Here is a 112,285-nt window from a genome sequence, read left to right as displayed (position 1 = left end):
TGCACCACCTTGAGCGCACCATCCAAGCTGAGGGTGCAGAGTCAATCGCCGCGATCCTGCTCGAGAGCATCCCCGGTACTGCCGGCGTGCTGACCCCGCCGCCCGGCTACATGGCTGGCGTTCGCGCCATCGCCGACAAGTACGGCATCCTGCTGATCCTCGACGAGGTCATGGTTGGTTTCGGCCGCACCGGAAACTGGTTCGCGTTCGAAGCATTCGACGTCAAGCCCGACCTCATCACCTTCGCCAAGGGTGTCAACTCCGGCTACGTGCCCGTCGGTGGCGTCATCATCTCCGACGAGATCGCCGCAACCTTCGACGAGCGCGTCTTCCCCGGCGGCCTCACCTACTCGGGCCACCCGCTCGCTGCCGCCTCCATCGTCGCCTCCATCACCGCGATGGAAGAGGAAGACATCATCGAGAATGCAGCCATGATCGGTCGCGAACACATTGGCCCCGGCCTTGCCGCTCTCGCCGAGAAGCACGACTGCATCGGCGATGTTCGTGGAAGCGGAGTCTTCTGGGCCCTCGAGCTCGTCGCGAATCGTGAGACCCGCGAACCGCTGAGCGCCGCAGACATGGGCAAGATCAAGGGCGCGCTCGTCAAGCGCGGGCTGCTGCCGTTTATCGCCGACAACCGCATCCACGTCGTACCGCCGGCCGTCGTGACTCCCGAGGAAGTTGCTCGGGCCATGGCGATCTACGACGAAGCGCTCAGCGAGCTCTAACAGAGTTCTGCGCCGAAGGGGTTCAGCGCAGAAAAGGGTGGTTTGGCCGGGCCCGGCGTTCGGGCTCGGGCTCGGCTAAACCGGCGCGTTACGCGTCGAACGCGGCAAGAATGAGCGCGGCACCGTCGTTGACATCACTCTCGGTGACCTCGTTGGCGACCGCACGCACGTCATCCGGAGCCTGCCCCATCGCGACGCCGCGGCCGTGACGTGATGCCCATTCGAGCATGTCGATGTCGTTGCGACCATCGCCCATAGCGAGCACTCGCGTGCGCGGGATGCCAAGACGCGAACGCACATTTTCGAGCGCCGTCGACTTGTTGACCCCATCGGGCGCGATGTCGAGCCAGGCCGTCCAGCCGACGTTATAGCTGACCTTGTGAAGGCCCATCTTCTCGACAACCGAGAGGAAATCGTCAACCTGGTGCTGCGGAGAAATGACAACAACACGCGTGGCCTGCACCTTCACGAGCTCCTCGAAGGCCACATCTTCGCTGATGGCACCGAGGGCGCCATCGGGGAACTTGCCGTTGACGAAGAACTTGCCCGTCGCATCCTCGACCGCATAGTTCGCCGACCCCAAATGCTTCTTGATGCTCGTGAGCACCTCTTGGGGGTTGAACATCTCCACAAATTCGCGAGCGTAGCCGCCCTCGCCCAGCGGGTCGCGCTTGAGCGTGATCGCCCCGTTGGAGCAGACCACGTACTGCGGCTTCAGGCCCAACTTGTGCAGAATCGGCAACGTCATGGCGACCGAACGACCGGTGGCCAACATGACTTCGTGGCCGGCATCCCGAACCTTCGCGACCGCCGCAATCACGGAGTCGTTCATCTCGCCCGACTCGAGCAGCACAGTGCCGTCGATGTCGAGTGCGATCATCCAGCGGTCATCCTGTGCTGCGGTTGTCACGCGATTGGCTCCAAAATCTCAAGGCCGCCCAGGTACGGGCGAAGTGCTTGCGGCACCACGACCGACCCGTCGGACTGTTGGTGGGTTTCAAGAATGGCAACCAGCCAGCGGGTGGTTGCAAGAGTTCCGTTGATGGTCGCTACCGGGGCAGTCTTGCCCGACTCGGTGCGATAGCGGGTGTCGAGACGGCGCGCCTGGTACGTCGTGCAGTTCGAGGTGGAAGTGAGTTCGCGATAGGTGCCCTGCGTGGGAACCCAGGCCTCGATGTCGTACTTGCGAGCAGCACTCGAACCGAGGTCGCCACCGGCAACATCAATCACGCGGTAGCTGAGCTCGCACGCCTGCAGCATCGACTCTTGGAACGACAGCAGCCGTTCGTGCTCGGCCTGAGCATTCTCGGGCAGCACGTAGCTGAACATCTCGAGCTTGTTGAACTGGTGCACGCGCAGAATGCCGCGGTTGTCTTTGCCCGCAGAACCGGCCTCGCGGCGGTAACAGGTTGACCAACCGGCGTAGCGCAGCGGACCCTTCGACAGATCGAGGATCTCATCAGAGTGGTACCCGGCGAGCGCCACTTCACTCGTACCCGTGAGGTACAAGTCGTCGGCGGGCAAGTAGTAAATCTCGTCGGAGTGCTCACCCAAGAACCCGGTGCCGGCCATCATTTCTGGGCGCACCAGCGTTGGCGTGATGAGCGGGATGAAGTCGCCAGCGATAGCGCGATCGAGGGCCATGTTCATGAGGCCGATTTCGAGGCGCGCTCCAACACCCTTGAGGAAGTAGAACCGGCTGCCCGAAACCTTCACGCCACGGGGAATGTCGATGGCTCCCAAGATTTCGCCGAGATCGGCGTGGTCGCGGGGCTCAAAGTCGAAGGTTGCGGGAGTGCCCACTTCGCGCACGAGCTCCCAGTCATCCTCGCCACCGACAGGCACGCCTTCGACAGCGATGTTGCCGAGAGAACCGACGATGCGAGTGAACTCAGCCTCCGCCTCAGTCGAAACCACCTGAGCGGCCTTTACCCGAGCGGCCAGCTTCTGCGCCTCAGCGACGAGTGCCTTCTTCTCCTCGGATGGCGCCTGAGCGACCTTCTTGCCGAAGCTATTTTGCTCGGCCCGCAATGCCTCGAATTCGCCAATGCTGGCGCGACGCTTCTGGTCGGCGGCAATAGCGTCGTCGACCAACTGGACCGAAGCTCCGCGCGCGATTTGCGACTGCCGCACGGCTTCAGGGTTTTCTCTAAGAATTTGGGGGTCAATCACCCCTACAGCCTACCGATTCATGGCGTAGCGTTTATCTGTGCCCACCCCTCGAAACTCAAAACCTAAAGTTGCGGTTGTTTACAACCCCATCAAGGTCGATCTTGCGAAGCTCAAGAAGATGGTCACTGCTGCCGCAAAGGCAGCCGACTGGGCAGCGCCGATCTGGTTCTCTACGACCGTGAAGGATGCCGGCCAAAACGTCACTGGCAGCGCCATCCGACGGGGAGCCACTGTCGTCATCGCGGCAGGCGGCGATGGCACCGTGCGCGCTGTGGCCGAGGCCCTGGGCGGCAGCGGAGTCGCGATGGCTGTCGTCTCGGCAGGCACTGGCAACCTCCTCGCCCGCAACCTTGAGCTTCCGACGAACAGCATCCGCGACAGCATCGAACTGGCCTTCCACGGCGCCGACCACGCCATCGACCTCGGCATGGTCGAGATCGTGCGCGACAACAACGACCACGAAAAGCACGCTTTCTTGGTAATGGCCGGCCTCGGGCTCGACGCCAGGATGATTAAGAACACGAGCACGAAGCTGAAGAAAGCTGTCGGCTGGTTGGCGTATGTCGACGGCATCGCACGATCCATCCCCGAACTGAGGCCCGTAAAACTGCGGTACAGCGTGGATGGCGGCCCCAACCGCTCGCTCAGCGCCCACACCGTGATTATCGGCAACTGCGGATCACTGCCCGGCGGGCTGCTTCTGCTGCCGGAAGCCCAACCCGACGACGGCATCCTCGACATGGCAGCCCTCGTGCCCCGCGGCCGCTTTGGTTGGCTCAACATTTGGAACAAGATCGCGTGGGAGAACGGTGTGCTGCGCAAGAGCGTCATCGGCCGCCGCATCATCGACCTCTCGAAAGACGTGCGCGACGTTCGCTACGCCAAGGGCAGTGACCTCAACATGATTGTCGACACCCCCGAAGAGTTCCAGCTCGACGGAGACGACTTCGGGCTCGCCAAGTCAGTGCACGCGTGGGTTGAACCCGGCGCCCTCATCATGCGGGTACCGAAGGTGCACACCCGTGCCGAAGTGAGGGCGCACTCCAAAGCTCAATCGCAGGCGCGAACACACGCCCGCGCGACTGCCCGGACAACCGCACGCACGACCGCTCAAGCCAAAGCGCTCAGCAAGAAGGCTACGGCTCGCGAGTAGCCGAAGGCTCACGGGCGGTGATGGCCCGCAACCAATCACGCGCCTCCACAAAGACGTCGTTGCCATAGCGCGGCGTCACCGTGGTGGCGAGCTTGTCGGCCCGCGGGTAGCTGCCCAAGAAAATCACGTTCGGGCTGAAGCGCTTGAGACCGAGTAGGGCATCTGCCACTCGTTCATCGAGGATGTGCCCTTCAAGGTCGATGACAAAACGGTAGCGACCGAGCTCGTCACCAATCGGTCGCGACTCAATCAAACTCATGTTGACGCCGCGCGTCGCAAACTGCTCAAGCATTTCGAGCAAGCGACCAGGAGCGTTGTCGGGGAGTTCGACGATCACACTCGTCTTGTCAGCGCCGGTCGGCTCAGGCAGTTCGGTGTTCGACGAGACCAGCACAAAGCGCGTCACAGAATTCTGATTGTTGGCAATGTTCTCGGCGAGAACCTCGAGCGGGTAGTGCTCGGTGATGCCGGGCGGGGCGACTGCGGCATCCGCAATGCTGTTTTCCAGCAACGATGCCGCGGCAGCAACATTAGAGCTCGCGGGAATGTAGCCGTGTTGCGGCAACTCTGCGTCGAGCCAGCGCCGAGTTTGCCCATAGGCGACCGGATGCGCGTTGACGGTGGTCACGTCGGCGAGCGCTGTTCCCGGCCGGGCCACGAGCACGAAATTCACGGGAACCAAGTATTCGCCCAAGATCCGCAGATTGGGGGTGGTGGTCAACGCATCCTGAGTCACACTGACGCCACCATCGATGGAGTTTTCGATCGCGATCATCGCGGCAGTGCTGCGGCCATTAGTGACATCGTCGAGAGCTTCGCCAACATTGTTGACGCTCTTCCAGTGGGCACCCACCGCTTCGGGAACCTGCTTAAGGGCGGCCTCCGTAAAGGTTCCGGCAGGCCCGAGGTAGCTGTAGCTCACAGTGTCGGGGTGCGGCGTCGAAGTCATGACACGAGTTTAGGGTGCCAGCGGCTAGCCATAGTTCGGTGCGGCAGGCAGCCCAAAGAACTCTTCGAGCGTTTGGATGCCCGTGCTGTGAAGTTCAGCGGCAAGTTCCTTGCCCACGTAGCGCATGTGCCATGGCTCGTACTCGTAACCGGTGATGTCGGTTTTTCCCTCGGGATAGCGGACAGTGAAGCCGTACTTCCACCCATTTGCCGCCAGCCATTGCCCCTGCGGAGTGTCACCAAAGCACTGATCGAGGGTGCAATTCGCAGGCAACGCGCTCACGTCAATCGAGAGACCGGTTTGGTGTTCGCTGTGTCCTGGTCGCGCGCTCGTGAGGTCAGCTGCCTCCTGACCGAGGCTCGATACCCATCCCGCGTACACGCTCTCTTGCGACCAGTAGCTGCGGTACGAGCTCTGCGACTGCATCTGGAGCCCGGTTTCGGCGTTGAACGCGGTGAACATCTCGACCACTGCGGCTGCGGCATCCGGCGTCAGATACGGCTCGTATGCATACGCGACATCGACGAACACGAGGTTTGGTTCGTAGGTTTGCGGGTTGAGCGGACGCAACTTGTTCGCGACGACCCAGAGGCTGGTCGCGTCGTCGTTGGAGAACTGAGCTTTGTCGAACGTGGGCGTGGGGGTAGGTGTCGGCGTCGGGGTGGGCGTGGGAGTCGGTGTCGGCGTGCGGGTTGCGGTCGCAACTGGCTCGGGACTGGGCTCAAGCGCGACAAACGAAGCCACTGCGGCGATAACGATCAGCACAAAGCCTGAGACGGCAATGATGATCAATCGCCGGCGTGACCCGCCGGATTTGGGGGGAGGAGAATCAGACACCCATCGATACTATTCCCATGCTTTGACGCGCCGCAGAACACATCCCCAGCAGAGACACCGCGACTAGGCTTTGAGAATGGCCAGCGAAGTTATCCACGACCCTGCAATGCACCGGTACGAGTTGCTTGTCGATGGCGTGCAGGCCGGGCTCGCCGACTACCAACTGCGCGACGATCAGATCGTTTTTGTGCACACCGAGATTGATCCCAAATTTCGGGGCCGAGGTCGCGGCAGCGAACTAGCCCGCGGTGCCCTCAATCTGGTGCGTGCCGAAAGCGAAACCCGCGTCGTCGCGAAGTGCGAATTCATCGATAAGTTCATCACCGATCACCCCGAGTACCGCGACCTTCTCAGCCGCTAGTCACTCTTCGCGGCCGGTCTTCCTGCCGCTGCCGTCAGCGACGGGGGACGACTACCGGATGCCCACCGACGTCGTGCAGGTCGACGGCGAGACCGTACACGCGCTCTACCCGCTCGGCGGTGAGCACTTCGCTGGGAGTGCCAATCGCGTCGAGAGTGCCGTGAGCAATAAGGGCGAGTCGATCGGAGTAGGCGCCGGCGAGGCTCAGGTCGTGCAGCACGACCACGACGGCACGGCCATCGGCAGCTATCGAGCGAGCGACTCGCATGACGTCTTCTTGGTGGCGCAGGTCGAGGGCCGCGGTCGGCTCATCCAAGAACACAACAGGGGTGTGCTGAGCGAGAACCCGCGCGAGCGAGACGCGCGCCTTTTCGCCGCCGGAGAGCGTGGTGAACCGACGCTCCCCCAGATGGGCAACATCCGTCACGGCTAGCGCGTTATTGACGACGGCAACGTCGTCGCGGCTCTCGAGCGATCGCGACCAGGGACTGCGCCCCATGGCGACGACTTCAGACACTCGAAACGGAAAACTCACCGTGTTCTCTTGAGTGAGCACGGCACGCAGTCGGGCGAGCTCCGCATGTCGGATGCCGCCAAGGTCCCGCCCATCAATGGTCACGGTTCCGCTGTCTGGCTTGCGGTCGCCGCTCAAGACTGAGAGCAGCGTCGACTTTCCGGCACCGTTAGGCCCGACGAGTGCGAGGACTTCGCCGGGGGCCACGTCAAGACTGACGTCGTCGAGGATGGCGCGAGAGTCGAGCCGAACGCTGACGTTGCGTGCACTAATCATGCCCACCCTCCGCTCTGGCGGCGTTGGCGGAACAAGAGGTAGAAGAAAAAGGGGCCGCCGACGAGCGAGGTGAGGAGACCGATCGGCAGGTCACCGCCGGGCACGACGGAGCGGGCGAGCAGGTCGGAGAGCACGAGTAGCACTGCGCCGCCGACAGCGCTCGCGACGATGAGTGGGCGGTGCGCTGGCCCTATTGCCATGCGCATCGCGTGCGGCACAACAAGACCGACGAAGGCAATGATTCCCACGAACGCCACGGCCACACCGGTGAGTAGAGCGACGATCACGATCGACACGATGCGGAGGCGCTCAACGTTCACACCAAGGTGGCGAGCGTTGCGCTCCCCCAGCGCGAGCAGGTCGAACGGGCGCGCGAGCACCACCGCGGCAACAAGGCCGATCGCAGTGACGAGCGCGACAATGAGCACTTCGCTCCAGCGCGAACCATTGAGCGAGCCCAGTTGCCAAAACACGATCTGTTCCCGGCTGCCCGAGTCGGCGACGAACAGCAAGAACGCGAGGCCTGCGCCAGCGAAGGCGTTCACGGCGATACCGGTCAAGAGCAACGTCACGACTTCGGTGCGACCGTTGGCCCGCGACACGAAGTAGACGAGCAGGGTCGCGAGCAGCCCGCCGACAAAAGCGAAGAGCGCAATCGCACTGTCACCGAGCGCGGCAACGCCCACTACGATCGCAATCGCGGCGCCCAGAGCGGCACCGGATGAGACTCCCACGACCCCAGGCTCCGCCAGCGGGTTGCCAAAGATAGCTTGCATCACGGCACCGGCAACGGCGAGTGCTGCGCCCACGACCATGGCCATCGCAATCCGAGGAAAACGCACCACCCAGAGCGTGGATTCCACGATCGAATCGGTGGGTGCCCAGGCGTTCTGGATGCCGAGCGAGCGCAGCAGAGATCCGCCAACTTCGGCGGCGCTCACGGGCAGTTGCCCGAGCACGGCCGACGCCACGATGCCGCCCAGCAGCAGCGCGGCAAGGGTGAGCGTGAGGGTCAGGCCGCGGAGAGTGGTGTTCACGGAACGCGCTGCAACCATTCTTCGGTGCCGAACTTTTCAGTCACGAGTTCTTCAGCACGAGCGATCTCGTCACTGGTCAATTCACTCTCAGTGAGACCGTGCAGCCCTCGGAAGGTGGCAACCATGGCGTCGATGATGTCGGCACGTTCCATGCCGGTCTGGCTGCGCAGCGGGTCGACGCGCTTGGCTGCCGATTTGGTGCCCTTGTCGCTCATTTTCTCGCGACCGATGCGCAGCACCTGCACCATCTTTTCGCCATCAATGTCGTAGCTCATGGTCACGTGGTGCAGCACAGCACCCGCCCCGAGACGCTTCTGGGCTGCCCCGCCGATCTTTCCGGTCGGGCTCGCGATGTCGTTAAGGGGTTGGTAGCTGGCGTCAATGCCGAGTGACTTGAGGGCGATGATGACCCACTCGTCGAGAAATGCATACGAGTCGGCAAAGGTCATGCCCTGCACGAGTTCGACCGGCGCGTAGATCGAGTAGGTGATGACGGTGCCGGCTTCCATAAACATGGCGCCACCACCCGAGATGCGACGAACAACCTCGAAGCCAAATTTCTTCGCGTTCTCAAGGTCAACTTCGTTGCGCAGCGACTGAAAGCTGCCGATGACAACGGCGGGCTTGTTCCACTCCCAGATGCGCAGAGTGGGTTGGCGGCGACCGGAGGCTACCTCTTCGGAGAGCACCTGATCCATCGCCATTTGCATGCGCGGTTCGAGAGGCGGCCCGGTGACGATCTGCCAGTCGTAATCTTTCCAGGTCGTGGCACGTTGCAGTGCACGGCGGATGGCCGTGGCGACCGACTCGGCAGAGAAGCCGAGCATGACGGTGCCCTCGGGCAGCGACTGCTGAATCGCGGCCGTGATGGTCTTCGCGTCAGAGTTAGCGGGGAGCCCGTTGATGGCGGCGTTGATGTCTTCGAGAGCGTCATCCGGCTCGAGGAAGAAGTCGCCGGCGAGCCGGAAGTTGGTGATGGCGTCGTCGACAACGTCGAGATCGACCACTACGAGTTTTCCGCCGGGCACCTTGAATTCGCCGTGCATCACTCACCCCTGTCTAGTTGTACTGAATCCAGCCTACTGGGCAGTGTCAGCGTGCGGAATTGACCAGTCGAGCGGCGGCACGAACTCACCATGACCGTGCTCGATCATGCGGGCTCGCAATCGCTGAAAAGCCTCGTCGAGAGCGGCGGCACCCGGGTCACGGTTGATGCCCGTGTGGCTGTATTCATACACATTCCACGACGGCCAGACGTGCAAGTGCGCGTGCGGCACCCGGTAACCCTCGAACATGAGACCGACCCGGTCGGCATCCCACTCGTCACGCTGGGCGAGACCAATAAGCCGCCCGACACGGAAAATATGCATCGCGAGATCTTCGTCGAGCTCGCTCCACCGATCGACCTCGAGGCGCGGGATCACGAGCACATGACCTGGCTTGCGGGGCTCGATCGTGAGAATGGCAAAGACACGGTCATCCGCCCAGATAAAGCGCCCGGGCGAGCGGCCGTTCAGAATCTCAGTGAAAATTGATGCCATTTATTTGGGTTCGGTCGCCTCGGGGTGGGCTGGCGCCGGAGGCGTCGCATCAGGATGCACGGGCTTGAGCCGAGCATCGAGCCACACCACGAGGTCGGTGATGACGTCGTCTTTGTTGGTCTCGTTGAAGATTTCGTGGCGGGCACCCGGATACACGATGGCCTCAACGTCGGTGAGCTTGGAGCGCACCACGTAGTCTGCGGCGAGCGCCTCAATGCTTGCTTCGCCACCGAGCGAATCTTCGTCGCCGATCATGATGAGAATCGGGATGTCGCGAGCGAAGTGCTTTGCTGGGCGCCCCATCAGTCGCAAACCATCAACGGGCCCGAAGAGTTTGAGGGCATCCGCATAGAAGGTCAGCGGGTCGTGAACGAAGTCTTCGGCGATCTGCGGATCCCGGCTGAGCCATTCGTAGCCGGTGGTGCCGAGGTCTTTGTGCTTGGCGTTGAGGTTGCCGCTGTTCATGTGGGCGAAGGTGCGGTGGGCGGTGCCGGTAAGGACCGCTACTTCATATTCCGTGGAATGGTGGTTGAGCACGTCTTGCACCATGAGCGAGCCCCACGAGTGGCCGAGGAGCGCCAACGGAAGGTCGGGGTTGTCGGCCCGAATAATCTTCGTGAGGTCGCGGATGTTTTCGGTCGCCGCCCGCAGGCCGCCCTTGCCGAGTTTGCCCAGTTTGCTGGCGTCGCCCGCGTTTTGGTCGAGACCGGTTGCACCGTGCCCACGGTGGTCGTCGGCATACACCGTGTAGCCGGCAGCGACGAGCGCTTGGGCGAGGTATTCGTAGCGGCGGGCGTGGTCGCCGAGGCCGTGCGTGAGCTGAAGCACCGCATGGGCTTTGGGCGACTGCCACACGTAATAGTGAATCGTCACTCCATGGGCATCCGTGTAGGAGTGATCAGTTCGTGGCACTGTGAACTTGGGCATTGGGCCTCCTTGCTGCACCCATTCTACGGCGGTGAAGTTCGAAGCAATATGGGTAAAGTCGGCCAGATTCCCATTTAGTTAGCAAGACTAATTTGCTAAACTAACGAAAGTGCCAGACAAACTAGACGATGAGCTTCGAATCACCCTCATGCGTATCGCTCGTCGCATCCGCCAGCAGCGTCACGACGACACCCTCAGCGACAGCCAACTCTCCGTTCTCTACGTGCTGACTCACCACGGCGGCAGCACCCTCGCCGCCCTCGCCGAACATGAACACGTCACCCCGCCCTCGATGAACCGCACCGTCAACTGCCTCAGCGACGAAGGCCTGATCACCCGCTCCAGCTCGCCAGACGACGGCCGCAAAGTGCTCATTGAAGCCACGGATGCCGGAGTCGAGTTGGTAGACAAGACCCGTCAACGCCGCGCAGCCTGGTTCGCCGCAGAGCTCGAGGGGCTCAGCCCCGAGGAGCATGCCGCCCTGCACGCCGCCATTCCCGTTCTACTGAAGTTGGCCAATTCGTGAGCGCAATGTTCCGCTCGCTTCGCCTCTTCAACTATCGCCTCTGGATCATCGGTGCTGTCGTCTCCAACACCGGTGCCTGGATGCAACGCACCGCCCAAGACTGGATCGTGCTCACCGACCTGACCGATTATGACGCCGCCGCTCTCGGCTTCACCATGGCGCTGCAGTTCGGCCCCATGCTGCTGCTGATGCCACTCACGGGAATCATCGCCGACCGCTTCGACCGCCGCACGGTGCTGCTGTGGACCCAGTTCAGCCAGTTTGCTCTCGCTCTCGGGCTCGGCATCCTCGTGATCTCGGGTCACGTGCAGTTGTGGCAGGTCTACGTCTTCGCACTCCTGCTCGGAGTCGCGACCGCGATCGACGCTCCGGCCCGCCAAGCATTTGTCTCAGAACTCGTAAGCGACAAAGACCTACCCAACGCGGTGGCGCTCAACTCAATGTCGTTCCAGACCGCTCGCCTCATCGGGCCCGCCGTCGCGGGCGTGCTCGTCGCCGCGATCGGTGCCGGGCCGGTCTTCATCGTGAACGCGGCATCCTTCGCCGGCGTGCTGGCGTCGCTCTGGTTCATGCGGCGCGGGCAGCTGTTCCCCGTGGCCAAGCTTGGCCGAGCGAAAGGTCAGATTCGGGATGGGCTGCGCTACGTTCGCGGTCGGCCCGACATCCTGATCGTGCTCGTCATGGTCTTTCTCGTCGGAACCTTCGGCTTCAACTTCCCGGTCTTCATCGCGACCATGGCCACGGGAGTCTTCGGCAAGGGAGCGGCCGAATTCGGCCTGCTCTCATCGATGATGGCGGTCGGTGCCGTGGTTGGCTCCCTGCTCGCCGCTCGTCGTGAACATGCCCGCTTCGGGGTCGTCATCGTGGGTTCTGCCTTCTTCGGCCTCGCCTGTCTCCTCGCCGCCTTCGCCCCCAGCTACTGGACGTTCGGCGCCGCCCTCACCATCATTGGCGTTTTCTCGCTCACCATGATGACGACCGCCAACGCCTACGTGCAGACCTCGACAACGCCCATCATGCGCGGTCGCGTCATGGCGCTCTACCTCGCAATCTTCGCGGGCGGCACACCGATCGGCGCCCCCATCGTCGGCTGGGCAGCCAACGAACTCGGACCCCGCTGGGCACTCGGTATCGGCGCTCTCTCCGGTTTGCTTGCCGCTGCTGCCGCCATCATCTGGCTCGTCTACAGTCGCGGGATGCGCGTGGGCCGCGTGCCCGAAAGCCGCTTCCGTCTGCGCTTGCGCTTCCCACCCGAGCCCACGCCCGATGAAGAGCGTGAGCTCGCGACGCAAGAGATCGCGATCGTGGAAACCACGACCCGACGCACCAGTTAGGCCTCGCGGGTAATCTCCACACTCACGAACAGCTTTGAGCCGAACGGTCCCGCATAGACACCACGGAGCGGCGGCACGTCGTTGTAGTCGCGGCCGCGACCCACGAGCACGTGCCGGTCACCGATGTCGATGAGGTTGGTGGGGTCGTAGCCACGCCACTGCCCGTTACAGAACCACTCGATCCACGCGTGGGATTCCCCAACGACCGTTTCACCAATCGCGGCATCCGGTTTCGGGTGCAGGTAACCAGACACATAGCGGGCAGGAACGCCGACGGAACGTAGCGCGCCCAAAGCGAGATGCGCGATGTCTTGGCAGACACCCTTGCCTCCGGTCCAGGCCTCTGTCGCCGTCGTCGCTACCCCAGTGACACCGCTCATGTACTGAATCGCGTTACCGATGGCCATCGAAATTTCGAGGGCACCAGCACAGGCATCATCTGACTTAGCCGCGATGTCTTTCGCGAGCGCAATAACTTCTGCCGGAGGTTCGGTGCGCAAAGTCTGGCTCAAGTTCTCGACAGCTTCCATCGAGAGCTCAGCCGTGGCTGCCATCTCCCCCCAGCCAATGGACTCGGATTCGTGGGTGCGCTCGTGAACCTCGACCAGACTCGTCGCAGTGAGCGACAACTCCTTGTGACCCGTCAGCACCTCGAACGAGGCAACGCGGGTTCCCCAATAGTCGACGTAGTTGCTCTGGCTCGAGAGCGGCAAGATATCCAAGTTGGAGAACAACACGAGTTGACCCTCAACACTGGCAGGAAGCATCCGCGCCTCGTTATAAGAGGCCGTGACTTCTCCGCCGTAGCTAAACCCTGTGGAGTGCACGATCCTGAGACGCTTCATGAGATCTCTCCAACCCACTCGGGAGCAGCATTCGTGGGGAAGTAGCGCTGACGCACTGCCTCCGAAGCCGCACTCGTTGCTGCCTGCACACGATCCATGTGGTGCGGCAGGTCATCCAAAATTTCGGCAATCGGTCGATATTCGAGCTCACTGCGGATCTTGCCCAACAGTCGCTGAGCATCGTCGCCGACACCCACCCGGTTCATGCGGCGCGGCTCAAGCTCACGCATGCAATCCTCTGCCCGCGACACCGAGAACAGGATGCTGCGTGGGAATAACCGGTCAAGCAGCAAGAATTCGGCCGCATTGCTCGCACTCGGCACACCGCGGTAGGTGCGCAAGTAGGGCTCATAGGCACCACAGGAACGAAGGATGGTCGTCCACGACGGACCGCTGGCCTCCGTGAGACTGCGGGTGGCCAGCAGTCGCGCCGTCATGTCTGCGCGCTCGAGGCTGCGACCGAGCGTGAAGAACTGCCACGCTTCGTCCCGACTCGTCGCGGACTCGATGATTCCCACGGCAAGAGCGGAGCGTTCGCGAACCCAGGCGAAAAAGTCACTGACTTTGTCTCCGGAAATGCGACGCGGCATCCGAGCCTGGGTCGTGTTGAGGCACTCCCACAGTTCGGTCGACACGATCTCGCGAGCACGACGAGCGTTCTCGCGGGCGGCGCCGAGCGAATACGCAATCGAGGCGGGCTCGGTGCGGTCAACGGCGAGGATCGACAGCACATCACCGCGGGTGAGTACAGCATCGGCCGGAGCCTCGCTGCCCATCACGCTCAAGAGCGCACGGCAGGCATCGTCTTCTTCAATCCACGGGTCTTCGAGCAACAGCTGAAGGTGAACGTCGAGGATGCGGGCGGTTCCGTCGGCACGCTCAATGTAGCGTCCGATCCAGAACAGTGATTCTGCAATGCGGCTCAGCATGATTGACCTTCCTCGGTGTCGTCACTCTGCTGTTGCTGCTCTTCTTGGCGTTGACGCTGAGTGAGCGATCGCGTGCTGTCCTGATCTTCAACATGGTCAGCGTGCCCAGATGCTTCGAGAAGCATCTCGGGAGTGATGATCGTGATTGCCTCGGTGTCTGCCTGGCGCTCCACGAGACCCTGGAGCGTGCTCTCGGACTCCTGGACTTTCTCACGACCCACAACCCAGGTGTCTTTCGAGCCACCACCCTGCGAGCTGTTGACCACCAGTTGGCCTTCCGGCAAGGCGACACGAGTGAGGCCACCCGGCAACACCCAGACATCGTTTCCGTCGTTGACCGCGAAGGGGCGAAGGTCGGCGTGACGCGGGCGCATACCGTCGTCCACGACCGTCGGAATCGTCGACAGTTGCACCACAGGCTGCGCAATCCAGCCCCGGGGATCCTTGAGGAGCTGTTTCTTGAGCGTCTCCAATTCAGCCTTGGATGCCGCTGGGCCAATCACGAGACCCTTTCCGCCGGAGCCGTCAACGGGCTTGATCACGAGCTCATCAAGACGGTCGAGCACTTCTTCGAGTGCTCCCGGATCTTCGAGCCGCCACGTATCAACGTTCGGGATGATCGACTTCTCGCCGAGGTAGTACTCGGTGAGATCGGGCAAGTAGGTATACACGAGCTTGTCGTCGGCCACACCGTTTCCGACCGCGTTGGCGATCGTGACGTTTCCGAGGCGAGCAGCGAGCATCATGCCCGGGCTGCCCAACATCGAGTCCGCGCGGAACTGCAGCGGGTCGAGGAACTCGTCGTCAACCCGGCGATAGATCACGTCGACGCGGGTGGGACCGGCGGTCGTGCGCATCCAGACCCGACCACCAGAACAGAAGAGGTCACGACCCTCCACGAGCTCGACGCCCATGAGGCGGGCGAGCAGCGTGTGCTCGAAGTACGCGGAGTTGTAGACACCCGGAGTGAGCACAACGACGTTGGGTTCATCCACGCCGCCGGGCGCACTGGCGCGCAGAGCCTGCAGCAGCTTGTGCGGGTAATCGCCGACGGGGCGAACCCGCATCGAGACGAACAGTTCGGGCAGCGTCTGCGCCATCACTCGACGGTTGGAGATGACGTAGCTCACACCGCTGGGCACGCGCACGTTGTCTTCGAGAACGCGCCACGCACCGACCTCGTCGCGGATGAGGTCGATACCGCTGACCTGAATGCGCACGCCATTAGCCGGCTCAATACCGGCCGCCTGCCGATGGAAATGGCTGGATGAGGTGATCATCCGGGCAGGAATCACACCATCTTTGATGGCATTCTGTGGCCCGTAGATGTCGGCCAGGAATGCTTCGAGCGCTCGAACGCGCTGCTTAACCCCCGACTCGACCTGTTTCCACTCGGAGAGATCAATAACTCTGGGAACAGCATCCAGAGGAAAGGGTCTCTCTTCGCCAGCAAAGTCGAAGGTAACGCCCTGGGCGAGGTAGCTGTCGGCGAGTGCTTCAGTACGTCCGCGCAGCTCTTCCTGCGTCATTTGCGCCAGCGCGTCATGAATCTCGCGGTAGGGGCGACGTATCTCGCTATCGGCAGAGAACATCTCATCCCACGCGGCTGGTCCGGTGCGTTTGGAGGCGCTTGATGTGTATCCGTCAAACAAATCTGCCATGTACAGACCCTAGGCCGATTGTGTAATTTCCGCTCGCTAGTGCGTTGATTCAGCCGAAATGTCTTGCACAATTTACAGTTAAGTAATGGCTGCCAACCTCCCCACAATTCTTGTTCTCCCCGGCGGAGGGTATTCGCGACTCGCACCCCACGAAGGCGAGCCCGTTGCTGCCTGGTTGCGATCGATTGGCTGGAATGCCCGCGTCGTTGAGTACCCCGTCAGCACGAAGCATCCAGCCCCTTTGCTGGTAATTCAGTCTGAAATTGCGAAAGAACGTGCGCTAGGGGCCCCGTTGGTGGGTGTTTTGGGGTTCTCGGCTGGCGGCCATTTAGCCGGCCACGCCGCCGTCGCGCCCGTCGCTAAGCCAGAAGAGCGCCCCGATTTTGCAGTGCTCGGCTACCCCGTTGTCAGCATGGTGACCCCGACGCACGCCGGGTCACGCAAAGAGCTCATTGGGCTGGATGCCAACGATTATCTTCGGGAAGACACCTCCCTTGAGTTGCTGGTGACGCCCGCCACTCCCCCGATGTTTATCTGGCACACCGCCGCTGACGAGCCCGTTCCGGTCGCAGAGCACTCCTACCCACTCGCTGCCGCGCTGGCAGCGGCCGGAGTGCGCCACGAACTGCACGTCTTCGCCGACGGCAAGCACGGCTTGGGCCTAGCCGAAGGCACACCAGCCGAAGCGTGGCAGGCGCTCTGCGAGATCTGGTTGAGCTCGCTGCGCTAACAGCCGCTCGCGCGCACCGACTTCTTGGTCATCCCGTTAGCGGCGGAGGCTGAAGGCTTCCGCTTTGTTTGTGGGGCCGGAAACAAGAATGGTGTCGTCGGCGGCGATCAGAGTGTCCTGGTCGGTGTAAGTCCACGCTCCGCCCTGCGGGCGCACCGCGGTAATCGTCACGCCCGCAGTGGCACGCACGCGGGATTCGCCCAGAGTCTTGCCCACAATGCTGGCTGGCGGAGCCATCTTCACGAGCGAAAACCCGTCGCCGATCTCGAGGTAGTCCTGCATCGAACCCCGCACAAGATGAGCGACCCGGCGACCCATCTCCTTTTCGGGATAGATCACGTGGCTCACGCCGAGCTGCTCCAAAATCGTGCCGTGCGCGTCGCTCACCGCTTTCGCCCACACGTGGGCAACGTTGAACCGCAAGAGCAGTGAGGTCGTGAGGATGCTCGCCTGAATGTCACTACCGATCGCGACAACCACGCGGTCGAATTCGGGCACGGCCAGCTGCTGCAGCACCTCTTCGCGCGTGGAGTCAGCCGCAACAACATGGGTGAGCTGGCCGTTGAGTTCTTGCACGATCGACTCATCAAGATCGACTCCGAGCACTTCGGTGCCGTTGGCCATGAGCTCCAGTGCGAGAGCGCGACCGAAACGGCCAAGCCCGATCACCGCCACCGAATCTGCCGCAGCCACGGTAGAGGCATCCGAACCAGAAAACATGCGCAACTTAGCCAATGATCGGCCTTTCTTTGGGAAGTTCATACAGGACAGCGCGCTCACGCAGAGCGAGCGCGGTAGCAAAACCAATCGGGCCAAGACGGCCCACAAACATGAGCACCGCAAGAATCAGTTGCGCCGCCACTGGCAGCTCCGGCGTAATGCCCTCCGACAGGCCCACCGTTCCGAAGGCCGACACCGTCTCGAACAGCACGGGGCCCAGCGGCAGCCCCGAGAGCAGCATGATGGCGATGGTGGATGTCGCGACGACGCCCACCGAGAGCAAGACCACCGCGATCGCTTGGCGGTGCACCGCGCGCGACAGTCGCTTGCCGAAAACGTTCACGACGCCGTCTCCGCGCACCTCCGCGAGGAGGATGAAGAACAGCACCGCAAACGTCGTGACCTTGATGCCACCGGCAGTGCCGGCGGGGCCGCCTCCGATGAACATGAGCGCGGTCATCCCGAACTGGGTCGCTTCGCTCATGGCGCCGATATCGATGCTGTTGAAGCCGGCGGTGCGGGTTTGCACGGATTGGAAGAAGCCGGCCAGAAGCTTGGTGTGCCAGTCGAGCGGGCCGAGGGTGGCGGGATTGTTCCACTCGATGAGCGTGATGTAGGCGGCACCCGCGACAAGCAGCAGCGGTGTCGCGGCAACGACGATGCGCGTGTTCATGCTCCACTTGAGTCGGTTGCCGCCAAAGCGCAGCAGTTGAATGATCACCGGGAAGCCGAGGCCGCCCAGGATGATTTCGGCACACAGCGTGAGCGAGACCACCGGGTCGTCAACGAACGACATCATGTTGTCACTGAAGAGCGCGAAGCCGGCGTTGTTGAACGACGAGACTGCGTGGAAGACCGCAAGCCACGCCGCCTCTCCCACGCTGTAGCCGTAGCGAAGCAAGAACCAGAAGAACAGGATGAGCGCACCGGCGCCCTCAATGATCAACGAAATCTTGAGCACACCGAGAACCAGCGACCGCACGTCACCGAAACCAACATTCTTGGTTTCGGCGGCGGCCGTAATCCGAGAGCGCAGCGAGAGGCGGCGAACCACCGCAATGCCGATGATGGAGGCGAAGGTCATGACACCGAAGCCGCCCACCTGGATGAGCACCATGATGACGACTTGGCCGAAGCCCGTCCAGTAAGTAGAGGTATCGACGATCACGTGGCCGGTCACACACATCGCTGACACGGCAGTGAAGAACGCCTCAACGAGAGTGGCGCCGCCGGGACCGGTACGCGAAATAGGTAGCGCCAACAGGGCGGTGCCCGCTGCGATACCGATCAAAAACCCGAGAAGGGTGAGCTGCGCTGGGTGTACCAGTTTTCGCTTATTACCCGTCCCGCGAAGGATGTTGTGCACCGGCATACAGTACGCCTGTTTGGGGCCAAACGTAACGACTTCTCATTCGCTATTCTTAACATCAACCACCGCAACGACCGGAGACCTCGCCGTGCCCGACACCCCGGACGACCGGACTCGGGGCGAGCGCACCCCCACCGATCGAACGCAGGCCGAAGCCGACGAGCTTCACGCACCCCTCCGACGGCCGTGGTATTTCCCGCGCTGGCGCCGACGCCTTCGGGCGCGGCTGCCCATGAACAGCGACATTGAAATAACCCGCACCGTTGTGGGGATGCCGGAGATGATCCGCATCCGGCCCCGCCATCTTGCGCTCGCTGCCCTCGGAGGCGGTCTCGGTGCTGCAGTGCGGTTCATCATCGCGCAGACCACCCCGATTTGGGAGACCCTGTCGCTCGGCACCGTCGTCGTCAACATCGCCGGCCCGTTCCTGCTCGGGCTGCTGCTGCAGACCCTGGCCGAACGTCAGGAATCGAGACGGATGCGCGTCATCCGCCTGCTCACCGCCGTCGGCTTCTTGGGAGCCCTCACGAGCTATGCGCAGCTCGCGGTTGACATCGTGATCGTCTCGGAACACCACCACGTGCTGCTCGCGGTTGCCTATGGCAGCGCAACCCTCATCGCCGGAGCGGGAGCGGTCTGGCTTGGCGTCTTCACGTCGAAGAGCTGGTACCGCATAGTGCGCCAACACGAACGGTTGGTTCGATGATCATCGGAGCGCTCTTCATCACCGTCGCGGGCGGACTCGGTGCCGCTCTTCGACTGGCAGTGAACGCGTTCGTGCACCGCCGCATCCGCACCAACTATCCGGTGGCGATGTCGATCATCAACATCAGCGGATCGTTCCTGTTCGGCCTGATCACCGGGATGACAGCCGGGCATTTTGTGCCCGAAGAACTCGGTCTCTATGCCGGGGTCGGGATGGTCGGAGGCTTCACCGCGTTCAGCACGACGAGCTTTCAGACCCTGCGATTGCTGCAAGAAAACCGGGTGTGGCTCGCGATCGCGAACTCCTTCGGCATGCTTGCCGTCGCCGTACTGATGGCGGCACTCGGGCTCATGCTGGGTCGGGCACTCTGACCCGACCGTTCGCTGAGCCCCCACGGCGCACTTAGGCGCTGATCGGCTCCAACACGAAGACCGGAATCTCGCGCTCGGTCTTGGCCTGGTAATCCGCATAGTCGGGGTACGCCGCGACCGAACGCTCCCACCAGAGAGCCTTCTCGTCACCGGTCACTTCGCGGGCCATAAAGTCGCCCTTGACACCCACATCGTGCAGCTCAACGTGCGGCTGAGCGACGATGTTGTGGTACCAGACCGGATGCTTCGGCGCCCCACCCAGCGAGGCAACAACGGCATAGTGGCCATCGTGTTCCACTCGCATGAGCGCGGTCTTGCGCAGCTTGCCGGATTTGGCGCCCACCGTGGTCAACACAATGATTGGCATCCCGCGCATGAGGTTGCCCTCATGGCCGTTACTGTTCTCAAAAACGTCGGCCTGATTGCGGGCCCACTCTGACGTGCTGGGTTCGTACTCTCCTGTAAGCGGCATGGCTCCACGTTACCCGCCGAGCCTGAGCCTGTTACTCAGAGATAGGTAGTTTCTACTCACGCGCCCGAGCATGGCCGAGGAGTTTACTTGGCGCATGATCACTTCACAGCGCGCGCTGAAAAGCGCCATCGCCATCTCCCTTGCGGCAGGGCTCTCCGTCTCCCTCTCCGGTTGCTTCGGCAACCCGCTCGAGGACTTCACCGACAACCTCATCGAGAACACCGTTGAGAACGCGATTGAGGGCGCCACCGGTGTCGACGTGGATGTCGATGGCGACGGCACGGGAGGCTCGCTGCCGAAGTCGTGGCCTGAAGAAGTGCCAGCGCCAGACGGCGACATCCTCTTCTCGCTCGGCATCGATGATGGCTACAGCGCCACCATCAACGTGGGCGATGAAGCGGGCGCTCAAGCTGGCTACGACACGCTCATCTCCAGCGGCTTTGAAATGGTGTCCGAGATCTCTCTCGGCGACGAGGGATTCCTCTACGGTCTGCAAAACGACAACTGGATCATTCAATATTCCTGGGGAACCACCGAAGAAGACGGCACGATCGTGAACATGATCGTGTCTGCAAACGAAGGGTAACGACCCGCCGCGTTCTCGCCGCAGCTACAGCTCGGCAAGAACCTCTTCAAGCTCAACCCGACCCTTGACACCCAGCTTGCGATAAATGCGAGCCAAATGGTTGTCAACGGTTCTCACAGACAACCCGAGCTGCTGGCCAATCTCGCGACTGCGTTTGCGGCCAGCAGCAGCCCGGGCAATCGTCCACTCCCGTTCAGTGAGCTCGGCAGCGTGCGACTCCCCCGGCACCTGATCCATATCGGCAGCGAGGCGGCGGGCGAGCAACATTGCTTTGCGCTCCAACTCGCGCCGGTCAGCCTTAGCCGCGCAGCGCGCACCGTTGAGAAGACCATCGACCGCGAGCGCAGCCACTCCCGACGAGGCAAGGGCAGGGGCGAGTTCACAGAGGCGAGCGACATCCGCTTCGGCTGCCACCTCTGCCCAGTCGCGGATGCTGGCCACCAGCGGCGACGGCGAGAGGTGCGTCAGCAGTTCCAGTTGTTCGCGCGCGGCAGCGGGATGCCCCACCCGAATCGCCACAGTAAGAGTCAGGGCGCTCAACAAGAAGTGACCGAGGATGATGCCCTCGGCGGCGGCCGCGACGATCACGCCGGCCGCTTCGTTGGTGCGCCCCTCGGCCGCGAGCAGCCAAGCCTCGCACTCGGCCCGCTGCAAAATGACTTTGGCGTCGCCGGCATTCTCTGGAGTGATTTCGGAGAGCAGCTCTCTGGCTGATTCGGGCTCACCCAACTGCGCGTCAACGGTCGCGTGCAAGGCAATAGCGGTGCCCAGCAATCCCGTGAAGTCGCGCCATCTCAATTGCTCAACGGCGAGAGTCGCGAGTGATTGGGCGTCGCTCAGCCGCCCCTCGTGAAGGCGCACAGTTGCGAGTGCATAGGACCACACGCCTGCGGAGTCTGCGAAACGGTCGAGGCGGCGCTGGGCGGCAAAATCGCGGGCACGAACCATCTCCGCGGCGGCAACGAGTGCCAAAAACTCGGAGAGGTCGAGAAGCGAGCTCGCAAAGGGTGCTTCGAAACGGAAGGCGTCAGCAAGGGGGCGGGTGTGCGCGATTGCCGCAAAAGCATCCTCAGGGTGGCCCGCCATCGTTGCCATCATCGCCGCTGTGAGGCCCGCGTTGACGGCGCCGAGTCCGCCATCTGACGACACCGGGTCAGCGGCGTGGGCGAGGGCGTGAGCGTCTCCGGTCATGAGCTGCCACTTGGCGAGTTCTGGCCGCAGCACGGCCTGGCCGCGAGCATCCATTCTCGATAGTTCGCACGTGACCCGATCAACCGCATCGGAGGGGCGGGACAGCCGATAAACCATGTGCTGCCCCCAGCGGGCGAGCGCCATGGCACGCTGTTCGTCGTCATTCGCAAGACGGATCGCAGACTCAAACACCGCAGAAGAACGATCAGACTCCGCTAGCGCAGAAAGCGCACTGGCCAACACGAGCTCGGGCGCAAAGCGCCGCTCAGTGAGCTGGGCGCGTTCCGCGAGTGAGGCCGCAACAGCATGGTCGCCCGCCGCATGCGCGTAACTCGCTGCCCAATCAAGGTCGTCGTCGCTGATCGCGGCGTGGGTCGAGGTAAGCAGAACAGTCGCGGTGAATCGCAGTTGCTGATCGCCCATCGGCAGCAGTCGGCCCGCGATCTCTTTCACTAGTTCCGCACGTTCGGCCTGCACGAGATCGATCGTGAGTGCCTCCGCGAAGAGAGGGTGGGCAAGCCTCACCAGCGGGGTGAGCTCATCGCCGGTGTCTTCCACGATGCCCTCGCTCGTGAGGAAGGCGAGCGCATCGCCTTCGGCCTCACGGATCACGGCTCGCGGAATCGGCTGCGCAATAGCGATGAGCTGAGCGAGACGGCGCTCGGCCGCAGTGAGCTGCTGAACGCGATCGGCAATCGTTGCGCGCACGTGCTTCGGTAGGGTCGCGACCGACACCTCGACACCAAAATCACCGCTGCGGATGCCGCCAGCTCGCGCAGCCGCGAAGATCAGTTCGCGCAGCATCAGCGGGTTGCCGCGGCTCGCCTCGAACAGGGCACGAAGGCTCTCGGGGCGCAGTGTTCCGCCCAAATACTGTTGGAGGATCGACTGGCTGTGTTCGAGACTCAACCCGTCGAGCTCGACAATGTCGATGAGGTTTTCGTGCAGCAGCCGAGCAAGGGGGCCGACGACTTCGTGGGAGTCGCGGGCGGTCAGCAGCGTTGTGACGCCGAAGACGCGCACCAGCTGGTAGAGCACGCTCGCCGAAACAGCATCCAAGAGCGGAGCGTCATCGATGACGAGCACGAACTTCTGCGGGTTCTCCCCCACCACCCCAACGAGAGCTTGAACACGGTCACTCACGCTCTCGATGTCGTGCCTGCCCGAGCTCGCCAACACCGGGGCGAGGGCGCCGAGGGGAACATCCACGAGTTCAGCCAAGCCAATGACGGGGATCACGGTGCGTCCATCGGCGCGCAGAGCCTGCGAGATGTGGGCGCCCAATGTTGTCTTGCCGACGCCACTCGGGCCGCGCAACATCACCGAACGTGGTCGAGGGCCGCGAAGGGCCGCAAGCACAGCATCCCGCTCACTTTCACGGGGCAGAACCGGCCACCGTGCCATGACCTGCCTCCCCGCCTCGACCAATGATGTGGCCGCCAGCATAGTGGCCGGGCGTTACAACCTGAATAACCATCCATAAGGCATGCTGGAATGATCGCCGCCCGATGCCCCACTCAGGAGACCTGCGCCATGATCACCATCGCCCTACCGGACCAGCACATTCACGACCGACTGGCTCCGCAATTGCCCGACGTGAACGTCATTCTCTGGGGTCCAGCCGACGGCGCTCCCCCGGTGCACGTCGACCTCGCGCTCCTCGGCTACCTCGGCGCGAGTGGCGGTCTCGCATCCTTTGCCGGAATGGATGTCGCAGCACTCCAGTCGCAATCCCTCGGTTATGACGGCGTCGAGAGCCGTCTGCCCGCGGGCATCACCTACTGCAACGCCATTGGCGTGCACGAAGCCTCCACCGCGGAGCTCGCGGTCGGCATGATCATCTCTGAGCAGCGCGGCTTTCCTCAGCACTTCGCTCACCAACAGACCGGCATCTGGGACCAGCACGAACAGCCCGGAGTTGCGGGCACAACCGTCGTCATCGTCGGCGCCGGTGGGGTCGGCAACCAGATCGCCGACAAGCTTGCCCCCTTTGACGCCAACGTTGTGCGCGTCGCCCGCACCAACCGCAGCGATGCCCGCGGCGCCGTGCAATCAATGGATGCCCTGCCCGCGTTACTCGCCAAAGCCGACATCGTGGCGATCGCCGTGCCCCTCAGCGACGAGACCACCGGGCTCGTCGACGCCTCCTTCCTAGAGGCGATGAAACCTGGCGCGCTGCTCGTGAACGTGTCTCGGGGCAAGATCGTCGACACCGACGCGCTCGTGGCTGCGGCATCCGCTGGCCATGTTCGAGCAGCACTCGACGTCACCGAGCCGGAACCGCTGCCCAGCGATCACCCGCTCTGGACTACGCCCGGCGTCACCATCACCCCGCACATCGGCGGCGCAACCTCAGCCATGCACGCCCGAGTGGATGCCGTCATGCGCGAGCAGGCACGTCGGCTCGTCGCTGGCGAGCCGCTTGCGCATGTGGTGATTGACGGGCACTAGGGCTTTAGCTACGCAAATGGCCCACCGGTTTCTCAACCGATGGGCCATTCGTGCGTTGCGGGAGACTTAGAAGTCGAAGTCCGCGATGTTGTCCTTGTTGAAGGTGTACGGGTCGCCCAACAGCACAACGCCGTCGGCGCCGACCGTGTAGCTTCCGAGCTTTCCAGCGTCGAACTCGTCGCCTTCTGCACCAGTGATGTCGCCCTCGATCAGTGCCTTGGCACCGTAAGCAGCAAGGTAACCGAGGTCACCCGGGTTCCACAGAGCGAACGCCGTAACGGTTCCGTCATTGACGAAGTCGCGCATCTGGTTCGGGGTTCCGAGACCAGTCAGTTGAACCTTGCCCTTGAAGGACGAGTCCTGAAGGTAACGAGCCGCAGCCGAGATACCAACAGTGGTGGGCGAAACGATGCCCTTGAGCTCCGGGTAGGTCTGCAGCAGTGCTGCAGTCTTGTCGAAGGACGTCTGGTCGTCGTCGTCACCATAAACGACCTCGACGAGCTCGATGTCGGGGTGGTTGGCGGCGAGCTCAGTCTTCATGAGTTCGATCCACGCGTTCTGGTTCGTTGCGTTGGCGGTAGCCGAAAGGATAGCGATCTGTCCTGCGTCACCGATCTGCTCAGCGATCAGGTCAACCTGAACCTTAGCGATTCCTTCGGAGTCAGCCTGGTTGATGAAGAGGTCGCGGCAGTCGGCGCTGGTGTCAGCATCGAACGTGACGACCTTCACGCCAGCATCCCGTGCCTCGCCGATGGCGTCGCAGAGAGCCGAGGGGTCGTTAGCCGAGAGAGCAATCGCTCCAACACCCTGCTGGGTAAGCGTGTTGATGTAGCTGACCTGTCCGTCGGGGCTTCCCGTTGCGGGGCCAACTTCAGCGAAGGTTCCACCGAACTCGGCGATGGCTTCTTCTCCACCGGCATCCGAAGTATCGAAGTAAGCGTTTCCGAGGTTCTTGGGCAGGAAGGTGATGGCCAAGTTGCCATCGCCGTCGCCGCTGCTGTCGCCACCGGTTGCAGCACAACCTGTGGCCACAAGCGCGAAGCTCACTGCGAGTGCAGCGAATGCTCCGGCGCGCTTTGAAGAGTTAAACATCGTCGTTCTCCTTTGGGGATGTGAGTCGATGACTGTGACACCGACACTGGTGCAAGAAACTCAACCGGTCGCGGTCGGTGAGCTCCCTTTGGTTCCTCCAGGACGAGCGCGCTTATTGCGCACCCAAGCCAAGAAGCTTGTTCCCACCACGGACGCGATCAGCAGCGTTCCTGTGATGACGTTGATGACGTCAGACGTGACGTTGGCGAGCCGAAGTGCGCTCGCGAGGGTTCCGATGAGCAGCGCTCCGGCGAGTACACCGGGAAGAGCGCCACGACCACCGAAGATCGAGACCCCGCCGAGAAGCACGGCGGCGATTACCGACAGCTCAAGGCCCGTCGCGTTGTCGCCACGAGCGCTGCCGAAGCGAAGGGTGTAATAGATCCCCGCGAGTGCCGAGACGATACCGCTCAGCATGAAGAGGATGAACTTGGTGCGTTCGACGTTCACGCCCGAGAAGCGAGCTGCCTCAGGGCTGAGCCCGATCGCGAAGATGCCCCGGCCGAAGGTTGTGAAGTGGAGCAGGATGCCGAACACCAGTGCCAGCACCACGATCAGAATCACCACACTGGGGATCGCAGTGTCGCCGATCTTGGACTTAGCGAGGTCAGTCCAGAACTTGTTGAACTCGGTGACTGCTGTCGTGCCGAGGAGGCCCACAGCGAGCCCGCGGTACAGCGCGAGCGTGCCGATGGTCACGGCAAGAGACGGAAGCCCCACCATAGTGATGAGCGCTCCGTTGATTGCACCGGCGATGAGACCCACCAAGAGCGCGACCAGCGCAGCAGCAGGAATCGGCACCCCATTTTGGTGAAGCACACCGACGGTGACGCTCGACAGGCCGACAATGCTGGCCACCGAAAGGTCAATCTCGCCGGTGATGATCACCAGAGTCATGGGCAGTGCGATCAAGAGAATGGGCGCAATGTCGAGGAACAGGTAAGTGATCGTGATCGGCTGAGCGAAGGCCCGCACGGAGATCATCGAGACGATGATGACGAGGGCGAGGGCGCCGATGACGGCGGCTTCGCGGGAGATGAGGAGACGGCGCCAGAGGGGCTGAGAGTAGTCGCGGTACGTACGTGCCGCTGTGGTGCCGGTCATGACTCGTCCCTCATTTCCAGTAGTTTGCGAGATTGTCGAAGCGCGAGGACGCGGTCAAGCACGATCGCGCCGATGATGAGAACGCCGACCACCGCTCGTTGCCAGAAGTCCTGAACTCCCAAAATCGGCAGCGCACGGTTGATGGTGAGCAAGAGGAACGCACCGATTGCGGCACCCCAGACCGTTCCGCTGCCACCGAAGATGGCGACACCACCGATCACAGCAGCACCGACGGCCTGCAGCTCAAGGTTGACTCCGGCTTGGGAACTCACGGTTCCATAGCGGGCGGCGTAGAGAACACCGGCGAGCCCGGCAAGAGCTCCCGAGAAAACAAACGCAACGAGAACGCGCTGAGTGACCTTGAGCCCGTAGAGGTTCGCGGCTTCAGGATCGGACCCGATCGCGTACAACTCGCGACCGGCGCGCTGCGTGCGCAGGAACCATCCGGCAGCCACCAGCACAACGAGGGCGATGATGGTGAGCCACGGGATTCCGAAGAGCGAACTCGTGCCGAGGCTCAAGAACGCGGTCGGAAGGTCCGAACCGTTGATGCGGTCGCTACCGGTCCACAACACATTGATGCCGCGGTAGGCATACAACGTGCCCAGAGTAATGACGAGTGCCGGTACTTTCGCGAACGCCACCAAGGCACCGTTGATAAGCCCTAAGAGGCCACCGAAGACGATTCCAATGAGAAACACCGCGATGATCGGGATGCCAGGCAGATCAATGAAGAGACGGCCGGTTAAGTAGGCCGTGAGCCCCAGCACTGAGCCGACCGAAAGGTCGACGCTGCGCGTGATGATGACGATCGCCTGGCCGACCGCGAGAAGCAGCAGGATCGACGGTGTCAGCAGCAGGTCCCGAAAACCGTCAGGGCTGAAGAGGAACGTAGGGTTGCGCGCTGTCGCGACAACCACCACGAGGATGAGCGCGATCATGATTCCGGTCTCGCGCGCCTTGATCAGTTTGCTGAGGACTCTCATGAGGCCACCTCCGCGTGGGTTGCGGCGAACATGACGGACTCAGCCGTGGCATCCGCTCGATCAATTTCTGCCGTGATGCGACCTTCGTGCACCACGAGAACTCGGTCGGCCATGCCCAATACTTCAGGCAGTTCGCTCGAGATCATGATGATGGCGAGGCCCTCAACGGCGAGTTCGGAGAGCAGACGGTGCACTTCGGCTTTCGTACCCACGTCGATTCCACGGGTTGGTTCGTCGACGATGAGCAAGCTCGGGTTAGTGGCAAGCCACTTAGCCAGCACCACCTTCTGCTGGTTTCCCCCGCTGAGGGTGCCGACTTCGGTATCGAGCGCCGATGTCTTCACTTCAAGTTTTTGAGCCCAGGTGCGGGCGCTCGCGTTCTCCACGGCACTCGTAATAAAACCGAACTTGGCCAGTGCTGAGCGAATAGCGAGCGTCGCATTCTTACCGACGGATGATTCGAGAACGAGCCCTTGGCGGCGACGATCCTCTGGCACGAGCGCAAGCCCGAGGTTCATGGCTGCGGCCGGATTGCGTTTCGGAACGCGCACTCCGTTGATGGTGACGGTGCCCGCCTTGTAGGGATCGACTCCGAAGATGGCTCGTGCGATCTCGCTGCGGCCGGCCCCGACGAGCCCCGCCAGCGCGACGATCTCACCGGAACGAACCGAGAAGCTGATGTCGTGGAACTCGCCCGGCTCGGTGAGCCCGGAGACCACAAGAACTTCGTCTCCGATGGGAGCATCAATCTTGGGGAACAACTCTGCGACATCACGGCCGACCATTTGACGAACGATCTCGTCTACGGTCGTCTCGGCAATGGGGCTGGTAGCGATGTAGGCACCGTCGCGCATGATGGTCACGGTGTCGCAGAGTTCGAAGACTTCCTCGAAACGGTGCGAAATGAAGAGGAGCGCCCGGCCTTCGTCGCGCAGGCTGCGGGCGACGGCGAAGAGCCGTTCAACCTCAACGCCGCTGAGGGCGGCGGTCGGCTCATCCATCACGAGCACTTTGGCGTCAAGGGAGATGGCTTTTGCGATCTCAATGATCTGCTGATCAGCGATTGAGAGCCCCTGGGTGGGGCGATCAGGATCGATGCACACTCCAAGGCGTTCAAAAAGGCCGAGTGCTTCGGTATGCATCTTCTTGCGATCGATGCGCCCGAGCGACTTGACGGGCTGGCGACCCATGAAAATATTCTCGGTCACCGACAGATCAGGAAAAAGCGTCGGTTCTTGGTAGATGACAGCGATGCCCGCGCTCTTGGACTGAGCGGTCGAGGTGAAGTCGACGGTTGTGCCTTCGAGAGTGAAGTCGCCGCCATCGCGCTGGTAGAGACCGGCGATGATTTTCACCAGGGTGGACTTGCCCGCGCCGTTTTCTCCGACGAGAGCGTGAATCGAACCGGGGTGCAGCGCGAGGGTTCCGTCGGTCAGCGCGACGACAGAACCAAAAGTCTTGGCGATGTGTGAGAGCTCAAGCGTCGGTGCGCTTGGCTTCGTGCTTATCGACATCGTTGTCTACCTCGTTGTAATAGATGAGCTTAAGTGAAACGATTCACTGCTGTTCAGAAACGATAGGTGGCGATCACTGTTCCCGTCAAGTCCAGCCATCGAATTGGGCATACTCTGTGATCAGAAATGCCGGAACTGCGGTTATCCTCGAGCCTTTTCGCGGGATAGCGCCGCACGCCCCGCTGCGGCCGAGGGCGCCAACCGATCTACCAGAAGGAGCAAAATGACTCGCGTGTGCTTCCAATTACAGGTTCGACCAGAGCGACTCGACGAGTACCTCGAGCGCCACACCGCGGTCTGGCCTCGAATGCTCGAGGTGATCGCCGCATCCGGCCGCCGCAACTACTCGCTCTTCGTGCGCCAAGACGGAATGCTCATCGGCTACTACGAAACGGACTCCGTAGAAGCGTCGCAGGACTACCTCGATCGCAGCGAGATCGCGGCCAAGTGGGAAGCCGAAATGGCCGAGTTCTTTGTCGCGCTCGACGGGCGGCCCGACCAAGTCGCGACGACACTCCCCGAAGTTTTCAACCTCGACGACCAGCTCGCCGCCGCGCGCTAGACAGCGTCGACAGCGCTAGCCGAGGTAGAGCGACGCACAACGAGCTCCGGCTGAAACTCGACGTGACGCGGAGCCGCCTCAGGGTCTGCGACCTCTTCGAGCAGGATCTCAAGCGCAGTGTGCCCGATCATCCCGGCCGGCTGACGGATCGAGGACAGCGGAACCACTGCGGCTGACGCGAAGTCGATATCGTCGTAACCAATGAGGGCGATGTCCTCAGGAACGCGAACGTTCGACCCCTGCAGCATCAGCGCTTGCAGCACTCCCATTGCCACCAGGTCGTTCGCCGCGAAGATAGCGTCAGGTTGCTCGGAGCGGGCAGCAATAGCCGCGCCGGCCTTGCGCCCCGCAATCACGCTGAGCGAGTCGAGCGCGACTACCTCGAGAGAAACACCCGCTCGCGACTGCACTGCAAGTTCTGCACCCTCGAGTCGGTCAGCGACCTGGCGGATCGAGAGCGGCCCACCGACGAACACGATGCGAGTGCGGCCTTCGGCAATCAGATGTTCGACCGCCATACGGCCACCGGCTACGTCATCGACCGTGACCGAGCTAAAGCTTCGATCGGGGCTTGCCCGGTCGACCAGAACGGCGGGAATGCCGCGCGCACGCAGTGCCCTGAGTCGGGCGCTAATGTCACCAATCGGCGAAATCAGCACACCATGGGAGCGCTGCTGCTCGAAGAGTTCTAAATAAGCCTGTTCACGCGCCGGGTCTTCATCGCTGTTGCCGAGAATGACCGAGAGGCCTTCTTGACTTGCCCGCGTTTCTGCGCCGCGGGCGACATCGGTAAAGAAGGGGTTGCGCACATCAAGAACGACAAGGCCAACAGTCTTGCTGTGGCCATCGCGCAGTTGCCGGGCCGCGTCGTTCCGAACGAAACCGAGCGCCTCGATCGCATGCTGGACTTTCGTGACGGTTGCTGGCGCGACTTTCGACGGGTGATTCATCACGTTGGAGACAGTGCCCACCGACACTCCCGCATGCCTGGCGACATCTTTTACGCTGACCCCGCTCATGCACTCCCACTTTCTCAGCCGCGTTGCTGACTAGCTTTTTGAATCGTTCAATAGTGGCACGAAATCGAACCACCTTGACGAAAACCCACACAAGACCTTATTCTCGATCTGAACAGTTAAAACGATTCAATGAAGAGTTGATGAGTGAGACACAGCCACTCGCTGCCCGAGTGTGCCCCGTCATCGCTTCGCAAGAACAAAGGACCAGCAGTGACCAGCTTCAGCTCAATCGCACCCCGCCTCGAAGAGCAGGCCATCGAGCTCCCGTCATGGGCCTTCGGCAACTCGGGCACACGATTCAAGGTTTTCGGCACCCCCGGCACTCCCCGCACTCCGGAGGAGAAAATCGCGGATGCCGCCCAAGTCAACAAGTACACGGCACTGTCTCCGACGGTCGCCCTGCACATCCCGTGGGACAAGGTCGAGGACTACAGCGCACTGCGCAGCTTCGCCCAAGACCACGGTGTTGACCTCGGAACGGTGAACTCCAACACCTTCCAAGACGACGACTACAAGTTCGGTTCGCTCACTCACGTCGACCCAACGATTCGCCAGAAGGCCATCGACCACCACTTCGAGTGCATCGACGTCATGGACCAGACCGGGTCACGCGACCTCAAGATCTGGCTTGCCGACGGCTCCAACTACCCCGGCCAGGCCGACATCCGCGGTCGCCAAGATCGTCTCGCCAACTCGCTGGAGCAGATCTATGGTCGTCTCGGGCAAGAGCAGCGCATGGTGCTCGAATACAAGTTCTTCGAACCCGCTTTTTACCACATGGATGTGCCGGACTGGGGAACCAGCTACGCCCAAGTAGCAGCCCTCGGCGAGCGCGCTCTCGTGTGCCTCGACACCGGCCACCACGCGCCGGGCACCAACATCGAGTTCATCGTGATGCAGTTGCTGCGCCTCGGCAAGCTGGGTTCGTTCGACTTCAACTCGCGCTTCTATGCCGATGACGACCTCATCGTGGGGGCGGCTGACCCGTTCCAGTTGTTCCGCATCCTGTACGAAGTGGTTCGCGGCGGCGGGTACGGCACCGATAGCGGTGTGGCGTTCATGCTCGACCAGTGCCACAACGTCGAAGACAAGGTTCCCGGACAGTTGCGTTCGGTACTCAACGTTCAAGAGATGACGGCGCGTGCGCTTCTTGTCGACTCGGATGCTCTGACTGCAGCCCAAGAGGCGGGCGACGTTCTCGGTGCCAACGCCATCATGATGGATGCCTTCTATACCGACGTGCGTGCCGACCTCGCCGCGTGGCGTGAATCGCGCGGCCTACCTGCCGACCCGATGGCAGCGTACGCGGCATCCGGCTACCAGCAGAAGATCGCGGACGAGCGTGTTGGTGGCGTTCAAGCTGGGTGGGGTGCCTAAGCCCCCGAACTAGCCTGCGGCCAGCAAATATGGGGTGTACGCTTACTCTGGGTTTGGTTCATTGAATCAAAGGCAGCGGAAGGCGCAATGGCGAACATTCGGGACGTAGCACGGCACGCGGGAGTGTCGGCGGGTACGGTCAGCAACGTACTCAACCGTCCGAGCTATGTCAATGCGGCCACCCGCGAAAAGGTGCTGAGCTCAATCAAAGAGCTCGAGTTCGTTCCGGTTGCCAACGCTCGCCAGTATCGACCCGGACGCGAGCGAACCCTCGGGTTCGCCCTTGCCGACATGGGCAATCCTTTCTTCGTCGACGTCGCCCTCGGCGCAGAAGCTGCCGCTAAAGAATTTGGCGTTGGCGTGGTGATAGTTCACAACGGCGAAGATCCCGCCCGCGAACAGCAAAACCTCGATCTTCTGGTGCAGCAGCGCGTGCACGGCATCATGATCACCCCGGTTGATGAACGCAACCCGCGACTCGAAGAACTTATTGCGCGCGGAGTGCCCGTGGTCTACGTCGACCGCATTTCAGGCGATCATCCCTGCTGCTCACTTGCCACAGACGACTTCGCCGGCGGAAAGCTCGCCGGCGAACACCTCTTCGACCTCGGACACTCGCAGATTGCCTTTGTGGGCGGATCCGCCATCTCCCGCCAGGTTGATGAGCGGTTCGATGGGCTCATCGCCGCCGCAACGAAGGCAGGGCTCTCCCCGTCAGACATCGAACGCATCGACGTTCCGTCGTGGAAGTTCGCCGAAGGCCGTCACGCCGGCCGACTCATCGCTGAGCGTCCGCGCGATGAACGACCGACTGCGGTGTTCTGCGCCAACGACATGCTCGCCCTCGGCGTGCTTCAAGAGTTCGTGCTCGACGGCATCTCGGTGCCCGACGAAATCTCAATTATCGGCTTTGACGACCTCGATTGGGCCAGCGCCGCCACGGTTCCCCTCACGACCGTGCGCCAGCCGCGAGAGGAACTCGGCCGCACCGCGGTGCGGATGATTCTTGACGAGATCGAACAGGGCGCCGCCCACGAGCACGAGCACGTTATTTTCGCGCCGGAGCTCGTCGTGCGAGCATCCACTGGCCCCGTACCGAAGCTACGGAACGTCGCACCAAGCGCGCTGCTTGTCTGACGTTTCGACCGCCTCGATCACTTTCTGAATCTCCCACGCTTCTCGGAAGTCGGGTGATGACGTTGTGCCCGCTGCAATCGCATCGATGAACTTCTTGACCTCAAAGATCTTGAGTTCGTGGAGCCCAATATTGATGCCAGACATCGGCCACAGGTCGGCATAGTCGCCGTGGCCCTCGCCCAGCTCGATCGTGCGGAAACCGTGAGTGCTGAGGCCATCCGAATCTAAGGACACCTCCAGCTTGTGGCTATCCTGCTGACTGAAACGGATTGCTCCGCGAGTGCCGGTGAGCGTAAACGACACCTCAAAGGCACGCCCGACCGCCACGCGGCTGGCGTGCATCGAGCCAATGGCTCCGTTCGCGAACTCGAGCAGGGACAAAGAATAGTCATCGTTATCGACAACGTGACGGACGCCATCCGCGTCAGTGCGTTCGGGAACAACAATCTTTGTCATGCCGCTCACTCGTGCAACGCCCCCGACGAGATGGCGGGCGATGGAGATCATGTGCGAACCCAGATCGCCCAGTGCTCCCCCGCCGGCCCGTGACCGGTCGGTGCGCCACGTAAACGGCACGTCCGGGTCGATCATGGTGTCGGCGCTGAAGAAGCCGGTAAAGGAAATGATTTGGCCAAGCTCGCCTGCGTCAACAAGGTGACGGGCAAGGGCGATGCCGGGGTTTTGCAGATAGGTGAAACCGACCTGCGTGGTGATGCCTGCTGCTTCAGCGGCCTCGGTCATCGCGAGCGCGCCCTCGACCGAGAGCGCTAGTGGCTTCTCGCACCACACGTGTTTGCCCGCGCGCGCTGCAGCGATAGCGACTTCTTCGTGGAACGCATTAGGCGTCACGATATTGATGACATCGATTTCGGGGTCGTTGACGACGTCCTTCCACGAGTCGGATGCCCGCTCGAAGCCATATTGAGCGGCCGCTGTTTCAGCTCGAGCCAGAGTCGGATGAACAAGCGTGACAAGCCGCGGTTCGAGCGGCACGTCGCCGAAGACAGCACGCACATTTCGCCATGCCATCGAATGCTCTTTCGCCATCAACCCGTCACCGATGAGGCCGATCCCAATGGTCTTTACCGCCGTGCTAGCCATGCGCTTGTTCTCCTCTTCATTGAAGGAATGGGGCACTAATAATGTGTGGTCATTAAGAACGTGGGGCCACGCTTCTCAGCGTGGCCCCACCAATTCTTGCTCGCTCTCGACTTAGAGAGCAGGCTCCAAGTCGTCAACGTTGTTGATGTCGACGATGGTGTTCTCCAGCGGAACCATTTCAGGAACGGTTTCGCCCTTCATCACGGAGATGAGGGTTTCAATGGCAAGCTCACCGTTGCGGAAAGGAGGCTGAAGGATAGTGCTGTACTGCTTTCCATCACGGATGTTCTCGAAAGCGCCTTCTTCACCGTTGATACCGACGACGATGGGAACGATGTCGAGTCCGCTCTCTTCCAGCGCCTGCAGGAAGCCCTTGGCCATCGTGTCATCCTGAGCGTAGACACCCTTGATCTGGTCACCGAACTTGGTGATGAGGTCGCGCGAGGCTACGAGTGCCTTCTGCTGGTCGAAGTCGGCGTTGACCGTAGCGAGGATCTCGAGTCCCGAGCCCATGCTTTCGAGCTCGTCGACGAAGCCAGCGCTGCGAGCGATCTCGGTACCGTTTCCAGCCTGACCGGCAATGACAACGATGCCACCAGTGCTGTCGAGTGCGCCGTCAAGCTGCTGGGCGCTGATCTTGCCCTGGTCGTACTTGTCAGCACCAGCAAATGACTGGATGAGTTCCATCGACTCGTCACCAGCGCGGGTGTCGATAGCTACGACGGGGATGCCCTCCTGCTCAGCCTTGAGCAGTCCGGGCAGGTAGCTGTTCTCGTCTGCTGGCCAGAGCAGGATACCGTCAACGCCGCGCGAGACGCACGAGTTGAGCTGTTCTGCGCCGGTCTGGGCCGAGAACTCTTCGCTGACGATGGTGAGCTCAACGCCGGCTGCATCAGCAGCGGCCTGAGCGCCCTCGTTGGCGGGAGTGACGTAGGGGTGCGAGTTGGCGAGCGTGATGTAGCAAATGCTCTGGCCTTCGACACTGCCTGCGTCGCCGGATGCTGAGTCCGTGCCTGTATCGGCGGCGGTGCAGCCTGCTACTGCGAACAGAAGCGTGGCAGCGGCCGAGGCGACGAGGATATTACGACGTGCAATCATGCGGTCCTCCTAGGAAGTGGTGTGTTTCTTGGTGCGACCCTCACGCTTCTCTGCGCGCGGGAAGATGCGCCGCCATGTCCGGAGACAATGCGGTCGAGGCTGATCAGCAGGATCAGCAGAAGGCCGGTGTAGATGGCCTGGGTGTACGACGGAACCCCGTTGTATTCGAGGGCTGTCGTGAGTGCGCCGAGGGCGAGAACACCGCCGAGGGTGGCGAGCGAGGATCCGCGCCCCCCTTCCAGCCGGGTTCCACCGATGACGACGGCGGTAATCGCGGGGATCAGCATCACGGCGCCGGCAACAGGCGACCCTGCAGCCGTGCTCAGTGATTGCATCATCCCGGCAAGCCCGGCAAAGAAGCCCGACAGCACGAAGGATGCCGCGATGTAGCCGTTGGCGTTGATACCGCTCGAGGTAGCTGCGGCCGCATCGCTTCCGACGGCGTAGAGGTTGCGGCCAGTAGGAGTGAGCTTCAACCACACGAACATCAGCACGGCGGCGATCAAGAAGATCGCCGAGCGTGGGGTGAGTATCCACAGAAAGTCAGCAGTCAACGGGAGACCGAAAATGGGGTCGTCCGAACTCAGCGGGTAGGAGTTGGTCAGCAGCAGCGCAAGCGAAGCGAAGATCAATAGTGTCGCCAAGGTCGCCACGAGTGAGTTGATCTTGAACACGACGACCATCAGAGCGTTGATCGCGCCGATCAGTACACCGACCGCGACTCCGGCTGCGGCCGCTGGAACGTTACCGATGACGGGCTGCATGAAGATTGTCGTGATGCCTGCCATCGACATCATCGATCCGATCGAGAGGTCGATCTGGCCGGCGATCAGCACCGGGGTGAGCCCCAGCGCCAAGAACCCAACGACCGTTGCGCGGTCGAGCACCGACTGCAGTGTGTTGACGGTGAGGAAGTCGTCGAGGCTGAGGCCACCGAAGACGGCGACAGCGACCAACATGATGACGAGGCGGTATTGCACCGCACGGGTGCCCAGTAGAGCAAAGTCGAAGTTTTTCACAGTCTTCCTGCCTTCCGACGAAAGTACGCGTCGATGCCGACGGCGGCGAGCACAATAGCGCCCGTGATGAGTCCGGTTGCTTGGCTGGGGAAGCCGAGCAAGATGATCAGGTTGCCAATGAGGGCAGTGATGAGCACGCCGCCAACGGTGCGCAGCACGCTACCGTTGCCGCCGAACACGCTCGTTCCACCAATCACCACTGCGGTGATGGCGACGAACTCGTAGCCGGTGCCGATGATGGGTCGCGCTTGACCGTTGCTAAGCGCAAGAAGCACTCCGCACAGCCCTGCGAGAAAGCCGGTCATGGCGAACGCTGCGGCTTTGGTAAATCGCACGGGAACCGCGCTGGCCTGAGCCGCTTGATAGTTGCCACCAACCGCCAAACTCCACCGACCAAACGAGGTGCGGGCGAGCAGCGGATGCAAGATCAGCGCCACGAAAATGAAGATCCAGATGAACACGGGGATGCCCAGGATGCTGCTCTTCACGAAGGTGGAGAGGGCGCTCGGCTGCGCGTAGACGATGCCCCCGCCGACGAGCAGTTGGCTTAGGCCAAGTAACACTGAGCCGGTGCCGAGCGTCGCGATGATGGGGTTGATCCGCAAGTAGCCGATCAGGATGCCGTTGACGACACCGCCCATGCTCGCGACAAGCAAGCCCATCAGTGCAGCGAGGCCAGTGCCCATCGACTCTTGAGCGCCGAGGGTAACGAGCGCGCCCATAGCGACGTTGGCGGGAACTGAGAGATCGGCGAGACCTCCCGAGACCATCACGAAGGTCATACCGAGCGCGATGAGACCTACGGCCGAGTTGGCGTTGAGCACGTTGGTCAAGTTGTTGACCGTCAAGAACGACGGCGATGCTAGTGACCCAATGACGACGAGAACCAAGATCGCGATCGGAATACTCAGCGTGCTGAAGAGTGCTCCGGGCGTTTTGCTCTTATCGAGACTTTTCGCGGGTGCGACGAGCTGATTCATGCGGCCACCTCCTGACCTGTTGCGGCGCGCATGACCGACTCTTCAGTGGCATCCGCGCGGGAAATTTCGGCCGCGATAACGCCTTCGTGCAAGACGAAGATGCGGTCGCAGACAGCGAGCAGTTCGGGCAGTTCAGAGCTGATCATGAGCACTCCGCCGCCGTCTTGAGCGAACTCGCCAATGATGTGGTGGATGTCGGCCTTAGCTCCCACATCGACACCACGGGTGGGCTCGTCGAGGATGAGCAGCTTCGGTTCCGACAGCAGCCACTTACCCAGAACCACCTTCTGCTGGTTTCCTCCGCTGAAGACATTGAGCGGACGCTCAACCTGAGGCGGATTGACCTTGAGGCGGTCGGCGAGCTCGGTGACGATCTTGCGTTCCTTGCCTAAGAAGATGAGGAACGCGTTCGTGATCCGGGTAATGACCGGCAGCGTGAAGTTTTCACGAACCGACAGCCCGGGGATGATGCCTTGACCTTTGCGGTCTTCGGGAACCAGTGCGATTCCAGCAGCTACACCCTGGCGGGGTGAGCGGATCTTGACGGTCTTGCCGCCGAGAGTGATGGTGCCCTCCTCCAGCGGATCGAGTCCGAACAGGGCGCGAGCAACTTCGGTTCGACCTGAGCCAACAAGGCCTGCGAGCCCGACGATTTCGTGCTTGCGAACATCCAGCGATACATTGTCGAACTGGCCGGCACGCGAAGCACCAGAGACAGTCAACACTTGCTCGCCGAGCTCGAGATCGAACTTGGGGAACATTTCGTTGAGGTCGCGACCGACCATGAGACTGACCATCTCATCCGGGGTGATTCCAGCCACGTCCCGAGTTTCGATGTGACGTCCGTCGCGAAGAACCGTTACGCGGTCGCCAATTTCCATCACTTCTTGGAGGCGGTGGCTGATGTAAATGATCGCAATGCCGCGGTCACGCATTGTGGTTATGACATCGAAGAGAACGCGCGTCTCTTTGTCGCCCAGCGACGAGGTGGGTTCGTCGAACACGACGACGTTGGGCTGGCGCGCAACAACCTTAGCTATCTCGACCAACTGCTGCTGGCTAATAGAGAGGTCGCCCAAACGTGTACCGGGGTCAATGTCGGTGTCGAGTTCACGCAACACCGCTTCGGCCTTGGCGTTCATCGCGCGGTAGTCAACAAAAGGACCACGCTTGGGCATGGCGCCGAGACTGATGTTTTCGGAGACCGATAGGTCGGGCACCAAATTAAGCTCTTGGTAGATCATGCCGATTCCGCGGCTGCGAGCTTCGCGCGGCGTCCAGTGAATAGCCTTGCGGCCACCGACCTCGATCTCTCCTTTATCGGGCTGGTAAAAACCCGCGAGGATCTTCATGAGCGTGGACTTGCCAGCGCCGTTCTCTCCGACGATGGCATGCACCTCGCCCTCGTTGATTTCCAGATCAACGTCTTGAAGCGCCATCACGCCAGGAAAAGACTTGGTAATTCCGGTCATCCGCAGAGCGATTGCTGGTGTCGACTCGGTTGTCATACTGAACTCCCCTCATCGCGAACACCGTCGGATTCGTTTATTCGCTGAAGTGTGAATCGCACACTGTAGCGGACGCTCTCCCCAGCGGGGAGCGAGCCAAGCTCGCCTGCCGCTCGAGCTGCGCTGCGTCCGAAAACATTGGGCGTGTTGGTTGGTTCGATGCCCAAGGCGTAGTGGCCCTGCCCCACCATCTTCCATTGGAAGAGCCACGGAAGCTCAAGGCCAGAGAATTCGACGATGAGTTCCACACCGAGATCGGGGTTGGATACTCGAACCTGCGCCGACGGCTGGTCGCCAATCGTGTGGCGGAATACTTGCTCGGCGAATCCGGGAGTGGGCGCCGCACCGGTCTGCCAGGCGTCGATCCCCTTCTCCCCCTCGGCGTCGCGTGCGACGGTTTCGCGGGTGGGGATGTCGACGATGGTGCTCTCCGACAGCAGCGGCCATCCGAGATTGATGTGGTACAAAATCATGTGCGGCTGCTCGACGAATGACTCATTCGTCACGGTGTCTTCGAGCAGGAATGAATTCACGCCAACCTCAGCAGAGATGACTCGGTGCAGCGTCAGGTTCTCGCCGAAAACAGCGGCCTGACGAGTGACCGCTTCGACGACAACTTCGCGGTCGTTGGCTTCGGCTCGGATGACGCGAGCTTTCTGAGCGCCAATCCGGCCATGCAGCCCCAGGGTTTGCCCCGCATCTTCCCCGGCCGGCCCGAACGTGTCGAGGCCGCAGGTCGCAAGTAGTCCACCGCCGAAGGTGCGGAGCCATCCCGCGCCCTCCGGCTCAAACGCCTCGGGGGAGGTAATCTCTGTGGGCGAGATCCACGCGATGGGGATTCCTTCGAATGTCACCTGCCCGATATCAAGCGCACGGTCAGGATGAAGTTCGACCTCGATGCCGCTGCCGTTCACCATCCGTAGACGGCGCGCACCCCGGGCAGGCCCTTCGGCCTCCACGAAGCTGTCGAGTCGAACGACCTGAGAGAGCGAACCTATGCGCTCTCTCAGGGCCGTTGTCTCGCGACCAAAAACGTTAGACATGGAGTCCCAATTCGGCGTTCTCGGGACCAAAGTGCTTGAGAATGACGAGGTCCTGAGTAGACGAGCGGTTGGTGATGGCGACTCCGGCACGAGCAGCGGACTCGGTGACGAAAAACTCGTCTTGGCTTAACTGACCGAACCGGATGAGCGTGGCGGCAGCGATGTCGTGGTTACCGAGCGTTCCGGTTCCCTGCACGGCGATGAGGCCGTAGGCATCAGCATCGGTCACTGTCACGGACTGGCCGGGGCGCACCGTCAGCTCCTTAGCGCTGAAGTGCGGCGAGCGGAAGACGATCCACTTCTCGACGTAGGCAATCTCACCATCGGCGAGCGACTGCGCGGTTGAGTATGGCGCCATGAACCGGTTGGTCACGAAGTTGGGGTCGATGTTCTTTTCCCAGTCGAGCAGGGAAATGATGAAGTCGTAGTCGCCGTGGTGCTCGGGCGGAACGTCTTTCCAGAGGAGTTCCTCTGGCACTTCGCGGTTATTGCTCCACGACTCGCACATGCAGAAAACGTCGCAGGCGGCCTGGGGCTCGTAAGTACAGATGCTTGCAGGCGCGTGCAGCACGCCGGAAGGGATGTCCCAACCGGTGCCGAGCTGGGTGCGGTAACCACGGGCCAAGTCGGTGATGCGGTTATCCCCGCCGTCGGCGAAACGCATGAGGCGCGCCTTGACCTGATCGGTCGTTACTTCGGGCTGGAACCCGAGGAATGAGATGGGCTGGTCGCCCAAGTGGTTGTTCATGTGAGGAGAGTAGTAATAGGCCTCGGGCTTGCCGGGCTTGTTGACGAGCGCAGCCTTTTCGTCGGTGTGATGCACGTGGAAGGGCAGCGCCTGCTGGTTGTCGAAGAACTTCGAGTACATCGGCCACTTCTCGTGCTGTGTCCACAAGCGCTCACCGATCGCTTCGCCTTTGTGGTGTCCGACGAACTCGTCGAACGGGAGCAGTGCTCCACCATCCGGGTCAACAACGAGGCTGAGGCCTTCGTTGGCACCGGTGAGCGGGCCGTTGTCAGCGCGAACAGCGGAGGAGAGCCAGCGCTCATCAATGCCACCGCGACCCTGCGCGAAGGGGAAGTAGTCATCCGGGTGAAGGCGGATGCGACGGCCAGGGGTGCAAAACGCGCGGGGAACCCAGGTGGGGGCGAGCTGAACAATGCCCTGCCCTGCTTCCAAAGCGCGATCCATTCCGGATGCGCTGGATGCGACGTTCTCGTACGCTCCGTCGACCATGTGCGATTCTCCTTCTTCCGAGCCAGTGCTGCAGCTGGGCGAATCGCACAGGCTGCTCTGCCTTATCAAGTTCATATCTGGTTCAATGAACCGGTGTTCAGTGAACCTATCATTCGTTACGGGACAGTGTCAACGCTCATTCGAATTGGTGCAAAATCAGGAGGGCGGCCTGCCCCGCTCTGTGAGAACCCGTGGGTTGTAACATGAAATCTCACACGAACACCGAGGAGCACCATGGCCACTGTCGGCACTCTGGGCGCACAACAACGCAGAGCGATGCTGCAAGAGCGCCTCAACCACGATGGCGCTCTGCGTCTCGACGACATCGCGGAAGAACTCTCGGTCTCCGCCATGACCGTTCGGCGCGACCTCGATGACATGGAAGCCGAAGGACTGCTGCGTCGCGTACGCGGTGGCGCGATCTCGATCGCCGGGCCCCGCCCCTTTGACGAACGCCGGGCAGTGCGCTCCCGCGCCAAGCAGGTCATCGCCAGCAAAGCCGCCGCCCTCATCCCCCAGTCGGGCTCGATTGCGCTCGACGCCTCCACCACCACCGGCACCATCGCCAGCACACTTGGCCAACGCGAAGGCCTCTCTGTCGCGACCAACTCCCTCGAAAACTTTGTGGTGCTGCGAGCGATTCCCGGCGTCACCGGAATGGTGACCGGCGGCGAATCAGAGCCGAACACCGAAAGTCTGGTGGGGCTCCTCGCCTGCCAGGGTGCGGCATCCGTTCTGTATTCGCGTTTTTTCTCTTCGGCGAGCGCCGTTGACCCGGTACTCGGCAGCTCGGAGGTTTCGCTGGCGGAGAGCCAAGTGAAGCAAGCGTTCGCGAGTGCGGCCCGCGAAACAATCCTCTGCGTTGATTCGTCGAAGCTCGATGACCGCTCGATCTCTGTGAGCTTCAATTTGCGCGACGTGGCCATGCTCATCACCGAACTCGACCCCCGCGACTCTCGTCTCGATGCGTACCGCGAGCATGTTGAGTTGCTGTGATGCCCCCTTGCGCTCCAGCGTAAGTTATTGTTAGATTTCACAAATACTTACAAACGCGACGACACAGGACACTCGGATGACAAACCCCACTGCAGCTGAACTCATCGCACGCTCGAACCGTCTCGGTTCCGATCCGCGCGTCACCAACTACGCCGGCGGCAACACGTCGGCTAAGGGCACCGAAACGGATCCCGTTACCGGCGAGCCCATCGAGCTCATGTGGGTGAAGGGCTCCGGCGGAGACCTCGGCACCCTGAAGGAAGCCGGCCTCGCCGTGCTGCGCCTCGACCGCCTGCGTTCGATGACGAACGTCTACCCGGGCATCGACCGCGAAGACGAAATGGTTGCCGCGTTCGACTACACGCTGCACGGCAAGGGTGGCGCCGCGCCATCCATCGACACCGCCATGCACGGACTCGTGGATGCTGCGCACGTCGACCACCTGCACCCTGACTCCGGTATCGCCATCGCGACCGCCAAGGATGGCAAGAAGCTCACCAAGAAGGCTTTCGGCGACAAGGTTGTCTGGGTTGACTGGCGACGCCCCGGCTTCCAGCTCGGACTCGACATCGCCGCCATCAAGGAAAAGAACCCGAAGGCCATCGGCTGCATCCTCGGCGGCCACGGCATCACCGCGTGGGGCGACACGAGCGATGAGGCCGAAGCCAACAGCCTCTGGATCATTAAGACTGCCGAAGAGTTCATCGCCGCCAAGGGCAAGAAGGCCCCGTTCGGTCGCACCGTCGCCAAGAACGCCGCGCTGCCCGAAGAGGAGCGTCGCACCAAGGCCGCTGCCCTCGCCGCCACCATCCGCGGTATCGCCAGCCACGACCGCCCCATGGTCGGTCACTTCACCGACGCCGACGTCGTTCTCGACTTCTTGGCTTCCGCTAACGCCCCAAAGCTCGCCGCCCTCGGCACGAGCTGCCCCGACCACTTCTTGCGCACCAAGGTGAAGCCGCTGCTGCTCGACCTGCCCGCCAACGCCTCGATTGAGAAGAGCATCGAGCGTCTGAAGGAACTCCACGAGGAGTACCGCAAGGACTACACCGCGTACTACGACAAGCACGCCACCGATGACTCCCCCGAGATCCGTGGCGCTGACCCGCTCATCGTTCTCGTTCCCGGGGTCGGCATGTTCAGCTACGGCGCAAACAAGCAGACCGCTCGTGTTGCCGGCGAGTTCTACGTCAACGCCATCAACGTGATGCGCGGCGCCGAAGCCCTCTCCACCTACGCTCCCATCAGCGATGCCGAGAAGTTCAACATCGAATACTGGGCACTCGAAGAAGCCAAGCTGCAGCGGATGCCGAAGCCCAAGTCGCACGCCACGCGCGTCGCTCTCGTGACTGGCGCAGCATCCGGTATCGGCAAAGCCATCGCTACCCGTCTGGCAGCGGATGGCGCCTGCGTCGTCATTGCTGACCTCGACCTTGAGAAGGCCCAGGCCGCTGCCGCTGAGATCGGCAACACGGATGTCGCCATCGGCCTCAAGGTCAATGTGACCGACGCTGCTGCAATCGAGCGCATGGTGCAGGATGCCGTCCTCGCCTTCGGCGGCATCGACATCGTCGTGAATAATGCGGGCGTTTCACTCTCGAAGCCCCTGCTGGAGACCACCGAGCAGGATTGGGACTTCCAGCACGACATCATGGCCAAGGGCTCGTTCTTGGTATCGAAGGCTACCGCGCCGGTTCTCATCGAGCAGGCCATGGGCGGCGACGTCATTTACATTTCGTCAAAGAACGCGGTCTTCGCTGGCCCCAACAACATTGCGTACTCGGCCACGAAGGCTGACCAGGCTCACCAGGTGCGACTGCTCGCGGTCGAGCTGGGCGAGCACGGCGTGAAGGTCAACGGCATCAACCCCGATGGCGTTGTGCGTGGTTCGGGAATCTTTGCGGCAGGCTGGGGCGCCAACCGCGCCAAGACCTACGGCGTTGAAGAAGAGGACCTCGGCAAGTTCTACGCTCAGCGCACGATCCTCAAGCGTGAGGTTCTGCCCGAGAACGTTGCCAACGCTGTCTCGGTGCTCACGGGCCCCGACCTCAGCCACACCACGGGTCTTCACATCCCCGTTGATGCTGGTGTTGCGGCGGCCTTCCTCCGATGAACGCACAAGTTGTCGCCGCGGTCGATCTGGGTGCGACCAGTGGCCGAGTCATGCTCGGCCACGTGGGTCACAACGAGCTCACGGTTCGCCCCGTTGCACGTTTTCCCAACGGGCCAGTACGTCGCGTCGATGGCTTGCACTGGGACATTGATGCGCTCTACTCGAGCGTTCTCGCCGGTTTGGCGGCTGCGGTTCGTGAAGAGCCGCAGTTGTCGAGCATTGGTGTGGACTCGTGGGCGGTTGACTATGCGTTGATGGCGGGCGGGCAGATGGTTGCTCCTCCGTTCCATTACCGCGACGACCGCACGGCGGCAGGAGTAGAGCGTGTGCACGCGATTGCCGATCACGCCGAGCTCTATGCCTCCAACGGGTTGCAGTTCCTCCCCTTTAATACGCTGTACCAGTTCGCCGCCGAGCAGAACCTTGCCAATGCCGATGGTTTCTTGCTCGTGCCCGACCTCATCAACTACTGGTTGACGGGCCGTCAGGTTGCCGAGCAGACCAACGCCTCGACCACGGGATTGCTCAACATTGCGACCGGCCAATGGGATGACGCGCTCATCGAGAAACTCGGATACTCCCGCAGCCTCTTCCCCGAGCTGGTTACTCCCGGCACTACGTTGGGGCCGGTGCGCGACAAGCTCGGCATCCGTGCCGACGTGGTCGCCGTTGGATCGCATGACACGGCATCCGCTGTCGTCGCGGTTCCGGCAACGAACGACGACTTCGCGTACATCTCGTGCGGCACGTGGGGCCTCGTCGGCGTCGAACTCAACTCCCCCGTGCTCACCGAAGCCAGCCGTGCCGCCAACTTCACCAACGAGGGCGGCGTCGACGGACGGGTGCGCTACCTGCACAACGTCATGGGCCTGTGGCTGCTGAGCGAATGCGTGCGCGACTGGCAGAAGGATGACGCCAGCGTTGACCTTCTCGACCTGCTGGCGGCGGCATCCGCTCTCACGACAACGGTGCCGATCTTTGACGCCAACGACCCACGCTTTCTCGCGCCTGACGGCATGCCTGAACGTATCGCCGCCTGGTGCACCGAACACGATGTGCCAGCACCGCAATCGCGCGTTGAGTTTGTGCGCAGCATCATCGAAAGCCTCAGCGTTGCTTTTGTGGATGCCGTCCACACGGCATCAGACCTCTCCGGAAAGTCGGTGTCGGTCATCCATATCGTCGGCGGTGGCTCGCAGAACGAGTTGCTCTGCCAACTGATCGCGGACCGCAGTGGAATGCCGGTGCTCGCCGGCCCCGTGGAAGCCACGGCGATCGGCAATGTGCTCGTTCAAGCGCGGGCTCAAGGTTTCGTCGAGGGCTCGTTGGAGGCGCTGCGTTCGCTCGTCACCACCGCGTTCTCGCCCAAGCGCTACCTTCCGCGCTCGCGCTAGGGTCCGCGCTTTCGCTTAACAACACAGCGCCTGCCACCGTTCGATTCGGCAGCAGGCGCTGTGTTGTTAAACAGCGTTAGCGCGCTAGCTTTCGTCGAGCATCGGGTAGGTCAGCCCGATCTGGCGGCGGATCTCGTCAAGCGTGTGCATGATTTCGATGGTCTCGCTCGGCGACAGAATGTCATTGGCCAGTTCGCCTGCTGCCACGAGGCGCTCGAGTTCAGCGGCCTGAAACTGCATGCCGCGACCGGTGACGGTGCCATCGAATTCTTCGACAACAGTGCCCTTGCCATCGAAGCGCGTGTAGGTCGTGGGCGCGTACCAGGTCTCGGCGATTTCGATGCGGCCTTCGGTTCCGACAATCACGGCGCGCGTGGGGCCGGCGAGGTCGAGCGTCGTCTGCAGCACTGCTTGAGCTTCGGTGCCGTAGCTAAAGATCATCGAGGTCTGGCGGTCGACATCCGTCACTGTCTTGGTGGCGACGGCCACGATGCTCGTGGGAGCGCCGAGGATGTCGTAGGTGAACGACACCGGGTAGATGCCGAGGTCGAGCAGCGCTCCACCGCCCAAGAGCGGGTTGTTGAGGCGGTGCAGCGGATCCATCGAGATGTTCTGGTTGTGGTCAGCCATCACGCTGCGGATCTTTCCGAGCGCGCCCTCGGCGATGAGCTGGCGAATGCGCACCATGTGCGGCAGGTAGCGCGTCCACATGGCTTCGAGCACAACAAGGTTCAGTTCGGATGCCCGGGAGACGACGTTCTCGGCCTGGGCAGCGTTCATCGTGAACGCCTTCTCCACGAGCACGTGCTTGCCGGCGTTGAGGGCCAGCAGCGCGTGCTCTTCGTGGAACGGGTGGGGAGTAGCGACGTAGATGGCGTCAACGTTGGGGTCGGCAACGAGGTCTTCATAGCTGCCGTGAGCGGTCGGGATGCCGTACTCGGCAGCGAACTTGTCGGCCGATTCCGCGGTGCGGGATCCCACTGCAACGACGTTGTGGCCGTGCTCAATGAGGTCGCTGGTTTGCAGGCCCGCGATCCACCCGGTGCCCAGAATTCCCCATGCCACTTGCTTCGTCATGCCATCTCCTTTGTTGTGCACGAAAACATATGAAATCAATCTAACAGGTGTCTATTTTGCTTTGTCTTACATTCTGTTAGATTGTTTGACAATCCGAATCAACGAAGAGGGAGCGCACCATGATTGAGAACGCTGCAGTGCTCCCCGAGACCGTTGCTCAGAAGCTTCGCGCCGACATCATCGCCCAGCGTGATGCCCCCGGATCGGCCATCACCGAGTCGGCCGTCGCCCTGCGGTTCGGCGTTGCCCGCCCCACCGCACGCATCGCCATCGACCGCCTCGTCGCTGATGGCATCCTGCGTCGCGAAGCTCACCGGGCCGCACGCGTGCCCGAGCTCAGCTACGACGACGTGCTCGACCTCTTTGACACTCGTTCCATCGTGGAGACCGCCGCGATGGCGGCGCTAGCCGAGGCCGGCGCGATTCCGGCGGAGGCGCTTGCCGCCCACCGGGCGCTTACTGCCACCGATGATTTCGCGCACCACGACATCCAATTCCACCGCGCGCTCGTCGCCGGTCAGCCCAGCTCACGCCTCACTCGTCTGCACGAACTGCTCATGGGCGAAGTCGAGCTGTGTATTGGGCAGGTTCAGTCCGCTCAACTCATTACCGCCCACGAGGTGGCCGAACAACACCAGGGCATTCTCGATGCCATCACCGCCGGGGATGCCGCCGCCGCAGAGCACCTCACCCGCGACCACATTCTGGGGGCGCGCGATCGCCTCCTCACCCACCTCGACACCGACACCGATCTCGACACCGACAGCTAAGGCACCTCATGGTTAAGCGTCAATTTCCGAACCCCGTAGAGCTTGCGAAGCTCATGAAATTCAAGGGCCCCGAGCTCAACGGCAAGAAGCGCCGACTCGACAGCGCGCTCACGATCTACGACCTCAAGGACATCGCCAAGCGTCGCACGCCCAAGGCTGCCTACGACTACACGGATGGCTCGGCCGAAGGCGAAATCTCGCTGAGCCGGGCGCGCCAGGCCTTCGAAGACATCGAGTTTCACCCGTCGATCCTTCGTGACGCCTCGAACGTCTCGACCACGACCCAGATTCTCGGCGGCACCTCCGCGATGCCCTTCGGTATTGCGCCAACGGGGTTCACGCGCCTCATGCAGACCGAGGGCGAGATTGCGGGCGCGGGCGCCGCAGCGGCAGCAGGCATCCCGTTCACTCTCTCGACGCTCGGCACGACATCCATTGAAGACGTGAAGGCCGCGAACCCGAACGGTCGCAATTGGTTCCAGCTGTACGTCATGCGCGAGCGCGAAATCTCGTACGGCCTCGTCGAACGCGCGGCCGCTGCCGGCTACGACACCCTCATGTTCACCGTCGACACCCCCATCGCCGGTGCTCGCTTGCGCGACACCCGCAACGGATTCTCGATTCCGCCGCAGCTGACGCTCGGCACGATCGTTAACGCGATCCCCCGCCCCTGGTGGTGGTTCGACTTCCTCACGACTCCCCCGCTGGAGTTTGCGTCACTCTCCTCGACCGGCGGCCGCACCGTCGGCGAACTGCTCAACTCGGCGATGGACCCGTCGATCAACTACGAAGACCTCAAGGTCATCCGCGCCATGTGGCCGGGCAAGATCGTCATCAAGGGAGTACAAAACCTTGAGGACTCGAAGCGCCTCGCCGACCTCGGCGTCGACGGCATCCTGCTCTCGAACCACGGTGGCCGCCAGCTCGACCGCGCGCCCATCCCGTTCCACCTGCTGCCCGAAGTCGCCCGCGAGGTCGGCAACGACGTCGAAGTAATGGTCGACACCGGCATCATGAACGGTGCGGATGTTGTGGCTTCGATGGCGCTCGGCGCCAAGTTCACGCTCATCGGCCGCGCCTACCTCTATGGCCTCATGGCCGGAGGCCGCGAGGGCGTCGATCGCACCATCGAGATTCTCTCCAGCCAGATCGTGCGCACCATGAAGCTGCTGGAAGTCACCAGCATCGAAGAGCTCGAGCCCAAGCACGTCACCCAGCTGCAGCGCCTGGCTCCCCGTGCCGTAGCTCCCAGTGCGGCCGCCGCGGTTCCCGCTAAGCGTGCTGCGCCGCGCAAGGCTGCCGCGTCAGCTCCGGCCACAGCGAAGGCCGTCACCAAGAACGCTGCCGTAAAGAAGTAAGGCCACTCGCGCCGCAGGTTGTGGTGGGCTGCCGCGCGAGTTCTCTACCCCCGCCGAGTCTGGCTTCTGACGTGAGTCGGCTAGGACTCGGCGGGGCATAGGGTTAATCACCGTGACTCAGAACTCCCTCGATACTCCTCCGCCTGTGTGGCGCGCTCCCGGAATGCCAGCCTTGCTGGTGCTGACGGCGGCAGGCTTCGGGGGTTTCGTTGTGCTGATTCCCGTAGCTCCCTTGTGGGCCATTCAGGGCGGCGCGACAGAAGCAGGCTCCGGTCTCGTCAACGGTTTGTTACTGCTCGTCACCGTCATGACGCAACCCTTTGTTCCACGCCTGCTTGATCATTTCGGCACCGGGCGCGTACTGGCCGCCGGGCTTGCGCTTCTGGGGGCTCCCCCGCTGCTGCTGCTTCTCTCTGATCAGCTGGCATGGATTCTCACTATCTCGGCGGTGCGCGGTGTTGGCTTCGGCATCCTGACCGTCACAGGTTCGACCGTGGTGGCGAACCTCGTCGATCGCGCTCAGCACGGTGCCGCCGTCGGAATCTACGGTGCTGCGATTGCTATTCCGCAAATTCTGCTCGTGCCGACCGCAACGCTGCTTGCCGATTCCGTCGGCTTCTGGGCCGTCTTCGCCCTCGGTGCGCTCCCCCTCCTCGGCATCAGTTCTGCACCACGCCTTGCGCGCATTCTTCGCGGGCAGGCCGCCGAACGCGACCTTCTGCCGCCCACCGGTTCGACGCCGATCGTGTCGACTGACGGCGGAAAATCTCAGCGACGGATGCTCGCCATCAGCCTTCTACGCCCGATGATGTTGCTCAGCGGTGTCACCCTCGCCGGTGGTGCACTGCTCACTTTCGCGCCGCAGATGAGCTCCTCGCCGGCAGCAACAGCCGGCGCGCTCGCGCTGTTGACCCTCAGCGCCGCCGTCACGCGCTGGGCCATCGGTGGGCTCTCCGACCGCTACGGCGCCCACCGCTTTCTGTGGCCGCTCGTCGTCATTTCGGTCGCGGGCCTCCTCGCGATCGCCCAAGCCGTGCAGAGCCCAGACGCGACCGGCATCCTGCTGTTCCTCATCGGCATGACCCTTGTTGGCATCGCCTACGGCGGACTGCAAAACCTGACCCTCGTGATCTCACTCGCCGCCGTGCAACGTAAGCAGTACGGCACCGCTAGCGCCGTGTGGAACATCGGCTTCGATCTCGGAACAGCGCTCGGCTCTGTGCTCGTCGGAACCCTCGCGACGGCGTTCGGATTCCCGCCCGCCGTTTTGGTCGCAGCCGCAATCTCGCTACTGACCCTGCCACTCGCGTTTATGCGCAGACCAAAGGTCACCGACTAGCTAACGCGCAGGGCGCGATCAGCAGTGCTCGAAGGTGTACCCGGCTGCGCCAGACGGCGGGAGGGCGCTGGGCTCAGCTGTTAGAGGAGCTGAGGCCGAGCATCCGGCCAGCACGACGAACACCGCCGCGACACAGAGCGCAGGTAGCGAGGATCGCCGCGCGCGCACTGTCATGCGGTCGAGCTTAGGCCGCTCCGGTGCGACGCGAGATGTACGTCGCGCGCATGTGGGAGCGATGAGGTGGCAGCTCTGCCCGAATGAGCGCGAAGCTCGAAACGATTGCCAACAGAGCAGAAAGACCCAACACCAGGGTTGGGAGCGGCGGGATGCCCGCGGCTACGTCAAGCCCGGTGCCGGCCACGATCAGCCAGACGGCGGCTGCCGCAGCGGCGGTAAGGCTCGCCAGAAGAACCACTACCCACCCGAATACTTTCTTATTCATAATTGCCCCCGTGCTTTCAGCTCTGCCTGGTTAATGCGACTGTGTAGCGTGAGCGAAAGCCTGAGGCTTTCTCTCTACTTGAACGCTAGACCCCAAATGGGGGCCAATCTAGTCGTCATTAAGGCGGACTAGCTCGTGTGGCTCTAGGCGAGTCGAAGCAGTCGAGCGCGCAGTTCTTTAGGCGTCGATTCGGGCATTGCTGAGGAGAGTTCGCTGCGCTGGGGTAGCGCTCCGCCTTCGGAGACAATCGTGATGGCGCGGGCGAGGCTGCCACGGCCGACGTGCACGAGGGCGTTGTCATCGGCGTGCATTTCGAGCAAGAGGGCGACCTCGCGGGAGGCGTTGCGCGCGGTGGGCAGCCAGGGCAGCGACACTTTCCACGCGGTGAAGAAGATCAGCACGATGTCGTGGCGCAGACGAACGTGGGCTCGTTCATGCTCGATGACCGCTTGAAGTTCTTCTTCGTCGAGCAATTGCAGCAGCCCAGCGCTCAGCACAGTGATGGAGGTGAGTGCGCCGGGGAGGCAGTACGCGACGGGAGCAGGGGTGTTGATGACTCGCGTGCCGGGGCGATCAGACATCGGTTCGCTCAGCAGAGTGATGAGTTGGGAGTGCCGCGCGCGTTCACGCTCCGCGTAGACGACGGTGACGAGGAGATTGAGCAGCAGGTGCGCGGTGAGGAAGAGAGCTCCCGAGAGGGCGAGTAACGACCACACCGAGGAGCCTTCGGGGAGTTCGTTGTGGGTGACGAAGCGCCACATGCCGGTTGCGGCATCCGGAAGGTCGGTTGCGAAGGTCGCCGCACCGAGCAGCACGAGCGAGACGATCATGCTGAAACCACCGACGAGCGCGACAAGTTGCCACACCAGCAGACCGAGGGTGGGGCGACGGTAGGCCCAGGTTGCTCCGGCCAGCAGTGCGGGCAGAGGCCACGCCAGCAGGATTGCGATGAGGCCGAGCGTGATCGCGGCGGCTACCACGGCTAGCGTCCGGCGAGAATGCGGCGGAGGGTTTCGGCTTCTTCGTTCGTGACCTGCCCGACGAAGCGCTCAAGAACAGCGGTGCGGTCGTTGGCCCCACCCAGCACTTCGTGCATGAGGTCGGCCATGTGCTCAGCACGAACAGAAGCGGCACGGTAACGGTGGGGGCGCACGTCGCGCTCACGCACCACGAAGTTTTTCTTTTCGAGACGGGAAAGAACGGTGAGCACGGTCGTGGCAGCGAGCTCGCGGCCCGACGATTCGGGGGATGCGAGTGCGGCCTGCAGGTCGTAGGCCGAGAGGCTTTCGCTATTCGCCCACAGCAGGTCCATCACGCTGCGTTCGAGTTCACCAAGGGAATTCATGAGCCAATTCTACCCTAAGTAGAAATAATTTCTACGAGGGTGTAGAAATGTATACACAGCAGTTCTACAGAATGTAGAACTAGAGCGCCGTCACACAGCAGCAGCAGAAAGGTCCGGAGTGGATCCCCTAGAAATCGCCAGATGGCAATTCGGAATCACCACCGTCTACCACTTCATCATGGTTCCGCTCACGCTCGGCCTCGGCCCTGTCGTGGCGCTCATGCAAACCCAGTGGGTGCGCACGGGCGACGAGAAGTGGCTGCGCATGACCAAGTTCTGGGGCAAGTTATACCTCATCAACTTCATCATGGGTGTGGCCACCGGCCTCGTTCAGGAGTTCCAGTTCGGCATGGCCTGGAGCGAGTACTCCCGCTACGTCGGTGACGTCTTCGGTGCCCCTCTCGCCATGGAGGGCCTGCTCGCCTTCTTCTTCGAATCCGTCTTCCTCGGTCTCTGGATTTTCGGCTGGGATCGTCTCGGCAAGAAGCTTCACCTCGCGACCCTCTGGATCGCCGTTGCCGGTTCTGTCGTCTCCGCCTTCTTCATCATCGTGGCCAACTCGTGGATGCAGCACCCGGTTGGTGTTGAGCTCATCGACGGTCGCCCCGTCATGACCGACATCTGGGCCGTGCTCACCAACAACACCGCTCTCTCCGCCTACTCGCACACCGTCATGGGTGCCATCGCGGTGGGTGCTGGCTTCGTCGTCGGCATCTCTTGGTACCAACTCTGGCAGCGTCGTCGCGATGGCATCGACACTGTGGATGCCACGGGCCGTGTCGTCGTCGGCGAGAATGCCAGCATCCCCGGCCGCGACCGCAAGGACCACTCGGTTTGGCTCACGAGCATCCGCATCGGTGCTGTTATTGCAATCGTCGGATTCGGCGGAGTTGCCATCACCGGCGACCTGCAGGCCAAGCTCATGTTCGAACAGCAGCCGCTCAAGATGGCCGCCGCAGAAGCGGCCTGCCACGACGGCACGAGCTTCTCGGTGCTCTCGATTGGCCCGCTCGGCAGCCAGAACTGTGAAGACGTCGTGGGCATCATCGAGATTCCCGGCATCCTCTCTTTCTTGGCCCACGGTGACTTCGACACCGAGATCAAGGGTGTGAACACTCTCATTCCCGAGTACCAGGCGTTGTACGGCACCAACCTGCCGGATGACCCGCTGTACGGCGAGCGTGCCGGCCAGGAGATCAACTACCTGCCCATCATGGAGGTGACCTACTGGGGCTTCCGCCTCATGATCGGCTTTGGAATGCTCGCGGCCGCGTTTGCCGCCCTGACCCTGTGGATTGTTCGCAAGGGAACCGTTCCGCAGTCCAAGTTCCTGATGGGAACCGCTCTGCTCAGCATTGCCGCCCCCTTCGGCGCCAACATCGCCGGCTGGGTCTTCACCGAAATGGGCCGCCAGCCCTTCGTGGTCGTACCCAACCCGACGCCCGGTGGCGTTGACGGCGTGTACATGTTCACCGCGGCTGCCGTCTCCCCCGGAGTCAGTGGCGAAGAGATCATCTTCTCGCTCGCGGCGCTCGCTCTCGTCTACGCCTTCCTGCTGGTCTTCGAGGTCAAGCTGCTCATCAAGTACGTACGCGGTGGCGTTGCCTCAGCGATGCCCGAGCTCGGGCATCGCGAAGGCGACAGCGGCGATGGCAGCGACCCAGACGATCCCAACAAACCAGACAAGCGCGACGACGTTCTCGCGTTCGCCTACTAAGCAGAAGGGCAGCTACTCATGGAACTTCTTCCTACAATCTGGTTTATCGCGATCGCGGCGTTGTGGATCGGCTACCTCCTTCTTGAGGGCTTCGACCTCGGTGTCGGGATGCTGCTGCTCTTCAGCACCCGCAAAGACCGCGAACGTCGCCTCATGCTCAACGCCATTGGCCCGGTCTGGGACGGTAACGAGGTCTGGCTGATCACGGCCGGAGCCGCCACCTTCGCTGCATTCCCGTTTTGGTATGCATCGCTCTTCTCGGCGCTCTACATCCCGCTGACGATTGTGCTCGTGAGCCTGATCTTCCGCGCGGTTGCGATTGAGTACCGCGGCAAAGGCTCCACCGACAAGTGGCGCATGTGGTGGGACCGCGCTCTCGGGCTCGGCTCGCTCGGTTCGGCTTTCGGTATCGGTGCAGCCCTCGCGCTCACCACCACCGGCCTTCCCATCGACGCCAACGGAGACCGTGTTGGCGGTGCCTTCGCCTGGTTTACGCCGTACGCCGTCCTCGGTGGCCTCGCCGTTGTTGGCTTCTCTCTCGTTCACGCCTCCGTCTTCCTCGGCCTCAAAACCGATGGCGCGGTGCGTGTTCGTGCCCGCAACTTTGTGGTGCGGTGGAGCCCCGTTGCCCTGCTTCCAATCGTCGCGTGGGTGCTGATCATCCAGTTCCAGAACGGCACCCTCATTACGTGGTTGCTTGTGGTCATCGCCGTGATCGCGGTGGTCTTCGGCTGGATCAGTGCGCGTGCCGGGCGTGAAGGTTGGGCGTTCGTGGGAATCGCAGCGTTCTTGGTGGCCGGAGCGTCATCCATCTTCGCCGCGGTCTACCCCGTGGTGCTGCCGTCGACGCTTGACCCCGCGTTCAATCTGACTATCTCTAACGCGGCGAGCGGCGAATATACGCTTGGCGTCATGAGCGTCGTGACCGCGTTTGGTCTGCCACTGGTGTTCATCTACCAAGGCTGGACCTACTGGGTCTTCCGCAACCGCCTGAGCGATCACCACCTCCCTGAGGCGCACATCGTGAAGCCTGCGGTTGCCCCCGCTTCTTCAGCGAGCTAGGGCACGATGGAGGGCATGAGAGCCAAACTCCACGAACGACTCGCAGCGGGCTTTGGCCCGGGCGGTGTGCACACACTGTTCGGGCTGGGGTTGCTGTCGTCCCTCAAGGGATTGGCGCTCGTGCTCATGGCCGAGGCGGTTGCTCGTGGTGTCGTCGGCGTCATTGAAGCGGATGCCGCAGCCTGGCAGTTCGCAATCGTTCTTGGTATCGCGGCTGGACTCCTCCGCGCGGCTACTGCGTGGGCTACGGAGAGTTTCGCGACCCGCGCCGCGTTAGGCGCCAAGGAGTCTCTGCGCCACGAACTCGCGGAGCGAGTACTCACCGGCTCCGACGCCCGCTCGGGAGCGAGCACCGCGATTGCGACCGTCGGTCTTGATGAGCTCGACAACTACTTCCGCGTGGTGCTGCCGGCGATTGTGATGACCGCAACGGTTCCGCTGCTGGTCGGCCTCCGCATCCTCTCGGTCGACTGGGTGAGTGCGCTCATCGTTGTGCTGACGATTCCGCTCGTTCCGGTGTTCATGGTTCTTGTCGGCGGCCACACGCGCGAGCGTGCCGATGCGGCCAGCGCCAGCCTCGAACGTCTCTCTGATCATCTGGTCGAGTTGGCCCGCGGCCTTCCCGTTCTGGTCGGCCTTGGCCGTGTCGCCGAGCAGTCGAAAGCCTTGCGGTCGATCTCCGCAGAGAACCGCACGAAGACGATGGAAACCTTGCGCACCGCTTTTCTCTCGGCGCTCGTGCTCGAACTCATCGCCACGATTTCGGTCGCGGTCGTCGCCGTCTTCGTCGGTGTGCGGCTCGTGGATGACCAGCTCTCCCTCACCGTTGGCCTCATCGCGCTCGTGCTCGCGCCCGAGTGTTTCGCACCCTTCCGCGAGCTGGGCGCCGCGTTCCATTCCTCCGAGAATGGGCTCACTGCTCTGCGCCGCGCTCGCGCGATCATCGACGCACCGCGCGCTCGGGAACATCGCCAGAGTGCCGGCGCCTTCCGCGTCGTGAACCTCACGATCGCCTACGAGGGTCGTGCCCTTCCTGCAGTCAACGAGCTCAACTTCCGCGCGACGCCCGGCACCATCACCGCTCTGGATGGGCCGAGCGGCAGCGGAAAATCCAGTGTTCTTGAGGTGCTCGCAGGCAATCGCGAGCCCAGCGGCGGCAGTGTGTGGGGCATCGACGTCTCCCGCGTGGCCTGGGTTCCGCAACATCCGCACACCGTTGCTGACACCGTAATCGACGAACTTCGCCTCTACAGCAGCGACGAAAAAGCCATCAAGTCGGTGCTGCTTGACCTCGGCCTCACCGCCGTTGCCGAGGCTGACCCGCGCCAGGTGAGCCCCGGCGAGCTGCGCCGCATCGCCGTCGCGCGCGGACTGCTGCGCGTCGAAGCGGGCGCCACCCTGTTGCTGCTCGATGAGCCGACCGCCCATCTCGACCCCGCATCCGCCGCTCGCGTTGAAGCCGCGATCGCTGAGCTGCGCGGTCGCCCCGTCACGGTGCTTGTTGCGTCACACGAGACCGGCATTGCGGCGCTGGCCGACCAAGTTATTGCCGTCGGCGCTTCGGGCGGCACCCGTTCCGTCGAGGCACGCGTTGATCCGCTGACGGTTGACGGCGAGGTGGATGTTGACGCTCTCGACGCGCCGCGCACAACCCGTGCGACTCTCGCCAGCCTGCTCGAGTTTGTGCGCCCCTCCCTCGGAACTCTCGTCGGAGCAATTGCTCTCGGCGTCGGCGCGAGCCTCTTCGCCATCTCGCTGACCGCCATCTCCGGCTGGCTAATTGTGCGGGCGAGCGAGCATCCGCCCATCATGTTCTTGCTCGTGGCCATTGTGGGCGTGCGCTTCTTCGGCATCGGTCGGGCTGCGCTTCGCTACGCGGAACGCCTGGCTACCCACCGCGCCGTGCTCGGTTCGGTGATCGAGCTGCGAGTTGCCCTGTGGAACGGTCTGGGCGCTCGGGCGCTCGGTTCGCGCGCCCTTGCCAATGGCGGGGTTGCGCTCGACTACCTCGTCGCTGCCTCTGACCGGGTGCGCGATCTCGTGCCCCGCGTCGTGCTGCCTCCCGCCGTTGCTCTGGGCACGTCGCTCGCCGCGCTCATTGCGGTCGGGTTGCTGCACGCTCCCGCGGTTCCCGTGTTGCTCGCGGGGCTCGCGGTCGGGCTCATTGCGGCACCCATCATCGCCGTGATCATCGACCGCTCCGCCGCCAACGGCATCGCCGAAGTGCAGTCCCGCGTCGTGCGCGCCTTCGCCGCCATGACCGGTGCGGCCAGCGACCTGCGCGCCAACGGTGTCGGCCAACGGATGCTCGCCCGCCTCGATCACATCGACGCCGAAGCCGGCGCACTCTCCCGCCGCAGCGCCCGCGCCCTCGGAATTGGCAACGCCGTCGTCGTACTCGCCTGCTCGGTGACCGCCGTCGCCATGCTTCCCATCGCAGCTCCCGCCGTCGTCGCTGGCACCCTGCCCATTGGCATCGTCGCGGTACTCGTCCTCATCCCCATCGGCCTCGTTGACTCGCTGATTGCGTTCGTCGACTCCGTGCAGCAGTGGCCGGCGCTCAGTGCCGCGCTGGCGAAGGTGCGTGGGGTTACTGCGGGGGCGGATGCCGGCGCAGATGCTGCTGCCGGTGCCGGTTCGGGTGGCGGTGCTGTTCCCGGCGGCGCTGCTGCGGGAATGCGCCGCGGCGACCGCGCGCAGGCCGGAGCCGCGAGCGCAGACCAACCACTTGGTGACGTGACCGTTCTGGAATTGCAGGAGCTCGGCATCCGCTGGCCTTCGAGCCCGACGCTCGCGTTCTCGGGCGCGACCGCTCGGGTTGAGCGTGGCGATTGGCTTGTCGTGGAAGGCCCGTCGGGCGCGGGTAAGTCGACGTTGTTGGCAGCGCTGCTCGGGTATCTTCCGGCGGCCGCTGGCTCGTGGAGCCTCAATGGGGTGGATGCCCGCGAGCTGTCGCCCGAGCAATTGCGCGCGGCGGTCACGTGGTGCCCGCAGGAGTCGCACCTCTTCGATTCGACGATTCGCGCAAACCTGCTGTTGGGCCGCGCGCACGATGATCAGCCGACCGAGCAGGAGCTCGTCGCGGTGCTGCGTCAGGTAGGTCTTGGCCCGCTCTTCGATTCGCTCGACCGTGGCCTCGACACTCGGGTGGGTTCGGCGGGCGAGAGCCTGTCGGGCGGTGAGCGTCAGCGCCTCGCGGTTGCCCGCACCCTGCTGACGCGGGCAGATGTCGTGCTGCTCGATGAGCCGACAGCCCACTTGGATGCCGCGAGCGCCGAGCAACTCATCACCGACCTGCGCACGGCTCTCGCCGACAAGATCGTGGTGCTCGTCAGCCATCACGACGATGAGCGCCGCGACGACGATGTGAGCCTGCGGCTTGGGGCGCGCGAGCAGGTTGCTGCGGTCTAGCTCGGTTACCCGTACACGCGGTGAGCGGCTTCGATAGTTACCATTGAGACAACGTCGTTTTTCAGAACAGTTGCCGGAGGAAGCGATGACACGCAAGATGAAAGCTACCGAAGCGTTGTTCTGGGCCGGGGTGATTCTTGCTGGCGGCTCCCTGATCCTTCTTCTAGTGCGAGTAATAGTGGACAGTCTGACCCCGCTGGCGGTCCTTGCTCATCTCCTTACTCTCGCCTCGGGATTAGTGCTCATTTGGCAGCACCGGCGCGCGACAAAGAAACCCTAGACCTTGCACCCGCGCCGAAACCTCAAGGACATCGCCGCCGTCCTCGGTTGCATCGTGGTGGCATTGGCGCTGGGCACTGTGCTCGTAGTGCTGGGAACTGGCTCAACAGGCTCGGAGCTGCTGCACGCTTTCGCCCGTGCAACCGCAGTGGGGCTCCCGGTGGCCGCCCTGTTCGGTGTGCCAACGTGGTTGTGGCTGAGCGCACGACTTCCCGCTCGAGCGCTCCCCATCGCACTATTCATCGCGCTGAGTCCACTCTTCGGGATCGTGCCCGGTGTCGCCGTCTTGGTGACGGGGCTCATCTTCCACCTCGACAGCCCCGTGTTCCTGAGCATGTTCATGATCGCGGCTGGAGCGTGGACCGCACCTCTCGCGACTGCGCTGTACTACCTAGTTCTGGGCAAGCGACCGCGTATCGCAATCTCACTCGGCGGCATCGTGGTTGTTCTCGCGCTGCTGGGCTGGGTGAGCATCTGGCTCAGCTCCGTCTAGCGTTTCAGCGAGCGCGTCACCGCGAAGTCCGATTTCCGCGAGTTGTGCGGCCCCGTCCGCCCGATACTGATGAGGTGAATACCTCAAGTTCGGATGCCACGCGATGACGATTGCTACGTTCGCAGCGCTCATCGTGTTCCTCTTTCCGTTGGCGTACAGCCCGGGACCGGGCAACACGTTCTTTGCGGCGATCGGAGCATCGCGCGGACCTCGGGCTGCCGTGCCCGCTCTCGCCGGCTATCACGCAGCAACATTCATCGTGACGGCGGCGATCGGCTTGGGCCTTGGCGCGACAGTGCTGATGCATCCCGCCTTTGTCGTCGTGCTGAGCGCTGCCGGCAGTCTGTATGTGTTGTGGCTCGCGTTCACGTTCATCCGCAGCGCTCGGGCTCGTGCTCGGGCTCGGGCAGGGGCTCTCTCCGAGGCACTAGCTGCAGAACTGGTCGCGTCGAACTCAGCGGCGACTTCGGCAGAATCGACCGAGTCGCCGACGCCAGCACTCCCTGAGCCTGCGCAAAAGATCGGCTTCTGGAGCGGCGCATTAGTGCTGCTCTTGAACCCCAAGGCGTATTACATCATCGTCGTCATGTTCGCCCAGTTCCTGCGCCCCGAGGCGAACAGCGGGCTCGCAGCCGTGCTGCTCATCACTGCAATCTTCACGCTCAACAACCTGATCGCCTTCATCATCTGGACGGCAGGCGGGCGGATGCTCACCGCTCTCTTTCACGGCGAACGAGCCCAACAGCTCATCGACTACCTCTTCGCGGCAACCCTCATCGGCGTCGCAATCTGGATGGCGCTGCCGCTGTTCGGGCTCGGTTAGAGACTCGACTCCCCGAAGCGCTCGCTTCCGAGTACCCACTGCACGTCCTCCGGTGCAGACACGAGCCCCACAGCCCAGTCGACATCCAGCCGGATGCCTGATCCGGGCGGGCCAGCCAGATCGTTGCTCACAATGGCATCGGCAATGCTCGCCGCATCATGCGGCTCGAACTCTGCGGTCAGCTCGTCCACGTCAAAGGCTGCTCCGAAAAGCGTCGGGCTCTCCAACCAGCGGCACAGCACAACGAGTCGCGTTTCGCTGAGGGTGCGCCCGGCCACGAATTGCGTCTCGCGCGAAACCGCGGTCGCCTCCGCCGCGCGCTGAACAAAGAGCGCCTCAATCGCGGTGAGCAGTTCACTTGCGTTCGTCATGTTTCACTTCCCACCTAGCTCCCGAACAGGTCGCTCGCGACGGTCTTGTACACCGATTCCGGGTTCGAGGGGTGGTAGATGCCGGCGAGCACATCGCGTTGCAGGCGCGAGAGTTCGCTCGTGCTGCGGAAGGCTCCTCCCCCGGCTGAGCGCATCACCTGGTCGACAACGTGGCGTGCGGTTTCGATACTGCGGTGCTTCACACCGGTCAGTTTGCGGAACCACCCAGCCCCGTGATCCACGAGCCCATCAACGTCATCGACGATGCTGTGCAGTTGGGGTTCGATCGCATCGAGCGCGAGGGCGGCATCTGCCATTCGCCAGCGCAGATCCGGATGCTCGGAGTACGCCTCACCGCTGATGGCCGAGCTGCGCTGCTGCAGTGCTTCGACCCCGAGTTCGAGGGCGCGGTCGGCAAGGCCCGCATACACGGAGGCGATGAGCGGCAAGAAGTTGGCGAACACCGCGAAGATGAACGGATCGGCGTTGGGCCCGACGGGCAGCACGCGGGCGACCCTGTTCGCGGGAACGAAGGCGCCATCCAACACTGTCGTGTGGCTTTGGGTGGCGCGCATGCCGAGGGTGTCCCAGTCGCCGAGCGAACGCCATCCGGGCTCATCGCGAGAGATGAAACCGTGCACGAGGGTTTCGGTGCCGTCGTCGGCGGTGTGCTTGCCGAAGAGTCCGAGCTGGGTCCATGCGGGAGACAGCGAGGTGAAGATCTTGGTGCCGGTGAAGGCGTAACCGCCCTCGACGGTTTCGGCGGTGGTGAGCGAGTCCCACATGACGAGATCGTTGCCGGGTTCACTCAAGCCGAAGGCAAAGACTTCGCCGGCTTCGGCATCCGCCAACAGCCAGTCGAGGCTCGAGTCGCCGCGCTCGCGCAAAGCCCAGGCGACACCGATCCACACGAGGTGCATGTTGATGGCGAGCGCCGTGGCCGGAGCGTAGGCCGCGAGCAGGCGCTGGTCATCCGACAGCTCACGCAAACTGCGCGGCTTCAAGTAGCCAACGGCACGCAACTCTTGCAGGTCTTCGGTGAAGAAGATGTTCTCGCGGTCGTAGCGCGCGGCGCGCGAGCGGATGCGGTTGAGCAGTGCTGGGGTGAGTACCGTCATGGTGCAACGCTACTGTGCCGCGCCGGACGCTGCACTGAAATGAGACTTCACAGAGCCTCCTGCTCAGTCGCACACAGCAGATCAGCTAGCGAGCGGCATGACCTGGGGTTGAGGCTTTTGCCGTTCAACCCACAGATCGTAGCTGGTCTGCATTCCGAGCCATAGCTCGGCGCTCGTGCCAAGAAGTATCCCGAGGCGAACAGCCATATCCGCGCTCACTGACGCGTGCCCATTCCGGATGCGCGACAGCGTGGCCCTCGTGACGCCCAAACGTCGAGCGGCTTCCGCAATGCTGATGTCACCGAGATAGTCCGCGAGAAGGACGCCGGGGTGGGGAGGGTTATACATGCTCAATGTCCTGCTCCTTCTAGTGATAGTCGAGGTAGTCAACGAGGTACACGTCTGTGCCGTCGAATGTGAAAACCACACGCCAATTGCCGCTGTAGTTTCTTCGCGTGATCCGGTCGGATCCCTGATTTCTTGCCGCTCACAAAGAATGCTTCGAGGCCCTTGTGGCGAAACGACTTGATCACGCCATAAGTGCATTGTCACACTATACGTATAGCAAGGGCATACGGTCTCGCCGTCGGGCGTCCGTTACCCTCCCTGGGGCGTCACGCCCTGATGACCGACAGCACGTTGCCAGCGGGATCCTTGAACCACGCAATCTCCGGCCCGTGCCCGCGCATGATGCCTTTCGCGTCAGTGCCGAGGTCACCCATGAGGTCGCCGTCGCCATAGATCTTGGTGACCACGCCACGCTCGTTGAGCGCATCGACGGCAGCTTCGACATCCTCCACCGCAAAGTTCAGGATGGTGAAGCTCGCCGGTTCGTGGTTCTCCTTGGGGTAGATGGTCACTTCGGCGCCGCCGGGGAGCGTGAGCCGCAGCGTGCCCATTCCGCCGTCGGCGACTGCGAGACCGAGGCTGTCACGGTAGAAGGCTGCAGCGGCATCAAGATCGTTGACACTAAATCCCGAAAAGGCGTTCTTCGGAGCAAACATCGTGCACCACTCTTTCTTCACTAGTCCTGCTTGGCCTCAAGTTTTGCTGCGCGCATGCGTCCCGTCAATAGTGCGACGGCCAGCAGAATTACCGAGACCACCGCAATAGCCACAGCCACACCGATAGTGCCGATGGCGGATGCCGCCAGCGGCAGCGCCAGCATCACGAGTACCGCAACGACGGTTGCCGATCGCGGAATCGACACCCGCTCCACCATGGGCGCGTGCAACAGCCACAGCAGCAGAACGAAGAGCGCGACGGGCAGCGCCAGTGAGTAGCCGACCACGAGCTCGCTCGACTCGAGGTCTGTCGTGACGGATCGCACCGCCACTTCAATGCCGGTTCCGACGGCGGCGAGCGCCGCAAACAAGAAGTAGTGACCGTAGTTCCACAACAGGTAGCGATCGCGCCTGTTTTCTAGGCCCTCGGCGGCGGGTTCAGAGAAGTACAGCCACCACAGTGCGAACAGCAGCACGAGGCCAGCAACCGAGGCGACTACGAGCGAGGGCGTCAGCCCCTCTTCGAGCGCCGCCTGCACCGCAAACGTCGAGGCGAGCACGCTTTCGCCGAGCACCAGGATCGTGAACTTTCCGTAGCGCTCCGCGATGTGGTGCGGATGCCAGGACAGTCGCTGTGCACGGTCAGCCCAGAGCGGCACGGCCAGTTCGGCGAGCACGATGATGACGAACGACACCATGGCCAGCTCGGCGGGAAGCAGCAGCCGCAACAACCAGCCAACTTGCACGACCCCGATACCGAGCGCGTAACGTCCGGCGGTGGCGCGCGTTTCGGGATCATCTTTCACCGCGCGCAGCAGGGTAGCGATAAGCCCGATTCGCAAAATCAGGTATCCCGCGGTGACGGCTGCAAAGTTGCCGTCGTCGAAGGCCATAGGAACGCCGGCGGCGAGAACGAGGATGCCGCCCATCTGCAACATGGTGAAGAGACGGTAGGGAACGTCATCCGTGTCGTACGCCGAGGCCAGCCAGGTGAACTGGTTCCACGCCCACCAGATGGAGAAGAAGACCATCAGAAACGGCGCGATGGCTTCGAAAGCATGCCCCACCTCGACGGCGTGCGTCAGCTGCCGCACGACCGAGGCGACCGCGACCACGAAGGTCAGGTCGAAGAGCAGCTCAAGGGGAGTCGTTTTGCGGTGCGGCTCGTCGATATCGCGAGCCACCACCCGCGAGCGCAGTGCGTTCATGCAACAACTTTACGCACCAGCATCCCCACTCGCCTGAATCCCGGCCCGCCAGAGGCGAGTACGATTTTGGCTATGCGTTGCGGCAGGAGTCGCGGCGCCAAGCGCTGGCCCGACGGTGGGTTCGAAGGGTTGAGTGGTTGTGGTTTCCTCTGACGTGAACGTGGCCCAAACAGGGCGACGTTCTCCAGCGCGACGTTCTCCGGTGAAGTGGTTGCCGTGGGTGAGCTTGGTCGCGGCTGCGGGCGTCATCTCGGTGATGACCGCTCCGGGTCAGACCGCCGGAATCTCCGTCTTCACCGACCCCCTCATCGCGGAACTCGACGTCTCCCGCACCGGAATCTCGGTCAGCTACTTCTTCGGCACGATCGTTGGTGCCGCCGCCCAACCCTTCATCGGCCGCGCCCTCGACCGCTTCGGCGCCCGCTACGTCACGATCGCCATCGGCGCCCTGTTCGCGAGCGTGCTGCTTGCCCTGAGTTTCGTCGACGGCATCGCTGGTCTCACCACCGGTTTCGTGGGGGTGCGGATGCTCGGCCAGGGCGCCCTCAGCCTCGCCGCCACCACGGCTGTCGCCCGCGCCATCACTCACCGCCGCGGACTGGCGCTGGGCATCACAGCCGCCATCGGATCCGCCGGAATTTCCCTCGCCCCCGTCGGTCTCGAGCGGCTCATCTCAGCCGTCGGCATCCACGCAGCCTGGCGGTGGGAAGCCGCGATCGTGCTCGCCGTCGTCGTACCGCTCGCGTTCATCCTGCCGAAGCGCAGCCGGGTTGCCGCCCAGACCGAAGATCTCTCGACGGCTCAGATCGTCATCCAGAAAGAATCGTGGATGCTCGGCGAAGCAGCCCGCACCGGTATGTTCTGGGTCATCGCCTCCTCCCTCGCCGTCTCGGGCATGCTGAGCACCGGCCTCGCCTTCCACCAGATCGCGATCCTCGGCGAGCGCGGCCTCACCCCATTCGAAGCGGCCGCGAACTTTCTGCCGCAAACCGTCACCGGCATCGCCGCGACCCTCATCGTCGGAGCGTTCGTCGACCGCGTGAGCCCCAAGCTGTTCGTGATCTTCTCGATGCTCACGCTCGCCGGCTCACTGTTGCTGCTCCCAATCGTCGGCCCCGACGGCACGGCCATCCTCTACGGCCTCGTGCTCGGCGCTGCCGGCGGAAGCCTGCGTGGGATGGAAGCGGCAGCTTATGTGCGCTACTACGGCACCGCCCACATCGGCTCCATTCGCGGCGTCACTACCGCTATCGCCCTGGGCTCCACGGCTCTCGGCCCCATCGCCCTCTCGCTGGCCTTCGATTTCAGCGGCAACTTCACCGAGCCGGCCTTCTGGTTCGCGAGCCTGCCGATAGCCGTCGCAGTGCTCGCACTCTTCGTGCGCCCACCGCAGCGCCGAGCGAGAATAGACCTATGAGCACTAGCAACCGCCTCAGCGACCTCGGCATGAAACTCATGAACGGTGTGCACCGCGCGATCCTTGCCGTCTCGGGCGGTCGCCTGGGCTGGACTCTGGGCGGCATGCCCTCGCTCGAGCTTCACACCACGGGGCGGGTATCGGGCATCCGTCGGTCAACCATGCTGACTGCTCCCGTGCACAGCAAAGGCCGCTGGGTGATTGTCGCGTCGAAGGGCGGCGACGACCGCGACCCGCTCTGGTACCGCAACCTGCAGGCGAATCCGGATGCCGAGCTCACCGTGCGCGGACGCTGCGTGCCCGTGCGCACTCACACCGCCAGCCCCGCCGAGAAGGCCGAGCTGTGGCCGCAGATTGTGGCCGCCAACTCGCGCTACGCCGAGTACCAGACCAAGACGAGCCGCGACATCCCGGTCGTGATCTGCGAAGAGTATTAGGCCAGCGGAGGAGAAACGCGCATGGCATGCCTCGCTTTAAGGAAGCCATCGATAACGTTCCACGCTGAGAGACCGAGCACCGCGATGGTCAGAATCACTGCGAAATCCGGTGACTGCAGTTGAAGCGTTGTCTCCAGCTTGAGCGCGCTAAGAAAATCGGGATTGAGTAGTCGTTCTTCGCTAAGGAGCCATAGCGCTGGCGCAGTGAACAGGGAGACAAGTCCAGCGTTCACAACGGCGGTTCTCCACGTCCACCGACCTTGAGCAAGGTTGACGAAAAGGAAGCCGATCTGCAGAGCGATCAGAAGCAGGAAGTAGGGCAGCCACCACGACCAGAGGGCCGGCGTTAGAAGCGGGATGGGGGTGCCTGCGCCGCTGAGAAAGAACGACGAGAACTGTTGCCAGCCAATCGCTGCCGCAAATACCAGAAGGCCGGCCGCACCAATCACCGTCTCGGTCACCGAGATTGGTGATCGATTAGGGAGTTTTGGCAATCGGTCGGGAGTCCACGGCGCACGAAACTTTTCGCCAATGCTGGTGCGCTCGAGGATTGCGAACACTACGGTGACCCACACCGCGATTTGGATTGCGACCTCGAACGCGGCGACAAGCGCTGCGGCGATCGACTCGGCAATGTCGCTGCCCGAGAGCAACTGCGCGAGAAAAACCGCGATCGCGGCGATCGGCACCACAATACTCATCAACCGCTTGAGGAGCCGTAAATAGTCGAAGAAGAGAGCCGGGCCGATCAGATGCGGAGGGCGGTTCGCCGACTGTGCAGCGCGGCGATCGGGGTCGCCAAGCTCGGTAAGGGCGCCCCGCTCAGCACTGAGCGCATCAGCACCGTCAGCAACACGGTGGTTGACCATTGCTTGCAGTGACGCGCGCAGTTCGCTTTCGCCTGCAGCACGCTGTGCCGGGGGAAGTATTCGGGTGACCGCCGCAACGTAGCGTTCAGTCAGCTCAGACGTCATGGACGCGCACGTGTAACGCGGATACCCGTTCGGCTAGCAATAGTCATGTTCCGAACCATACGCCCCAAACGGAACCCAGCATCGACATCGGAGCCTGCAGACGCAGCAGCTGCGCCAGGCCGCAAAACACGAATGGCCCGCGCTCGAGGCGCAGGCCATTCGTTCTGTTCAGTGCGCCAGGCGCATCTCGCCGCTAGCGGCGAAGTTATCGGTACCGTGCCGCTAGCGGCGCAGTTCCAGGGTGCAGCACTTCACGCCGCCACCGCCGAGCAGCAGCTCGGAGAGGTCGACGCCGATGGGGTTGTAGCCGCGTTCTTTGAGCTGACGCTCGAAGTCTTTGGCGCGGGCAGCGATGACGACGTTGTAGCCGTCACTGTAGGAGTTAAGTCCGAGCACTGCCGCATCCTCTTCTGTAGCGAGGATGGCGTCGGGATACAGTGCACGGAGCTTTTCGAGAGAGGGCTCGTCAAACGCGCTCTCCAGGTAGGCGATGTTGGTCTCGTCGAGCTTCGCGATGGCGGTGTCGACGTGGTAAAAGCTGGGGTTAATGAGGTTGAGGGAGACAACGTTGCGGCCCGAAAGCTCTGCAAGCTCCCGGTGGCTTTCGACCGAGGTGCGGAAGCCCATGCCTGCAAGGATGTTGTCGCCGACAAGGAGGAAGTCGCCCTCACCCTCATTAACGTTCTCGGGGGAAGCAACGTCGAGGCCGTTGGCGCCGAACCACTCCATGTAGGCGGGGCCTTCTGCTTTGCGCTCGTCGTAGGTGAAGAGGGCGCCGTAGGCTTTGCCATCGATCACGAAGCCGCCGTTTGCGGCGTACACCATGTCGGGCAACCCGTCGATGGGGTCGATGAGTTCTACGGTGAAGCCGAGGTCAATGTAGGTGTCGTAGAGCGTCTGCCATTGCTTGACAGCGAGGCTGGTGTCTGTGGGATCGTTGGGATTCATCCACGGGTTGATGCTGTAGGTGACCGTAAAGAAGTCGGGACGGCACATCAGCACGGTCTTCGCGATGGCCTGGCGGGCAGGCGTGGTCGATGAGGTGTCAGTGATCGTCATAGCCCCAGTGTTTCACGCACCTATCCGCAATGTCTCGGCAATCTGCGCACTAATTCGGCGCAATCCCTAGCCACAGCACAACAATCCACCGTACTCTGGGGAGATGGACAAGCTGGACGCAGGAATCATCGACATGCTCCGCCTCAACGCCCGCGCAGGCTATGGAGATATAGGAGAAGCCGTGGGGCTTTCCGCCTCCGCAGTTAAACGTCGCGTCGACCGACTCGTCGCCAACGGCACCATCCGCGGCTTCACCGTGCAGGTCGATCCCGCCGTCGACGGCTTGGGAACCGAAGCCTACGTCGAGCTCTTTTGCCGCGGCAACGTGGCTCCGCACGAACTCAAGCGAATCCTGAGCGCCATTCCCGAAGTGGTGGATGCCGGAACAGTCAGCGGATCGGCCGACGCTGTCGTCCACATGCGCTCGCGCGACATCCACTCGCTTGAGATCGCTCTCGAGCGGCTGCGCACCGCCACGAACATCGACAACACCCGCAGCTCTATCGTGTTGTCGCGCCTGATTCACCGTCGTTACGAGTAGCAATCTGCCTCGTTGTCGTTCTTGGCGATCTCTTAGATTTGCGCCGTGAAATCGACTCAAAACGACGAAATCCGTTCCGTAACACGATCTTAACCATGTAAACCGTTGCGTCTCATCCGTTTTTCCGGTTGACTACACCCACAGTCGCGAATAAGTTTTCGCGATCTTGGAGGTACGTAGCGTCGTGACAGAGTCATCCCAGAACACAGCCCCCGCCGGTTCAGCCGCAGTGGGTTCCAGTGCACAAACGACGAATGCTAGCGAGCCTGAGGGTTCCGTCGTCCTCGAGGGTGTGACCAAGAAGTTTGGTGGCGCTGTCGCTGTCGACAACATCAGCTTGCACGTGCGTCCGGGAGAGTTCCTCTCCTTGCTCGGCCCTTCCGGTTGCGGAAAGACAACAACCTTGCGCATGCTCGCCGGCTTCGAAGAGCCGACCTCGGGCAGCATCCGCATCTCTGGTCAGGATGTTGTGGGCATTCCTCCCCACAAGCGCAACGTCAACACGGTGTTCCAGGCCTACGCTCTCTTCCCGCACATGAGCGTTGCCGAGAACGTGGCCTACGGGCTTCGCCAAAAGGGCACCCCCAAGTCTGAAATCCGCGAACGCGTCACCGAGTCACTTGATCTCGTGCAGATGCGCTCATTCGCCGATCGCAAGCCCACCCAGCTTTCGGGTGGCCAGCAGCAGCGCATCGCGTTGGCCCGGGCCCTCATCAACCGCCCTGCCGTTCTCCTTCTCGATGAGCCGCTGGGTGCCCTCGACCGCCAGTTGCGCGAAGAAATGCAGATCGAGCTCAAGCTTCTGCAGTCGCGCCTCGGCATCACCTTCATCTTTGTCACGCACGATCAGGGCGAAGCACTCTCGATGAGTGACCGCATCGCGATCATGCGCAAGGGACGCATCGAGCAGTTGGATGACGCGGACTCGATCTACGATTCGCCCGCGAGCGCCTATGTTGCCGGCTTCATTGGCCAACAGAACTTCATCCCGGGCACGATGACAAGCAGCCTCACCGTTATGGAATCGCCGTTCGGCATTATTCATGCGGCCGAGCCGCACGACGACGTTGACCCCGGGATGGCAGCGCAGGCAGCCGTGCGACCCGAGGCTGTCTCCGTGGCGCTCGCCTCGGCATCCGCAAGCTCAGCCCCCACGGCAGAGAATCAGATTCCGGGCACCGTTATTGGTGTCTCGCACCAGGGCGAGACCCTGCAGTTTCTCGTCTCTATTGGTGAAGACCAGACGTTGCTCTCGCGGGTTCCGCGCCCGAATGCGCCCCGACTGGCGATTGGTGACTCCGTGCTCTGCACGTGGGACACCGCATCCGTTCATGTTTTCCCGAGTGAGCAGGCGACTCAGGCTCAGGCCGACATTGCTCGTGCGGTCTCCAACCCAGCACCACCAACCAGTTCAATTTCCCTTTAGAAGGAGCAGCCCGATGTCCCACGAAACTCCCATTCGCATTCTTGCGTCAACGTCAGCAACGAAGATCATCAAGAGCCAGTTGAACCGCCGCCGTTTCCTCGCGCTTTCTGGCGCGGCAGCGAGCGCTGCGGCACTCGCGGCCTGCAGCACCGATTCAGGGTCTAGCTCTTCGCCGCAGGCTACCGGTGGCGCACTCGAGGGTTCGCTCTCGGTCTACAGCTGGGGCGACTACGACGACCCCGACCTGGTCACCGAGTACACCGACGAGCTCGGCCCCACGGTCACGTTCGACGCCTTCAACTCGAATGAAGAGCTCATCTCCAAGCTTGTCGCTGCACGAGGCACGAGTGGCTACGACATCGTCGTTCCCACCGGCCCGTTCATCCCGCAGATGATCGAGAACGGCTTGCTCAGCAAGCTCAACCTCGACCTCATCCCGAATATCGCTGACATGGATCCCGACTTCCTTGGTCGCGACTGGGACCCCAACAACGAGTACTCCATCTGCAAGGCCTGGGGCACGACTGGTTTCGTTTACGACAAGACCAAGATCACTCGCGAACTCACCAACTGGGCTGACTTCATCGACGCAGCCCAGAACGAGGCCAGTGGCAAGACCTCGGTGCTCGACGACCCCGCTCCCCTGCTCGGTATCTACTACTGGGCTAACGGAATCGACTGGAACACCACCGACGAGGCCGACCTTGCCGCTGCGGAAGAGTTCCTGACCACTCAGCTGGCCCCCCACATCTCCGCTTTCGACTCCTACCCCGGTGGAGCCGCTATTCCGCAGGCGCAGCACATGCTCATGCAGTCGTGGAACGGTGATGCTCGCATCGGCATCATGGAGAGCGACGACCCCGACCGCTGGCAGTGGGTTCTCGGTTCGCCTGACACGGAACTGTGGATGGATAACTGGGCTATCGCTGAGGGTGCACCCAACCCTGAAGCGGCTCACGCCTTCATTAACTACGTGCTCACACCAGAGGCATCGCTGCGCGAACTCGACTACATCGGCTACCACACCGGCGGAACGGGCATCGAGGACACAGCGCGTTCCGAGGGCCTCGAAATGCTCGACCTCGTGTTCTTCGATGAGGCCCAGATCAGCACCATGCACACTCAAGCCATCGGCGAGGCACAGCAGCGCATCGTTGAAATTTGGGACAAGACGAAGGCGTCGGCCGGCGCCTAACCCGCGACCATCCGGAATTTACTATGACCACTACCGTTGAAGGCCGAACGGCCCCACCGCGAAAGGCGCCCTCGAAGCGCCCTCGCTGGTTGAAGCTGCCCAGCTTTGCCCTCGCCATCCCGGCGTGGGCCTGGCTGTTCGCCTTCTTCGTTGCGCCCGTCGCGCTCGTGGTCTGGTTTAGTTTCGGATACAAGCCGGGCATTTTCGGAACCCACGCCAACGACGTGCTGTCTTTTGACCGCTACGCCGAGGCGTTGTCTCCGACGTTCTTCACAACGTTCCAGAACACACTGTGGGTGGGGGTGGTCGGCACCCTGATATGCCTGGCCATCTCCATCCCGTTTGCGTATTGGCTCGCCTTTAAGGCTCCGGTCGCACGACGTGGCATCCTGCTCGCGATGGTCATGATTCCGTTCTGGACGAACTTCCTGGTTCGCACCATCGGATGGCAGATCATCCTGGCGCCGAGTGGAATCCTTTCGGACGCCCTTCAGTCGATCGGCATGCTGAACGAGCCCCTCGAAATTCTTTACACCCGCACCGCCGTGCTGATCGGTGTGGTCTACAACTACTTGCCGCTCATGATCCTGCCCATGTTTGTGGCATTCGACCGCGTATCGCTCCCGATGCGTGAAGCGAGCAAAGATCTTGGTGCTGGCCGCTGGTCGACCTTCATGAACGTGACCCTGCCGTTGGCCAAGCCGGGCATCATCGTCGGCATCCTGCTCGTGTACATCCCACTCATGGGTGACTACATCACGGCAACGGTGCTCGGTGGAGCAAAGGGAAACATGGCGGGCCAAATGGTCGCTAACCAGTTCCAGACCGCTCAGAACTGGGCGCTCGGATCAGCAATGGCTGTTGTGCTCGTGCTCACGATTCTCACCACGGTGGGGATCGCCGCGCTTGTCACGTGGCTTGCGGCATGGCCCCTGCGCGCCAATCAAAAACTCGTGTTGGGAGACAAGTCATGAAGCGACTCGCCCTGACAGATATTTCGCTCAAAGTATGGGCCGTGATCGTCTTCGCGTTCCTCTTTGCGCCCATCGCCGTCATCATCATCTACTCGTTCAACGAGGGCCGCCTTTTGGTCTCGTGGGATCAGTTCGGTTTCGGCTCGTTCGCGGCGATCGTTACAAAACCAGCGATTACGGATGCCGTGCTGGTGTCGATCCAGACCGGTTTCATTGCGGCGCTCATTGCGACCGCTCTCGGAACAATGGCGGGCGTTGCACTGGCTCGTCGGGCCGGCAAGTGGGCACCCGCGTTCCTTATTCTGCTTGTGCTTGTCACCGTCACCCCTGAAATCGTGGATGCCGTTTCACTCTTGCCGTGGATGGTCTTCCTCGGTCAAGATGTCGGCCTCAGCATCTTCGACAACGGAATCGTGCGACTCGTCGTTGGTCACTCCCTGTTCGCAACCGCTGTTGTTGCCTACATTGTGCGCTCGCGCCTCGTCGGAATCGACGAGAGCTTGGAGGAGGCCGCTGCCGACCTTTACGCTCCCCCCTTCAAGCGCTTCACGCAGATCACTCTCCCGCTCGTGATGCCGGCTGTACTCGCCGGTGGCCTTCTCTCGTTCACCCTCAGCCTCGACAACACGATCGTTTCGGCCTTCGTGCAGGTGTCGGGTTCAACCCCGTGGCCCGTCTACGTGCTGAGCGCTGTGCGCACCGGGCTCCGCCCCGAGATCGCGGCCGTCTCCACGATCATGCTGCTGCTCACGCTTGCGGCACTCGGTCTCGTTGCCTACGTCTTGCGTCGCGCTGGCGACTCGGCCACCGACATCGCCAAGACTGTGGGTGGCGGCTAGGTCGCTCCCCCGCTCCTGACCGCAGCAGTTCGAACGAACCAGAAGGTGCACGACCATGACGTTTGCTGACCTCGTTTTTACCGGTGGCCCCGTCTTCACGGCTACCGGCGATGAACCGTGCCGCGGAAGCGTGGCCGTGCGCGACGGCCGCATCATCGCTGTCAGCAGCGTCGACGCCGACATCCAGCCCTTCATCGGTCCCGCTACCGAGGTTGTTGACCTTGACGGCAAACTGCTGATCCCCGGATTTCAGGATGCCCACGTGCACGCCGTGTGGGGCGGGCTCGACCTCATCCGCTGTGATCTCTCCGGGGACTCGACGCGCGATGAGTATGTAGCGCGGCTGAAGAACTATGCAGCGGCGAACCCTGAGCTCGAGTGGATTCTGGGTGGTGGCTGGAACATGTCGGCCTTCCCCGGGGGCACGCCAACGGCATCCGATCTGGATCTGGCTGTTGCCGACCGGCCCGCGTTCATCCCGAACCGCGACGGCCACGGCGCCTGGGTGAACTCGCGCGCGCTGGAGCTTGCCGGAATCACCGCCGCGACGCCCGACCCCGCCGATGGCCGCATCGAGCGCGACGCCGACGGCAACCCCACCGGCACGCTGCACGAGGGCGCGATGTCGCTCGTGAACGCGCTGCTGCCCGAAACGTCGCCCGAGGATTACAGTCGCGCGCTTCTGATCGGCCAAGAGTATTTGCACTCCCTGGGCATCACCGCGTGGCAAGACGCCATCTTGGGCGGCTATGGGGATGCCGGCGATGCCACTCCCGCCTACATGGCGGCGGCCGAGTCGGGTGACCTGACCGCGCGCGTTGTCGGCGCTCTCTGGTGGGATCGCACGCGTGGGCCCGAACAGATTCCCGAGCTTGTGATGCGCCGGGAAAAGAACGCCACCGGGCGCTTCGCCGCGACGAGTGTGAAGATCATGCAAGACGGTGTTGCCGAGAACTTCACCGCCGCGATGCTTGAGCCCTACCTCGATGGTTGCGGTCACCACACCGACAACTCGGGAATCTCCTTTGTGGATGCCGCCCAGCTCATCTCGAACGTCACTGAACTCGACGCCCTTGGCTTCCAAGTGCACTTCCACGCCATCGGCGACCGCGCCGTGCGCGAGTGCCTCGACGCGGTTGAGGCAGCGCGAGCGATCAACGGCCCCAACGACAACCGTCACCACATTGCGCACCTTCAGGTCGTGCATCCGGATGACATTCACCGCTTCGCTGAGATAGGCGTGACCGCCAACCTTCAGTCGTACTGGGCCGCACTCGAGCCGCAGATGGTCGACCTGACCCTGCCGTTCCTGGGCGACCCGCGCAGCTCGTGGCAGTACCCGTGGGCCGATCTGCACCGCGCCGGAACGCACTTGGCGTCCGGCAGCGACTGGTCGGTGTCGAGCCCTGACCCGATGGCGGCCATCCACGTTGCCGTCAATCGCAGGGCAGCTCCCGGCCACGAAGAGGGCGACTACGACGCGTTCTTGCCCGAGCAAAGCATTGACCTGCTCACCGCGATGACCGCCTACACCGCCGGTTCAGCGTTCACCAACCATCTCGATGCGACGGGCACGATCGCGGTCGGCAAGCTTGCCGACCTGGTCGTTCTCGATCGCAACCCCTTCGCGGGTGCCACGGCCGACATCGGCCGCACCCGCACCGAGCAGACGTTCGTCGAAGGCGAGCGCGTGTACCGCGCGCCCGCCCAACCATAAAGCTCGCCGCCAGGCGAGAGAGGAAAGTGCCCCATGGGCAAGATAGTGTTCGAAAGAAATGTGCCAGCGGCATCCGTGATCAGCCACTCCCTTGAGGGCTCGATGCACAAGCCGTTCTGGATTGACGATGTGAAGGATGCCCGCACCTTCCCCGCGCTGGCCGGCGATGTAACCGCCGACCTCGCCATTGTGGGAGGAGGATATCTCGGCCTCTGGACGGCGGTGCTCGCCAAGCAACGCAACCCCGATGCTCGCGTTGTGCTGCTCGAAGCCCGCGAACTCGGCTGGGCCGCCTCGGGCCGCAACGGTGGCTTTTGCGAAGCGAGCCTCACCCACGGTGAAGAAAATGGCAAGACCCGCTGGCCGAAAGAGTACGACCAGCTTGACCGCCTTGGCCTGCAGAACCTCGACGAGATTGAGGCGAGCGTCAAGGCCCTCAACCTCGATGTCGACTTCGAGCGCACGGGCTCGCTCGACCTTGCGATCGAAGAGCACGAGATCGAGTGGCTGAAAGAGGCAGAGACCAACGACGACACTGTCTTTCTCGACGAGGCTGCCATTCGGGCCCAGGTCAACTCGCCCACCTACCTCGCCGGCGTCTGGAACAAGCGCATCAACGCGCTCGTGCACCCCGCGAAGCTCGTTCGTGAACTGGCTCGAGTCGCAAGCGAACTCGGGGTCGAGATCTTTGAGCACTCTCCGGTGCGCGAGGTCGAGACATCCGGTGGCCCAACCGATGCCGCAGTCGTGCACACCAAGAAGGGTCGCGTTCACGCGGCCAGGGTTGCGCTTGCGACTAACGCTTTTCCGTCGTTGCTGAAGCGTGCGCGCCTGCACACGGTTCCCGTGTATGACTATGTACTCATGACGGAACCCTTGAGCCCCGAGCAACTCGCCTCGATTGGCTGGTCGAACCGTCAGGGTCTTGCCGACATGGCGAACCAGTTCCACTACTACCGCCTCAGCGCTGACAACCGCATTCTGTTCGGCGGCTATGACGCGGTTTATCATTACGGCCGCAAGGTTCGCGATGAGTATGAGAATCGTCCGGAGAGCTTCGAGCGCCTCGCGAGTCATTTCTTCACGACGTTCCCGCAGCTGGAGGGTCTCAAGTTCAGCCACCGCTGGGCTGGCGCCATCGATGCATCGACTCAGTTCAGCGCGTTCTTCGGGCTCGCTCGCAACGGTCGCGTGGCGTACTCGGCTGGCTTCACGGGGCTCGGTGTCGGGGCGACTCGCTTCGCCGCTCAGGTGATGCTCGACAAGCTCGACGGCCTCACGACGGAGCGCACCGAGCTGGAGATGGTGAAGAAGATGCCGCTCCCGTTCCCGCCCGAGCCGATTGCGTCCGTGGGCATTCAGGCCACGCGCTGGTCACTCAATCGTGCCGACCACAATCAGGGTCGCCGCAACGTGATTCTCAAAACATTGGATGCGCTGGGGCTCGGTTTCGACTCCTAGCCAGGCGTTCGCGCGGCCGGTGCTTTCGCGGCTCCGGTCGCGCAACAACCCGCGCCGCGCGACCGCACCTGTCAGTCACCTGCAATAACTTGCACACTCATGTGCAAGTTATTACAGTGGCGGAATGACCACTTCCGCTCCCCGTCGCCCGCGACAGGACGCAGTCGATAACCGCGCCGGCATTCTCAGTGCCGCCACCGCCGCTATTGCCCACGATCCCCAGGCGTCGATCAACACGATAGCCCGCAGCGCCGGGCTCTCTCGCCGCGCTCTCTACGGCCACTTCGCCGACCGCAACGCACTTCTCGCCGAGATCATCGATGCTGGCGCCGAACGTTTCAACCGCATCGCCCTCGACGTCACCGACGCCAATGCTCAAGTCGCGCTTGCCCGCCTCACCTCACTGCTGTGGCAACAGGCCGCCCACGTGCAGGTTGCCGCCTCCATCGCCCTCGATGATGCTCACCTCGAAGCCACCGGAAAAGCGCTCGCGCCGCTACGGCATGCTGTTGCCGCCATCCTTCAGCGCGGCCAGAATGACGGCACGCTCCGCACCGATGTGGATGTCACCACCCTCGCCCGCCTCGTCGAAGAGGCTGCGCGCGCCGCGATCACTCGCGTCGATGCGTCTCTGCCCGAAGCTCGTTCCCTCGCGGTGCGCACCACGCTCAGCATGGCTGGGCTCTCGTGGCGCGAGACGGTAGCGCTGCTCGAGGCGCATCCCGATATTCTCGGCGCTCCGGCCGGCTCCAACGCTGCCCCTGCCGACGTCGCTCCGGCTGCTGGCGGCGCTGCTCCCGCTGCCGGCGATACTCCCGCCGCTGGGGCCAAACGCTGATGCGCGTCGAGTTGAGCGGAGTGACGAAGGGTCACGACGCCGAAGACTTGCCCGCGACATCCACCACTTATGAAAGTGGCACAGTGACGCTGGCGGTTGCCGAAACCGAACAGCGCCCGACCGTGCTTGGCCTTATCGCCTCTGGTCGCATGCGGCCAGACTCGGGCACCGTCACGATCGATGGTCGAGCGGATGCCCGTGCGCTCCGCCGCAGCGTCGCTCTCGTTGATGCGCCCGGAGTTTCTGACCCAGATGCTGGAGTGCCGCTCGTCGGTGTCGTCGCCGAAGAGCTCATGTTCGCTGGCCGTCGCGCCGACCCCCTCTCGGCCCGGCGCTGGCTCGATGAGGCCGGCTTTCGTTCCCTCGCCTCGACTGCGATAGCCGACATTGAGCCGATCACGAGACTGCGGGTGCTGTGCGAGCTAGCCGTGCTGCGCCCCCACGTCGAAGCCCTCGTCGTGACCGCACCTGACCGCCACGGCGGTCAACCCCTCGACTGGTGGACCCTCTTGGGCGAATTTGCTGATCGTGGTCTCGCGGTTCTAGCGGTCGCCGGTCGCGCCTCCGAATGGGCCATTACCCACGCCGATGTGATCGAGCGTGCCGAATCTGCCGAAGCATCCCTGCGCAACAGCCTGGGCGCTTTCGACGAACGTAGCGCTGCCTGGGCCCAAAGTGGCGGCGGCGTAGGAGTAGACAACGTATGAAGGTTCCCGCAATGATCGCCGCTGAACTGCGGCGACTCACTTCGTCACGCATGGCGATGCTCGCTTTGCTCGCGCTCATGCTCGTGCCTGTGCTCTATGGCGGCGTGTACCTGTGGGCCAATCAGGACCCCTACGGCAGCTTTGCTGAAGTGCCGGTCGGGTTGGTTGTCAACGACGATGGTGTGCCCGCAGACAGCGACGACGAGGCGGTGAACTACGGCCAGCAGGTGGCCGACGATCTACTCGAGGGCAATGACTTCGAATGGCACGTGCTCTCGGCCGCCGACGCCGAGACGGCGCTGGCCGACGGCGATGTCGACTTCACGGTGACCATTCCGCACGATTTCTCAGATGCCCTCACCTCCATCGCAGACACCGATCCCCATCAGGCAGAGATCGACCTCGAAACTAACGATGCCAACAACTACTTGGCGTCCACCATCGGCAAACAGGCCGTCGAACAGATCCGGCGGTCGGTAGCGGAACTCGTGGGAGAAGAAGCGGCCGGCACTCTGCTGACGGCGATCTCTGACATCCGCTCTGAACTGTCGGATGCCGCCAATGGTGCCTCCCAGCTTCTCGACGGTTCGCACGATGCTGTCTCTGGTGCAGGTGAACTGTCGGATGGCGCGAGCACTCTGACTTCGGGACTGACCGAGCTCAGCACCGCCACCGACACTCTCGCGAGCGGAGCCGACCAACTCTCCGCCGGAGCAGCGCAGGTCGCCGCCGGCAACACCCAGCTTGCGGGTTATGCCGATCGCGCGGGCACGGCCGCCCAAGACATCGCAGATGCCCTCCCCACCGCTCGCGCCGACCTCATCACCGCGCTCACCGAGCAGGGGCTCGACGCGACCGAGATCGACGACGTGCTCACGGCACTCGACCCGCTCAGCGATCGCATCGCGGAGGGCAACGGCACCGTGCAGTCCGCGGTGTCTCAGGTCGATGAGCTCGCCGCCGGCGCGAACACGCTCGCGAGTAGCGCAGCTGAGCTCGCCTCGGGGGCACAGCAGATCGCCACAGCGACCGGCTCCGCAACATCCGGAGCATCAACGCTCAGCGATGGAGTGAGCACCCTCAGAGACGGCCTCGGCACTCTCGCCGACGGAACCGCCGAACTGCGCGATGGGCTCGAAAACGGCGTCGAAGCTCTGCCCGATTCGAGCGAAGCACTGCGCGCCCTTCAGGCCGAAACGATTGCTGACCCGGTCGCGGTAGAGACCAGCGCCGTCACGACCGCCGGCAACTATGGCGCCGGGCTTGCCCCATTCTTCACGGCGCTGGCTGGCTGGATCGGCATCTACGCCCTCTTCCTCATCGTGAAGCCCGTCTCCAAGCGTGCCGTCACCGCCCTGCGATCACCCATTCGTGTGACGCTGGCGGGCTGGCTCACGCCCGCCGTGCTTGGCGCGCTGCAGATGGTGGCGCTGTTCGGCATTCTCGCCATCGCGCTCGGCTTCAACTTCACGCATCCCGTCGGCACCCTCGGGGTGATGATCGCCGCGAGCTTCACCTATGCGGCTATCATTCTGGCCCTCAACATTTGGTTCGGCTCGGTCGGCCAATTCTTGGGGCTCGTGCTCATGGTGCTGCAACTCGTGACCGCCGGCGGCACCTTCCCGTGGCAAACCCTGCCCGCCCCTCTTGCCGCACTGCACCACGTGCTGCCGATGGGCTACGTCGTGGATGCCATGCGCCAATTCATGTACGGCGGCGACATCGCCCGAGTCGGCACCGACGCTCTCGTGCTCGGCGCCTGGCTCGGTGGCGCGCTCATCCTTTCTGCCATCGGAGTGACACGCATGACCCACCGCCGCACCCTGCGCGATCTGCAGCCCAGTCTCATAGGCTGAGCCCATGACCGAACCCGCAGCACTCCTCAGCCCCGGCACGCCCCTCGCGGCGAGCGCCGTCCCCGTCGCCCACGAAGCCCTTGAGGCAGACGAGGTGGTGGAGGGCACTCCCACCGCGGGTTACGCCGTGCTCGACACCCTCGGCGACAGCGAGATCGGCATCTGGGAAATGACGGTGGGCACCGCAACAGACACCGAGGTCGATGAGGTCTTTGTGGTGATTAGCGGGCGCGCCAGCATCCATTACGCTGCGGATGATCGCACCGTCGTTGTGGGCCCCGGCGATGTTGTGCGGCTCACCGAGGGCATGCAGACCACCTGGACGATCACCGAAACCCTGCGCAAGATCTACATCAGCTAGTTCGCGTGCGCCGCCGAGCACGGCTGCGTCGCGTACCGTAGGAGCATGATCACACGCCGGGAAGTTGCACTCCGCCTCGACATTCCTTTGGAAATGGCGAGACGGCATGACCTCCCGAATCGGATGTCGGATGCCGAGTTCGAAGAACTAGAAGCCAACCCGCCAGCGTGGCTGGTTCAGTCGCGCGCCAACCGCACCGGCAAGCGCCCCGTGTGGATGCAGCTCACCTGCACGGTCTGCGGCTTCACAGAGGCGGCCCGCCCCAAGAAGTGGTGGCCAGCGTTCACGTATTTGACGTGCGATTGGCATGACGCGGATGAGCTTCCCGCTCCCGCTGAGGGCGTGTTCCGCTCGGAGGTCGACGGCATTGGGAGTCGCTTCGTGGGCATCGTCGACGAGAAGGTTTAACGAGGCAACTTCCTGGGTAGCCTGCGGGCCAGTTCGGCTGCCCATTCAGCGTGATCTGCGGCTCAGCTTGCCCGACGGATCTGCGCCGCATAGGCGTCGAGCACGCCAAGAATCTCTCGCTGTTCCCACACCCGGTTGCGGGAAAAGCCCGTGCGCTCGGTGAGTATCGGGAGAATCTTCCACGCGGCAGAGTCCGAGCGGATGCCGGCGAGGGCACGCCTCGATGCCGCTAGTTCATTCGCGAGGTTGTCGACGAGCTCGCGCCCGGTCACAGCGGCATACCGTGCTGCATCCGCGAAGCGGCATACCAACACTTAAAGCGTTAAGTGTTGGTATGGGCGGATTCAACCCACACTTATCGCGCCTCTTCCCTACCCGAGTGGCGGTCGCTTAGGAGCGGAGCGTAATGCGAACGAGCGGGATTTCGAAGTCAGGATTTCCGTCGTGGAGTGACGTCATGAGTGCTGAGAGTTCTTTCCAGATCCTCGGATGCTGCACCTCGTAGGCCGCAAGGTAAGCCCTGGCGTCAGCAGGTTCGAGCACTTCGGCGATGGCGGGAACGCGGCGGCGCAACCCGATGCTGACGTGGCAGTTCGATTCGGCCCCGAGATTCTGAACCCACTGGGCACGTCTACCGAGGGCTGACGCAATCACCAATTCGTTCGGGTTCGGACTCGTCACCACCTCCAATACGACGTAGCGGGATTCGCCGGAGTTTCGGCCGGTGTGCTCAAGCATCATCAGGCGTCTGCCAAAGACGAAGCCCAGTCCGGCGCGATACAGCCCGATCGGAGCGCGCATCAGCCGGCGACTCCGAAACGCCCGAGCAATCGCGCGCCGACGAAGCCGAAATGCTCGAGCAAGAAGGGAACGCGTCATAGTGCTCTTCATTCTCCGCTCTGATTGTCACCTTTGCGCAGCGGCTTCGCCGCCCCCGCGAGCACGAGCGCCACCACAATCGGCACTCCGATGGCGAGCAGCGCGAACCGGATTCCGACCACATCGCCGAGGAACCCCAGCAGTGGCGGCCCCGACAGAAATGCGACGTAGCCGATGGTGGCAACCACGGAGACTCGGGCCGCAGCACGCTTCGGGTCGTCGGCTGCTGCCGACATCCCCATGGGGAAAGCAAGGGCTGCACCGATCCCCCACAGGGCGACGCCGATCAGGGCGAGCCACAGGGTGGGCGCGAAGACGAACACGGTGAGCCCGATCGCGGCGGCGGCCATGCTCCCGCGCAGCACAGGAACTCGACCAAACGCATCGATTACTTTTCCGCCGAAGAATCGCATTGCGGTCATCGCGAGGACGAAGGTGGCGAACATGAACGCACCATTGGCATTGGTAACGCCGAGTCCATCGACGGCGGCTTTCGCGATCCAGTCGTTGCCGGCGCCTTCTGTGAGTGTTGCGCCGAGCACGACGACACCGATCAGCAGCGTGCGGTGGTCGCGCCACGCGCTTCGCACCTTCGGCGGTGCAGGCTCGCCCTCGGGCCGCTGCGGCTCCGGGATGCGCGGCAGAAAGTACTTCGGAAGCCACTGCGTTGCCGCAAGCACAACGCCAGCGATCACAAGGAGGTGAGCCGGAAGCCCCACACCGATGTTCGCCAGCCCCGCGCCGATGATGGCGCCGACAAACGCACCTCCGCTAAACGCGGCGTGAAGTTGGGGCATGACAGTGCGCCCCAGTTTGTGCTCGACGTCGGCGCCCTCAATGTTGATGGCGACATCCCAGAGCCCAATACCGATGCCAAACACAAACAACGAAATTGCGGTGCCTATCGTCGTTGCCGCCGAGAGGGAACCAGCGATGCCAATCCCGGCGAGTGCAGAAATGAGCCCCGCGAGCCGTACCGAATGCGCGATGCCAAGTTTGCCCGTGACCCAGCCGGCGGTCGGCAGCGCGACAAGTGATCCGACGGCAAGGCAGAGCAGCAGGCTGCCCATCTGCCCAGGCGTGAGACCGAGAGTGTCAGTGACGGCGGGGATGCGCGCCGCCCAGCTGGCAAACACCAGACCATTGATGCCGAACACGATCACAGTTGCAGTGAGTGCGATCCTGAGTTGTGCCGCGGATGCGGTGGTGCTGGTGGTCATAGGGTCAATACTCCCAGTCCCGATCACCAGCTCAGTGCCACCCCAAGAATCGCACTCGTTCTCGCGCGCGACGCGTCATTCGCGCTACTGCGTGTTGAGAGGTGTGGTGACGAGATCGACAGCACCAAAGGGGAACGGGAAGAAGAAGGTGCCCGTGCCGTCCCAGTCGGTGATCGGGATCATCCAGAACCAGATTTGGCTGATGAGTACCGAAGCGACGACGAGAATCGCGATGATCGCGGCGGCACGATCAAGGTAGCGCAGCGCGGACTCAACCGTGTGTGCCCGCCGGAGCACAAAGTTGAGGTTCACAACAACGATCGCGAAGATCGCCAGGAAGATCAAGCCACTTGGTTGCAACGTCAGCGAGATGCAGCTCGGGTCCACCGCGCCTTCTGGGGTCGGGCAGTAGCCCCTGCTGCCGGTGGTGAAGATCGTATAAACCGCTGCGGCGATTCCCGCGGTCAGGATCAGTCGACGGATGCGCGCCACAATCGGTCGCGCCGGCACCATGCTTACGGCATCCGCCATTTCAGACTCCTCGATGCGCGACATGAGACTCCTTTGGTGGCCCGCGGTGATCCCTCTTAGGGTAATCATGAAGTCGAGAAAATGTCGAGCAAATCTGGCGTCTGCGCACAATGACGGCGAGCGGGTTGGACAGTCAGCCACACACCGGACATGTACTGAGTAGGAGCAACCCTACGAATCGGAGAATGTGATGGACAGAACAACCGAATTGCTCGACGCGAGCGCGCCTCGGCGCGAGCTGACCACGCCTGCCATCACTGCGGCGTTGAGCGACGTTGTGGAGTCGTCCACGCTCTCACTGCGGTATCGCCGACCTGCCTTCATTGCGGGAATCTCAGCGCTTCTCATCGGGACCAGTACCGCAGCTGCGGCCGCCGCGGGGCTCTTGTTTCCCGTCCTTCCGCCCTCCCTGTTCGAAACTGGCGAGGGCTACGACCTCTCCTGGAACGTCGTCATCACCACTCACGGGCAAGAGTTCGCGTGCAGCGGCGGGTACACCCTCCAGCCCGTCGAGGATCAACCCGGCTTCGACCAAGAGATCTATGACGACGCAAAACTCTTTCTTCAGACAGAAGACTGGTCAAGCGTGCGCCCCGATCCCGCCTTCATGGACCACGAGACTGTTACCGCCAAGCAGACCGCAGAGATCCTCGCGAGGTCTATCAAGACTCAGGTTATGGCGGCTGTGATCGCTGAGTTCGAGTCGCGCGGCACCCCGTTGCTGGGCATCTCGGGGAAAGGAATTGACGAGTGCACGCTGTAGATACCCGGGCTCGGGATGCGATCCGGCGGCACCAGTCTGCACTCCTCGCCTACTTCACCTACCGCGTAGACAACGTCGAGGATGCCGCAGACCTCTTTTCTGAGACAGCTCTGGTCGCGTGGCGCCGCCGCCGCACAATGCCCGCCCCCGACGAGGAAGCAAAGCGGTGGCTGTACGGAGTCGCCCGCAACACCCTCCTCAACCACCGTCGCGCAGCGCGCCGGCGCGGCAACCTTGTCGAGACCTTGCGCACTGAGCTGATGCGCGCTGACACGATCGCCGTCGCCGAAAGCGTGGATGACGCTCAAGGCGAGGTACGTGCGGCACTCGAAGCTTTGCCTGCCGCCCAATCAGAACTGTTGAAGCTCATCCACTGGGATGGCCTCACGATCGCGGATGCCGCTGCCGTGCTCGAACTCAACGCCTCGACGGCGCGCAGCCGCTACGCAGCGGCTAAAGCGGCCATCGAAGCCGAGCTTTCCGCGAGCGTGCGGATCAGCTAACCCAGCTCGCGGAGCGCCGAAGTACGGTCTCCGCCAGCATCGCCGGTGTTCACAGTGCCGCCGAGTTCGATGATGACGGCGGATACCTCGCACTCAGCCTTCGGGCAATGCTCAACGCCGCGAGGGATCACAAACAGTTCGTTGGGGCTGAGCACAATGTCGCGGTCCCGCAGTTGGATGGTGAGCTGCCCCTCCACCACCAAAAACAGCTCATCTGTTTCAGGGTGGGAATGCCACACGAACTCGCCCTGTAGCTTCACGATTTTCACATCGTGGTCATTGACGCGTGCAACACGGTGCGGCTGCCAGTGCTCAGAGATGCTGGCGAGGGCGGCGGTGAGGCTGGATGCGGTGGCTGACATGCGCCCACCCTAGCGGGGCGATTGGCGAGCGAAAACGAGGCTCTCCTCGATGATCGATATGACGGCATCCACCTCGCTAGTGGTTCGCGGTCCGTAGATCAAGAACTCAGTGCCGAAGTCTTCGTACTGGTGGGGTTGACCCCAGCCCAACTTGGCGAGTTCCTGTCCCCTCTCAGCGGGAAGGCACAGGTGAAGGCTCGTATCGGAGACAGCGCGAAGGTCCGGTGAACTAGCTGAGCCCCATAGTTCAGGTGTCGAGCGTTGGGAAACTCTGCCAACTTCTCCCGGAGCGCAGCCGCCGCATTTACTCCCTATCCGACCGTTTTGTCTACCCCTCGCTCAACGAGTGAGCATGAACAGGTAGACCAGTTTGTCGACCACTAAAAGCCGTCTGCCTCTCGGCATCGCCGAGAAACGGAAGCGACTTCCCCGATGCGCTCACAGCAACCCCTGCTTCCGCCAACTTTGGCGGCCCAGTCGTGCTGATTCCTGGCAACGCGAGCAAGGTTGACGCGGCAACAGTAACGCTGTTGAAGTCTCTGGGAGTGACCTCGGTGAAGATCGCCGGCGGGAGTGGCGCTGTCTCTAGCGCCATCCTGACCAACCTGAAGACGAACTTCTCGACCGTCAAGCGCAACAGTGGTTCCGAACGCTACGCGACCGCGGTTGCAATCAATGCCAACGAGTTCTCATCAGCGAGCACCGTCTATCTCGCTACAGGCTCCGGGTTTGCGGATGCTCTCGCCGGTGCCGCTCTCGCAGGATCACAAAAGGGAGTGTGGTCCGCACCAGTGCGGGTCACGCTCCCTTTGCTCGCGCAGAGCGCGGTTAACCGAGCTGCCGCCACTGCCCTGTCTGCTCGTCTCGCATCCACGAGGCGTCAGAACCCGGATGCGTCACAACATCGGTGAACCAGTAAGTTTCGTCGGGATTCCACCCGGCAATGACACTCGCGAAGCCGTCGTCGAGCGGGATAGCGACTCCGGCAGCAGAGAGATAGGCCGCGAGAGTAAGGTGCACCGCATCGAAATCGTCGGCGACTCGCGACCAGTCAGGCATCATCCATTTTCCGCTACGGCCTGTGGTGCGGTACCAGTCGTGGCGCCAGGTAGCGGTGATCTCGAGCGGATACCGCCGGCAAAGTTCGGCCCACGACTCTGCAGCAACAATTTCGAACACACGCGGAGTGCCTTCGTAGGACACCGCGTGAATATCCGCTGGTTCTTCGTCAGAGCGATCTTCGACCAGCCAGAGCCCGACCGGGCCTAGACCGGGCAGCGCCCGCGTTGTCGTGGTAAGCCCGAACGGTGGCCGCGACCACCAGCCACCCGAATCATCAGCGGTGGGATCTGCCGGGCGATCTCGAAAATTGACCGCCCACTGCTGCGGCGCCACGGGGTCACTCCACCACTCGGTCGTCGGCGACGTCACGATGTGCTCCGCGACGCGCATCAGCGAACGCTCGAGTCGGGCATCCGCTAAAAGTTCGTCTCTGCCATCGGGTTCTTGCCAATAGCGTGCGCTATCCACAGAAGCGGCGCAGGCTTCAAGAGCATCAGGGATACCGATCGACGTCAGAGGGATCCTGTCGAGGGCCTCGGCAATGTCCTCGACACTGGGCTCGGGAAGCGGATTGGGAAGGCCCCAGCCGAAGATAGCTCCCCCTTGCCCTCGCGCTTTCTCTCGATGATGGGCGGCATAGACAAGAAGGTATCCGAGCGATGCCGCTGCCGGGATTGACTGATGAGGGTCGTGCTGAGCCACAGCAACGCAAAGACGACGGCCGCGCGGTCCAGACAGAAGCGTGCGAGCATCCAAAGGCATGACGTCAGCCTAAATCTCGAAGCCCGCAGAATGAAGCTTTACTCGGCAACGAAATTCGTGCTCTCGGCAGTGAGAGCGCCCGCGCGGCACGCGTTCCGTTGCGCGACTCACTCCGGTCGCGGCCATGCGCGCCCAGTGCGAATTCTCGGCCACATGAGAATGAGCGCTCCGACAAAAGCGGCACCCGCGACTTGAATTTTTAGATAGCTCGACCAGTCGTAGAGAACGTATTCCAAGGGAGGCAGGCGCAGTATTGCCAACGCGAAGAAGCCGATAGCGACCAGGAAGAGTGCACCGCCCGCTCGAACGAGGTCAGCCTTCGAACGTAAAGGTGACGCCGCAATCAAGCCGAATCCCGCGAAAATAGCGATGGCAAGAAGACTCGGACCAAGCCACGAAAATGTGGCTGACAACACCCCAATAACTATCACTGAAGCAACGCTGAACAATGCCACCAGGCGCGCGCTCTTGACTCGCCCACACAGGGCGAGCACGAACGCACTGACCAACATGACGCTGACAATCACCATCGGGTTAGAGAACGGGCCAAACGTGCCTACAAAGTCAAGGCCAGGCGACCATGTGATTACAGCCGCGTACCAGAGCGCGAATACTGTGGCCGCGATAAAGGCTGTGAGGTTGAAGCGGTTGAGTCGTTCCGGCGCGATCACTCGCTCATAGAGACCACCAACCACTAGCGCGCTTCGATCTGCGGTGCTCGGTGACGTTCGGCCCGCAGCATCGTCGGCATCGAGCAGCGTGGCGACAACGGCTTCGCCATTTCTGGCGCGCCACACTGCGGGATACCAGCGGATGAGTTTGCGGTAGCGGGAGGTTCTTTCGTCATTCATAAGATTTCCTTGGGGATGGGACGGGCGTCGGTGCTTTACGTCGCGCTCTGGAGGCGCGCGGTGGCTGGCCTCGTGGCGCGGTGCTTGTCTAAGCGGGCGCGGGCTTGACGCGCATTGGCTTCAAGTCGATTCACTTCACTTTCGAGCCGCGCCGCACCTTCATCGGTGATCCGGAAGTACCGGCGCAACCGCCCATCGACAACTTCGTCTCCGTCCAGAATCACCCAGCCCTGGCTCCCCAGCCGATCGAGCGAGGCATACAGAGTCGCGACCTTCAGGTTGACTCTGCCCTCAGACAGGATGCGCGCCTCTTCGATCAGCGCGTAGCCGTGTCGGCGCCCACCCATCAGAACGGTCAACACCCAGAACGTCGGCTCTCGCATTTCAGTTGCCATTCCCACAAGATACTCTTGTAACTGGAATATAGCAACGGCAGGTGCATCGGAATCTCCCTCGCGAGGTCCGCAAAGTCATCCTTACGGCGGACCCCGCCACGCGAGCGCGCTCGTACACTTAAGACATGATTGAAATTCAAGGACTAACCAAGAGGTATGGCGCCAAAACCGCCGTCGACAACATCACCGCGACCATCCGTCCCGGTCTCGTTACCGGCTTCCTCGGCCCGAACGGCGCCGGCAAGTCCACCACTATGCGCACCATCATCGGCCTCGATCGCCCCGATTCTGGCTCGGTTACCGTGAACGGCAAAAAGTACGCCCAACACCACAACCCCATGCACGAAGTGGGTGCGCTGCTCGACGCGAAAGCAATCCACACCGGGCGCACCGCCTACAACCACCTCCTCGCCATGGCCGCCACCCACGGCATCGGCAAAGCACGCGTGCACGAAGTCATTGCGATGACCGGCCTCGAATCTGTCGCCAAGAAGCGTGTCGGCGGCTTCTCGCTCGGCATGGGCCAACGCCTCGGGATCGCCGCAGCGCTCCTCGGTGATCCCCAAACCCTGATCCTCGATGAGCCAGTAAACGGCCTCGACCCCGAAGGCGTCATGTGGGTGCGCAAGCTCACGAGACAACTCGCCTCAGAGGGCCGCACAATCTTCCTCTCCTCTCACCTCATGAGCGAGATGTCTCTCACCGCAGACCACCTCATCGTGCTCGGGCGCGGCCGCATCATTGCGGATGCCCCCGTCGGCGAGATTTTGGCACTAGCAACCGGAACCGCAGTGCGGGTTCGCACACCGCAGGCCGCTGATCTCGCCAACCGCCTCGCTAGCGGCGACGTAACCGTCACCAGTGTGGAGGGTGACCTTCTGACCATCGCCGGTCTGGCATCCGCCCAGATTGGTGAGGTCGCAGCACAAGCGGGCATCGTGCTTCACGAACTAACCCCACTGTCCGCCTCGCTAGAAGATGCCTACCTAGAACTCACGCAAGACGACGTCGAATACCACTCGGAGGTTTCCCGATGACCAACTCCACCCTTGAATCTCCAGCTTCGTCGACGAGTCACCGCGCAACACGCTTGACCTTCCCCCGCGTCGTTCGCTCTGAGTGGATCAAGCTGCGCACCCTGCGCTCGACCGTGTGGTCGTTCGCGATCATCGTGCTCCTCACGGTCGCTTTCGGCCTTATGTTTGCGGTCACCCTCGACACATCTGGGGGCGCGGCCGGCGACGTTACCGTTGATGCCGAAACGCAGAAATCGTTCACCGTGATCTCGGCAACACTCGGTGTGACCTTCACGCAACTGGTGGCTGCCGTGCTTGGCGTGCTCATCATTAGCGGCGAATACACGACGGGCATGATCCGTTCTACCTTCGCTGCAGTCCCCACTCGCTTGCCCGCCCTTTTCGCCAAGGCACTAGTTCTGGCAGTAGCGACCTTTGTGGTCAGCCTCGTGTCGATTGTGGCGACCGCGCTTCTGACCGCGCCGATACTCGCCGGTCAAGGCATTGAAGGGCAGCTGTTGGAAGGCGAGGTCATGCGCGCGCTCGTGGGCGGAGCCGGCTACCTCACACTTGTTGCCTTGTTAGCGTTCGGTTTCGGCGCAATTTTGCGCAATAGCGCCGGTGGCATTGCGACCGTGCTCGGATTGATCCTTGTCGTTCCCACGGTTCTCGGGATCCTCGCCGCGATAACCCAAGCAGTCTGGGCCCAGAACGTTTCGGCATTTTTGCCGTCCACTGCTGGGGCACTGATGTTTGCCACCGGCGATGGATCCGCCGCGGGCGGCCCGCCCCTCGGAGGGATCGCCGACGAAGTACTCACCCTCGATCCGACCCAGGGCTTCCTCGTGCTGCTCGCCTGGGTTGTTGTACTGCTTATCGCCGCATCCGCGCTCATCAAGCGTCGCGACGCCTAGACGTTTCGACGGAGCAGAAGTTCGCCCGTCTCCTTCAGCCACACCGCTACCTCGGCTGAAGGAGGCGGGCGTTTGCCTTGCCCACTGCAGTTTGCCCGCCCCACCCCTTACGCTCGTCGAGACCCGTGGCTACGCTGAAGTTATGAGCGAACACGAGCACACGAAAGGCGAAGACGAGACGTCTGCCCCTGGAGGCTACGTCGGATTCATCGATTGGCTGAACGAAAAACTGTTCCCAATTTTGGGCACACCCGATCTGGGTCCCTACGAGGCCGTCGTCGAAAAGGTGGCTGATGCAGTCTGTCCCGTGTGTGGAAGGCCGATATCTGAACACTTCATCGACCATTCCACACCGAACACAATTCTCAATTGCCCTATTGCGCACAAACCGGAGCCGGTGGATAACTCACCGCTGAATGAACTCGGCATGGACATCCCTTCCACCGAGAGCTAAACCGTTCGATGGGGCGGTAACAACGCCATAAAGTGGGGATCATGGCATCCGCTACTCCCCCGCTGTCCACGACAGGACGGCCCATCGTGACCCTGACGATCAACCCTGCGCTCGACATCAGCACGTCGACTCCGCGGGTGATCAAGGATCACAAGATGCGCTGCGGCCCCAGCCGGATCGACCCTGGCGGAGGCGGCGTGAATGTGGCACGCACCATCCACAAACTCGGCGGAGACGCGCTTGCGATCTACGCTGCGGGAGGACTCACGGGAGCCACCTATCAACAATTGCTCGAAGCGGAAGGTGTTCCCAGCCTTGCAGTACCCATAGCGGGCACGACTCGAGAGAGCTTCACCGTTGACGAAAATGATTCGGAGCAACAGTTTCGGTTCGTGTTGCAGGGGCCAGAGTTTTCGCAAGCCGAGTGGGAACGTGGCCTTGCAACGCTAGAAACAGCGATCATTCCCGGTGGCTATGTTGTGGCCAGTGGCAGCCTGCCACCCGGCGTGCCCACCGATTTCTACGCCCAAGTGGCTCGGTTAGCGCACCAGAAGGGTGCACGCTCGATCATCGATACCTCTGGCGAAGCGCTCAAGGATGCCCTTACCGAAGGCGTCTACCTCGTGAAGCCGAGCTTGCGCGAACTGAGCGAACTTGTCGGCCGAGAACTCACCACCGAACAGAGTGAAGTGGATGCCGCCGCCGAGCTAGTCGCTCGCGGCTCCGCCCAACTCGTTGCTCTCACTCTGGGCGAAGCAGGCGCTGTGCTCGCCTCGGCTGCTGGCGTCATCCGTTTGCCCGTGCCTCAGGTGCAAGTGCAGAGTGCCGTTGGTGCGGGCGATGCGTTTCTTGGAGCCTTCGTGTGGCGACTGTCGCAGGGGCGCGATCCGGAGGCTGCGTTTCGTTCCGCCGTTGCGGCAGGCAGCGCAACGGCAGCGAAGCCAGCAACCGAGATGTGTGCCCTCGCCGAGGTGGAGGCCCTCGAAAAGCTCCTCCCCGAGGCCACGCGTTACTAGTTGTGAATAGCCCCGGTTACCGCCAAACCCTGTGTGAGAGAATCAACCATGGCTGAATCGTGGCGTCGCACACCGACCGAAAGTCCTGTCACTTTTGAGATCGACACCGCAGCATCCATTCCTCCGTTTGAGCAGATCAAAGCTCAGGCGATCGCCCAGATCACGAGCGGCGAGCTTCTGGCCGGCACCAAGCTAGCCACGGTGCGGCAGCTTGCCACCGACCTGGGCATCGCGCCCAACACTGTGGCGCGGGCCTACCGCGAACTCGAAGCCGACGGCTTTCTGCACTCGCGCGGCCGCAACGGCACCGTCGTAAAAGCCCAGCCTGGCGATGCCGCAGCGCTTCTCCAACTTGAGGCCAGGGCCTACGCTAACCGCGCAGCCGAGCTCGGCATCAGCGCCGACGAAGCGCAACGCTTCGTCGCTATCGCCCTCAAGGGCTAGTCGGCCAGACCTACCGCAGCACGTCGAGCTGGCGCAGCAGGCCGAACTGGCGCAACAGCTCGAACTACCGCAGCACCCCAAGTTCGCGCGCCTTCGACACCGCAGCGGTGCGCGACGACACATTCAGCTTCGAAAAAATGTGCACCAGGTGCGACTTCACTGTCGTTTGCGAGACAAAGATTTCTCCGGCAATCACCGCATTCGACATTCCGGCGGCGACGCGCTCCAGCACCTCGATCTCGCGCTTGCTCAGGCTCACTTGCGGAGCCCGCATCCGGTCGAGCAATCGGCCAGCGATCACGGGAGCCAAAGCGCTCTCGCCCGCAGCCGCAGCACGAACGGCCGCAATCAACTCATGCGGCGGGGCGTCCTTGAGCAGGTAGCCACTAGCGCCGGCCTCTACGGCCCCCAGAATGTCGCCATCGGTGTCGTAGTTGGTGAGAACCAACACGTACGGGGCAGCATCGAGCGCGCGGATGCGGCGCGTGACATCCGCGCCTGACTCCAGTTCGCCGAACTGTAGATCCATCAAAATCACGCTCGGGTTCGCCGACTGCACGAGCGCAAAAGCCTCATCGGGAGTTGCCGCTTCCCCCACAACCGTGAGGTCGGTTTCGTGTTCGAGCAAGGCACGCAAGCCGGCGCGGACGACTGGATGATCGTCAGCAATCGCCACGCGGATCATGCCGTCTCCCCCGCCGTTGGGCTTAGCAGCAGCTCGACCGTCACCGTGGTGCCAGCGCCGGGGCTCGACTCCACCGTCAACGTGCCACCCAGCTGTTCGACCCGTTCCCGGGTTGCCGTCAGTCCGAAAGAATCAGTGAACCCTCGAGCCGATGCTGCCTCCGCGCGTTCGGGATCGAAGCCGCGGCCGTTGTCGGCGATCGTGAGCCGAACATCCGAATCATCGCGTTCGATCGAGATCGTGGCCTGTGTCGCCTCCGAGTGCTGCACGACATTCGCCATCGCCCCCTGAGCAATCCGCAACAGCGCGGTCTGCACGGGCATCGGCAGGTCAAGAGCATCCGCCACCCGCACCCGGATCTCACGCTCGGGGGTCTGCCACTGGGTTTCAGCCAGCCGACGCAAAGCCGCGCCCATCCCCTGCTCCACGAGGGCTGCCGGGGCAAGCTCGCGAATGAAGTTGCGGGTGTCGGCCAAGTTGGCGGCGGCCGTCTCGCGGGCAAGCCGCACGTGCTCAAGTCCCGCAGCATTCGGGTCAGCACGTTCAGCAGCGTGCAGCAGCATCTGGATGCTCGACAACCCCTGCGCGACGGTGTCATGAATCTCGCGCGCAAGTCTTGCTCGCTCCGCCAGCACCCCGGATTCACGCTCGGTCTGCGCCAACTGATCCCGCGTCTCGAGGAGTTGCTTCACCAACAGTTCGCGTTCCGCAGCCTCGGCCGCGAGTGATTTGTAGCCAAGACCGATCACGATCGCAACGCCCGCTCCGACGAGCGGCCCGACGACTCCGCCAACAGTCCATTCGCTGTGCAGGCCGAGCGCCGCGATGGCGAGCAACGTGGAACCCAACACCGCGAGGGTGCGCCAGCCGCGAGGCAACAAGTGCAGATAGAGAAAGAACAGGGGGAACACCAGGTAGGCGGCATCCAGACTCAACCACATCAGCACGAGCCACTCTGCCGACAACACCAGCGCCCACAGGTAGGCCGTCACCGACTGCGCGCTCGCCCCCGAACTCATCGCGTGTCTCGCCAGATAGCCGCCGAAACCATAGGTGATGAGCAGCAGCGCCGCGAGCGAAACCACCGCTACTGCGTTCGGGTTGCCGTCGACGAATGCCCGCACAACAACAAGCACAGTCAAAGCAACAAAGAGGATGTGCAAACTGGTGCGCAACCCCACAAAAACGGGGGTCAACGCAGTGTGGTTCATCATTCGACCCTACTGCCGTGCACGACTGCTTCTATCCATCGAAAGGATGATTGTGCCCTCCGCACTACGCGTCACGAAAGGTACTCTCCCGGCCGATGTATCGCCGACACAAACAGAGCACTCTGGTTACTGTCGCATTCGTCGACGCCGAAAGGACTCCCCATGTTTGTTGCCTGGCGCGATCTGCGCTTCGCCCGCGGACGATTCGTGCTCATTGGCACCGTCGTCGCCCTCATCACTTTGCTCGTGGGGTTCCTGAGCGGCCTCACCGGTGGGCTCGCTGCCCAGAACATTTCGGGGGTGTTGTCACTGCCCGCCGACCAACTCGTCTTCGCGACCCCGAGCAGCAAGGGTGCCGATGAGGCAAGCTTCTCTGACTCCAACGTCACCGAGAAGCAGGCAAACATCTGGGCTGCGGCGGACGGTGTCGAATCGGCCAACCCGATCGGCGTCTCTCAGACGAAGGCAGAATCGCCCGAGTCCAGCACGGCCATCGCCATCTTCGGCGTTGTCGCCGACTTCGACGAGACCGCCCCGAGCGGCGACGGCAAGGTCGGTCTCTCAGAGGATGCCGCCACCGGCCTCGACGTCACCACCGGTGACACCATCACCATCGCCGGCACCGACTACACGGTCGAAAAGGTCAGCGGTAACTGGTGGTACAACCACACCCCCGTCGTGCAGATGACTCTCGAAGACTGGCAGGGCTACTCCGCTACGACCGGCAACCCCGACGCGTATGCGACCGCCATTGCGGTCAACGGCGACGCTGACTGGGATGCCATAAACACCGAGGCCGACACCCTCAGCAACTCGGTGCTGTTGTCGCTCACCGCGGTCAGCTCGTTCCGCTCGGAGATCGGTTCGCTGCTACTCATGGTCGCGATGCTGTTCGGAATCTCTGCCCTCGTCATCGGTGCGTTCTTCACCGTGTGGACGATGCAGCGCAAGGCAGACATCGCCGTGCTGAAGGCGCTCGGAGCATCCACTCCGTCACTCGTTCGCGACGCGCTCGGCCAAGCCCTCATCGTGCTGCTGATCGGCGTCGGCATCGGCATCGGAGTGACCGCCATCCTCGGGGCCCTCATGGGCGACGCTTTGCCCTTCATCCTGAGCCCCCTCACCACCCTGTTGCCGGGCGTCATCATGATTGTGCTCGGCCTTGCCGGTGCTGCATTCGCGCTTCGCTCCGTCACCACGGCCGACCCCCTCACCGCCCTTGGGAGCACCCGATGATTCAGCTCAACAACGTCACGCTCACCTTCCCCGACGGCGACGGCCGCGTCACCGCGGTCGACCACGTCACCCTCAGCGCACGCCCCGGCACCGTCACCGGCATCACCGGGCCAAGCGGCTCTGGCAAGTCGAGCCTGCTCGCCGTTGCTGCCACCCTCATCCGTCCCGACTCCGGTCAGGTCATGATCGATGACGTGGATGCCGCCCAACTGTCGGCCACCGAGGCGACGGTGTTGCGTCGCGACGCCATCGGCATTGTCTTTCAGCAGGCCAATCTCTTGCCGTCGCTGACCGCGCTCGAACAGCTCGCGGTCATGAACGAATTGGGTGCGCCGCACAGCCGCGGCCGTCGTGCCGCTGTGCGCACGCACGCTACCGAGCTGCTTGAATCGGTGGGGCTTGGCGACCAGATGCACAAGCGCCCGCACCAGTTGTCGGGCGGTCAGCGTCAACGCATCAACATCGCACGCGCTCTCATGAACGACCCGAAGGTACTACTCGTCGACGAACCCACGAGCGCACTCGACCAGGAGCGCGGTGCGAGCATCATCGACCTCATCCTGCGCCTTACTGACGAACGCAACACGTCAACGCTGCTCGTCACCCACGACCTCGTTCACTTGCCGCGGATGCACGCCGTCATGAACATGGTCGATGGTGCTCTCACCACAGTGCGCAGCGAAGAACTCGCAGCCACGCACTAGCAACCACCCGGCTCGTGTGAGCTAGTGCCCGATCTCGTCGGAGTCAGCGCCCGACCCCGGCACATCGATTGCCGCGATCGCTTCAAGGTCGCGGGAGTCGAGCTCGAAATCGAAGATCGCAATGTTGTCGGCCAGCCTCTCGGGGTTGGCCGACTTCGGGATCGCGACAAGCCCGTTCTGCAGGTGCCAGCGCAGCGCAATCTGAGCCGCTGAGCGCTCGTGCTTGGCCGCGATCTCCAGCAACACCGGCTGGTCGAGAACACCCTTGATGGGGCTCCACGCTTCCGTGACGATTCCGCGGGAGTCGTGATAGGCCCGCTCCGTCAGGCGAGCGTTAGTCGGCGAGAGGTCGACCTGGTTCACGGCCGGAACGGTAGCGCCAGCATCCGCCAGCACCTCAAGGTGGGTCGGCTTGAAGTTGGAGACACCAATCGACCGCGCAAAGCCGTCGGCTTGCAGCTTCTCGAAGGTGCGCCAGGTCGAGAGAAATTCGCCGCGGTCGGGCAGAGGCCAGTGGATCAGCAGCAGGTCAACGTAGTCGAGGTCAAGGCGCTCAAGGCTGCCACGAAGACCCTCAATCGCAAGGTCGTCGCCCTGAAATTCGCCATCAAGTTTGGTGGTCACAAAGAGTTCGTCGCGGTCAATGCCACTGCGACGGATGCCCTCGCCCACGCCCGCTTCGTTGCCGTATCTCACGGCCGTATCGATGTGGCGGTACCCGAGCTCGATGGCGGTCGGAACCACGACAGCAACTTCAGCATCGCTGAGCGGCCACGTGCCGAGACCAAGCTGGGGGATGCTGTGGCCGTCGTTGAGAGGAATCGAGGGGATCATCCTCTTAGGCTAAACGACGCTCAGGACAGTGCGCGGGGACTCGCTGTAACGAATCCCCGCACACCCTGTGAGTTCTTTAGACCTCGAGCGCGGCCATGGCCAGATCGGGGTTTCCGAAGCGGTGTGCTGTGATCGACAGTGACTGCTCTTGCAGGAAGATCAGCAGTTCAACTCGACCGGATGTCGTGACTTCACCTGACCATACCGCGACGTCAGGGTTTCCGCCAACGGCTTCTGCGATATCGACAGGGGAACCACCGATGAGGCGCACGCGGCTGGTCTTCAACTCGCCCTTGGCCGCACGCTCGTTCCAGCGAGCATCCGACTCAACACGAACCTGAGCAACCGAGACGCCGGCATTTGCCGACTCGAACGATTCAGTGAGCAGCGACGGCAACGGGATAGCGGAGCTGATGTGAATGGTCGCGCCGACACGAGCGGCACCGGCGATCATCCGCACCAGGTGGCCCATCGGTTCGCCCTCTGACAGGCGAATGGTGACGGGTACCGGGCGGTAGCGGAAGACGTTGCGCTCGACGCCGAGGTCTGAGACATCACGGCTGACGCCGAACTCGGTCTCCCACGCGCGCTGGTCGCTTTCGGCGGCGCGACGAACACGGTCGAACTCGTCGAACTCCATGCCCGACTGTGCCTTCTTGATAACCGAAGAGACCTGGTCGCTGAGACCGCGGACTTGAATGTCGCGAGCGGCGGGCTGCTCGACGGCCTTCCACTGTCCGAGTGTCATCAGGTAGTTGGGTCCGCCAGCCTTGGCGTGGCAGCCAACGGCTGAACGCTTCCACCCACCGAAGGGCTGGCGGCGAACAATGGCGCCCGTGATTCCGCGGTTGACGTAGGCGTTTCCGGCCTGAACTTCATCGAGCCAGCGTGCGACCTCTGTGGGGTCGAGCGAGTGGATGCCCGCCGTCAGTCCGTAGTCCACGGCGTTCTGCATCTCGATCGCTTCGGTGAGGTTCTTAGCGCGCATCACGCCGAGAACGGGCCCGAAGTATTCGGTCATGTGGAACTCGCTGCCGGGAACAACACCGGTGCGAACTCCGGGAGTCCACTGCTTGCCTTCCTCATCGAGCTGACGTGGCTTTACGAGCCAGCTCTCACCGGGAGCGAGAGTCGTGAGTGCTCCAAGCAGCTTGCCCTGAGCAGGCTCAACGATCGGGCCCATCATGGTGAGAGGGTCCTGAGGGAGACCAACGCGCAGAGTGCGCACCGAGTCAACCAGCTGACGCTCGAAACGTTCGCTCTTACCAACCGAACCGACCAAGATCACGAGCGAGGCTGCCGAACACTTTTGCCCAGCGTGTCCGAAGGCGCTCTTGGTGACGTCAGCGACGGCGAGATCGAGGTCTGCGCTCGGCGTCACGATGATCGCGTTCTTGCCACTGGTCTCCGCGAGAATCGGCAGGTCATTGCGCCAAGAACGGAACATTGCTGCGGTTTCCCACGCCCCCGTCAGGATGACGCGGTCAACAGCGGGGTCGGCAATCATGACGCGACCGAGTTCACGATCCTTCAGATCAACAAACGCGAGCACTTCACGTGGCACGCCCGCTTCCCAGAGCGCTTCGATCATTACGGCGGCGCTGCGCTGCGAAAGCTTGGCTGGCTTGATGATGACGCCACTGCCCGAGGCGAGTGCTGAAAGCACGCTGCCGGCGGGAATGGCAACCGGGAAGTTCCACGGCGGAGTAACGATGATGAGCTTTGACGGCACGAACGTGGCATCGTCGATCGCTTCAAGGTCGAGAGAGCGCTCGGCGTAGTAGTGCGCGAAGTCAATTGCTTCGCTGACCTCTACGTCACCTTCGGCGATCGTCTTACCGGCTTCGGCAGCCATGACCTCGATGAGGCGGGCACGCGAGGCTTCGATCGCGTCGCCGGCGCGGTGCAAGATTGCGGCACGTTCTGCGGCGGGCCTGCTACCCCAGTTCGCTCCGGCAGTGGTGACGGAACTGAGGATGCTCTTCATCTGCTCAGGGGTACTGACAGCGCCAGCCTTAACAGTGTCAATGCCGAGTTGTGAGTCGCCGCTGCGCGCCAGGATTGCACGACCCCACGTGCGGTTTTCGCCAATGGCCTGGTCAGTATCTGCGACGTTGTTGAACGGGCGGTCGCCGATGAGCGCGGCGGGCTGGTTGCGGTCCTGCACCCGGTTGGATACCTGTGCTGGTGCATCGAGGTTCGCGAGCGACGCCAAGAAGCGGTCCTGCTCGCGCACGAAGATGTGTTCGTTGCTGGAAAGCTCGAACAGTCCAGACATGAAGTTCTCGGTGCTGGCGTTCTCTTCGAGGCGGCGCACGAGGTAGCTGATGGCCGAGTCGAACTCGCTCGGCTGAACGACGGGCGTGTACAGCAGCAGGCTGCCGACATCCTTCCTGACTGCTTCGGCCTGGCCGGTAGCCATTCCGAGCAGCATTTCGAATTCGATGCCCTCGGTTACGCCTCGCTCTTGAGCGAGGTGCCACGCGAATGCGATATCGAAGAGGTTGTGGCCGGCAACACCGATGCGAACAGCGTCGATGTGCTCGGGGGTGAATGCCCAATCGAGCACGCGCTTGTAGTGAGTGTCACTGTCTTGCTTGGTTCCCCACGTAGCCATCGGCCAGTGGTGAGTTACCGCGTCTACGTGTTCCATCGCGAGGTTGGCGCCCTTAACAACGCGCACCTTGATGTTGGCGCCGCCGCGAGCGCGACGCGCCGTTGACCAACGGGTCAGTTCCTGCAGCGCCGTGAGGGCATCCGGCAGGTACGCCTGAAGCACGATGCCCGCTTCAAGTTCGAGCAGTTCTGGCTGGTCGAGAAGCTTCTCGAAGACCGCGATCGTAAGGTCGAGGTCTTTGAACTCTTCCATGTCGAGGTTGATGAACTTCTTCGACGGCGAGCGCAAGGCAAGCAAGTAGAGCGGGGTGAGGCGGTCAACAACACGGTCGACCGTCTCATCGAAAGCCCACATGGAAAGCTGCGACACGACTGACGACACCTTGATGGAAACGTAGTCAACGTCATCCCGGTTCAGGAGGGCGCGCGTTCCGGCGAGACGGTTGTCGGCTTCGTCATCACCGAGCACGGCTTCACCGAGCAGGTTGAGGTTCAGGTTGACGCCTTCACGACGAAGGTGCACGAGAGCCTTGTCGAGCTTCGCTGGGGTCGCGTCGATGATGAGGTGGCCAACCATGCCGCGGAGCACGCGGCGAGCGATCGGAACGATGATCCACGGAAGCAGGGGCGCGAAGCCACCGCCGACGAGGATGGCGAAGCGGAGGTACCACGGCAGGAACGCCGGGATGATGTGGGTGAGGCGCTCGAGGTTGCGGCCGGCGACACGCAAATCTTCGGGGCGAACCACGGTGTCGATGAAGCCGAGAGTGAACTCGAGTCCGTTCGGATCTTTCAGTACGCCAGCGAGGCGCGTGGCGCTCGCATCGGTCGGAAACTCTTCACTTTCAGCCAGCCAGCGACGAACGGTGGCTACCGTTTGGTCGGCAATCTGCTGGTGTGAAGCATCGAGGTTGTCGGTAGAAGTTGACATGCTCACGAGAATAGGCCTCCGAACGGGGATTGGGCTGGAACTCTCAGTGTGCGCCCGGGAGTGCCTTTAGCAAAAGCGACGGAAATCGCAGGGTTTCAGTTAGAATTAGTTAACGATTGGCGGAGAAATGCTCGACGTAAGACGGCTGCGACTTTTGCGAGAACTCAAGCTTCGCGGCACCATCGCCGCAGTGGCAAACGCACTCAGTTACACGCCGTCTGCAGTCTCTCAACAGCTCGCTCTTCTCGAAGAAGAAGCGCGGGTTCCGCTGCTCGTCAAAGCGGGTCGACGGGTGCAACTCACCCCCGAAGCCGAGCTGCTTGTTGAGCACACCGTTGCCCTCCTCGAACGCCTCGAACTTATGGAAGCAGAGATCCATTCCTCGCTCACTGAAGTGCGCGGAAAAGTACGTCTCGCTGTATTCCAATCGGCAGCGCTCGGCATCATTCCGCAAGCGCTCAGCATCATCGCGAACGAGCATCCCCAACTGCGCATCGAGATGACCCAGCGCGAGCCCGAGAGCGCCCTCTTCGAAACCTGGACGCGAGAGTTCGACCTCGTGATCGCGGAACAGTATCCCGGCCATGCCGCACCCCGGCATCCCGATCTCGACATGCTCCCCCTCTATGCCGACGAACTCTCGCTCGCTGTTCCTCACGAGAGCGGAATCATGAGTCTCGCCGACACCACCCAGAGTGCCTGGGTGATGGAACCCCGAGGCACCGCATCCCGCCACTGGGCAGAACAGCAATGCCGCCGCGCAGGCATAGAGCCCGACGTGCGCTACGAAACCGCCGACCTTCAGGCCCACATTCGTCTCGTTGAATCAGGCCACGCGACGGCGATCTTGCCCGGTCTGGTCTGGGGAACTCGCACACCGACCGTCGCGTTGCGGCCGATGCCCGGCCTTCCCCGACGCACCGTCTTTACGTCGGTGCGAGACTCGAGCGTCAGCCGCCCATCGATTGTGGCGTGCCGAGAAGTGCTCGAGCGAGTCGTTCTCGCGCTCGCGCCGGAGTAGCCGCGACGGCTGTGTTGGCGACTGAGGCTGCTGCACTGGCTGTGGTCGCGGCGGTGGCGAAACCTAGCTACGCAGAATCGCGGATGACGAGCTCGGTATCGAGGGTCGTCACGGTGTCGACTGGTCGGTTTTCAATCAGGCCGACAATCATTTCTGCCATGCGTCGGCCCATCTCGACGGAGGGTTGGCGCACTGTCGTCAGCGGCGGAGTCGCGGTGCTCCCATAGTTGTCGTCGTCGAAACCAACCACGGCGATATCGGCAGGCACGGAGAGCCCGGCTTCGCGGATCGCCGAGTAGGCGCCGATGGCCATCTGGTCGTTGGCCGCGAAGATGCCGTCGATGGGCTCACCGCGGGCGAGCAGTCGACGCATTGCTTCTGCTCCGGAGGGCGGCGAGAAGTCGCCGACTTCAACGAGATCGCTCGTGAGTCCGTGCTTGCCGAGAGTGGAGCGGAAGGCAGAAAGGCGGTCTACGCCCGGGGGCATATCTTGCGGGCCGGCGATCGTAGCTAGCTTGGTGCGGCCGGAAGCAATCAAATGTTCAACGGCGGTGCAGGCACCAGCGAAGTTGTCGACATCCACGTAGTAGTTGTCGCCGCTAACGTCGCTGAGCGGGCGCCCACCGAACACGACAGGCAAGGTGCGGCTGAGCTCAGAGTAGGAGTGGTCGCCCGTGTGGTGCGAGACCACCAGAGCGCCATCGACGTTGCCGCCGAGGAGGTAGCGCCGCGTCTTGTGTGATGCGGCGCCTGACTCGATGATCATGTTGAGCGTGTAATCCGTGTCTTCGAGATAGAGCGCAACGCCCTGAACGACCGCCGCGAAGAAGGGGTCATCGAAGACCTTGGCTGCCGATTCCGGAACCACCATCGCGATGGCCTGCGTCTTGCGACTCACGAGCGAACGGGCAGCGCGATTGGGCACGTAGTTGAGCTCGTCGATGGCGGCCTGAACGACAGTGGCGACATCCGGGCTCACCTTAGGAGAACCGTTGACCACGCGAGACACGGTGGCGCGCGAAACGCCTGCCTGTGCCGCCACCATTTCGAGTGTTGGCATGGCCCCGCTGCGCAGTTTCTCCGCCACGAGCTCGCTCTCTATTAGAAGGTCTTGCCTAACCCTAACGATCAGGAGGCCTTCTTCGTGGCAGCGATGTGGGCTGCGTATTCCGTGGCGCTGCGCTTCGGGATGCGCTCTTGAGTGTCGTAATCGACGTAAACAATGCCGAAACGTTTGTTGTAGCCCCACGCCCATTCGAAGTTGTCGAGGAGCGACCACACGAAGTAGCCGCGCACATCAGCACCGTCGGCAATGGCATCCGCCACAGCCTGGATGTGTTGCGCAACGTAGCTGGCACGCTGGGGGTCGTCGATCGTGTCGCCCTCACGAGTGTCGTCGTAGGAGGCACCATTTTCGGTGACGTACAGCGGCGGCAATGTGGGGTACTCCTTGCCCAAGCGCACAAGGAGGTGCTGCAAACCGCTCGGGTTGACTTCCCAATCCATCGCCGTGCGAGGGAGGTCACGCGGGGGCATCGTCACGAACTCGCTGCCGACAAACATCGAGCGACCGGGCTTAGTGGTTGGCCGAAGTCCGGGTGCTGCATCAGCGGGAGCGGGATGTCCACTCACGTTGTCGTCGTGGTAGTGATTCACTCCCAAGAAATCGATGGGGGCGGAGATGATCTCAAGGTCGCCCTCCTGAACATACTGCTCGAAGTTGTAGTCGCGCATGTCTTCGAGCACGTCAGCCGGGTAGGCGCCAAGCACGAGCGGCTCTAAGAACATGCGGTTCCAGATGCCGTCGATGCGACGCGCAGCGTCGAGGTCAACAGGATCGTTCGGATCGTTGGGCACGGCGTTCGTGAGGTTCAGCGTGATGCCGAGCTCAATCTCGCGGCCCTTCGCGGCAGCAAGCGAACGCAGTCGCTCCGCAGCCAAACCGTGAGCCAAGTGCTGGTGGTGCAGCGCGGCGAGGCCCTGATTCGGGTCAGTGAGACCGGGAGCGTGCTCCCCCGCAATGTAGCCAATCAGCGACGAGCAGAGCGGCTCATTGAAGGTTGTCCAGTGGCTGACGCGATCGCCGAGCGCGGTGTAGACAGCTTCGGCATAGTCAGCGAAACGGTACGCGGTTTCGCGGTTCGCCCATCCGCCCTTCTCCTGAAGCGCCTGCGGCAAGTCCCAGTGATAAAGCGTGAGCCACGGCAGGATGCCGGCCTCCAGCAGCGAGTCAACAAGACGACTGTAGAAGTCGAGGCCCTCGGCGTTGGGCTCGCGGTCGCCGGGAACAACACGGGCCCAGCTGGTGGAGAAGCGGTAGGAGTCGAGCCCCAGCTTCTTCATCAACTGCACGTCATCGTTCATGCGGTAGTAGTGGTCGACCGCAATTTCGGGGGTGTCTCCGTTGGCGACAGCGAGCGGCTGGCGGGCATAGTGATCCCAAATGGAATCCTCTTTGCCGCCTTCGTGAGCTGCTCCCTCGATCTGGGCAGCCGCGGTGGCGGATCCCCAGAGGAAGCCTTTCGGCCAGGTGGTGGTGAGAGTGTTCATTAGCCTTTTACTGCTCCTGCCATGATGCCCGAGACGAGTTGCCGTCCGGCGAGAATGAAGATGATGAGCAGCGGCAAGGTGGCAAGCACCGCTCCCGAAAGCACGACCGAGTAGTCCACGTATTTTGCGCTCTGCAGTTGGCTCAGCGCAACCTGCAGGGTCGGATTTTGTGGTGCGACCAGCAGAGGCCACAAGTAATCGGTCCAGGCGGTCATGAACGTGAAGAGTCCGAGGATCGCCATCGCGGGGCGAGCTGCCGGAATCCCGACGCTCCAGAAGGTGCGGAACATGTTGGCCCCGTCGACACGGGCCGCTTCGATGAGTTCGTCAGGGATGACATCCACCAAATATTGGCGCATGAAGAACACACCAAATGCTGTCACGAGCGTTGGCACGACAACAGCGCCGAGCGTGCCCGTCCAGCCGAGCTCTTTCATGAGCATGAACTGCGGGATGATGCCGAGCTGCGTTGGCACCGCGAGGGTCGCGATCACGAAGATCATGAGCCCTTCGCGGCCCTTGAAGCGCAGCTTGGCAAATGCATAGCCGGCGAGGGTCGAGAAGAAGATCACCGAGGTGGTGATGATCGTTGACACGATGATGCTGTTCAGGAGCGACTGCCAGAAGGGAACGGTCGAGAGAACTTCGCCGACGTTGATCCAAAAGCGACCGCCGGGCAGCAGCGGCGGCCAGGTTTCAGTGATGGCGGTGTTGTCGCTCGAGCCAACAACGTACGACCACCAGAGCGGGTAGGAGCCGCCGAGGAAGAGGGCCATCAGCAGGCCATAAACAAGGAAGCCGGGGCGTTCAGCGAGTCCGCGTGCACGGCCTCTGCTGCGGCGCTTCTCGTCGGCTACGGCCTGCTTGTCGGCGGCGCGATCGGGGGTTCGTGTGGGGCTCGTGGTGCTCATGAGCTCTTCTCCTCGTCTACGACGGATACCGCCGGCACAGCAGTGGGGTTGGCCGCGGTGGTGGCGCGGTAGCGCGCAAGCTTCTTAGCTCGACGCTTGGAGATGACCTTCACTTCGGTGGAGGCGATCTTGCGCGAGATCATGAAGTTCAGCAGTCCGATGCCGACGATGATCAGGAACAGCAGCCAGGCAATCGCCGAAGCCTTGCCAAAGTCACCGCGGTTGAAGGCCATATCCCACAGGTACAGCACGGTGGTTTGGTACTCGCGATGGGCACCGCCCAGGTTCGCGCTGGTGGGGTTGAAGAGCTTCGGTTCGGTGAAGATCTGCAGGCCACCGATCGTGGCGGTGATGATGACGAAGATCATGGTGGGGCGGATGCTCGGCAGCGTCATCGAGAAGAACCGACGCACGGCGCCCGCTCCGTCCAGGGATGCCGATTCGTAAATGTCGCGGGGAACGGCCTGCATTGCGGCGAGCAGGATGAGCGCGTTGTAGCCCGTCCAACGCCAGTTAACCATCGTGGCGATAGCGAAGTGGCTCGGGAATACTTCGCTCTTCCACAGCACCGGGTCGATATTGAACGAGGTCAGAATGTTGTTGATGAGCCCGTACTTTTCACCGAACGCACTCGAGAAGATGATGGCGACCGCGACCGGAGTCACGATGTACGGGATCAGGATGCTCATGCGCCAGAAGGTCTTGGCGCGAAGGTTTTGGTCGAGCAGGGCCGCGATGAAGACGGCGGCGACCAGCTGCGGAATCGCGCTGAGCAGGAAGATGCTCATGGTGTTGAAGAGCGAATTCCAGAAGTAGGGGTCGTTGAGCTCGGCGACATAGTTGTCGAAACCGATCCACTCGCCGGCACCGCTCAGGATGTCCCAGTCGTTCAGTGACACCACGAAGGTGTAGACGAGCGGGAAGAGCCCGATGAGTGCAAAGAGCACGAAGAAGGGGGCGATGTAAAGGTAGGGGGATGCCTTCACGTCGAGGCGACTCAGACGTTGCCGTCTGGTGAGCTGGGTGGTTGTGCGCGTGGAGCGCTGCTTCGCCTCACCTGAATCAGGTCGCGGCGGGCTCGTCATCGTCGTCATGAGATATCGCTTTCAAGAAGTGAGGCCCCCGGCAGAGGGGACGCCGGGGGCCTCAATTACTGCTGTGGACTAGTTGAGGTCGAGGTTCTTCAGAACCTCAATCGCGTTGTTCCACGCGGTGTCACCGTCAACGCCCGAGTCGAGTTCCTTGGTAGCGGGGCCGAAGACCTGCTCCTGGATAACCGAGTCGTTCGGGCCCTTGAACTGCGAGGTCACGCCTTCTGCACGCGATCCGAGGATCGTGCCGATGGGGGCATCGTTGAAGAAGGTGCTGAGCTCGCTGCCGCCGGTTACACCGTCGTCAGTCTGAGCTGCGATAACGCTGGGGAAGGTTCCTGCAGCCTGGAAGGCAGCAACTTCGGATTCAGCGGAGGTGAGGTAAGCGGCAAGCTTTGCTGCCTCTTCAGGGTGCTCAGACTGAGTCGGAACGGTCAGGAAGGCGCCACCCCAGTTTGCTGCTCCACCGGGGAAGACATCTGCGAAGTCCCAGCCAGTGCTGGCGTCTCCGCCTGCTGCTTCAACCTGTCCCTTGACGACACCGAGCATCCAGCCGGGGCACATGAACGTAGCGAATGAGCCATCAGTGAAGGCCTTTCCCCCGCCCCAGTCCCACGCGCTCTGCTGGCTGGAGAGTCCAGCTGCTGCGCCATCGGCGAGCTTGTCCCACTGCGACTGCAGTGCGGAGTTGCCCTCAACGTTGATTTCGCCGTCAGCGGTGTAGTAGCCCTCGTCAAGCTGGTTGACCATGGCGTTCCAGACGAAGCCGGAGTGGTCGTAGAAGGCCTTGCCAGTTGCTGCGTTGTAGTCCTTGCCGACCTGGAAGAATTCATCCCAGGTTGCGTCGTCGCCACCGAAGAGCTCGGCAACGGCGTCGCGGTCAGACGGCATGCCGGCTTCTTCGAGAAGTGCGCCGTTGTAGCAGAGGCCTTCCGGTCCGATGTCGGTTCCGTACCCGATGATGCGGCCGTCGGCGTCGGTGCCCTGAGCGAGCTTCCAGTCGACCCAGCGGTCCTTGATGTCGTCTGCGCCATATTCGCTGAGGTCAACGAACGTGTCGGAGACCTGCATGACCTGGCCGAGCCATCCTTCTTCAACGGCCTGAACGTCGGCGAGACCGGCGCCTGCTGCCTGCTTGGTCTTCCAGTCGGTCAACGCGTTTCCACCGGTGTCGATGTTGGTTGCCTTGATGGTGATGTTGGGGTTGTCGGCTTCGTACGCTGCGTACAGTCCGTCGAGTCCCATCGTGCCGAAGGTGGTCACGGTGAGGGTGATGGGGCCATCGCTGTCCCCACCGTCAGCTGCTGAACAACCGGTGGCGAGAAGAGCGAGAGATGCTGCGCCGGCGACGGCTGCAACCATCTTGGTGCGTCGTTGAGATTTCACGGTCACTTCCTTGTGAATGAGGGTTATTGGTGTCCGAAAGAGACCCCCATCAGGAATGAGAGCGCTCTCACGATTGCAGACTGATCTTATGAGAGCGCTCTCTCGAATGTCAAGAGAGCGCTCTCACAAAAGTGAAAGTCATACAACTCGCTGTAAACGCTTGCTGTTAGCGCTTACTCCCAGGTGCTGGGCGCATCGGCGCGACTGACGGGCAGAGCAACATGATCAGCCCACTCCTGAACCCAGTCGGGCATGACGGGTTGTTCGTCATCCCAGCCAATGGTTTCGAGCAGTTCGGCGACGCTGACGGTGCCGCCAGAGCTCCGCAGGAAGCGGGCGCGGGTCATCGCCTGGGCGTAAATCTGGCCATCGACCACAAAACGTTGCTCGACAAAGACGGCCTTGTCGTCGTAGCCGACAACGCGCGATTCGAGCTGGAACTTCTTCCAGAGATCGAGCGACTTGCGAAAGCTGATGGTCTCGTTGGCCATCACCGGGTAAAACCCTTTGGCCCGAAGCTTCTGCCAGCCGCCGGCACGGATCAAGAGGTCCATGCGGCCGATATCCATGATGGAGAAGTAGCGGCCGTTATTCATGTGGCGCAGTAGGTCAACATCGGTCGGCAGAACCTTCATCGTCATGCTGCCCACATCGGTGATGCCGAGGGCCGATCGTCGCGTGCTGAGGATGCGGTGCAAGATGGTGCGGAAGATCAGATTCACTCGCCCAGATTAGGTGAATCGTGATCGACTCCGTGAATCGTTTGTAGGGATGCTCTAGCGAGTGGAGCTATTTTGCCCCGGCAAAACGCACAACAGCCTGCACGGGCGTGTGATCCGACGGCCAGCCGCCCGCATACCGCGTGACATTGATGCCCGCCTCCATCACGGTCACATCGGGCGTTGCAAGAACCCAGTCAATCCGCTTGCGATTGTGCTTCGGCGGGCCGTAGTTGGGGAACGTTCCCCACACTTGGGTGAGACGCTCCTCGGCGGTGTTCCACGTGTCTACCACCAGTCCATTACCGGTGAGCTGGCTATAAGGGTGAGTGTCAGCATCCGTATTGAAATCGCCGGTCAGGATGCTGGGGTGCGGTGTCGCCTGCACGATGTTTCTCAACGCGTCGGCGGAGTGAAGGCGAGACGTGCGAGACCGGTGGTCGAGGTGAGTGTTCACAGCCTGAAAGTGGATGCCGGTGGCGAGGTCGCGGAAGATAGCTTCCACCACGACGCGAGGCGTGCGATTGCCCCACGAGACTGATCCCGGAACATTCGGAGTATCGGAGAGCGCCGACTGTCGCCATTCGACCACCTCCAGACGAGTGGAGTCGTAAAAGATGGGGCAGCCTTCGCCGCCCGTGTTCCTCTCGCGACCATGGCCGAGAGAACGGTAGTGCTCCCCCAACGACTGGCGCACAAAACGCGCCTGAGTGAAGAGGGCTTCTTGCACGCCGACCAGCGCCGGCTGTTCAGCAAGGAGGAGGCGTCTCATTAAGGGCTGACGGTGCCGCCACTGGTCAGGATTGCGCGGTAAAAGCTTCGGCAGGCGCCGACGGATGTTGTAGCTCATCACATGCAGGCCGGGGGCGTCGACGGGGCCGATCATCGAGCTACCGCGCGGAGGGAACGCCAGTTGGGGCTCACGCTCCGGGGCGAGCGCAGAAAAGTGCTTCGACCGTGGGGTGGTGATTCCCGTCATAGTTCAAGCCTAGGGCGTGGTCTGGCGTTTCGGTGGGGTCGGGCGCGTGAAATGCCTTGCCGCACCGAGTTATCGATATGCGCGGTAGCGGCACGGGTCAACGACGAGGTCGCTTGCCGGCCATATTCTGATCGAGACATGTACCTACTCACCGATACCGCTCTCGTGACGAGCGCCAGCGATCTGACCCAAGCGTCGAACTGTGAGTTCGGGTTCTTGCGCGTGCTCGACAAGAGGCTCGGGTTCTCGACTGATCCCCTGCCCGCTGACGATGCGATGTTGGAGCGGGCGGCCGAGCTGGGAAACGTTCATGAGGCCCGGCTGCGGGATCGCTATCGCGCAGAGTTCGGTGACGCGATGGTCGAGTTCGACAAGCCTCCCGGCCGCGACGCCGCTGTTCTGCGTGACTATGCCGCGCGCACGCGTGATGCTCTACTGGCCGGCGCACCCGTCGTTTTTCAGGGCGTCTTCTTTGACGAAACCGACCCCGAGTCGCCGTTCATTGGCTACGCCGACTTTCTTGTCAAGCAGCCCAGCGGCGAGTATCGCGTGGTCGACTCGAAGCTGTCACGTCACGTGCGGGTCACCGCGCTGCTGCAACTGGCGGCGTACCACGAGCAACTTCAGAAGCTCGGCGTTCCGGCAGACGGCACCGTCGAACTCATTCTTGGCAACGACGCCTCCGAGCTCGCTGCGGTGGCCGACATCGCCCCCGTCTTTCGCCGCCGGCGGGCCCGCATGCACGCGATCATCGCCGAACATCGCGCCGAAGCCAAGCCGGTCGACTGGCACGATGAGCGGTACGCGCGGGATGGCCGGTGCAAGTTCTGCACGGAACCTTCCAAGCAAGCCGATGACCTCTTTACCGTCGCGGGGCTCCGCGCCGGTCAGCGCACGAAGTTTCTGGCGGCGGGCATCCGCACCCTGACGGACCTGGCCGAAACGTCGGAACGTCCCGACGACCTCGCCATCCCGAAAGCCAGCTTTGCCAAGCTCCATCTGCAGGCCAAGCTGCAGCACACCGTCGATCCGGCCGACAGTCATGCCATTCCGCCCGTCGTTGTCGTTGACCCGCGGCCGATCGCGAACCTGCCCGCGCCCAACCCCGGTGATCTCTTCTTCGACTTCGAGGGCGACCCGATGTACTCCGAGCCGGGAATCGGCGGGGTGCCCCGCTGGGGCCTCGACTACCTCTTCGGCTGGGTCGATGCCGCGGGCGAGTTCGATTGCCTGTGGGCGCACTCCCATGCCGAGGAGCGGATCGCGCTGCGGGCGTTCCTGGACTTCGTCACGGAGCGGCGGCAGCAGCATCCGCGCCTCCATATTTATCACTACGCCAGCTACGAGAAGACACACCTGCTGAGCATCGCCGCCCGGCACGGCGAGGGTGAGGATGTCGTCGACCAGTTGCTGCGTGATGGCGTGCTGGTCGACCTGTATCCGATCGTGCGGGGTGCGCTGCGCATCGGGACGCCGTCGTATTCGATCAAGAAGCTTGAGCCGCTCTACATGGGCGAGGCCGAACGTGCCGGCGTGACCAACGCTGCTGACTCGATCGGTGAGTATGTCGACTCCAGTGTCGCGGCTGCGAATGGCGACCTGCAGCGGGCGAACGAGATTCGCGATGCGATCGCTCGCTACAACGAGTACGACTGCGTATCGACACTCAAGCTGCGCGATTGGCTGCGGGCGCTGCCCGAAGTCCAAGGCGTGAAGGTGGAGCCGGTCGAGGAAGAATTCGAGGGCAAGGTCTTCGAACCCAGTGCGCTCGACGTTGCGCTGCAGGCTCTCGGCGATGACGCTGAAGAAGCGGGCGATCATCCGACCGCTAGTGCGTATCGCATGGCCGCCGCGGCGATCGATTACCACCGGCGCGAGGTCAAGAGTTTTTGGTGGGAGCACTACGACCGCCTCGAGCAGCCGTCGGAGTTGTGGGAAGACACTCGTGGGATTTTCGTCGTCGATGGCGCCCAGCTCGCTCGCGATTGGCACAAGGAGGGGCGGCAGCGCACCGAGCGTCGGCACCTGTACCTTCGCGGTCAATGGGCGCCGGGCAGCAGTGCCCCACGCCCGGGCGGCGATGTTTTTCTGGTCTACGGTGACCCGCTGCCGTATCTTCCGCCGGGCCATCGTGCCGGCGCGCGCCTCGCCCGCGGGGTTCGTTTCGCTGACCCCGCCGAGGATGAGGGCGGCATTTTCGTCATCGAAACCCGGCCCGATGAGATCCCCGCCTGGGATGAAATCCCTACGCACCTCACGCCGGGCCCGCCACCCCGCGCCGACAGCATCGTTGCCGCGATCGAAGAGTGGGGCGAGACCGTCGTGGCCGCCGCACCGGAGTGGCCCGATGACGCGATGTCTGACCTGCTGCTGCGCAAAGCGCCCGCTGAGGTGGCTGCCCTTGAGCCCATGAAGAGTGCGGATGATGGGGTGCGCGCCGTCATCGCCTCCCTGCTTTCGCGGGAGAGCGGCTACCTCGCGGTGCAGGGCCCACCCGGCACCGGCAAGACCTATCTCGCTGCGCACGTTATTCAGCGGCTGGTCGAGAAGCATCACTGGAAGGTCGGTATCACGGCGCAGTCGCACAAGGTGGTCGAGAACGTTCTCGATGCTGTCGTGCTTGACGCGAGCCTCGACCGAGAGCTCGTCGCGAAGGCGGTGCCGGGAGAGTTCGGCGTTGGCTATTACGCCGATGGTCCGTTCAGCGAGTTGCCGGCGAATGGTCACGCGGGCTTTGCACGCGAGCATGACTCGGACGGCTACGTGATCGGCGGCACCGCCTGGGACATGACCAATCGCAAGCGGGTGCAGGCCGGCCAGCTCGATCTGCTCGTCATCGATGAGGCCGGGCAGTTCTCTCTTGCGAACACGATCGGCGTTGCTGCGAGCGCGAAACGGATTTTGTTGCTGGGCGACCCGCAGCAGCTCCCCCAGGTGAGCCAGGGCATCCACCCGGCACCGGTCGATGGTTCGGCGCTGGGTCACGTGATCGGCGAGCTGGCGGTGCTGCCGGATGACTTCGGCTACTTCCTCGAAGAGAGCCGCCGCATGGATGAGGCCGTCACGCGCCCCGTCTCGTTGCTCTCCTACGACGGCCTACTGCGGTCGCACGCGTCAACGGCGGGGCGGATGCTCGAGGGCTTCTCCCCCGGCCTGCACTCGGTGCCGACCACTCACGTCGACAACTCCACGTTCTCCGCCGAAGAAGCCGACCGGGTTGTCGAGTTGGTGCGTGAGCACCTCGGAGCACTGTGGACTTCGGAAGCTGGCGGCAAGGCGAAGCCGCTCGGCGAGGACGGCATCATCGTGGTGACGCCGTACAACGCGCAGGTGGAACTCCTCCGTGGCCGTCTCGATGCTGCCGGCTTTACCCGTGTTGTCGTGGGCACGGTGGACAAGTTTCAGGGCCGAGAAGCGGTCATCTCGATCGTCAGCCTCGCCGCCTCGAGCGCCGACGACGTGCCCCGCGGCCTCGACTTTCTGCTCTCCCGCAACCGCCTCAACGTGTCGATCTCGCGCGCTCAGTGGGCGGCGTATCTCGTGTACTCGCCAGCGCTGCTCGACTCGCTGCCGCAGTCGGCTGAAGGGGTATCGACGCTGAGTCGGTTTATTTCGTTGGTTGAGGGTGCCGGAGACGCCTGATGAAAAGGCCAAACCGGGCTGCCGCAACTAACTAATCCCCGCGCACCCCAAACAGCGAAACCATGGCCGGTTCCACTTCCGCACGCGAGATGTGCCCCGCCACCACGAGCCCGGCTAGCCCATGCACGACGCCCCACACTGCGGTCGCGAGCGCAGCCGCGGGAGCCTGCTGCTCGGGCGGGAGTAGTGCGGCTGTTGCGCGCGCCAGAACGCCTTCCGTTTGCTCGAGTAGGGGTTTCATTTCGGCGCTGGGCGACCCGGGGATGCACACGCTCGGGTCATAGATGAGGCGAAAGCGCTCGGGGAAGTCGGCCGCGTACCCGACGTAGGCAGCTCCGATTGCGACAGCGTGCGCCCGCGCCGAATCCGCGGATGCTTGTCCCTGCCCCTCAGCCGAGTCCTGCTCCTCCACGGCTTGCAGGGTGCTCAGCAGCTCGCCCATGCTGCGCTCACTCAGGCGCTTAAGCAGCGCGGCTCGATCGCCGAAGTGATGGTACGGCGCGTTGTGGCTCACGCCCGCGGTGCGCGCGACTTCGCGCAAACTCAGCGAAGCGTGCCCCTGGGTGCGCATGAGTTCGAGCGCCGCGTTTTCGAGCGTCGGCCCGAGGTTGCCGTGGTGGTACGCAGAATCGGATCTTGACACGAGCAACATCGTACCCCTAGAGTCAAAGCGAGCAATCTAGACAGTGTCCAGATTGCCTCGACATGCCCCCGAGCCGCTGCCCAATGCAGCTCGGTACCCCATCCGATTCACCATCCCTTGGAGCGACATGAACACTCTTATCATTGACGGCCACCCCAATCCCGACTCTTTGTGCGCCGCCATCGCCTCCGCCTATGCCGAAGGCCACGGCGACGCCACCGTTGTCGCCCTGCGAGATTTGCAGTTCGAACCGAGCCTTCA

110 protein-coding genes and 1 pseudogene (2 of these 111 only partly in view) are annotated in these 112,285 nt (G+C 62.6%); 52 read left to right on the top strand and 59 right to left on the bottom strand.

Annotation, left to right across the window (positions count from 1 at the left end):
• On the top strand, positions 1–728 hold the 3' portion of the coding sequence (locus I6E81_RS09450) for an aspartate aminotransferase family protein (RefSeq protein ID WP_197107056.1). It extends 592 nt beyond the left edge of the window; 728 of the gene's 1,320 nt are visible here — the last part of the coding sequence; the start codon falls outside the window, past its left edge; the stop codon is at positions 726–728.
• Positions 729–816: 88 nt separating this feature from the next.
• Here I6E81_RS09450 and I6E81_RS09445 read toward each other — a convergent pair whose 3' ends face one another.
• Positions 817–1,638, bottom strand: a complete 822-nt coding sequence (locus I6E81_RS09445; RefSeq protein WP_307783729.1) for an HAD-IIB family hydrolase — start codon at positions 1,636–1,638, stop codon at positions 817–819.
• A complete protein-coding gene (serS, locus tag I6E81_RS09440; RefSeq protein ID WP_197107055.1) occupies positions 1,635–2,900 on the bottom strand; it encodes a serine--tRNA ligase in 1,266 nt (421 codons plus the stop codon). Before serS ends, I6E81_RS09445 begins: the two co-directional genes overlap by 4 nt.
• 37 nt (positions 2,901–2,937) lie before the next feature.
• On the opposite strand from serS, the gene I6E81_RS09435 reads away from it, so the two are divergent.
• On the top strand, positions 2,938–4,053 hold the full coding sequence (locus I6E81_RS09435) for a diacylglycerol kinase family protein (protein WP_197107054.1): 1,116 nt from the start codon (positions 2,938–2,940) through the stop codon (positions 4,051–4,053).
• Here the strand turns inward: I6E81_RS09435 and pheA are convergent.
• A complete protein-coding gene (gene pheA / locus I6E81_RS09430) occupies positions 4,037–5,002 on the bottom strand; it encodes a prephenate dehydratase (protein WP_197107053.1) in 966 nt (321 codons plus the stop codon). The genes I6E81_RS09435 and pheA overlap by 17 nt on opposite strands.
• A 24-nt stretch (positions 5,003–5,026) precedes the next feature.
• A complete protein-coding gene (locus I6E81_RS14350; protein WP_197107052.1) occupies positions 5,027–5,839 on the bottom strand; it encodes a M15 family metallopeptidase in 813 nt (270 codons plus the stop codon).
• Between the two features lie 76 nt (positions 5,840–5,915).
• Between I6E81_RS14350 and I6E81_RS09420 the strand changes: the two genes are divergently transcribed.
• Positions 5,916–6,200: a GNAT family N-acetyltransferase gene (locus tag I6E81_RS09420; protein WP_197107051.1), complete on the top strand. Its 285-nt coding sequence runs from the start codon at positions 5,916–5,918 to the stop codon at positions 6,198–6,200.
• 34 nt (positions 6,201–6,234) lie between these two features.
• Here the strand turns inward: I6E81_RS09420 and I6E81_RS09415 are convergent, their stop codons facing one another.
• Genes I6E81_RS09415 through I6E81_RS09395 form a run of 5 tightly spaced genes read right to left on the bottom strand, consistent with a single transcriptional unit; the run spans position 6,235 to position 10,495 of the window.
• The gene (locus tag I6E81_RS09415) at positions 6,235–6,990 is read right to left on the bottom strand and encodes a heme ABC transporter ATP-binding protein (RefSeq protein ID WP_197107050.1); all 756 of its coding nucleotides are present in this window, start codon (positions 6,988–6,990) and stop codon (positions 6,235–6,237) included.
• Positions 6,987–8,045, bottom strand: a complete 1,059-nt coding sequence (locus I6E81_RS09410) for an iron ABC transporter permease (RefSeq protein ID WP_197107049.1) — start codon at positions 8,043–8,045, stop codon at positions 6,987–6,989. Before I6E81_RS09410 ends, I6E81_RS09415 begins: the two co-directional genes overlap by 4 nt.
• Entirely contained in the window at positions 8,024–9,073 is a 1,050-nt protein-coding gene (locus I6E81_RS09405) for a biotin/lipoate A/B protein ligase family protein (RefSeq protein ID WP_197107236.1), read from the bottom strand. Before I6E81_RS09405 ends, I6E81_RS09410 begins: the two co-directional genes overlap by 22 nt.
• A 33-nt stretch (positions 9,074–9,106) precedes the next feature.
• Positions 9,107–9,568 (bottom strand): HIT family protein, encoded by a 462-nt coding sequence (locus tag I6E81_RS09400; protein WP_197107048.1) that lies wholly within the window; start codon positions 9,566–9,568, stop codon positions 9,107–9,109.
• Positions 9,569–10,495, bottom strand: a complete 927-nt coding sequence (locus tag I6E81_RS09395) for an alpha/beta hydrolase (RefSeq protein ID WP_197107047.1) — start codon at positions 10,493–10,495, stop codon at positions 9,569–9,571.
• 109 nt (positions 10,496–10,604) lie between these two features.
• On the opposite strand from I6E81_RS09395, the gene I6E81_RS09390 reads away from it, so the two are divergent.
• Together I6E81_RS09390 and I6E81_RS09385 are read left to right on the top strand one after the other, a co-directional pair.
• Complete coding sequence (locus I6E81_RS09390; RefSeq protein ID WP_197107046.1) at positions 10,605–11,021, top strand: MarR family winged helix-turn-helix transcriptional regulator; 417 nt, start codon at positions 10,605–10,607, stop codon at positions 11,019–11,021.
• Complete coding sequence (locus I6E81_RS09385; RefSeq protein WP_197107045.1) at positions 11,018–12,355, top strand: MFS transporter; 1,338 nt, start codon at positions 11,018–11,020, stop codon at positions 12,353–12,355. Before I6E81_RS09390 ends, I6E81_RS09385 begins: the two co-directional genes overlap by 4 nt.
• Here the strand turns inward: I6E81_RS09385 and I6E81_RS09380 are convergent.
• The 3 genes from I6E81_RS09380 to I6E81_RS09370 are packed head-to-tail and all read right to left on the bottom strand — an operon-like array spanning position 12,352 to position 15,790.
• Positions 12,352–13,200 (bottom strand): transglutaminase family protein, encoded by an 849-nt coding sequence (locus I6E81_RS09380; RefSeq protein WP_197107044.1) that lies wholly within the window; start codon positions 13,198–13,200, stop codon positions 12,352–12,354. The two genes, I6E81_RS09385 and I6E81_RS09380, sit on opposite strands and share 4 nt — an antisense overlap.
• Complete coding sequence (locus I6E81_RS09375) at positions 13,197–14,129, bottom strand: alpha-E domain-containing protein (RefSeq protein WP_197107043.1); 933 nt, start codon at positions 14,127–14,129, stop codon at positions 13,197–13,199. The genes I6E81_RS09380 and I6E81_RS09375 overlap by 4 nt, the downstream gene beginning before the upstream one ends.
• Complete coding sequence (locus I6E81_RS09370; RefSeq protein WP_197107042.1) at positions 14,123–15,790, bottom strand: circularly permuted type 2 ATP-grasp protein; 1,668 nt, start codon at positions 15,788–15,790, stop codon at positions 14,123–14,125. Before I6E81_RS09370 ends, I6E81_RS09375 begins: the two co-directional genes overlap by 7 nt.
• Before the next feature lie 85 nt (positions 15,791–15,875).
• Here I6E81_RS09370 and I6E81_RS09365 point away from each other — a divergent pair, with 85 nt between their 5' ends.
• Positions 15,876–16,520 (top strand): alpha/beta hydrolase, encoded by a 645-nt coding sequence (locus I6E81_RS09365; RefSeq protein ID WP_197107041.1) that lies wholly within the window; start codon positions 15,876–15,878, stop codon positions 16,518–16,520.
• Between the two features lie 36 nt (positions 16,521–16,556).
• Here the strand turns inward: I6E81_RS09365 and I6E81_RS09360 are convergent, their stop codons facing one another.
• Together I6E81_RS09360 and I6E81_RS09355 are read right to left on the bottom strand one after the other, a co-directional pair.
• Complete coding sequence (locus I6E81_RS09360) at positions 16,557–17,255, bottom strand: TrkA family potassium uptake protein (RefSeq protein WP_231599606.1); 699 nt, start codon at positions 17,253–17,255, stop codon at positions 16,557–16,559.
• Complete coding sequence (locus I6E81_RS09355) at positions 17,248–18,606, bottom strand: TrkH family potassium uptake protein (RefSeq protein ID WP_197107040.1); 1,359 nt, start codon at positions 18,604–18,606, stop codon at positions 17,248–17,250. The genes I6E81_RS09360 and I6E81_RS09355 overlap by 8 nt, the downstream gene beginning before the upstream one ends.
• 91 nt (positions 18,607–18,697) lie before the next feature.
• Between I6E81_RS09355 and I6E81_RS14555 the strand changes: the two genes are divergently transcribed.
• Both I6E81_RS14555 and I6E81_RS09345 read left to right on the top strand, forming a co-directional pair.
• Positions 18,698–19,315: a CrcB family protein gene (locus tag I6E81_RS14555; protein WP_197107039.1), complete on the top strand. Its 618-nt coding sequence runs from the start codon at positions 18,698–18,700 to the stop codon at positions 19,313–19,315.
• Positions 19,312–19,686 (top strand): CrcB family protein, encoded by a 375-nt coding sequence (locus I6E81_RS09345; RefSeq protein WP_197107038.1) that lies wholly within the window; start codon positions 19,312–19,314, stop codon positions 19,684–19,686. The genes I6E81_RS14555 and I6E81_RS09345 overlap by 4 nt, the downstream gene beginning before the upstream one ends.
• 31 nt (positions 19,687–19,717) lie before the next feature.
• On the opposite strand, the gene I6E81_RS09340 is transcribed toward I6E81_RS09345, so the two are convergent.
• The gene (locus tag I6E81_RS09340; protein WP_197107037.1) at positions 19,718–20,158 is read right to left on the bottom strand and encodes a nitroreductase family deazaflavin-dependent oxidoreductase; all 441 of its coding nucleotides are present in this window, start codon (positions 20,156–20,158) and stop codon (positions 19,718–19,720) included.
• 94 nt (positions 20,159–20,252) lie between these two features.
• On the opposite strand from I6E81_RS09340, the gene I6E81_RS09335 reads away from it, so the two are divergent.
• The gene (locus I6E81_RS09335; RefSeq protein ID WP_197107036.1) at positions 20,253–20,744 is read left to right on the top strand and encodes a hypothetical protein; all 492 of its coding nucleotides are present in this window, start codon (positions 20,253–20,255) and stop codon (positions 20,742–20,744) included.
• 24 nt (positions 20,745–20,768) lie between these two features.
• Here I6E81_RS09335 and I6E81_RS09330 read toward each other — a convergent pair whose 3' ends face one another.
• Entirely contained in the window at positions 20,769–23,339 is a 2,571-nt protein-coding gene (locus I6E81_RS09330) for a LuxR family transcriptional regulator (RefSeq protein ID WP_197107035.1), read from the bottom strand.
• Positions 23,340–23,468: 129 nt separating this feature from the next.
• On the opposite strand from I6E81_RS09330, the gene I6E81_RS09325 reads away from it, so the two are divergent.
• Positions 23,469–24,386 (top strand): NAD(P)-dependent oxidoreductase, encoded by a 918-nt coding sequence (locus I6E81_RS09325; protein ID WP_197107034.1) that lies wholly within the window; start codon positions 23,469–23,471, stop codon positions 24,384–24,386.
• 66 nt (positions 24,387–24,452) lie between these two features.
• On the opposite strand, the gene rhaS is transcribed toward I6E81_RS09325, so the two are convergent.
• The 4 genes from rhaS to I6E81_RS09305 are packed head-to-tail and all read right to left on the bottom strand — an operon-like array spanning position 24,453 to position 29,082.
• A complete protein-coding gene (rhaS, locus tag I6E81_RS09320; RefSeq protein ID WP_197107033.1) occupies positions 24,453–25,478 on the bottom strand; it encodes a rhamnose ABC transporter substrate-binding protein in 1,026 nt (341 codons plus the stop codon).
• Positions 25,479–25,538: 60 nt separating this feature from the next.
• Positions 25,539–26,582 carry an ABC transporter permease gene (locus I6E81_RS09315; RefSeq protein WP_197107032.1) on the bottom strand — a complete coding sequence of 348 codons (1,044 nt, stop codon included), beginning with the start codon at positions 26,580–26,582 and terminating at the stop codon, positions 25,539–25,541.
• Positions 26,579–27,568 (bottom strand): ABC transporter permease, encoded by a 990-nt coding sequence (locus I6E81_RS09310; protein ID WP_197107031.1) that lies wholly within the window; start codon positions 27,566–27,568, stop codon positions 26,579–26,581. Before I6E81_RS09310 ends, I6E81_RS09315 begins: the two co-directional genes overlap by 4 nt.
• Complete coding sequence (locus I6E81_RS09305; RefSeq protein WP_197107030.1) at positions 27,565–29,082, bottom strand: sugar ABC transporter ATP-binding protein; 1,518 nt, start codon at positions 29,080–29,082, stop codon at positions 27,565–27,567. The genes I6E81_RS09310 and I6E81_RS09305 overlap by 4 nt, the downstream gene beginning before the upstream one ends.
• A gap of 223 nt (positions 29,083–29,305) precedes the next feature.
• On the opposite strand from I6E81_RS09305, the gene I6E81_RS09300 reads away from it, so the two are divergent.
• A complete protein-coding gene (locus I6E81_RS09300; protein WP_197107029.1) occupies positions 29,306–29,644 on the top strand; it encodes an L-rhamnose mutarotase in 339 nt (112 codons plus the stop codon).
• On the opposite strand, the gene I6E81_RS09295 is transcribed toward I6E81_RS09300, so the two are convergent.
• Positions 29,641–30,663, bottom strand: a complete 1,023-nt coding sequence (locus I6E81_RS09295; protein ID WP_197107028.1) for a LacI family DNA-binding transcriptional regulator — start codon at positions 30,661–30,663, stop codon at positions 29,641–29,643. The two genes, I6E81_RS09300 and I6E81_RS09295, sit on opposite strands and share 4 nt — an antisense overlap.
• Before the next feature lie 210 nt (positions 30,664–30,873).
• Here I6E81_RS09295 and rhaI point away from each other — a divergent pair, with 210 nt between their 5' ends.
• Both rhaI and I6E81_RS09285 read left to right on the top strand, forming a co-directional pair.
• Positions 30,874–32,040, top strand: coding sequence for an L-rhamnose isomerase (rhaI, locus tag I6E81_RS09290; protein WP_197107234.1), 1,167 nt, complete (start codon positions 30,874–30,876; stop codon positions 32,038–32,040).
• An 87-nt stretch (positions 32,041–32,127) separates the two neighbouring features.
• On the top strand, positions 32,128–33,177 hold the full coding sequence (locus I6E81_RS09285; RefSeq protein WP_197107027.1) for a LacI family DNA-binding transcriptional regulator: 1,050 nt from the start codon (positions 32,128–32,130) through the stop codon (positions 33,175–33,177).
• Here the strand turns inward: I6E81_RS09285 and I6E81_RS09280 are convergent.
• From I6E81_RS09280 to I6E81_RS09250, 7 genes are all read right to left on the bottom strand, one after another.
• The gene (locus I6E81_RS09280; RefSeq protein ID WP_197107026.1) at positions 33,142–34,278 is read right to left on the bottom strand and encodes a Gfo/Idh/MocA family protein; all 1,137 of its coding nucleotides are present in this window, start codon (positions 34,276–34,278) and stop codon (positions 33,142–33,144) included. The genes I6E81_RS09285 and I6E81_RS09280 overlap by 36 nt on opposite strands.
• Positions 34,279–34,389: 111 nt before the next feature.
• Positions 34,390–35,376: a sugar ABC transporter substrate-binding protein gene (locus tag I6E81_RS09275; protein ID WP_197107025.1), complete on the bottom strand. Its 987-nt coding sequence runs from the start codon at positions 35,374–35,376 to the stop codon at positions 34,390–34,392.
• Entirely contained in the window at positions 35,373–36,395 is a 1,023-nt protein-coding gene (locus tag I6E81_RS09270; RefSeq protein WP_197107024.1) for an ABC transporter permease, read from the bottom strand. Before I6E81_RS09270 ends, I6E81_RS09275 begins: the two co-directional genes overlap by 4 nt.
• The gene (locus tag I6E81_RS09265; protein ID WP_197107023.1) at positions 36,392–37,375 is read right to left on the bottom strand and encodes an ABC transporter permease; all 984 of its coding nucleotides are present in this window, start codon (positions 37,373–37,375) and stop codon (positions 36,392–36,394) included. The genes I6E81_RS09270 and I6E81_RS09265 overlap by 4 nt, the downstream gene beginning before the upstream one ends.
• Positions 37,372–38,883 carry a sugar ABC transporter ATP-binding protein gene (locus I6E81_RS09260; RefSeq protein WP_231603900.1) on the bottom strand — a complete coding sequence of 504 codons (1,512 nt, stop codon included), beginning with the start codon at positions 38,881–38,883 and terminating at the stop codon, positions 37,372–37,374. The genes I6E81_RS09265 and I6E81_RS09260 overlap by 4 nt, the downstream gene beginning before the upstream one ends.
• Complete coding sequence (locus I6E81_RS09255) at positions 38,880–39,926, bottom strand: aldose 1-epimerase family protein (RefSeq protein WP_197107022.1); 1,047 nt, start codon at positions 39,924–39,926, stop codon at positions 38,880–38,882. Before I6E81_RS09255 ends, I6E81_RS09260 begins: the two co-directional genes overlap by 4 nt.
• The gene (locus I6E81_RS09250; RefSeq protein ID WP_197107021.1) at positions 39,919–41,163 is read right to left on the bottom strand and encodes a hypothetical protein; all 1,245 of its coding nucleotides are present in this window, start codon (positions 41,161–41,163) and stop codon (positions 39,919–39,921) included. Before I6E81_RS09250 ends, I6E81_RS09255 begins: the two co-directional genes overlap by 8 nt.
• 234 nt (positions 41,164–41,397) lie before the next feature.
• On the opposite strand from I6E81_RS09250, the gene I6E81_RS09245 reads away from it, so the two are divergent.
• The 3 genes from I6E81_RS09245 to I6E81_RS09235 all read left to right on the top strand — a co-directional run bounded on the left by I6E81_RS09245 (position 41,398) and on the right by I6E81_RS09235 (position 45,666).
• Complete coding sequence (locus I6E81_RS09245) at positions 41,398–42,159, top strand: DeoR/GlpR family DNA-binding transcription regulator (RefSeq protein ID WP_197107020.1); 762 nt, start codon at positions 41,398–41,400, stop codon at positions 42,157–42,159.
• Between the two features lie 76 nt (positions 42,160–42,235).
• A complete protein-coding gene (locus I6E81_RS09240) occupies positions 42,236–44,272 on the top strand; it encodes a bifunctional aldolase/short-chain dehydrogenase (RefSeq protein ID WP_197107019.1) in 2,037 nt (678 codons plus the stop codon).
• A complete protein-coding gene (locus I6E81_RS09235; protein WP_197107018.1) occupies positions 44,269–45,666 on the top strand; it encodes a rhamnulokinase family protein in 1,398 nt (465 codons plus the stop codon). The genes I6E81_RS09240 and I6E81_RS09235 overlap by 4 nt, the downstream gene beginning before the upstream one ends.
• A gap of 84 nt (positions 45,667–45,750) precedes the next feature.
• Here the strand turns inward: I6E81_RS09235 and I6E81_RS09230 are convergent, their stop codons facing one another.
• Positions 45,751–46,743: a Gfo/Idh/MocA family protein gene (locus I6E81_RS09230; RefSeq protein WP_197107017.1), complete on the bottom strand. Its 993-nt coding sequence runs from the start codon at positions 46,741–46,743 to the stop codon at positions 45,751–45,753.
• Positions 46,744–46,862: 119 nt separating this feature from the next.
• On the opposite strand from I6E81_RS09230, the gene I6E81_RS09225 reads away from it, so the two are divergent.
• From I6E81_RS09225 to I6E81_RS09215, 3 genes are all read left to right on the top strand, one after another.
• Complete coding sequence (locus I6E81_RS09225) at positions 46,863–47,513, top strand: GntR family transcriptional regulator (RefSeq protein ID WP_197107016.1); 651 nt, start codon at positions 46,863–46,865, stop codon at positions 47,511–47,513.
• An 8-nt stretch (positions 47,514–47,521) separates the two neighbouring features.
• Complete coding sequence (locus I6E81_RS09220; protein WP_197107015.1) at positions 47,522–48,871, top strand: alpha-hydroxy acid oxidase; 1,350 nt, start codon at positions 47,522–47,524, stop codon at positions 48,869–48,871.
• A gap of 112 nt (positions 48,872–48,983) precedes the next feature.
• The gene (locus I6E81_RS09215; RefSeq protein ID WP_307784135.1) at positions 48,984–50,210 is read left to right on the top strand and encodes an MFS transporter; all 1,227 of its coding nucleotides are present in this window, start codon (positions 48,984–48,986) and stop codon (positions 50,208–50,210) included.
• Positions 50,211–50,394: 184 nt separating this feature from the next.
• Here I6E81_RS09215 and I6E81_RS09210 read toward each other — a convergent pair whose 3' ends face one another.
• The 3 genes from I6E81_RS09210 to I6E81_RS09200 form a co-directional block, all read right to left on the bottom strand.
• Positions 50,395–50,652 (bottom strand): hypothetical protein, encoded by a 258-nt coding sequence (locus I6E81_RS09210; protein WP_197107014.1) that lies wholly within the window; start codon positions 50,650–50,652, stop codon positions 50,395–50,397.
• A gap of 143 nt (positions 50,653–50,795) precedes the next feature.
• Positions 50,796–51,632 carry a M56 family metallopeptidase gene (locus I6E81_RS09205; protein ID WP_197107013.1) on the bottom strand — a complete coding sequence of 279 codons (837 nt, stop codon included), beginning with the start codon at positions 51,630–51,632 and terminating at the stop codon, positions 50,796–50,798.
• 2 nt (positions 51,633–51,634) lie between these two features.
• On the bottom strand, positions 51,635–51,997 hold the full coding sequence (locus I6E81_RS09200) for a BlaI/MecI/CopY family transcriptional regulator (RefSeq protein WP_197107012.1): 363 nt from the start codon (positions 51,995–51,997) through the stop codon (positions 51,635–51,637).
• Between the two features lie 118 nt (positions 51,998–52,115).
• Between I6E81_RS09200 and I6E81_RS09195 the strand changes: the two genes are divergently transcribed.
• From I6E81_RS09195 to I6E81_RS09175, 5 genes are all read left to right on the top strand, one after another.
• Positions 52,116–53,714, top strand: a complete 1,599-nt coding sequence (locus tag I6E81_RS09195; protein ID WP_197107011.1) for a cytochrome ubiquinol oxidase subunit I — start codon at positions 52,116–52,118, stop codon at positions 53,712–53,714.
• An 18-nt stretch (positions 53,715–53,732) separates the two neighbouring features.
• Complete coding sequence (cydB, locus tag I6E81_RS09190) at positions 53,733–54,776, top strand: cytochrome d ubiquinol oxidase subunit II (RefSeq protein WP_197107010.1); 1,044 nt, start codon at positions 53,733–53,735, stop codon at positions 54,774–54,776.
• Positions 54,777–54,791: 15 nt separating this feature from the next.
• The gene (cydD, locus tag I6E81_RS09185; RefSeq protein WP_197107009.1) at positions 54,792–58,187 is read left to right on the top strand and encodes a thiol reductant ABC exporter subunit CydD; all 3,396 of its coding nucleotides are present in this window, start codon (positions 54,792–54,794) and stop codon (positions 58,185–58,187) included.
• Between the two features lie 283 nt (positions 58,188–58,470).
• The gene (locus I6E81_RS09180) at positions 58,471–58,959 is read left to right on the top strand and encodes a hypothetical protein (RefSeq protein WP_197107008.1); all 489 of its coding nucleotides are present in this window, start codon (positions 58,471–58,473) and stop codon (positions 58,957–58,959) included.
• Between the two features lie 103 nt (positions 58,960–59,062).
• Entirely contained in the window at positions 59,063–59,782 is a 720-nt protein-coding gene (locus tag I6E81_RS09175; protein WP_197107007.1) for a LysE family translocator, read from the top strand.
• On the opposite strand, the gene I6E81_RS09170 is transcribed toward I6E81_RS09175, so the two are convergent.
• The 5 genes from I6E81_RS09170 to I6E81_RS09150 form a co-directional block, all read right to left on the bottom strand.
• Entirely contained in the window at positions 59,779–60,153 is a 375-nt protein-coding gene (locus I6E81_RS09170) for a hypothetical protein (protein WP_197107006.1), read from the bottom strand. The genes I6E81_RS09175 and I6E81_RS09170 overlap by 4 nt on opposite strands.
• Before the next feature lie 14 nt (positions 60,154–60,167).
• On the bottom strand, positions 60,168–61,271 hold the full coding sequence (locus tag I6E81_RS09165) for an acyl-CoA dehydrogenase family protein (protein WP_197107005.1): 1,104 nt from the start codon (positions 61,269–61,271) through the stop codon (positions 60,168–60,170).
• Positions 61,272–61,352: 81 nt separating this feature from the next.
• A complete protein-coding gene (locus I6E81_RS09160; RefSeq protein ID WP_231603899.1) occupies positions 61,353–61,619 on the bottom strand; it encodes a HigA family addiction module antitoxin in 267 nt (88 codons plus the stop codon).
• Between the two features lie 266 nt (positions 61,620–61,885).
• Positions 61,886–62,275, bottom strand: coding sequence for a VOC family protein (locus tag I6E81_RS09155; RefSeq protein ID WP_197107231.1), 390 nt, complete (start codon positions 62,273–62,275; stop codon positions 61,886–61,888).
• A gap of 20 nt (positions 62,276–62,295) precedes the next feature.
• Positions 62,296–63,483: a low temperature requirement protein A gene (locus tag I6E81_RS09150; RefSeq protein ID WP_197107003.1), complete on the bottom strand. Its 1,188-nt coding sequence runs from the start codon at positions 63,481–63,483 to the stop codon at positions 62,296–62,298.
• A 202-nt stretch (positions 63,484–63,685) separates the two neighbouring features.
• Between I6E81_RS09150 and I6E81_RS09145 the strand changes: the two genes are divergently transcribed.
• Together I6E81_RS09145 and I6E81_RS09140 are read left to right on the top strand one after the other, a co-directional pair.
• A complete protein-coding gene (locus I6E81_RS09145) occupies positions 63,686–64,900 on the top strand; it encodes an MFS transporter (RefSeq protein ID WP_307784133.1) in 1,215 nt (404 codons plus the stop codon).
• Positions 64,897–65,337, top strand: a complete 441-nt coding sequence (locus tag I6E81_RS09140) for a nitroreductase family deazaflavin-dependent oxidoreductase (protein ID WP_197107001.1) — start codon at positions 64,897–64,899, stop codon at positions 65,335–65,337. The genes I6E81_RS09145 and I6E81_RS09140 overlap by 4 nt, the downstream gene beginning before the upstream one ends.
• Here the strand turns inward: I6E81_RS09140 and I6E81_RS09135 are convergent.
• Complete coding sequence (locus tag I6E81_RS09135; RefSeq protein ID WP_197107000.1) at positions 65,334–66,311, bottom strand: hypothetical protein; 978 nt, start codon at positions 66,309–66,311, stop codon at positions 65,334–65,336. The two genes, I6E81_RS09140 and I6E81_RS09135, sit on opposite strands and share 4 nt — an antisense overlap.
• 222 nt (positions 66,312–66,533) lie before the next feature.
• On the bottom strand, positions 66,534–67,370 hold the full coding sequence (gene ddaH, locus I6E81_RS09130; RefSeq protein ID WP_197106999.1) for a dimethylargininase: 837 nt from the start codon (positions 67,368–67,370) through the stop codon (positions 66,534–66,536).
• Positions 67,371–67,473: 103 nt separating this feature from the next.
• Here ddaH and I6E81_RS09125 point away from each other — a divergent pair, with 103 nt between their 5' ends.
• The 12 genes from I6E81_RS09125 (at position 67,474) to I6E81_RS09070 (ending at position 79,693) form a co-directional block, all read left to right on the top strand.
• Complete coding sequence (locus tag I6E81_RS09125; protein ID WP_197106998.1) at positions 67,474–67,911, top strand: Lrp/AsnC family transcriptional regulator; 438 nt, start codon at positions 67,474–67,476, stop codon at positions 67,909–67,911.
• 184 nt (positions 67,912–68,095) lie between these two features.
• Entirely contained in the window at positions 68,096–69,337 is a 1,242-nt protein-coding gene (locus I6E81_RS09120) for an ABC transporter ATP-binding protein (protein ID WP_307783737.1), read from the top strand.
• Between the two features lie 13 nt (positions 69,338–69,350).
• Positions 69,351–70,532, top strand: a complete 1,182-nt coding sequence (locus tag I6E81_RS09115) for a spermidine/putrescine ABC transporter substrate-binding protein (RefSeq protein WP_197106996.1) — start codon at positions 69,351–69,353, stop codon at positions 70,530–70,532.
• A gap of 23 nt (positions 70,533–70,555) precedes the next feature.
• A complete protein-coding gene (locus I6E81_RS09110) occupies positions 70,556–71,506 on the top strand; it encodes an ABC transporter permease (RefSeq protein WP_231599610.1) in 951 nt (316 codons plus the stop codon).
• Complete coding sequence (locus I6E81_RS09105; RefSeq protein WP_197106995.1) at positions 71,503–72,345, top strand: ABC transporter permease; 843 nt, start codon at positions 71,503–71,505, stop codon at positions 72,343–72,345. Before I6E81_RS09110 ends, I6E81_RS09105 begins: the two co-directional genes overlap by 4 nt.
• 55 nt (positions 72,346–72,400) lie before the next feature.
• Entirely contained in the window at positions 72,401–74,062 is a 1,662-nt protein-coding gene (locus I6E81_RS09100; protein ID WP_197106994.1) for an amidohydrolase, read from the top strand.
• 33 nt (positions 74,063–74,095) lie between these two features.
• Entirely contained in the window at positions 74,096–75,523 is a 1,428-nt protein-coding gene (locus tag I6E81_RS09095) for an FAD-binding oxidoreductase (protein WP_197106993.1), read from the top strand.
• Between the two features lie 124 nt (positions 75,524–75,647).
• Positions 75,648–76,361 (top strand): TetR/AcrR family transcriptional regulator, encoded by a 714-nt coding sequence (locus tag I6E81_RS09090; protein WP_197106992.1) that lies wholly within the window; start codon positions 75,648–75,650, stop codon positions 76,359–76,361.
• 20 nt (positions 76,362–76,381) lie between these two features.
• Positions 76,382–77,068, top strand: coding sequence for a hypothetical protein (locus I6E81_RS09085; protein ID WP_307783738.1), 687 nt, complete (start codon positions 76,382–76,384; stop codon positions 77,066–77,068).
• Positions 77,065–78,924, top strand: a complete 1,860-nt coding sequence (locus tag I6E81_RS09080; RefSeq protein WP_197106990.1) for a YhgE/Pip domain-containing protein — start codon at positions 77,065–77,067, stop codon at positions 78,922–78,924. The genes I6E81_RS09085 and I6E81_RS09080 overlap by 4 nt, the downstream gene beginning before the upstream one ends.
• A gap of 4 nt (positions 78,925–78,928) precedes the next feature.
• Positions 78,929–79,285 (top strand): cupin domain-containing protein, encoded by a 357-nt coding sequence (locus I6E81_RS09075; RefSeq protein ID WP_197106989.1) that lies wholly within the window; start codon positions 78,929–78,931, stop codon positions 79,283–79,285.
• Between the two features lie 45 nt (positions 79,286–79,330).
• Positions 79,331–79,693, top strand: a complete 363-nt coding sequence (locus I6E81_RS09070; RefSeq protein WP_197106988.1) for a hypothetical protein — start codon at positions 79,331–79,333, stop codon at positions 79,691–79,693.
• Between the two features lie 62 nt (positions 79,694–79,755).
• Here the strand turns inward: I6E81_RS09070 and I6E81_RS09065 are convergent, their stop codons facing one another.
• The 4 genes from I6E81_RS09065 to I6E81_RS09050 form a co-directional block, all read right to left on the bottom strand.
• Positions 79,756–80,007: a hypothetical protein gene (locus I6E81_RS09065; RefSeq protein WP_197106987.1), complete on the bottom strand. Its 252-nt coding sequence runs from the start codon at positions 80,005–80,007 to the stop codon at positions 79,756–79,758.
• 76 nt (positions 80,008–80,083) lie between these two features.
• Complete coding sequence (locus I6E81_RS09060; protein WP_197106986.1) at positions 80,084–80,572, bottom strand: nitroreductase family deazaflavin-dependent oxidoreductase; 489 nt, start codon at positions 80,570–80,572, stop codon at positions 80,084–80,086.
• An 8-nt stretch (positions 80,573–80,580) separates the two neighbouring features.
• A complete protein-coding gene (locus I6E81_RS09055; protein ID WP_197106985.1) occupies positions 80,581–81,792 on the bottom strand; it encodes an MFS transporter in 1,212 nt (403 codons plus the stop codon).
• Positions 81,793–81,876: 84 nt separating this feature from the next.
• Positions 81,877–82,347 (bottom strand): hypothetical protein, encoded by a 471-nt coding sequence (locus I6E81_RS09050; RefSeq protein WP_197106984.1) that lies wholly within the window; start codon positions 82,345–82,347, stop codon positions 81,877–81,879.
• Positions 82,348–82,513: 166 nt separating this feature from the next.
• Between I6E81_RS09050 and I6E81_RS09045 the strand changes: the two genes are divergently transcribed.
• Positions 82,514–83,086: a hypothetical protein gene (locus I6E81_RS09045; protein WP_197106983.1), complete on the top strand. Its 573-nt coding sequence runs from the start codon at positions 82,514–82,516 to the stop codon at positions 83,084–83,086.
• Complete coding sequence (locus tag I6E81_RS09040) at positions 83,074–83,589, top strand: RNA polymerase sigma factor (RefSeq protein WP_197106982.1); 516 nt, start codon at positions 83,074–83,076, stop codon at positions 83,587–83,589. Before I6E81_RS09045 ends, I6E81_RS09040 begins: the two co-directional genes overlap by 13 nt.
• Here I6E81_RS09040 and I6E81_RS09035 read toward each other — a convergent pair.
• Positions 83,586–83,951 (bottom strand): cupin domain-containing protein, encoded by a 366-nt coding sequence (locus I6E81_RS09035; RefSeq protein WP_197106981.1) that lies wholly within the window; start codon positions 83,949–83,951, stop codon positions 83,586–83,588. The genes I6E81_RS09040 and I6E81_RS09035 overlap by 4 nt on opposite strands.
• 425 nt (positions 83,952–84,376) lie before the next feature.
• On the opposite strand from I6E81_RS09035, the pseudogene I6E81_RS14680 reads away from it, so the two are divergent.
• Together I6E81_RS14680 and I6E81_RS09030 are read left to right on the top strand one after the other, a co-directional pair.
• Positions 84,377–84,535 (top strand): annotated as a pseudogene (locus tag I6E81_RS14680) (cell wall-binding repeat-containing protein); the annotation flags it as partial.
• Positions 84,512–84,862: a cell wall-binding repeat-containing protein gene (locus I6E81_RS09030; protein WP_368855407.1), complete on the top strand. Its 351-nt coding sequence runs from the start codon at positions 84,512–84,514 to the stop codon at positions 84,860–84,862. The pseudogene I6E81_RS14680 and the gene I6E81_RS09030, both read left to right, overlap by 24 nt.
• Here the strand turns inward: I6E81_RS09030 and I6E81_RS09025 are convergent.
• The 3 genes from I6E81_RS09025 to I6E81_RS09015 form a co-directional block, all read right to left on the bottom strand.
• Entirely contained in the window at positions 84,780–85,775 is a 996-nt protein-coding gene (locus I6E81_RS09025) for a hypothetical protein (RefSeq protein ID WP_197106979.1), read from the bottom strand. The genes I6E81_RS09030 and I6E81_RS09025 overlap by 83 nt on opposite strands.
• 107 nt (positions 85,776–85,882) lie before the next feature.
• A complete protein-coding gene (locus I6E81_RS09020; protein WP_197106978.1) occupies positions 85,883–86,626 on the bottom strand; it encodes a hypothetical protein in 744 nt (247 codons plus the stop codon).
• Between the two features lie 35 nt (positions 86,627–86,661).
• Entirely contained in the window at positions 86,662–87,021 is a 360-nt protein-coding gene (locus I6E81_RS09015; protein WP_197106977.1) for a PadR family transcriptional regulator, read from the bottom strand.
• 125 nt (positions 87,022–87,146) lie between these two features.
• Between I6E81_RS09015 and I6E81_RS09010 the strand changes: the two genes are divergently transcribed.
• The 5 genes from I6E81_RS09010 (at position 87,147) to I6E81_RS08990 (ending at position 90,865) form a co-directional block, all read left to right on the top strand.
• The gene (locus tag I6E81_RS09010; RefSeq protein ID WP_197106976.1) at positions 87,147–88,058 is read left to right on the top strand and encodes an ABC transporter ATP-binding protein; all 912 of its coding nucleotides are present in this window, start codon (positions 87,147–87,149) and stop codon (positions 88,056–88,058) included.
• Positions 88,055–88,951 carry an ABC transporter permease subunit gene (locus tag I6E81_RS09005; protein ID WP_197106975.1) on the top strand — a complete coding sequence of 299 codons (897 nt, stop codon included), beginning with the start codon at positions 88,055–88,057 and terminating at the stop codon, positions 88,949–88,951. The genes I6E81_RS09010 and I6E81_RS09005 overlap by 4 nt, the downstream gene beginning before the upstream one ends.
• A gap of 142 nt (positions 88,952–89,093) precedes the next feature.
• Positions 89,094–89,405, top strand: coding sequence for a hypothetical protein (locus tag I6E81_RS09000; protein ID WP_231603898.1), 312 nt, complete (start codon positions 89,094–89,096; stop codon positions 89,403–89,405).
• Between the two features lie 41 nt (positions 89,406–89,446).
• Positions 89,447–90,421: a 1-phosphofructokinase family hexose kinase gene (locus I6E81_RS08995; protein ID WP_197106974.1), complete on the top strand. Its 975-nt coding sequence runs from the start codon at positions 89,447–89,449 to the stop codon at positions 90,419–90,421.
• A 48-nt stretch (positions 90,422–90,469) separates the two neighbouring features.
• On the top strand, positions 90,470–90,865 hold the full coding sequence (locus tag I6E81_RS08990; protein WP_197106973.1) for a GntR family transcriptional regulator: 396 nt from the start codon (positions 90,470–90,472) through the stop codon (positions 90,863–90,865).
• 64 nt (positions 90,866–90,929) lie between these two features.
• Here the strand turns inward: I6E81_RS08990 and I6E81_RS08985 are convergent, their stop codons facing one another.
• Positions 90,930–91,550 carry a response regulator transcription factor gene (locus I6E81_RS08985; RefSeq protein ID WP_197106972.1) on the bottom strand — a complete coding sequence of 207 codons (621 nt, stop codon included), beginning with the start codon at positions 91,548–91,550 and terminating at the stop codon, positions 90,930–90,932.
• Positions 91,547–92,761 carry a sensor histidine kinase gene (locus tag I6E81_RS08980; RefSeq protein WP_197107228.1) on the bottom strand — a complete coding sequence of 405 codons (1,215 nt, stop codon included), beginning with the start codon at positions 92,759–92,761 and terminating at the stop codon, positions 91,547–91,549. Before I6E81_RS08980 ends, I6E81_RS08985 begins: the two co-directional genes overlap by 4 nt.
• A 162-nt stretch (positions 92,762–92,923) precedes the next feature.
• Here I6E81_RS08980 and I6E81_RS08975 point away from each other — a divergent pair, with 162 nt between their 5' ends.
• Both I6E81_RS08975 and I6E81_RS08970 read left to right on the top strand, forming a co-directional pair.
• Positions 92,924–93,997: an ABC transporter permease gene (locus tag I6E81_RS08975; protein WP_197106971.1), complete on the top strand. Its 1,074-nt coding sequence runs from the start codon at positions 92,924–92,926 to the stop codon at positions 93,995–93,997.
• Positions 93,994–94,701 (top strand): ABC transporter ATP-binding protein, encoded by a 708-nt coding sequence (locus I6E81_RS08970; protein ID WP_197106970.1) that lies wholly within the window; start codon positions 93,994–93,996, stop codon positions 94,699–94,701. Before I6E81_RS08975 ends, I6E81_RS08970 begins: the two co-directional genes overlap by 4 nt.
• A 21-nt stretch (positions 94,702–94,722) precedes the next feature.
• On the opposite strand, the gene I6E81_RS08965 is transcribed toward I6E81_RS08970, so the two are convergent.
• Together I6E81_RS08965 and I6E81_RS08960 are read right to left on the bottom strand one after the other, a co-directional pair.
• Positions 94,723–95,535: an aldo/keto reductase gene (locus tag I6E81_RS08965; RefSeq protein WP_197106969.1), complete on the bottom strand. Its 813-nt coding sequence runs from the start codon at positions 95,533–95,535 to the stop codon at positions 94,723–94,725.
• 76 nt (positions 95,536–95,611) lie between these two features.
• Complete coding sequence (locus tag I6E81_RS08960; protein WP_197106968.1) at positions 95,612–99,082, bottom strand: bifunctional proline dehydrogenase/L-glutamate gamma-semialdehyde dehydrogenase; 3,471 nt, start codon at positions 99,080–99,082, stop codon at positions 95,612–95,614.
• A gap of 127 nt (positions 99,083–99,209) precedes the next feature.
• Between I6E81_RS08960 and I6E81_RS08955 the strand changes: the two genes are divergently transcribed.
• A complete protein-coding gene (locus I6E81_RS08955) occupies positions 99,210–100,103 on the top strand; it encodes a LysR family transcriptional regulator (protein ID WP_197106967.1) in 894 nt (297 codons plus the stop codon).
• 67 nt (positions 100,104–100,170) lie between these two features.
• Here I6E81_RS08955 and I6E81_RS08950 read toward each other — a convergent pair whose 3' ends face one another.
• The 7 genes from I6E81_RS08950 to I6E81_RS08920 all read right to left on the bottom strand — a co-directional run bounded on the left by I6E81_RS08950 (position 100,171) and on the right by I6E81_RS08920 (position 107,739).
• Positions 100,171–101,163 (bottom strand): LacI family DNA-binding transcriptional regulator, encoded by a 993-nt coding sequence (locus I6E81_RS08950; RefSeq protein ID WP_197106966.1) that lies wholly within the window; start codon positions 101,161–101,163, stop codon positions 100,171–100,173.
• Between the two features lie 68 nt (positions 101,164–101,231).
• Complete coding sequence (locus I6E81_RS08945) at positions 101,232–102,653, bottom strand: GH1 family beta-glucosidase (RefSeq protein ID WP_197106965.1); 1,422 nt, start codon at positions 102,651–102,653, stop codon at positions 101,232–101,234.
• The gene (locus I6E81_RS08940) at positions 102,653–103,564 is read right to left on the bottom strand and encodes a carbohydrate ABC transporter permease (RefSeq protein WP_197106964.1); all 912 of its coding nucleotides are present in this window, start codon (positions 103,562–103,564) and stop codon (positions 102,653–102,655) included. The genes I6E81_RS08945 and I6E81_RS08940 overlap by 1 nt, the downstream gene beginning before the upstream one ends.
• Positions 103,561–104,658 (bottom strand): carbohydrate ABC transporter permease, encoded by a 1,098-nt coding sequence (locus I6E81_RS08935; RefSeq protein ID WP_197106963.1) that lies wholly within the window; start codon positions 104,656–104,658, stop codon positions 103,561–103,563. Before I6E81_RS08935 ends, I6E81_RS08940 begins: the two co-directional genes overlap by 4 nt.
• A 69-nt stretch (positions 104,659–104,727) precedes the next feature.
• Entirely contained in the window at positions 104,728–106,041 is a 1,314-nt protein-coding gene (locus I6E81_RS08930) for an ABC transporter substrate-binding protein (RefSeq protein ID WP_197106962.1), read from the bottom strand.
• 173 nt (positions 106,042–106,214) lie between these two features.
• Positions 106,215–106,763, bottom strand: coding sequence for a thioesterase family protein (locus I6E81_RS08925; protein WP_197106961.1), 549 nt, complete (start codon positions 106,761–106,763; stop codon positions 106,215–106,217).
• 67 nt (positions 106,764–106,830) lie between these two features.
• The gene (locus tag I6E81_RS08920; RefSeq protein ID WP_197106960.1) at positions 106,831–107,739 is read right to left on the bottom strand and encodes an endonuclease/exonuclease/phosphatase family protein; all 909 of its coding nucleotides are present in this window, start codon (positions 107,737–107,739) and stop codon (positions 106,831–106,833) included.
• Between the two features lie 138 nt (positions 107,740–107,877).
• On the opposite strand from I6E81_RS08920, the gene I6E81_RS08915 reads away from it, so the two are divergent.
• Positions 107,878–111,381, top strand: a complete 3,504-nt coding sequence (locus I6E81_RS08915; RefSeq protein WP_197106959.1) for a bifunctional RecB family nuclease/DEAD/DEAH box helicase — start codon at positions 107,878–107,880, stop codon at positions 111,379–111,381.
• Between the two features lie 31 nt (positions 111,382–111,412).
• Here the strand turns inward: I6E81_RS08915 and I6E81_RS08910 are convergent, their stop codons facing one another.
• Positions 111,413–112,024 (bottom strand): TetR/AcrR family transcriptional regulator, encoded by a 612-nt coding sequence (locus tag I6E81_RS08910; protein ID WP_307784132.1) that lies wholly within the window; start codon positions 112,022–112,024, stop codon positions 111,413–111,415.
• A gap of 127 nt (positions 112,025–112,151) precedes the next feature.
• Between I6E81_RS08910 and I6E81_RS08905 the strand changes: the two genes are divergently transcribed.
• Positions 112,152–112,285, top strand: partial view of an NAD(P)H-dependent oxidoreductase gene (locus tag I6E81_RS08905; protein WP_197106957.1) — the 5' end (the start) only. Its footprint extends 496 nt past the window's final position; only the first 134 of its 630 coding nucleotides appear in the window; its start codon is at positions 112,152–112,154; its stop codon lies beyond the right edge, outside the window.

Origin of the sequence: Salinibacterium sp. NG22 (assembly GCF_015864925.1) — a bacterium.
Lineage (GTDB): Bacteria > Actinomycetota > Actinomycetes > Actinomycetales > Microbacteriaceae > Rhodoglobus.
This window is presented reverse-complemented; position numbering and strand designations above follow the sequence as displayed.

Bases quoted from the DNA above. Each gene is read 5' to 3' on its own strand.
- I6E81_RS09095 (WP_197106993.1), top strand. From the start codon at position 74,096: ATGGGCAAGATAGTGTTCGAAAGAAATGTGCCAGCGGCATCCGTGATC.
- I6E81_RS09400 (WP_197107048.1), bottom strand. From the start codon at position 9,568: ATGGCATCAATTTTCACTGAGATTCTGAACGGCCGCTCGCCCGGGCGC.
- I6E81_RS09285 (WP_197107027.1), top strand. From the start codon at position 32,128: ATGGCGAACATTCGGGACGTAGCACGGCACGCGGGAGTGTCGGCGGGT.
- I6E81_RS09295 (WP_197107028.1), bottom strand. From the start codon at position 30,663: ATGAGCGGGGTCAGCGTAAAAGATGTCGCCAGGCATGCGGGAGTGTCG.
- I6E81_RS09060 (WP_197106986.1), bottom strand. From the start codon at position 80,572: ATGACGCGTTCCCTTCTTGCTCGAGCATTTCGGCTTCGTCGGCGCGCG.
- I6E81_RS08945 (WP_197106965.1), bottom strand. From the start codon at position 102,653: ATGAACACTCTCACCACCACCTGGCCGAAAGGCTTCCTCTGGGGATCC.
- I6E81_RS09240 (WP_197107019.1), top strand. From the start codon at position 42,236: ATGACAAACCCCACTGCAGCTGAACTCATCGCACGCTCGAACCGTCTC.
- I6E81_RS09235 (WP_197107018.1), top strand. From the start codon at position 44,269: ATGAACGCACAAGTTGTCGCCGCGGTCGATCTGGGTGCGACCAGTGGC.
- pheA (WP_197107053.1), bottom strand. From the start codon at position 5,002: ATGACTTCGACGCCGCACCCCGACACTGTGAGCTACAGCTACCTCGGG.
- I6E81_RS09055 (WP_197106985.1), bottom strand. From the start codon at position 81,792: ATGACCACCAGCACCACCGCATCCGCGGCACAACTCAGGATCGCACTC.
- I6E81_RS09300 (WP_197107029.1), top strand. From the start codon at position 29,306: ATGACTCGCGTGTGCTTCCAATTACAGGTTCGACCAGAGCGACTCGAC.
- I6E81_RS08950 (WP_197106966.1), bottom strand. From the start codon at position 101,163: ATGCCAACACTCGAAATGGTGGCGGCACAGGCAGGCGTTTCGCGCGCC.
- I6E81_RS08935 (WP_197106963.1), bottom strand. From the start codon at position 104,658: ATGACGACGATGACGAGCCCGCCGCGACCTGATTCAGGTGAGGCGAAG.
- I6E81_RS09225 (WP_197107016.1), top strand. From the start codon at position 46,863: ATGATTGAGAACGCTGCAGTGCTCCCCGAGACCGTTGCTCAGAAGCTT.
- I6E81_RS09100 (WP_197106994.1), top strand. From the start codon at position 72,401: ATGACGTTTGCTGACCTCGTTTTTACCGGTGGCCCCGTCTTCACGGCT.
- I6E81_RS09260 (WP_231603900.1), bottom strand. From the start codon at position 38,883: ATGACAACCGAGTCGACACCAGCAATCGCTCTGCGGATGACCGGAATT.
- I6E81_RS08995 (WP_197106974.1), top strand. From the start codon at position 89,447: ATGGCATCCGCTACTCCCCCGCTGTCCACGACAGGACGGCCCATCGTG.
- I6E81_RS09045 (WP_197106983.1), top strand. From the start codon at position 82,514: ATGGACAGAACAACCGAATTGCTCGACGCGAGCGCGCCTCGGCGCGAG.
- I6E81_RS09405 (WP_197107236.1), bottom strand. From the start codon at position 9,073: ATGCACGGCGAATTCAAGGTGCCCGGCGGAAAACTCGTAGTGGTCGAT.
- I6E81_RS08990 (WP_197106973.1), top strand. From the start codon at position 90,470: ATGGCTGAATCGTGGCGTCGCACACCGACCGAAAGTCCTGTCACTTTT.
- I6E81_RS09070 (WP_197106988.1), top strand. From the start codon at position 79,331: ATGATCACACGCCGGGAAGTTGCACTCCGCCTCGACATTCCTTTGGAA.
- I6E81_RS09420 (WP_197107051.1), top strand. From the start codon at position 5,916: ATGGCCAGCGAAGTTATCCACGACCCTGCAATGCACCGGTACGAGTTG.
- I6E81_RS09015 (WP_197106977.1), bottom strand. From the start codon at position 87,021: ATGGCAACTGAAATGCGAGAGCCGACGTTCTGGGTGTTGACCGTTCTG.
- I6E81_RS09280 (WP_197107026.1), bottom strand. From the start codon at position 34,278: ATGGCTAGCACGGCGGTAAAGACCATTGGGATCGGCCTCATCGGTGAC.
- I6E81_RS09080 (WP_197106990.1), top strand. From the start codon at position 77,065: ATGAAGGTTCCCGCAATGATCGCCGCTGAACTGCGGCGACTCACTTCG.
- I6E81_RS09165 (WP_197107005.1), bottom strand. From the start codon at position 61,271: ATGACGGTACTCACCCCAGCACTGCTCAACCGCATCCGCTCGCGCGCC.
- I6E81_RS09000 (WP_231603898.1), top strand. From the start codon at position 89,094: ATGAGCGAACACGAGCACACGAAAGGCGAAGACGAGACGTCTGCCCCT.
- I6E81_RS09105 (WP_197106995.1), top strand. From the start codon at position 71,503: ATGAAGCGACTCGCCCTGACAGATATTTCGCTCAAAGTATGGGCCGTG.
- cydD (WP_197107009.1), top strand. From the start codon at position 54,792: ATGAGAGCCAAACTCCACGAACGACTCGCAGCGGGCTTTGGCCCGGGC.
- I6E81_RS09140 (WP_197107001.1), top strand. From the start codon at position 64,897: ATGAGCACTAGCAACCGCCTCAGCGACCTCGGCATGAAACTCATGAAC.
- I6E81_RS09265 (WP_197107023.1), bottom strand. From the start codon at position 37,375: ATGAATCAGCTCGTCGCACCCGCGAAAAGTCTCGATAAGAGCAAAACG.
- I6E81_RS09175 (WP_197107007.1), top strand. From the start codon at position 59,063: ATGACGATTGCTACGTTCGCAGCGCTCATCGTGTTCCTCTTTCCGTTG.
- I6E81_RS09200 (WP_197107012.1), bottom strand. From the start codon at position 51,997: ATGAATTCCCTTGGTGAACTCGAACGCAGCGTGATGGACCTGCTGTGG.
- I6E81_RS08915 (WP_197106959.1), top strand. From the start codon at position 107,878: ATGTACCTACTCACCGATACCGCTCTCGTGACGAGCGCCAGCGATCTG.
- I6E81_RS09135 (WP_197107000.1), bottom strand. From the start codon at position 66,311: ATGACGTCTGAGCTGACTGAACGCTACGTTGCGGCGGTCACCCGAATA.
- I6E81_RS08955 (WP_197106967.1), top strand. From the start codon at position 99,210: ATGCTCGACGTAAGACGGCTGCGACTTTTGCGAGAACTCAAGCTTCGC.
- I6E81_RS09220 (WP_197107015.1), top strand. From the start codon at position 47,522: ATGGTTAAGCGTCAATTTCCGAACCCCGTAGAGCTTGCGAAGCTCATG.
- I6E81_RS08940 (WP_197106964.1), bottom strand. From the start codon at position 103,564: ATGAGCACCACGAGCCCCACACGAACCCCCGATCGCGCCGCCGACAAG.
- I6E81_RS08985 (WP_197106972.1), bottom strand. From the start codon at position 91,550: ATGATCCGCGTGGCGATTGCTGACGATCATCCAGTCGTCCGCGCCGGC.
- I6E81_RS09245 (WP_197107020.1), top strand. From the start codon at position 41,398: ATGGCCACTGTCGGCACTCTGGGCGCACAACAACGCAGAGCGATGCTG.
- I6E81_RS08980 (WP_197107228.1), bottom strand. From the start codon at position 92,761: ATGAACCACACTGCGTTGACCCCCGTTTTTGTGGGGTTGCGCACCAGT.
- I6E81_RS09325 (WP_197107034.1), top strand. From the start codon at position 23,469: ATGATCACCATCGCCCTACCGGACCAGCACATTCACGACCGACTGGCT.
- I6E81_RS09415 (WP_197107050.1), bottom strand. From the start codon at position 6,990: ATGATTAGTGCACGCAACGTCAGCGTTCGGCTCGACTCTCGCGCCATC.
- I6E81_RS09310 (WP_197107031.1), bottom strand. From the start codon at position 27,568: ATGAGAGTCCTCAGCAAACTGATCAAGGCGCGCGAGACCGGAATCATG.
- cydB (WP_197107010.1), top strand. From the start codon at position 53,733: ATGGAACTTCTTCCTACAATCTGGTTTATCGCGATCGCGGCGTTGTGG.
- I6E81_RS09025 (WP_197106979.1), bottom strand. From the start codon at position 85,775: ATGCCTTTGGATGCTCGCACGCTTCTGTCTGGACCGCGCGGCCGTCGT.
- I6E81_RS09305 (WP_197107030.1), bottom strand. From the start codon at position 29,082: ATGTCGATAAGCACGAAGCCAAGCGCACCGACGCTTGAGCTCTCACAC.
- I6E81_RS09155 (WP_197107231.1), bottom strand. From the start codon at position 62,275: ATGTTTGCTCCGAAGAACGCCTTTTCGGGATTTAGTGTCAACGATCTT.
- I6E81_RS09110 (WP_231599610.1), top strand. From the start codon at position 70,556: ATGACCACTACCGTTGAAGGCCGAACGGCCCCACCGCGAAAGGCGCCC.
- I6E81_RS08970 (WP_197106970.1), top strand. From the start codon at position 93,994: ATGATTCAGCTCAACAACGTCACGCTCACCTTCCCCGACGGCGACGGC.
- I6E81_RS09010 (WP_197106976.1), top strand. From the start codon at position 87,147: ATGATTGAAATTCAAGGACTAACCAAGAGGTATGGCGCCAAAACCGCC.
- I6E81_RS09370 (WP_197107042.1), bottom strand. From the start codon at position 15,790: ATGGCAGATTTGTTTGACGGATACACATCAAGCGCCTCCAAACGCACC.
- I6E81_RS09410 (WP_197107049.1), bottom strand. From the start codon at position 8,045: ATGGTTGCAGCGCGTTCCGTGAACACCACTCTCCGCGGCCTGACCCTC.
- I6E81_RS09050 (WP_197106984.1), bottom strand. From the start codon at position 82,347: ATGTCGCGCATCGAGGAGTCTGAAATGGCGGATGCCGTAAGCATGGTG.
- I6E81_RS08965 (WP_197106969.1), bottom strand. From the start codon at position 95,535: ATGATCCCCTCGATTCCTCTCAACGACGGCCACAGCATCCCCCAGCTT.
- I6E81_RS09365 (WP_197107041.1), top strand. From the start codon at position 15,876: ATGGCTGCCAACCTCCCCACAATTCTTGTTCTCCCCGGCGGAGGGTAT.
- I6E81_RS09115 (WP_197106996.1), top strand. From the start codon at position 69,351: ATGTCCCACGAAACTCCCATTCGCATTCTTGCGTCAACGTCAGCAACG.
- I6E81_RS08975 (WP_197106971.1), top strand. From the start codon at position 92,924: ATGTTTGTTGCCTGGCGCGATCTGCGCTTCGCCCGCGGACGATTCGTG.
- I6E81_RS08920 (WP_197106960.1), bottom strand. From the start codon at position 107,739: ATGACGGGAATCACCACCCCACGGTCGAAGCACTTTTCTGCGCTCGCC.
- I6E81_RS09230 (WP_197107017.1), bottom strand. From the start codon at position 46,743: ATGACGAAGCAAGTGGCATGGGGAATTCTGGGCACCGGGTGGATCGCG.
- I6E81_RS09330 (WP_197107035.1), bottom strand. From the start codon at position 23,339: ATGGCACGGTGGCCGGTTCTGCCCCGTGAAAGTGAGCGGGATGCTGTG.
- I6E81_RS09375 (WP_197107043.1), bottom strand. From the start codon at position 14,129: ATGCTGAGCCGCATTGCAGAATCACTGTTCTGGATCGGACGCTACATT.
- I6E81_RS09020 (WP_197106978.1), bottom strand. From the start codon at position 86,626: ATGAATGACGAAAGAACCTCCCGCTACCGCAAACTCATCCGCTGGTAT.
- I6E81_RS09345 (WP_197107038.1), top strand. From the start codon at position 19,312: ATGATCATCGGAGCGCTCTTCATCACCGTCGCGGGCGGACTCGGTGCC.
- I6E81_RS09125 (WP_197106998.1), top strand. From the start codon at position 67,474: ATGGACAAGCTGGACGCAGGAATCATCGACATGCTCCGCCTCAACGCC.
- I6E81_RS09005 (WP_197106975.1), top strand. From the start codon at position 88,055: ATGACCAACTCCACCCTTGAATCTCCAGCTTCGTCGACGAGTCACCGC.
- ddaH (WP_197106999.1), bottom strand. From the start codon at position 67,370: ATGACGATCACTGACACCTCATCGACCACGCCTGCCCGCCAGGCCATC.
- I6E81_RS09380 (WP_197107044.1), bottom strand. From the start codon at position 13,200: ATGAAGCGTCTCAGGATCGTGCACTCCACAGGGTTTAGCTACGGCGGA.
- I6E81_RS09395 (WP_197107047.1), bottom strand. From the start codon at position 10,495: ATGCCCAAGTTCACAGTGCCACGAACTGATCACTCCTACACGGATGCC.
- I6E81_RS09090 (WP_197106992.1), top strand. From the start codon at position 75,648: ATGACCACTTCCGCTCCCCGTCGCCCGCGACAGGACGCAGTCGATAAC.
- I6E81_RS09075 (WP_197106989.1), top strand. From the start codon at position 78,929: ATGACCGAACCCGCAGCACTCCTCAGCCCCGGCACGCCCCTCGCGGCG.
- I6E81_RS09255 (WP_197107022.1), bottom strand. From the start codon at position 39,926: ATGTCTAACGTTTTTGGTCGCGAGACAACGGCCCTGAGAGAGCGCATA.
- I6E81_RS09160 (WP_231603899.1), bottom strand. From the start codon at position 61,619: ATGTATAACCCTCCCCACCCCGGCGTCCTTCTCGCGGACTATCTCGGT.
- I6E81_RS09035 (WP_197106981.1), bottom strand. From the start codon at position 83,951: ATGTCAGCCACCGCATCCAGCCTCACCGCCGCCCTCGCCAGCATCTCT.
- I6E81_RS09250 (WP_197107021.1), bottom strand. From the start codon at position 41,163: ATGGTCGACGGAGCGTACGAGAACGTCGCATCCAGCGCATCCGGAATG.
- I6E81_RS09275 (WP_197107025.1), bottom strand. From the start codon at position 35,376: ATGATTGCACGTCGTAATATCCTCGTCGCCTCGGCCGCTGCCACGCTT.
- I6E81_RS09335 (WP_197107036.1), top strand. From the start codon at position 20,253: ATGATCACTTCACAGCGCGCGCTGAAAAGCGCCATCGCCATCTCCCTT.
- I6E81_RS09340 (WP_197107037.1), bottom strand. From the start codon at position 20,158: ATGCCGCTTACAGGAGAGTACGAACCCAGCACGTCAGAGTGGGCCCGC.
- I6E81_RS09150 (WP_197107003.1), bottom strand. From the start codon at position 63,483: ATGAACGCACTGCGCTCGCGGGTGGTGGCTCGCGATATCGACGAGCCG.
- I6E81_RS09210 (WP_197107014.1), bottom strand. From the start codon at position 50,652: ATGAATAAGAAAGTATTCGGGTGGGTAGTGGTTCTTCTGGCGAGCCTT.
- I6E81_RS08960 (WP_197106968.1), bottom strand. From the start codon at position 99,082: ATGTCAACTTCTACCGACAACCTCGATGCTTCACACCAGCAGATTGCC.
- I6E81_RS09170 (WP_197107006.1), bottom strand. From the start codon at position 60,153: ATGACGAACGCAAGTGAACTGCTCACCGCGATTGAGGCGCTCTTTGTT.
- I6E81_RS09315 (WP_197107032.1), bottom strand. From the start codon at position 26,582: ATGACCGGCACCACAGCGGCACGTACGTACCGCGACTACTCTCAGCCC.
- rhaS (WP_197107033.1), bottom strand. From the start codon at position 25,478: ATGTTTAACTCTTCAAAGCGCGCCGGAGCATTCGCTGCACTCGCAGTG.